Raw genomic sequence first — 99547 nt, 5'->3', positions numbered from 1 at the left:
CCGGTTCTTCACACGGCGACCGGCTCTCCTCACAACTCCCGCCAGGAAGAGGGGAATCGGTGTCCGAATCAGCCACGGAGCGCCGCGGTCGAATTTGCGAACGGGCGATCTCTTGTTACGGTTCCAATAGCCCGGTTGCTGGTGCATCCCCCGTCGCCAGCAACCGGGTCTTTCTGTGCCCGGGCCCCTTTACGGAATGGCGCCGCGCGTCAACTGCCCGTGATTTCCCCGGAGTTGCTGCCGGCCCGCAGCAGCAGCGGTCCGCTGCCCCGCCGGGCGGCGAACTCCGCGACCGCCGAGTAGTCGCCCGGTGATCCCTGGGTCCGCTCCCTGGGCGTCTCACAGCTGTCCGGCTCGTCCCCGGCGCCGACCGCGCAGTGCATCTGCACCGTGCGCGCGCCGGGTTCCATGAGAGTGAGCACGGCGTCCAGGGCCGCTCCGGTCGCGTTGCGGTAGTAGGTCCGCGCCCATGTCTCCTCGCCCTGCGTGAGCACACAGGTCTGCGCCTCGATGCCCCCGGGCGAGCTCAGTGCGGGACCGCAGCGGGCGGCGGTGGCCAGACCCAGGCCGAGCAGCAGCGGGGAGCGGCCCGCGTCGGCGAGCGGCGCCTTGTGGTCGTCGGCCGCGGAAGGCCGTAGCGGAGACGGCCGTACGGGAGACGGCCGCGCGGGAGATCGCCGTACAGCAGAGGGCCGGACAGCAGAAGGCCGTACCGGAGACTGCCCTACGGCGGACGGCGGTGTGGACGAGCGCACGAGGTCGCGTACGACCGTGCGACCCCCGTCGCCCACCTGGCCCGCGGAGGCCACGGCCAGCGGCAGTGCGACGGCGCCGACCACGGCGCCGGACAGGGCGAGCAGACGAAGGTTCATGGAAGCGGACGATAACGACCGGGCGCGGGTACCCCCTTGCGTCCGCGCCCGACACCCTTACAACTCGGGTGCGCTCACACCCGTACGAGTGAGGGCCTCGACCACGGCGTCCACCACGGCCTCGACGTCGGGGACCCACGGGGAGGCGGAGCCGGGCAGCGGCGCGCGCTGCCAGGAGATCTCGCCGTGGCCGGTCTCGGAGGGGGGCAGGGCGAGGTAGCCGCCCTCGCCGTGGAAGCGGAGGGAGCCGGGGACGTGGTCCTGGGCGTACAGCAGTTCGCCCAACTGCTCCAGGGAGTACGGCTTCACGAGGATCGCCCAGCGGGTCGGCGAGGCGATCACCGGGCCCAGACGCATGCCCTGGGCGTCGAGCGCGGCCAGGGCGCGGGCGGCCGGGAGGGCCGGCAGGCTGACCGCGCAGGGCGCCTTGCCGCCAGTGGCCAGGATGATCGGCGCGGCCGGGCGGTTGGTCCACCACCAGCGGACCATGCGCTCGTCGGCGGTGGCCGCGAGCAGACCGGGATCGAAGGGGTGGGCGCCGGGGACCGTGCACTCCGGGTCCGGACAGCCGCAGCGGGCCCGGTTCTCCGGATCCGGCGCCACGCCCGGGAGTACGGGCCACTGCCATTCCTTCGCGAAGGTCAGGGCCGCGCTGAGCAATTCAGGCCTTCCGTCGCCGCGCTCGGACAGGAGCCTGCGTCGCCTTCCGAGGATCTCGCGCATGAGCGCTCGTTCCTTTCCGTTGCACCGCTGGCAACACCGTGGACCACATCACACCATGTGTCGATCACTTCACTGTGCGTACCTGTTGGCGCATCACACCCTTGTCCGAGACAAGGGGAACCCCATACTGCGTCGTCTATCAAAAGCCTGGGCGTGGCGGGGGGTGGCGAAGTATGGCGTTTTGCCGTCCCGCGTATTTCTCTCCGCCTCCGCCACGGGAGGATGGGGCTCGGTCGTCGGTGGCTAAGACGCCCGGGTCGGTCACCAGGTTCCGGGTGGCTGTCCACCACCCCTGGCCCTTACCGAGTACGTACCCATCACGACCGCTGTGACGCTCTGTGGAGCAAGGCCAGTCGACCTCAATACACCGTAACCCGAGGCAGTTTTAAGCCAACTTAACCCTTCGACTCCCTGTCCACCAGTTACTCACGGACACCAGGAATCCCGGCAGGACAATGCTGGACATCCCCTTACGAGTGCGTGTACATGTGGAGACACTGCTAGCGGCGCAGAATGACATGGGGGTTTGCGATGCTTTTGAGCAGTACGCACCGGTCGGAAAGCCGGATGCCATGAACGCCCCTCACCCTCCGAAAGTGGCTGGAATCGATTCAACGGTTCCCGCACCCGCACACACTGTCGCGCCCGCGCCCGCCGCCCCGGCCGTCCCTTCGGCCGCCTCGCCGAACGCCCTCGGCGCCCTGCTCCAGGACCGTCTCGCAGGCTGGGTCTCCGACCTGACCACCCTGCACGAACTCACCGAACGCCTCGTGCGCACGGACGCGCTGTCCGACGCGCTCCAGGAACTCCTGCACGCCGGAGCCGCCCTCGTCGGCGCCCGCCGCGGACTCGTCGTCCTGGAACCCGACGACGGCCTCGGCCCCGACACCACCATCGGCCTCGGCCTCGCCCGCGCCGACCTCGGGCACATCGAGACGGTGCCGCGCAGCGCGATGTCGTACGGCAGGATCCTCGACGGACTGCCGGGCGGCGACGGCGAGATCGCCCAGCCCGACCTGCTCGCCGAGGACGGCCTGGACCCGCGCCACCGCGAGGTCGCCGCCCGCCTCGGCTACGCGGCCTGCTACGCGCTCCCCCTGGCCACCGACGACGCCGGCCGTCTCGGCGCCGCCGTCTGGCTCTACGACGAACCCGCCGAACCCTCCGAGCGCCAGCGCCACCTCGTCGGCCTGTACGTCCGCTACGCCACCGAACAGCTGGCCCGGCTCCTGGAGGTCGAGCGCACGCGCGCGTGCATGGCGACGATGGCGGAGGAGCTGCTGCCGTCCCGGCTCCCCCGGGTCGCCGGAGTGCGGCTCGCCGCCCGGCACCGCACCGGCCCGCGCGGCGGCGGCGACTGGTACGACGCGCTGCCGCTGCCGGACGCGGCACTGGGTCTCGCGGTCGGTTCGGTGACCGGCTCCGGCGCGAGCGCGATCGCCGCGATGGGGCGCCTCAGAGCGTCGCTGAGGGCGTACGCCGTGATGGAGGGCGAGGACCCGGTCGCGGTCCTGTCCGACCTGGAGCTGCTGCTCCGGCTGACCGAGCCGGCCCGCTCGGCCACCGCCCTGTTCGCCTACTGCGAGCCCGCGCTGCGCAAGATCACACTGGCCGGTGCCGGGCACTGTCCGCCGCTGCTGATCGGCGAGCGGCGCACCGAGTTCGTGGAGACCTCGGTGTCCGCGCCGCTCGGGATGCTCGCCTGCTGGGAGGCGCCGAGCGTGGAGCTGAGCGCCGAGCCTGGAGAGACGGTTCTGCTCTACACCGACGGGCTGCTGCACCGCACCGGCGACCCCACCGACCGCGCCTTCGCGCGCCTGCACGCGGCGGCCGCCGGGGTGCCGAAGGCGCTGCGCCGGGACCCGGAGGCGGTCGCCGACCACGTGCTGCGGGCCGTGCTGCCGGACGGCCTGGACGCGGCGGACTCCGAGGAGGACGTCGTGTTGCTCGCCGCACACTTCGAGTAGCACGGTGTAACAGGTCCAAGGCCCCTGGGCCCCCTTCCGTACGACCGTACGATGGAGGGGGTCCAGTGCCGTTTCGTAGGAGGATGACCGTGGCCGAAGAACTCACCCCGGCGACCCCGGAAGATGAGTCCGAAGAGCCGATCAAGAAGCGGAAGAACGGCCTGTACCCGGGCGTCTCCGACGAGCTGGCCGAGAACATGAGGTCGGGCTGGGCGGACACCGAGCTGCACGACCTGGAGCCGATCGCGCAGGCCGCCGAGACCGCGGCCCGCCGTGCGGCGCTCTCCGCGCGCTTCCCCGGCGAGCGGCTGGTGATCCCCGCGGGCAACCTCAAGACCCGCTCCAACGACACGGAGTACGCCTTCCGGGCCTCCGTGGAGTACGCGTACCTCACCGGCAACCAGACCGAGGACGGCGTGCTCGTCCTGGAGCCCGTCTCCGGCGGCCACACCGCCACGCTGTACCTCCTGCCCCGCTCCGACCGCGAGAACGGCGAGTTCTGGCTCTCCGGCCAGGGCGAGCTGTGGGTCGGGCGCCGGCACTCGCTGACCGAGTCCGAGAAGCTGTACGGCATCCCCGTGTCCGATGTCCGCGAGCTGGCGGACGCCCTGCGCGAGGCGACCGGGCCGGTGCGGGTCGTGCGGGGCTACGACGCCGGGATCGAGGCCGCGCTGACCGACAAGGTCACCGCCGAGCGGGACGAGGAGCTGCGGGTCTTCCTGTCGGAGGCGCGGCTGGTCAAGGACGAGTTCGAGATCGGCGAGCTCCAGAAGGCGGTCGACTCGACGGTCCGCGGGTTCGAGGACGTGGTGAAGGTCCTCGACAAGGCCGAGGCCACCTCCGAGCGGTACATCGAGGGCACGTTCTTCCTGCGGGCGCGCGTCGAGGGCAACGACGTGGGGTACGGCACGATCGCCGCCGCGGGACCGCACGCGTGCACGCTGCACTGGGTGCGCAACGACGGGGCCGTGCGGTCGGGTGAGCTGCTGCTCCTGGACGCGGGTGTCGAGACCCACACGTACTACACGGCCGACGTGACGCGGACCCTGCCGATCAACGGCCGCTTCAGCGAGATCCAGAAGAAGATCTACGACGCGGTGTACGACGCCCAGGAGGCCGGGATCGCGGCCGTGCAGCCGGGCGCCAAGTACCGGGACTTCCATGACGCGGCCCAGCGGGTGCTGGCGGAGCGGCTGGTGGAGTGGGGGCTCGTCGAGGGGCCCGTGGAGCGGGTGCTGGAGCTGGGGCTTCAGCGGCGCTGGACGCTGCACGGCACCGGGCACATGCTGGGCATGGACGTCCACGACTGCGCTGCCGCGCGGGTGGAGTCGTATGTCGACGGGGTGCTCGAGGCGGGGATGGTGCTGACCGTCGAGCCCGGGCTGTACTTCCAGGCCGATGATCTGACGGTCCCTGAGGAGTACCGGGGGATCGGGGTGCGGATCGAGGACGACATTCTGGTGACGGACTCCGGCAACCGTAATTTGTCGTCCGGGCTGCCTCGGCAGTCCGACGCGGTCGAGGCGTGGATGGCGGGTCTGAAGGGTTGAGTTTCGGGCGCGGGTGCGTGGGGGCTGGTCGCGCAGTTCCCCGCGCCCCTGAGTAGGTGCAGTGGACCTGCATCTGGATGTCATCGCCGGTGAAGGGCGTCGCTTCGGGCTCGAACGGGCCCTGCGCGACGCCGTTCGCGGTGGACGTTTGGCTCCTGGAGCCCGGTTGCCCGCCACCCGGCGGCTCGCCGAGGAACTCGGTGTCTCTCGGGGGACCGTGAAGGCGGCCTACGACCAATTGGTCGCCGAGGGGTATCTGACCGCCCGGCAAGGGGCGGGAACCATGGTCGCAGCGCTGCCCGCCTCGGAGGACAGACCGCCTGAGAGCAAGGCACGCGCGCGTGCGCCGCTGTTCGATCTGCGGCCCGGCAGTCCGGACGTGGGGGCTTTCCCGGCCGCCGCCTGGCTGAAAGCCGTGCGGCGGGCCGTCGACCTCGCGCCCGTCTCCGCGTACGACTACGGCGACCCCCTGGGGCGGATCGAGCTGCGGACCGCTCTGTCGGAGTATCTGGGGCGCGCCCGCGGGATCGTCGCTCCCCCGGAACGGATCCTGGTCACCTCCGGGGCCGTGCAGGGGCTCTCGCTGCTCACGCGGGTCCTGGAGGGCGGGACCGTGGCCATGGAGGATCCCGGGCTGCCCTTCCACCGGGAGGTCGTACGGCACGCCGGGGGGCGGGTGGTGCCGGTGCCGGTCGATGAGCTGGGGGTCGAGGTCGACGGTCTCGGGGATCCCGCGGCCGTGGTCGTCACTCCCGCTCATCAGTATCCGACCGGCGTGACCCTGCACCCCGCGCGGCGCCGGGCGCTGACCGACTGGGCACGCGCGCGGGGGGCGCTGGTCGTCGAGGACGACTACGACGGGGAGTTCCGGTACGACCGGCAGCCCGTGGGGGCGCTCCAGGGAATGGCGCCGGGGCAGGTCGTGTACCTGGGGACCGCGTCCAAGACGCTCGGGCCCGCGCTCCGGCTCGGCTGGATGGTGCTGCCGCCGCACCTCGTCGGACCCGTCGCCGACGCCAAGCTGCACAGCGACCACAGCACCGAGACCCTCGGACAGCTGGCCCTCGCCGAGCTGATCCGCGGCCATGTGTACGACCGTCACGTGCGCGCGTGCCGGCTCAGGTACCGGCGGCGCAGGGACCGGCTCGTCGAGCGGCTCGGGGCGCGGTGGCGGGTGCGGGGGATCGCGGCCGGGCTGCACGCGCTGGTCGAGGTCGAGGACGAGTCGGCGGTGCTGGCCCGGGCGGCGGACGCCGGGCTCGCCCTGGGGTCGCTCCGGGAGCACTGGCATGCGGACCCGTCTCGCGAGGGGCTCGTCGTGGGGTACGGGACGCCCCGGGAGGGGGCCTATCCCGAGGCCCTCGAGGTGCTGGTCCGGGTGCTGGAATTGGGCCATTCCTGAGCACCCTCATTGGGTCTGTCGAGCGGTCCACCCCGCTTCTAGTGTCGTAGCCATGAGGCACTCACTCGTCCCGCCCGCAGGACCGCAACGCGTGCTGGCTCTGGCCCAGTTGAGCAACTCCGTCGGTGACGGCGCCTACTACGTGACGTCGGCGCTCTACTTCACGCACGTCGTCGGGCTCGCCCCCGCACGGGTGGGGCTCGGGCTGACCGTCGGCTGGGCGGTCGGGTCGGTGGTGGGCGTGCCGCTCGGGCGGCTCGCGGACCGGCGCGGGGCACGCGGTACGGCCGTGCTGCTGGCGCTGGCCACGGGGCTGGCGGTGGCGTCCTTCCTGGTGGTGCGGGACTTCGTGCCGTTCGTCCTGGCGGCCTGTGCCTACGCCTCCGCGCAGTCGGGGCTCGCCGCGGCCCGGCAGGCGCTGCTGGCGGGGCTGGTGTCCGCCGGGGAGCGGACCGGGCTGCTGGCCCACCTCCAGGCGACGCTGAACGCCGGTCTCGCCGTGGGCGCGGGGCTGGGCGGGCTCGCCCTGCACGCCGGGACGCGGGCCGCGTATCTCGGGGTGTTCGCGGTGGACGCGGTGAGCTTCGTGGGGTGCGCGCTGCTGTTGCTGCGGCTGCCGTCGGTGGCGCCCGGGGTGCCCTCGGGGAAGCGGCACGGCCCCAGTGTGCTGCGCGACCGGCCGTACGCCGTGATCACGCTGCTGAACACCGTCCTGCTGCTGCGGATGCCCCTGCTGAGCCTCGGGATCCCGCTCTGGATCGCCGAGCGGACCGCGGCTCCCGCCTGGGTGGTGTCCGCGCTGTTCGTGCTCAACACCGGGGCCGTGATGGCCTTCCAGGTGCGGATGGCCCGCGGGGTGAGCGGGCTCGGGTCGGCCACCCGCGCGGTGCGGCGGTCGGGGTGGGTCATGCTGGCCGCGTGCGCGGTGTTCGCGCTGTCGGCGGGGGCCTCGCCGTGGGTGGCCGTGGGTGCGCTGGTCGTCGGTGCGGTGCTTCAGGTGGCGGCCGAGATGGGGCAGTCGGCGGGGTCCTGGCAGCTCTCCTTCGACCTGGCTCCGGCCGAGCGGGTCGGCGAGTACCAGGGGTTCTTCGGGACCGGGGTGACCGTGGCGCGGACGCTCGGGCCGCTGGTCCTCACCACGCTGCTGGTGGAGTGGGGCACGCCCGGGTGGCTGCTGCTGGGAGCGGTGACGCTCGGGGCGTCGTACGCGATGGGGCCTGCGACCCGTCGGGCCGCCGGGCGGGCGGAGACGCCCGTCAGGCAGCCGGTGCTCGTGAACTGACCGCCGCCGGAAGGGCGTCCACGAACAGGGCCCCCGCGAGCAGCCCGGCGCTGCCGCGGGGGCTCCACGCGCGTGCGTGCAGATCGGCGTCGAGGGCCAGCAGGGCCTCGCGGCCCGCGTCGGTCGTGGTGCCGCCCGCCTCCAGGACGCCCCGGGCGCCCGCCTGGACGTGCCGCAGGCCCAAGGGGCCCGCCGTGTGCAGGAGTTCGGTGTCCTGGAGGGTGGACATCACGGTGAGCAGGGCGTCCAGACGGGCCTCGGTCTCGGCGGCGCCCGCCGTGCGGGAGGCGGTAAGCGCGTCCAACGCCCGCCGGACGTGCGGGAATCCGGCGCGGGCCTCCCCGCGGGCGCCGGCGGCACCGTACTTCGCGGAGACCGAGGAGCCTCGGGAGGCCCGGCGCGGGGCCCGCTTGTCGGGGTGCGCGGCGATCTTCTTGGCGGTCGTCGTCACGTCCGTCGACCGGGCCCCGGGGTCGAGGGCGGCCGCGGCGACCAGCAGACCTAGGGTCCACAGGGCGCCGCGGTGGCCGCCGCCGGCCAGGCCCACGGAGTGCTCGGTGCAGCGGCCGATCGCACCCAGTTCCGCGCGGAGCTGGGGCGTGGGTGCGCCGGTGCGGCGGGCGGCCGCGGCCATCGCCGCGAGGCCCGGCGCGAGCGCCCTGGCCGACCAGCGCAGGGAGCAGTGGTCCTTGCGGGTCCTGGGGGCACCGAGGTCACGGGGGTCGGGGAGGCCGGGTTTGGGGGCCAGGGCCAGCTGACCGGTCAGCGCGTCCACGGCGGCCAGCGCCAGCGCCTCGTCCTCACGGCTGCTCATGGCCGTACCTGTTCCCGTCATGGACGGGACGGTAGGAACGGCGTCCATCAGGGGCGTGAGGGGAGGCTGTGCGGGGGCTGAGAGTTCCGGCGGAACCGGAAGGGGTGGCGCGGGTGTGCATCGGTCGGGTGAATTGCGCGCGGGCGCCGCCGTTTCTCAAACGCCCCGGCCGGGTAAAATCTTCGCAAACAGATCTCGGGGGTGGAACCGCTTGGGCTTTCCTTGTCTCCCTACCAGCACGGCCCTGGGTGCGTCGTGGCCGCTCAGACCCCCTCATGGCCGTGCCGTCGAAGAAATGCACTGACATGCTCAACTCACCCAGAGGGGAACGCAGTTGGGTTGGCGTGTGGTTTTATATCTGCCCTGCGACACCCGCTCCGGGGTCGTTCACCCAGAGCGTGTTAGCGCGCGATGCGCTCCGGATGTCCGTAATATCCGCCTTACGTGGACCGACCAGCGGGCACACGGAAGATCGAGGTTCGTCCATGAACACGCCCACCACCACCGCGGCCGACGAGCCGGGGAAGCAGTCCACCGCCGGGGAGCGGATCCCCCTGGTGCGCCTCGCCGCCCGGGCGGACGGCCTCAGCTCCGGTGCCCTCACCCGTGTGGTCCCGCAGGGCAACCCCGACCGCGGGCCCGCCCAGGTCTCGGTCGCGGCGTTCCAGTCGGCCGTCTGACCCCTGTCCCCCCGGGCAGGAAACGCGCAGTGCGCTGATGGACCCCTCACCGCACCCCCTGAGCCAGTTCGTGCTGAAGATGCACAGCCGCTGCGATCTCGCCTGCGACCACTGCTACGTCTTCGAGCACGCCGACCAGAGCTGGCGAGGCCGGCCGACGGTGATCTCGGACGAGCTGCTGGACCTCACGGCCCGCCGCATCGCCGACCACGCCCGCACCCACCGGCTCGACACCGTGCACGTCGTCCTGCACGGCGGGGAACCCCTCCTCGCCGGCCGGACCAGGCTCCGCCGGGCCGCGCAGAGCTTATCCACCGCCCTGTCCGGCATCAGCGCCCTCGACCTGCGCATCCACACCAACGGCGTCACCCTCGACGAGAAATTCTGCGAGCTGTTCGCGGAGTACGACATCAAGGTCGGCATCTCGCTCGACGGCGACCGCGCCGCCAATGACCTGCACCGCCGCTACCGTGACGGCCGCAGCAGTCACACCCGGGTCCTGCACGCGATCGACCTGCTGCGCGGCCCCCGCTACCGGCACCTGTTCGCCGGCCTGCTCTGCACGGTCGACCTGCGCAACGACCCGGTCACCGTCTACGACGCCCTCGCCGAACTCGCCCCGCCCCGCATCGACTTCCTGCTCCCCCACGCCACCTGGGACGAGCCCCCGCCCCGCCCCGACACCGGCACCTCCGCCACGCCGTACGGCGACTGGCTGCTGCGGGTCCACGACCGCTGGAGCGCCGCCGGCCGGCCCATGGGGGTGCGGGTCCTGGACTCCGTGCTGCGCACCCTGCGCGGGGCGAGCAGCCTCACCGAGTCCCTAGGGCTGGCGCCGGTGGAACTCGCGGTCATCGAGACCGACGGCGCGCTCGAACAGGCCGACTCCCTGAAGACCGCGTACGACGGAGCGCCCGGCACCGGTCTGCACGTGGCCGTCAACTCCCTGGACGAGATGGCCCTGCACCCCGGTATCACCGCCCGGCAGCAGGGGCTGGACGGGCTGTGCGAGACCTGCCGGAACTGTCCCGTCGTCCGCTCGTGCGGGGGAGGGCTGTACGCACACCGCTACCGCTCCGAGGGCGGCAGCGGCACCTTCATGAACCCGTCCGTGTACTGCGCCGACCTGAAGCAGCTGATCACCGGGATCCGCGACCGGGAACCATCGAGGACGCCGATGCCCCACCTCCCCCTGGACGACACGCACCTGGCCGAGATCGCCGCCGGGTTCGGCGGCGCCGACGCGGTGGACCGGCTGGCCCGGCACGAACTCACCGTCAACCGCGAACTCCTCGCCGCCGTCTGGCACGAGAGCCCGCACGACGACACCGGTACGGCCGCCTGGGAGACCCTCGCGGTCCTCGACGCCGAGGCGCCCGAGTCGGTGGACGCGGTCCTCGCCCACCCCTATCTGCGCCCCTGGGCGCAGCGCGTGCTGCGCGGCGACGGCGAGGCCGGGCCGATCGCGATGCGCGGAGTGGCGGAACTGGCCGCCGCCGCGCTGCTGCGCTCCGGGCGGGCCGGCTCCGTGACCGTGCCGACCGGCTCCGGGGTGCTGCGGCTGCCGACCCTCGGCTCGCTGGTCGTGGCGGACGCGGCATCGGCATCGGCATCGGTGTCTGCGCAGGTCACCTCCGGCACGGACGAGGGCTTCATCGTCCGGATCGCCGGGCGTGAGCACACCGTGGGCCGCAAGTCCTCCGTGGATCCCGCGTGGTGGGGCCGGCACCGGTTCGAACTGCCGGGCTGGGCCGTCGCCCTGGAGGACACCGACCCCTGGCGGGACGCCCACGGCTACCCCGTGCGGGCCCGGCTGACCGCGGCGGCGGCCGAGAGGTGGCACCAGGACCTCGCCGCCGCGTGGGAGTGGATCCGACGTGAACTGCCCGCCTACGCACCCGGAATCGCCGCGGGCCTGAGCGTCGTCACCCCGCTGCGGGATGCCGCCGCCGGCGCGGACATCAGCTCCGCGGCCCGGGACGCCTTCGGCGCGGTCGGCATCGCCCGGCCCGGCGCCCCCCACACCCTGGCCTGTCTGCTGGTCCACGAGTTCCAGCACGTCAAGCTGGGCGCCGTACTCGATGTCGCGGACCTCTACGACCCCACCTGCGAGCGGCTGTTCTACGCCCCCTGGCGCCCCGATCCGCGTCCGCTGGAAGGGCTGTTGCAGGGGACGTACGCGCACATCGCCGTCGTCGACTACTGGCGCGCCCGGCTGCGGAGCACGCACGGTGCCGCGGCGCACGACGCAGAGATCCGGTTCGCCCGGTGGCGCGAGCAGACCGCGGAAGCCGTGGACACCCTGATCGGCTCCGGCGCCCTGACCGCACTGGGCGAGCGCTTCGTGACGGCCATGGGGGAGACCGTGGCGACCCGGCTGACGGAACCGGTGAGCGCCGACGCGCTGATCAGCGCGCGGCGCACGGCGGCGGACCACAAGGTCCGGACCACGGCCGGGGACTGATGCCGGGGATCGACACTCCGTCATATCCCCTTCCGACATATCCCCGTTCGCACAGTCGGGTCCGCCGTACCGTTTCGCTGATGAGGCGGTGGTTCCTACACTGAAGCTCGGTCGGACGGCGTATCGGGGGGTATTCGTGCGAGGGGATCCAGACGACCCCAGGAATGGGCGGCCGTATTTCTTCCTCAGTTACGCGCACACACCGCGGAACGACTCCGAGATCGCCGGCCCCAACGCGTGGGTGAAAAAGCTCTACGACGGCCTGTGCGCGCACATCCTGGAGATGACGTCGTTACCCGTGGGTGCCAGGGCCGGATTCCTCGACCAGGGGATCGCGCTGGGCACCCGGTGGACGGACGAGCTGTCGGAGAACCTGGCCCGCTGCCAGGTGTTCGTGCCGCTGTACTCGCCCCGGTACTTCATCAGTGAACAGTGCGGCCGCGAGTGGTGGGCGTTCTCGCAGCGGGAGATCTACCGCCGCACCCTGCGCGGGGAGTCACGCGAGAGCGCCATCGTCCCCGCGTTATGGGTACCGGTGGAACTCGCCCAGCTTCCCCAGGTGGCCAAGGACCTCCAGTTCCAGCACGCGGACTTCGGGGAGGACTACGCGGCGGAGGGGTTCTACGGACTGACCAAGCTCAGTTATCTCAAGGACCAGTACGAACTCGCCGTCTACCGGCTCGCCCAGCGGATCGTGCGCGCCAGCAGGGCCATCGACCTGGAGGAAGGGCAGGTCTACCGGCAGTACGAGTCACTGCCCAGCGCCTTCGGGGACAGCGCCCACCTGCCCGAGTTCGACGTCACCGTGATCGCCCGCTCCCGGTCCGACCTGCCACCGGGCCGGGCGGCCGACTACTACGGCGACACCCCGCTCGAATGGAACCCCTACCATCCGGTCTCCACCCGCTCCCTCGCGGAGCACGCCGCCGACCTCGTCCGGGCCATGAACTACCGGGTCACCGTCAGCGACTTCGAGAACGAGTCGGACCGTATCCTCACCATGGGCCCGCCCACCACACCCGCCCTGCTGCTGCTCGACCGGTGGGCCCTGGACTCCCCGCGCGTGACGGAACTCATGGCTCAGCTGGCCGAGCGGCAGCGTCCCTGGATCAGCGTGATGATCCCGCAGCACCGGGACGACACCATCCCCCCGGAGCGGGACCGGCAGTTGCAGGAGCTCACCGACCGGGTGCTGGCCGCACGGCAGGTGGTCGGTTCGGGCCACCGGTCGCCCGGCGGTGCCATACGCACCCTGGAGGCCTTCCAGCTCGAACTCCAGAAGGCCGTACGACAGGCGGTCAACTACTACGAGGCCCATGCGAGAACCTATCCGCCGAAGGGGCCACCCATCGATCCCCCGCGGCTGCCCAGGCTGGGATCCCAGATCTGAGCGCGACGCCGGCCACCTGCGCGGACCCGCCCGCAGGACCCCGGCGCACACGGCACGAGGGAAGCGCAAGGCCTACACAGCGGAGGGCTCCATGACCGAGAACCGCAAGGGTTCAGTGATCACCTTCTACTCGTACAAGGGTGGGACCGGCCGGACCATGGCGCTCGCCAACGTGGCCTGGATCCTGGCCGCCAACGGGTATCGCGTGCTCGCCGTCGACTGGGACCTGGAGGCACCGGGTCTGCACAGGTTCTTCCACCCGTTCCTGAAGCCCTCGTTAATGCAGGCCACCCCTGGCCTGATCAACCTGATAGACGACTACCGCCGTGAGGCGCTGCGCGACCTGCCCGACCGCGAACCGGACTGGCACCGCCACTACGCCCGGGTCCGCCCGCACGCCCTCTCCCTGGACTGGGCCTTCCCCGAGCCCGGCAGCCTGGACTTCCTGTCGGCCGGCATGCGCCACCGCGACTACCCGATCGTCGGCAACATGGACTGGGACAGCTTCTACAACAGCTACGGCGGCGGGCAGTTCTTCGACGCGATGCGCGCGGACATGGAGCGCTACTACGACTTCACCCTGATCGACAGCCGCACCGGCCACAGCGACCTCGCCGACATCTGCACCGTGCAGATGCCCAGCACCCTGGTGGTCTGCTACACCCTCAGCGACCAGAGCATCGAGGGCGCCGCCGCCGTCGCCCAGCACATCGAGGAGCGGTACGACGACAAGGGCATCCGCATCCTGCCGGTCGCCATGCGCATCGACGACGGCGAGAAGGACAAGGTCGACGCGGGACGGGCGCTCGCCCGCGAACGCTTCGACGGCCTGCCGAGCGGCATGGACGCCGACGAACTCACCGCCTACTGGGGTTCGGTGGAGATCCCCTACCGCCCTTACTACGCCTACGAGGAGATCCTCGCCCCCTTCGGTGACCCGCCCAAGGTCGCCAGCTCCATGCTGACCGCCTGCGAGCGGCTGACCTCCGTCGTCACCGGGGGCCGGGTGACCTCACTGCCGGCCATGAACGAGGTCAAGCGCAACCAGTACGTCGCGGCCTACACCCGCCGCCGCCCCCTGCCGCCGTCGAAGCTGCTGTTGCAGTACGTCTCCGAGGACCGGATGTGGGCGGACTGGCTGGAGGCGGTGCTGCGCGAGGCACGCTTCGAGGTGACCTCCCAGGACCTGCGGTCGATGACGACCCTGGAGCTCGGCTCGGAGGCGGTGTCCGGCGGCTCGCAGCGGGCGCTCGCCGTGGTCTCCCCCGCCTTCCTGGGCTCGCGCACCGCGCAGGCCGCGTGGGAGGCCACCGTGCACTCGGGCGGCCCGAGCAAGCACCAGCCGGTCGCGCTGCGCGTCGGGGACGTCCAGCAGATCCCGTACGCGAGCCGGGGCGGCACCATCGACCTGGCCCGGCTGGACGAGGAGACGGCGACGGCCGCCCTGCTGACCGGTCTGGGCCGGCCCAGCTCGCCGCAGCCCTCCACCCGGCCGCACGGGGCCCGCTTCCCCAACAGCAGCACCAGTGTGTCCAACGTCCAGCCCCGCTACCCGTTCTTCACCGGCCGCTCCTCGATCCTGGAGCAGGTGCGCCGGCAGTTCGTCACCGTCGGGCCCGGCGGCGGGCTGCCCCAGGTGCTGCACGGTCTCGGCGGAGTGGGCAAGACCCAGCTCGCCCGTGAGTACGCCAACCGCTTCAAGCCCGACTACGACCTGGTCTGGTGGGTCGACGCCGAACAGCCCGACCTGGTCGCGCCCAAGCTCGCCGACCTCGGGCGGCGGCTCGCCCCGGGCATCGGCGACGACGTGTCCGAGGCCGCCGTGGCCGCGCTCCAGGCACTGCGGGCCGGGCGCCCGTACAAGCGCTGGCTGCTGGTCTTCGACAACGTCGAGGACCTGGACGAGGTGCTGAACCGCTTCAGCGACCAGACCGGACCGATCCCGGACGACGTCTACGGCCACCTCCTGGTCACCACCCGCACCAAGCCGACCTCGACCCGGGTGCGGACCGTGGAGGTCGAGGTCTTCACCCGGGAGGAGAGCGTCGAGCACCTGACCGCGCGCGTGCCGGGGCTGCGCGAGGAGGACGCGGCCCTGGTGGCCGAGGCGGTCGGCGACCTGCCCCTGGCGATCGAGGTCGCGGCGGCCTGGCTGGCGACCACGGCCACGCCCGTCGGCGAGTACATCGAGCAGCTGCGCGACCAGAGCACCCAGGTGCTGTCGGTCCAGGCCGCCGTCAACGCCGTGGAGTACCCGTCCTCGGTGGGCGCCACCTGGAACATCTCCGTGGCCCGGCTGCGCCACGAGTCACCGGCGGCGGCCCGCCTCCTCGAACTGTGCAGTTTCCTGTCCGCGGAGCCCATCTCGATGTCCCTGGTCGGCAGTGACGCGATGATCAAGGCCCTGCTGCCGTACGACAAGGACCTGCGCGCCCGTTACATGCTCGGCAAGGTCACCCAGGCGCTGAACCGGTTCGCGCTGGCCAAGGTCGACGCCACCGACAACTCCATCCAGGTGCACCGGCTGGTGCAGGCCGCGGTGCGCGACAGCATGGACCCGCGGGTGGCCGAGGACACCGTGCACGAGGTGCACCGCATCCTCGCCGCCATAAGGCCCTCCGAGGACGCGGTGGACGACCCCGCCAAGTGGCCCGAGTTCGAGGTGATCTGGCCGCACCTGGTCCCCTCCAACATCCGTGAGTGCGCCGAGGAGGAGCCCCGGCAGCTGATGGTGGACCGCATGCGCTACCTGTGGAAGCGCGGCGAACTCCATCTCGCGCGCACCCTGGGCACCCAGCTCGACGAGTTCTGGAGCACCGAGTTCGCGGACTCCAACGACGAGCAGATCCTCAACCTGCGGTTCGAGCTGGCCAACATCCTGCGCTCGCAGGGCGAGTACCAGGCCGCCCGGGAGATGGACGAGGACACCCTGGCCCGGCAGCGCCAGCTCCTCGACGACGGCCACCCGTCCCTGCTCATCACCTCCGGCAACGTGGCCGCCGACCTGCGGGCGCTCGGCCGTTTCAAGGAGGCGCTGGAGCTGGACCAGCGGAACTACAACGGGTTCCGGGAGATCTTCGGCGAGGATCACTCGCGGACCCTGCGCTCCGCCAACAACCTCGCCATCGACCACCGGCTCACCGGGGACAGCGAGGCCGCCCGGCGGCTCGACGAGGACACCGTGCGCCGCCGTACCGCGTTGGACGGCCCGCTGCACCCCTACACCCTCACCACCCGCAGCCACTACGCGCGCGACCTGCGGGAACTGGGCGAGTACGACGAATCCGTGGAGATCCTGCGGCAGGTGCGGGAGCTGTTCGGGCAGGTGCTCAACCCGTATGTGCCGGAGGTGCTGAGGGTGGACAAGAGCCTCGCGGTGTCGCTGCGCAGGGCGGGGCGGCACGCGGAGGCGTTGCAGCTGAGCGAGCAGACGTGGGAGACCCACACGCGCTACCGGGACCGGTACGGCCGCTCCATTCCCGAGGAGCTGGCCTGCGGGCTCAATCTCGCCGCCGACTATCTCGCGACCGATCCCGACCAGGGGGCGCAGCGGGCGGTACGGCAGGTCACCGAGGTGCTGGAGGGGTACCGGAACTCCTTCGGGCCCGAGCATCCGTTCACGATGTTCTGCATCAACAACCTGGCGACCTATCACCGGGCCCTCGGTGAGACGGCGACGGCCGCGGAGCTGGCGGAACAGGCTCACACCGCGCTCGCGGAGGCCCTCGGCAACGAGCATCCGGCCACCCTCAGCGCGGGGACCAGCCTGGCCAACGCCCTCGCCGACCTCGGCCGCCTGGAGGAGGCCGAGCACTGGGAGCGGCTCGCCGTGACGGGGCTGCGCAAACGGCTCGGTCCCACCCACCCCGACACGCTGGCCAGCATGGCCAACCTCGCGATCACGCTCCGCGCCCTGGGCCACGACAAGGAGGCCACCAGGCTCCACCAGGAGGCGGAGACGGAACTGGTCCAACGGCTGGGCGAGACGCATCCGCTGAGCGAGGCGACGACGGAGTGGCGGCGGATCGACCGGGATCTGGAGCCGCAGCAGGTGTGAGGGGGGTGGTCGTTGTGGGGCCGGCTCCGGGTCGGCCGGGGTGAGGCCGGCTCCGGGTCGGCTGGGGTCGGTGGGCAAGGCGTACGGTGCCGCGAGCCCAGCCGGTCCGCCGACGGAGTCACTCGTGGTGGGAAGCCCAGCCGATGAAGCGGGTCATGACGCGGAGGGCTCCGAAGTGGGCCGCGTCGGGTTCGACCTCGACGAGGGCGCCGGGGATGTTGCGGCCGAGCCAGCGGGTGTGTTCGACCGGGGCGAAGATGTCCTCCGCGCCGTGCCACAGGACGACGGGGGCGGTGATGCCCGAGAGGTCGAAGCCCCAGCCCGTGCTGAACGCCATCACGTCGTCCACCCAGCCGTCGGCGGAACTGCGCAGCCCCTCCGCGAAGTTGCGCTCCAGCATGGCCTGGATCCCGGCGTCCGCGACGATCCGGCGGTCCGACTCCGGCAGCCCGCTGCGCATCTCGGCGACGATGGCCGCGGGATCGGCGCGGATCGTCAGCGAACGCAGGCCCAGCGCGGCGGTGAGCCGGTGCCGGCCGGCCGCCGCGTTGACGTAGGCATGCACGTTGGCCTCGGTCATGCCGTCGAACCAGTCGAGATCGGCGGCGTCCGGAGGGGCGAGCCCGACCAGCGCCCCGGTCCGCGCCGCGCGCTCCGGGATCAGCGCCGCACAGGCCAGCGCGTGCGGGGCGCCCCCGGAGCGGCCCACCACACCGAACCGCCCGATGCCGAGCGCGTCGGCGATCAGGCGTACGTCCTCGGCGGCCGCGCTGACCGTACGGCCCACGCTGCGGTCCGAACCGCCGTATCCCGGACGGTCGAACGTGATCAGCCGGACCCCCATGCGGTAGAGGACCGAGGGCCGCGGGGCGGGGCCGAGCCGGCTCCCGGGGGTGCCGTGCAGCAGGAACACCGGACGCCCCTTGGGGTCCCCCCGCTCCTCGACCGACAGCCGCCGGCCGTCCCTCGCGCATACCGTCCACGCCATCGGCAGTCCCCCCACGGCCCGGCGTTCCCGTGACTCCGGCGACACAGCAGCCGGCCCCGGTCAGTATGCAGACCGGAAGCCCCCGGAGTCATGACATCGGATCACACCGCCATCAGCGGGGCGTCCTTCTTCCACTTCAGGATCTTGTCGAAGCTCACCACGGCCCCGCGGCGACCGGGTTTGTTGCCGATGTGGACGTGGTCGGCGAGTTCCTGGATGAGACACAGGCCCCGGCCGTTCTCCGCCTCGCCGGGCACCGGGCGCAGCGGCGGGACCGGCTGCGGGCGGGCGAATCCGGGACCGGAGTCGGTGACTTCGATACGGCACTTCTCGCCGTCGAGGTAGGCGGTGACCCGGTACGCCGTCGAGGAGTCCTGCTGCCCGCCGTGCTCCACCGCGTTGGCGCAGGCCTCGCTCAGAGCGAGGGAGAGGTCGTAGGAGACATCCGGATCGACACCCGCGGTCTCCATGGTGCCGAGCAGCAGGCGCCGGGCGAGCGGCACGCTCGCAGCCTCGCGCCGCAGATGGAGTGACCACCAGATGCTCATGCTGCTGCCTCCTGGCCGCGGCTCGACATACCGTTACGTATTGCCGCGTGCGCCCGGGTGTAAGCGCATCGTGGACGTGATGCCGCCCATATGGGCGATGTGCGGGCAGCGATGGACGGTGTATGTGGGGCAGGACGGACCAGAAGCGACCTTCCGGTCGTACCCCCCGTACGTCATCTTGTGGACCTGCCGTATGGCGCCGGTAAGCCCAGTGCGATGATGAGCCCGCCATGACTGCCCCCCACGCGCGTTCCGGAGCGGGTCTCCGGGTTCTGCGGGCCGCGGTGTTCGCCGCGGTCTGCGTCGTGCTGGCCGCGGCCGGTCACGCGATCGCCTCCTGCGCGACCGTCCCGCTGTGGACGCTCGGCGCGGGGTTCGCCGGGGCGGTCCTGGTCGTGGCGCCCCTCGCCGGGCGGGAGCGGTCCCTGCCGGGCATAGCGACCCTGCTGACCGTCGGACAGACCGTGCTGCACGTGCTGTTCGGGTGGGGGCAGCACGGTACGACCACGATGACGATGTCGTCGATGCCGCAGGCGTCCGACACCGCCCTGGTCCAGCAGGCCGCACGGCTGCTGTGCGGAACCACGGCGGCGGCGATCAGCCCGGCCCAGGCACAACGGCTCCTCGTCGAGGCCCGGCTGTATCCCGCGCCGGGGACCGGAGCCGGGACCGGCACGAGCACCGGCGCGGCGCACGCCATGACCGAGCCCTCCGGCTCCTCCGCCCTGTCGCTGCTGCCGTCCCTGCCGATGGTCCTCGGCCACGTCCTCGCGGCCGCAGCCGCCGGCTGGCTGCTGCGGCGCGCGGACCTGGCGCTGCTCCGCCTCACCGAGTTGTCCGCGTACTCGGCGCATTCGGTGGCGGAAGGGGTGCTCGTACGATCCCTGCGCGCGGCGCTCGCGCTGGTGCGCGCCCTGCGAGCCGGACTGCCGGGGGCGTCCGAGGTCGGGCCGCGTGCGCCGCTGACGGCGTCGTGCGCGCCGCACCGACCGCGCACCACGGCACTTCAGCACACGGTGATCCGCCGCGGGCCGCCGGTCGCCACCCGGCTCGTCCTCGCCGCCTGACGCGACGCGACCACCACTCCACCTCCCGAGGGACGTGACTAAGGGGCCGCCGTCGTGCGGCACGCGCGTGTACGCACGCGCATCCCTGTTCACCGGAACCCTTTTCGAACCGGAGTGCCCTTCATGAAGGCTTCTCGTCTCGCCGTCACCGGCGCCGTCGCCGCCACCGCCGTGGTTGTCCTGTCCTCGCCCGCCTTCGCGCACGTCAGCGTGCAGGCCGAGGGCACCGCCGCCAAGGGCGGCTACGCGGTGGTGGACTTCAAGGTCCCCAACGAGCGTGACAACGCCTCCACCACCAAGCTCGAAGTCGCCTTCCCGACCGACCACCCGCTGGCCTCGGTCATGCCGGAGCCGATGCCGGGCTGGAAGATCGAGGTCACCAAGTCCAAGCTCGCCAAGCCCCTGAAGCTGCACGGCGAGCAGATCACCGAGGCCGTCTCCAAGGTCACCTGGACCGCCACCGGCAAGGACGGCGGCATCCGGCCCGGCTACTTCGAGAAGTTCCCCCTCTCCGTCGGCGCCCTGCCCGAGGACGCCGACGAACTGGTCTTCAAGGCGATCCAGACGTACTCGAACAAGGAGGTCGTGCGCTGGATCGAGGTCCAGGAGGACGGCGCGGAGGAGCCCGAGGCGCCGGCTCCCGTCCTCGCCCTGTCCGCGGCCTCCGAGGACGGACACCACGGCTCGACGGCCGCCGAGCAGGCGGACGCCAAGACCGAGAACGCCGCCGCGACCACCGAGGCCGCCCCCGCCGACAGCAGTGACACCACCGCCCGCGTGCTCGGCGTGGTCGGCATCGTCGTCGGCGCCCTGGGCGTGGCGTACGGCGTGCTCGCCGGCCGTCGGCGCAGCGACGCCTGACCCCGTTCCGCGGAGGTGCGCCGGGGTCGTAGGGACCCCGGCGCACTCCAGAACCCTTACATCTGGGACATTCTGATATGCGTAAGAAGATGTTCGCCGCGGCCGCCCTGGTCGCCGCCGCCACCCTCACCCTCTCCGCCTGCGGCAGCGGTGACGACAGCTCCTCGCCCGTCTCCGTCGTCTCCGAGGAGGCCGGCTCGGACAAGGCCGCCACCGTCCTCGACCAGCCGTTCGAGAAGCCGGACCTGGTCCTCACCGACACCAAGGGCCAGAAGTACGACCTGCGGGCCGCGACCAAGGGCCGGCCCACCCTGATCTACTTCGGCTACACCCACTGCCCCGACATCTGCCCGCTGACGATGAACAACATCGCCGTCGCGAAGAAGCAGCTGCCGAAGTCCGAGCAGGACAAGCTGTCCGTCGTGTTCGTCACCACCGACCCGGCCCGCGACACCCCCGCCGAGCTCGGCAAGTGGCTCAAGGGCATCGACTCCCAGTTCGTCGGCCTGACCGGTGACTTCGCCACCATCCAGGCGTCCGCCCGCACCCTCGGCATCTCCATCGAGCCGACCCACAAGGACAAGAAGACCGGCAAGACCGTCTCGGTGCACGGCACCCAGGTCATCGCCTTCTCCCCGAAGACCGACGCGGGGTACGTCCTGTACGGCGAGGACGCCACCGTCGACGACTACACCAAGGACCTGCCCAAGATCATCAAGGGACAGAACCCGTGAGGCGTACGGCGATGTCGGCGGCCGCCCTCGCCGGGGCCGGCGTTCTCGCCCTGGTCGGCGCCCTCGTCCTGGCCGGCTGCTCGGACGCCGACGCCTCCGCGAAGGACCTCACCGTCTCCGGCGCCTACATCCCGCAGCCCGTCTCCGCCGACATGGCCGCCGGCTTCCTGACCATCTCCAACCCCGGCTCGTCGCAGGACGAGCTGACCTCGGTGACCAGTGACGACGGCGCCATCACGATGCACGAGACCACCGGCGGCACGATGGAGGAGGTCTCCCGCCTGCCCGTCCCGGCCCACGGTCAACTCGTGTTCAAAAGCGGCGCCAACCATCTGATGTTCGACAAGCTGAAGCGCAAGCCCGAACAGGGCCAGACGATCACCGTCGAACTGCACTTCGCCCAGTCCGACCCCGTCGTCGTGAAGATGCCGGTGAAGTCGGCGACGTACGTCCCCACGACCGGACACTGAGGGAGGGACCACCTTGACGCAGACCATCGCCCCCCGCGTCCGGACCCTGGTGCTGCTGCTCCTGGCCACGGCCGGTCTGCTGCTGACCACGGCCGGACCCGCCTCCGCGCACGCCGCGCTCACCGGCAGCGACCCCCAGCAGGGGGTGGTGGTCGACAAGGCACCCGACCAGGTCTCCCTGACCTTCTCCGAGAAGGTCGCCCTGTCGGACAACTCGCTGCGGGTCCTCGACCCCAAGGGCAAGGCCGTCCAGCAGGGCAAGCCGTTCGAGGTCGGCGGCACGACCTACGCCGTCAAGGTGCACAGCGGCCTGCCCGACGGCACCTACACCGTCACCTACCAGGTCGTCTCCGCCGACAGCCACCCCGTCGCCGGCGCCTTCACCTTCTCCGTGGGCGCCCCCTCCGTCACCTCCGTCTCGGTCTCCGGGGAGACCGCGGGCGGCGGAGTCGTCGGCTGGCTGTACGGCTTCGGCCGGTACATGTCGTACGCCGGTTTCATCGTGCTGGTCGGCGGCGCCGCCTTCGTGCTGGCCTGCTGGCAGCGCGGCGCCGGAGTGCGGCCCATGCAGCGGTTCGTCGTCGGCGGCTGGCTCACGCTCACCTCGGCCACCCTGCTGCTGCTCCTGCTGCGCGGCTCCTACACGGGCTCCGGGAAGCTCGGGGACGTCTTCGACCTGGACCTGCTCGGCAACGTCCTGCAGACCAAGTCGGGCGCGGCCCTCGTCTCCCGGCTGCTGCTGCTCGCGGCCGCCGCCCTGTTCATCTCCGTGCTCTTCGGCGCCTACGACAAGCGCGAGGACGAGGAGAAGCGGGACCTCACCTTCGGGCTCGCGATCGGCGGGACCGTCGTCGCGGCCGGACTCGCGGCCAGCTGGGCGATGGCCGAACACGCCTCGGTCGGGCTCCAGACGGGCATCGCGATGCCCGTCGACGTCCTCCATCTGCTCGCCGTCGCCACCTGGCTCGGCGGACTGAGCGCGCTGCTCGTCGCGCTGTACCGGTCGGACGCGCCGGTCGAGTCGGCCGCCGTACGCCGGTTCTCCCAGGTCGCCTTCGGCAGCGTGGTCACGCTGGTGGCGACCGGCGTCTACCAGTCGTGGCGACAGCTCGGCTCCTGGTCGGCGTTCACCGAGACCCGGTACGGGCAGCTGCTGCTGGTCAAGATCGGCCTGGTGGCGGTGCTGGTCGGCATCGCGTTCATCTCACGGCGCTGGACGGCCCAGCTGGCCGACACCGTCGTACGACCGGGCAAGCGGGCACCTCAGAAGGAGCGGGTGGCCGCGAGCGCCTCCGGCTCTGCCAAGGAGGCCGGCGGTGCCAAGGACTCCGGCGCCGCGAAGAAGGCCGGTGGCGCCAAGGGCGGCGGCTCCAAGCGGGCCGCTCAACTCGCCCGGCAGCAGGCCGCGATGGACACCGCCCGGCAGAAGCGGACGCGGGACGCCGATCCGCACCGGTTCGGACTGCGCCGCTCGGTGCTCGCCGAGGCGGGTGTCGCGGTCGTCCTGCTGGCCGTCACAACCGTGCTGACGCAGACCGAACCCGGCCGTACCGAGGAGGAGGCCAAGGCGGCCAAGGCGGCTGCCTCGTCTTCCTCCTCCTCGACCTCGGGTCAGGCCGGGTCCGGGGCCGTGACCCTGGACATGTCCTTCGACACCGGCGGCACGGACGGCAAGGGCGTCGTGACAGTCGACGTCGACCCGGCACGCGTGGGCGGCAACGAGATGCACGTCTACGTCCAGCGGCCCAACGGCCGCGCCTTCGACATCCCCGAGGTGAAGGTCGCCCTCACCCTGGAGGCGAAGAAGATCGGGCCGCTGGCCATCACCCCCGACCACATCACCACCGGCCACTGGTCGGCGAGCAACGTGCAGATCCCCATGGCCGGCGACTGGAAGATCGCCGTGACCGTGCGGACCTCCGACATCGACCAGACGACCGTCTCCAAGAACGCGCAGATCGGCTGACCCGCACCATGGCTGAACCGTCCCTCCCCGTCGTCGACCCAGGCGCCTCGGCGGATGAGAACCCCTCCTCGGGACCGGGCATCTCACGGCGTGCCCTGCTCGGCACCGCCGGCGCCACCGGGCTCGTGCTCGGCGCGGCCGGCGGGGCCGTGGGCTATGCGGCCGCGCCCGCTGCGGCGACTCCGCTGACCTCCGTGGGCAGCACCGAGGTGATGTTCCACGTGAAACATCAGCCCGGCATCACCGAGGGCCTCCAGGCGCGCGGCCACCTCGTCGCCTTCGACCTGGCGGCGGGTGCGGGCCGCAAGGAGGCCGCGGCGCTGCTGCGTCGCTGGTCGGAGACGGCTCGCAGGCTCATGGCCGGGGAGCCCTCCGGGTCCGACGACACCGATGTCGCCCGGGACGCCGGGCCCTCGTCCCTGACGGTGACCTTCGGCTTCGGGCACAGCTTCTTCTCCCGGACCGGGCTGGAGAAGCAGCGCCCGGTCGCCCTCGACCCACTGCCCGACTTCTCCTCCGACCACCTCGACAAGGCCCGCAGCGACGGTGACCTGTGGGTGCAGATCGGCGCCAACGACGCCCTGGTCGCCTTCCACGCCCTGCGCGCGATCCAGAAGGACGCGGGCAGCGCGGCGAAGGTCCGCTGGCAGATGAACGGCTTCAACCGCACCCCGGGCGCCACGGCCCACCCCATGACGGCCCGCAACCTCATGGGCCAGCTGGACGGCACCCGCAATCCCAAGCCGAGCGAGCCCGACTTCGACGAGCGGATCTTCGTCCCGGCCTCCGGCGCGAAGGACCCGGCGTGGATGGCCAACGGCTCCTACGCGGTCGTACGACGGATCCGGATGCTGCTCGACGACTGGGAGAAGCTGTCGCTCGGGGCCCAGGAGGCCGTCATCGGGCGCCGGAAGGCCAACGGGGCCGCACTGTCCGGGGGCACCGAGACCACCGCGATGGACCTGGAGAAGACGGACGCCAAGGGGGATCTGGCGGTGCCGATCAACGCACACGCCCGTATCACCCGGCCCGACCAGAACGGGGGTGCGGCCATGCTCCGCCGCCCGTTCTCCTTCCATGACGGCATCGACACGGACGGCGTGCCGGACGCCGGGCTCCTGTTCGTCTGCTGGCAGGCCGACCCGCTGCGCGGCTTCGTCCCGGTCCAGCGCAAGCTCGACCGGGGCGACGCGCTCTCCCAGTTCATCCGGCACGAGTCCAGCGGACTGTTCGCGGTGCCGGGCGGCGCGGCGGAGGGGGAGTACGTGGGGCAGCGGCTGCTGGAGGGGTGAGGTCACGCAGGTTCACCCGGTCGTGAGACGGGCGGGCTCCGTTCCACAAGGGCCATTAGGGTGAGGTCATGCCAGCGAGCTATGCCTATCTCGGCCCTGAGGGCACCTTCACGGAAGTCGCGCTGCGGAGGCTTCCCGAGGCGGCGACCCGGGAGCTGATCCCGTACGTGTCGGTCCAGTCCGCGCTGGACGCGGTGCGCGCGGGTGAGGCCGAGGCGGCGTTCGTGCCGATCGAGAACTCCGTCGAGGGCGGCATCACCACCACCCTCGACGAACTGGTCGCGGGCGCCCCGCTGATGATCTACCGCGAGGTGCTGCTGTCGATCACCTTCGCGCTGCTGGTCAGGCCGGGCACCAGGCTCACGGACATCAAGACGGTCTCCGCGCACCCGGCCGCCCAGCCGCAGGTGCGCAACTGGCTGAAGAAGAACCTCCCGGACGTCCACTGGGAGTCGGCCGCCTCGAACGCGGACGCGGCCCGGCTGGTCCAGGAGGGTCAGTACGACGCGGCCTTCGCGGGGGAGTTCGCGGCCGCCCGGTACGGCCTTCAGGCACTGGAGACCGGGATCCACGACGCCGAGAACGCGCAGACGCGGTTCGTGCTGGTCGGCCGTCCGGCCCGGCCCGCCGCTCCGAGCGGCGCCGACAAGACGTCCGTGGTGCTGTGGCAGCGCGACGACCACCCCGGCGGGCTGCGCGACCTGCTGGGCGAGTTCGCCACCCGCGGTATCAACCTGATGCTGCTCCAGTCCCGGCCCACCGGCGCCGGTATCGGCAACTACTGCTTCTGCATCGACGCCGAGGGCCACATCACCGACCGCCGGGTGGCGGAGGCGCTGATGGGGCTGAAGCGGATCTGCCGCGAGGTGCGGTTCCTCGGTTCGTACCCGCGTGCGGACAAAGGACAGGAAGACCTGCTGGCGCCGCTGCCCGGCACCTCGGACCAGGAGTTCATGGCGGCCGCGGACTGGGTGGCGCGGTGCCAGGACGGGCGCTTCTGACCTGTCTTACCTGCAGATTTTAGTTATCCACAGGAGTTATCCACAGGCGAGCTTCTCGACCTGGGGACAAGTCGACACCAGAGCGCGACCCTGTCGACAAATCGGCGTACAGATCCCTCCGGCGTCCACGCTCGCGCACATCACCCTTCGTCCATTCTTTTCCCTTGCGTAACCCTTTGGAGTGACCGCTTTCCACTCAAAAGTAGGGGTAGACAGGGGTTTGCGCCGGGAATCCTCGTCGTGATCCCCATGTTTCGGAGTGATCAATTCCGGAGTCCACAGATCCTCCGCACAGCCTGTGGATAACTTTCCCGGGGTGTGGATTCCTGTGGACAACGGTCCGCCAATTCCCGCCCCGCACAAGGGAGTCGAGTCAACCCGACTCCTCGCACCTGCTTCGTCCCGGGGATCCGGGGCGCCTTTCATTGACACGTTCCGCAATTCCCCCATAACGGAACGTAAGCCATTATTTGGTGCGGACCCGAATAGTGAGTCGTGGGCCGTATCCCTGCACCGGTAGCCTTGGCCGCGTGATTGACCTTCGCCTGCTCCGTGAGGACCCCGACCGAGTGCGCGCGTCCCAGCGCGCCCGTGGAGAGGACGTCGCCCTCGTCGACGCCCTCCTGTCTGCCGACGAGCGGCGCAGGTCGTCCGGCGTCCGCTTCGACGAGCTGCGTTCCGAGCAGAAGAGCCTCGGCAAGCTCATCCCCAAGGCCACTCCGGAGGAGCGCGCCGAGCTCCTCCAGAAGGCGGAGCAGCTCAAGGCGGACGTCAAGGCCGCCGAGGCCGCACAGAACGACGCCGACGAGGAGACCAAGCGCCTCGCCGCGCAGCTCGGCAACCTCGTCCACCCCGACGTCCCGGTCGGCGGCGAGGAGGACTTCGTCGTCCTGGAGACGCACGGCACCATCCGCGACTTCGGCGCCGAGGGCTTCGAGCCCAAGGACCACCTGGAGCTCGGCGAGGCGCTGGGCGCCATCGACGTCGAGCGCGGCGCCAAGGTGTCCGGCTCGCGCTTCTACTACCTGACCGGCGTCGGCGCCCTCCTGGAGCTCGCCCTCGTCAACGCGGCGATCGCCCAGGCCACCGAGGCCGGCTTCACCCCGATGCTCACCCCCGCGCTGGTCCGCCCGCGCGCGATGGAGGGCACCGGCTTCCTCGGCCAGGCCGCGGAGAACGTCTACCACCTGGAGAAGGACGACTACTACCTGGTCGGCACCTCCGAGGTCCCGCTCGCCGCGTACCACATGGACGAGATCCTGGACGCGGACAAGCTGCCGCTGCGCTACGCCGGCTTCTCGCCGTGCTTCCGCCGCGAGGCCGGCACCTACGGCAAGGACACCCGCGGCATCTTCCGCGTGCACCAGTTCGACAAGGTCGAGATGTTCTCCTACGTCGCCCCCGAGGACGCGGAGAACGAGCACAAGCGGCTCCTGGAGTGGGAGAAGCAGTGGCTCACCGGTCTCGAGCTGCCGTTCCAGGTCATCGACGTGGCCTCCGGCGACCTCGGTGCCTCCGCCTCCCGCAAGTACGACTGCGAGGCGTGGATCCCGACCCAGGGCAAGTACCGCGAGCTGACCTCGGCCTCCAACTGCGACAGCTTCCAGGCCCGCCGCCTGGCCGTCCGCATGCGCGACGGCAAGAAGGTCCAGCCGCTGGCGACGCTCAACGGCACGCTGTGCGCCGTACCGCGCACCATCGTGGCGATCCTGGAGAACCACCAGCTGGCCGACGGATCGGTCCGGGTTCCCGAGGTGCTGCGGCCGTACCTGGGCGGTCGGGAACTGCTGGAGCCGGTCGCCCGGTGAGCTTCCCCTACCGGCTGGTCGCGACCGACCTCGACGGCACGCTCCTGCGCTCCGACGAGTCGGTCTCCCAGCGCAACCGGGACGCGCTCGCCGCGGCCACCGCGGCGGGCGCCGCCCACATCGTCGTGACGGGACGCGGTGTCCGCTGGACGCGGCACATCCTGGACGACCTCGGCTACCAGGGCCTCGCGGTCTGCGGACAGGGCTCGCAGGTGTACCACGCCGGCGAGCACCGTCTGCTGACCTCGGTGACGCTGGACCGGCAGCTGGCCGCGGTGGCCCTCGCGAAGATCGAGGCGGAGATCGGCCCGCTGTTCCTGGCGGCGAGCCGCAGCGGCCTCGACGGAGACGTGCTGGTCGGGCCGGGGTACTCGGTGACGGGCGCGCTTCCGTCGATTCCGTTCACGGACGCGTCCGACCTGTGGGCGGCCCCGCTGAGCAAGATCTACATCCAGCATCCGGAGCTGTCGGACGACGAGCTGGCACAGGCCTCGGTGCGGGCCGCGGGCGGCTTCGTCTCGGTCGCGCTGGCGGGCCAGGGCATCGTGGAGCTGCTCCCGCTGGGCCTGACGAAGGCGACCGGCCTGTCCCTGGCGGCCCGCCGCCTGGGTCTGAAGGCCGCGGACACGATCGCCTTCGGCGACATGCCCAACGACATCCCGATGTTCGCCTGGGCGTCCTACGGCGTGGCGATGGCGGACGCCCACGAGGAGCTCAAGGCGGTCGCCGACGAGGTGACGTCCTCCCACGAGGAGGACGGGATCGCGGTGGTGCTGGAGCGTCTGCTGGGCTGACGGTCACGGCCGGACCCGCCACGCCGCGGGCCTGGCCGCCGGGGCCCAACCGGTCGACGGGCGAGCTCTGCCGGCCCGACGGCCGCGGCAGCACCGAGCGGAACCCCTTCGTGACCTGCTCCGGCAGAAGCGCGGCTGAGTCCCAGTGACAACGTCTCGCGGAGGATGCACGGATCGAACGTGCGCGGGCTTTTCAACCCGACCATGGCTTAGCAAGCCAGTGCCTTACCACTCGGCCAATCCTCCGGGTGGGCGGCCTCACGCGAGAGCGACATCGCGTGCTCGAAGCGGCCGCCCCGGGCAGGTCCTGCGGTGGACTCGACGGTGGCGTAACTACACCGGAGTCCTCCGCGGGCTGCCCCGACGGGAGCTGGACGTACTGTCGTGCATGGACATCGTCCGGCTCCTCTCCCAGATCGTGGGGAACGACAACCATCGTGCCCGGACGCCGGGTTGGGCGCCACCGAATAAAACGGCCGGGTGTTCGAACTACCGGCGTCCCCACCGCTTGCGGCGCCTGCTGAAGAACCAGCCCGCGGGCGGCTCGTCGGAGCGCCAGGGCTGCGGCTCGGGGGACTCCTGGCGCCACCGCGCGGCGAGCATACGGGCGCGGGCAGACGGCTCGGAGGTCTCGGCGGAGCGTATGAAGTCCTCGTCCAGCACGAGGTCGTCCCAGTCGTCTGCCATGCCCGTCCCTTTCAACTCGCAGCCGGACGTCCACCTTTGTCCAGTGTGCCCGGACAGAGGTGAAGCCCCTGTCAATAAGCCCCGCATCAGGCGCAGCGCCCGTTACTCCTCGCCCGCCAGCGTCAGCGACCGCAGCTTCTGTCCCGCGTACCAAGTGGCGAGGACGGTCACCACGACCAGCAGCACCGTGGCCGTCGGCAGGCCGACGTCCGAGGTGACCAGGTCCCCGCCCGCGACCTTGTGGGCGACGGCCAGCGACCACTGCTGGACGCTCAGGGTGCGCGCCCCGGCGACCAGGGAGCCGAACAGGGCCTCCCAGACCAGCGCGTAGACGAGCCCGAAGACCACCGCGTGCCGCGACACCGTGCCCAGCAGCAGGAAGAGCGCGGCGTAGGCGATCGAGGAGACCAGCGCGGCCACCGTGTAGGCGACGGCGATCTGCTGGCCGTTGCCGTTGAGGATCAGGCCGGCGATGAAGGTGGGCAGCGCCGAGAACACCATCGTGACGGCGATCGCCACGATCAGCTTGGTGAAGATGATCGTCGGCCGCTTGACCGGCTTCGACAGCAGGTACACCACCGAGCCGTCGTCGATCTCCGGACCGATCGCGCCGGTGCCCGCGATGACACCGATGATCGGCACCATGGTGGCGAGCGCGAGCCCGCCGAGCAGGTCGGAGGCGGTCTGGTCGTCGGCGCCCACCAGGGCGCGCACGATCACGGAGATCACGATCAGCAGGACGGGCAGCGCGGCCAGGATGAGGGCCCGGCGGCGGCCGAGCAGGGCCCGGTAGGTGAGTCGGGCGACTGTGGGGTCGTACATCTTCGGCCTCCTACGCCGCGACGAGATACGAGAAGACGGACTCGAGGGACTCGTCGGACGGCGAGACCGTGAGCAGCCGGATGCCCTGGTCGCGCGCGACCCGGGGCAACAACGCGGTGAAACGGCCGAAGTCCACGGCCTGGATGTGCAACGCGCCCTCGGCCAGGTCGACTTCGATGCCGGACGTCGACGGGTCCGCGATCAGCGCGGCGGCGAGGGCGCGGTCGTCGCTGGAGCGCACCAGGTAGCGGTGCGGGCGGTCCGTCATCAGGCGGCGGATCTTGCGGAAGTCACCGCTGGCCGCGTGCCGTCCGGCCACGACCACCTCGATGTGCCAGGCGAGCTGCTCGACCTCTTCGAGGATGTGGGAGGAGAACAGGACCGTGCGACCCTCGTTGCCCATGCGCCTGAGCAGGTCCATGAGCTGCATGCGCTGACGTGGGTCCATGCCGTTGAACGGCTCGTCGAGCAGGAGCAGCGACGGGTCGTGGACCAGGGCGGACGCCATCTTCACGCGCTGGCGCATGCCCTTGGAGTACGTGGAGATCTTGCGGTCCTGCGCGTACTCCATCTCGACCGTGGCCAGCGCCTTCTGGGCCGCCTTGGCGCCGAGTCCGTGCAACTCGGCGTTGGCGACGACGAATTCGCGGCCGGTGAGGAAGTCGTACATCGCCTCGCGCTCGGGGACGATGCCGATGTGCCGGTAGATCGCCTCGTTGCGCCACACCTGCTGTCCGTCGAGGGTGACGGTGCCGGTGGAGGGGGCGAGGAAGCCGCCCATCATGTTGATGAGGGTGGACTTTCCGGCGCCGTTGGGGCCGAGCAGGCCGGTGACACCGGGGCCGATCGTCATGGTGATGTCGTTGACGGCGACCACGTTGCCGAACCAGCGGGAGACGTGGTCGATCTGGAGCGTGGTCACAGTCCCACCTTCTTGTAGCGGCGCAGCAGGAGGCCGTAGCTCGCGGCGATCAGGCCGAGGACGGCGAGGACGTAGACGACCCCTTCGCCGTTGCTCGGGCCCACCGCGCCGGGGAACGCCGAGCTCGCGCCGAGGAACGCGGACTGGAGTCCGTCGATGAGGGTGACCGGCGAGAACAGGCCGATCCACGGGATGGCGCTGCCGCTGCCCTGGGCGTCGGCGATGGCCTGGAGGGTGGAGACCGCGCCGTAGGAGATGGTCATGACGGCGATCACGGCGGCGATGCCAAAGCCGCGGCGCGGGGTGACGGACGCGATGACCAGGCCGATGCCGGCGAAGAGCAGCGAGAGCAGTGCCACGGAGACGAGTCCCTGCCCGAAGCCCTTGGTCTGGTCGGCGAAGTCGAGTTTGGCCAGCAGGGCGCCGACATAGAGCACGATCAGCGGTGCGGCGGTCAGGATGAACATCGCCGAGGCCAGCGCCGCGTACTTGGCGCGGACGTAGTCGGCGGTCTCGATGGGCCGCGAGAAGTACAGCGGCACGGTCTTGAAGCGCAGGTCGCGCGAGACGGACTGGGGGGCCTGCGAGGCGACGTACAGGCTGATGACGGCCTGCATGATGATCGCGTAGCGGGTGTAGTCGACGGGCAGGTCGTTGGCCTTGGTGGCGACCGCGACGGCGACCATGATGGCTGCGGGCACGCACATCACGACGAACAGCAGCATCGGCAGCACCTTGGACTTCACCGAGCGGCCGAGGCCGTAGGCGCCGCGCAGGGACTGCGAGTACAGCGAGCGGGTGGCGTAGGAGCGGCCGAGGCGCGGGCCGTCGTAGCTGCGGTAGCCGATGTTGTGGATGCGGGTCTGGTCGCCCGAGGGGGCGGTGACCGGGTGCTCAACTGCCATGGCCGACGGCCTCCTTCCGCTTCTGGTCGTCGCTCGCGTCCTCGCTGGTGAAGACTTCCGAGATGTGGTGCCTGCGCTGCTCCATGCGCACCAGGCCGAGACCGAGGTCGGCGACGACGTCCCTGACGACGTCGTAGGTCTCCTCGCCCTGCGCGGTCAGCAGCAGGATGTGGCCGGCGCCCGGCAGGCCGCTGGTGGAGTCGAGGACCTCCACCCCGCGCGCGTGGAGCGCCTCGCGCACCGCGCGGGTGCCGTCCGGGTGCTCGTCGGTGTCGGTGACCTCGACCGCGAGGGTGGTCGTGGTCTGGGTGAAGTCGGTGGTGGAGCTGGAGCGCAGCAGCTTGCCGCCGTCGATGACGACCACGTGGTCGCAGGTGCGCTCCAGCTCGCCCAGCAGGTGCGAGGTGACCAGGACCGAGATGCCGAAGTCGGTGTAGATGCGCCGGATCAGGCCCAGCATGTCGTCGCGGCCGACCGGGTCGAGGCCGTTGGTCGGCTCGTCGAGGAAGACCAGCTGCGGGTCGTGGACCAGGGCCTGGGCGAGCTTCACGCGCTGCTTCATGCCGGTCGAGTAGCCGCCGATGGGGCGGTAGCGCTCCTCGTACAGGCCGACATGGCGCAGGGTGTCCGCGGTGCGCTCGCGTGCGGCGGTGGGCGGCAGGCCGGACATGCGGGCCATGTGCACGACGAACTCGGTCGCCGAGACGTCCGGCGGCAGGCAGTCGTGCTCCGGCATGTAGCCGACGCGCTCGCGGATGGCGGCGCCCTTGGTCGCGACGTCGAGCCCGAGCACTTCGGCGCGGCCCTCGGAGGCGGGGGACAGACCCAGCAGGATCTTGATCATGGTGGACTTGCCGGCTCCGTTGGCTCCGACGAGTCCGGTCACACCGGGTCCGACGTCCAAGGAGAGCCGGTCAAGCGCGGTCACCCGGGGGAACCGCTTGCTCAGGCTTTCGGTCGCGATCACAGTCACGTCATCGAATGTAGTGACGTGGACCACGCCGGTCGTCACTCCGTAGAGCTGTCTCGGCATCAGACTCCAGGCGTACGGGCACCTAGGGGTCACCCTGAGGTCGAACAACGCGGCCCGGGTTTTCCACATCGGCAAGGTTTTCCACAGCCCGACCGGGCCCTATTGACGCAGCCTCCAACGACTGTCACATTCGCCAGTGTCACGTTACGGACACGTACCGCGGTCGACAGGACGGGGGCGGCATGGCGACGGCAGTGCACGACGGACTCTCCGTACGGCTCAGGGGGTTCAAGAAGGTCCAGCGGCTCGCGTACGAGTGCGCGGAAGCCGTCGCGGCCCGCCTGGAGCCCGGCACGACCGAGCGGCAGGCCGCCCGGATGCAGCGCGAGTGGCTGCGCGAGCGAGGCGTGCGGGACTGGTTCCACCTGCCCTTCGCCTGGTTCGGGGACCGCACCGCGTTCACCGGCTTCCGCGTCCCGCTGCAGTTCTTCCCCACCGACCGCCGGCTGGCGCCCGGGATGCCGTTCATCCTGGACATGGCCCCCGTGTACGAGGGCTTCACCGCCGACATCGGTTACTCCGGCGCGCTCGGCGTCCACCCCGTCCAGGACCGGCTGATGGCCGACCTGGAGGCACATCGCGAGCTGATCCTGCGCGAGGTCCGCGAGCGGCGGCCGCTGCGCGAGATCTACGAGGACGTGGACCGCCTCATGGTCCGCCAGGGCTACGCCAACCGGCACCGCGCCTACCCCTTCGGCGTGATCGCACACAAGGTCGACCAGGTCAAGCAGCGCCGCTGGTCGCCGCACCTCTTCGGGTTCGGCACCCAGTCCCTCAAGGGCCTCGCGGCCGACGCCCTGCACGGCCACCGCGAAGGCTGGTCGCCCCTGTGGTCGCCGTACCGCTTCTCCGACCACCCGCCGCGGCCGGGCCTGTGGGCGGTCGAACCCCACCTCGGATTCCGGGGCACGGGCGCGAAGTTCGAGGAGATCCTGGTCGTCACCGACTCCTCGGACCCCGAGCAGAGCGCCTTCTGGCTGGATGACGATCTGCCGCACGTGCGGCGCTGGGCAAAGGAGAAGTGACCTTGCTGGACGGAGCACGCGAACGCCGGGTACGGACCGGCGGCATCGAGCTGTGCGTGGCCGAACTCGGAGACCCGCGGCACCCGACCGTGGTCCTGGTGCACGGCTACCCGGACAGCAAGGAGGTCTGGTCCGAGGTCGCCGCCCGCCTCACCGACCGTTTCCACGTCGTCCTCTACGACGTCCGCGGCCACGGCCGCTCCACGGCACCGAAGCCACTGCGCGGCGGCTTCACCCTGGAGAAGCTCACGGACGACTTCCTGGCCGTCGCGGACGCCGTCAGCCCGGACCGGCCGGTGCACCTGGTCGGGCACGACTGGGGCTCGGTGCAGGCCTGGGAGTTCGTCACCGTCGCACGCACCGAGGGCCGGATCGCCTCCTTCACCTCGATGTCCGGCCCCTGCCTCGACCACTTCGGGCACTGGATCGACACCCGCCTGAAGCGCCCCACCCCGCGCCGGATCGGTCAGCTCCTCGGCCAGGGCGCCAAGTCCTGGTACGTGTACGCGCTGCACACCCCGACCCTTCCCGAACTGGCCTGGCGCGGCCCGCTCGGCAAGGCCTGGCCGCGTCTCCTGGAGCGCGTCGAGAGGGTCCCCGCCAACGGCTACCCGACCGCCTCGCTGCCCACCGACGCGGCCCACGGAGCCTGGCTGTACCGGGACAACATCCGCTCCCGGCTGCGCCGCCCGCGCACCGACGCCTACGCACACGCGCCCGTGCAGCTCATCACACCCCTGGGCGACGCCTTCCTCTCCGAGCGGCTCTACGACGAACTCGACCACTGGGCCCCGCGGCTGACCCGGCGCACCCTCCCCGCCAAGCACTGGATCCCCCGCTCCCGCCCCGACCAGCTGACGGCGTGGATCACGGAGTTCGTGACCTCCGTCGAAGGAGGCCGGACCACCGTGAAGGCCACCGGCAAGTACGCCGACCGGTTCGGCGGCCAGCTCGTCCTCGTCACCGGCGCCGGCAGCGGCATCGGACGGGCCACCGCGTTCGCCTTCGCCGAGGCCGGCGCGCGCGTGGTGGCCGTCGACCGGGACGCCGAGTCCGCCACCCGCACCGCCGAACTGTCCCGGCTCATCGGCGCGTCCGAGGCCTGGGCGGAGACCGTCGACGTCTCCGACGAACAGGCCATGGAGAAACTCGCCGACAAGGTCGCCGCCGAGTACGGCGTGGTGGACGTCCTGGTCAACAACGCCGGGATCGGCCTCGGCGGCCCCTTCCTCGACACCAGCGTCGAGGACTGGAAGAAGGTCCTCGACGTCAACCTGTGGGGCGTCATCCACGGCTGCCGCCTCTTCGGCCGACAGATGGCCGAGCGCGGACAGGGCGGCCACATCGTCAACACCGCCTCCGCGGCCGCCTTCCAGCCCTCCAGGGCCCTGTCCGCCTACGGCACCTCCAAGGCGGCCGTCCTCATGCTCAGCGAGAGCCTGCGCGCCGAACTGGCGGGCCGGGGGATCGGAGTGAGCGCCATCTGCCCCGGCTTCGTCAACACCAACATCACCTCCACCGCGCGCTTCGCGGGCGTCGACGCCGACGAGGAGAAACGCCGCCAGAAACGCACGGCCCGCCTCTACGGACTGCGCAACTACCCGCCGGAGAAGGTCGCCGACGCGATCCTGCGCGCAGTCGTGCGCAACCAGGCCGTCGTACCCGTCACCCCCGAGGCCCGGGGCGCGCACGCCCTCGCGCGCTGGGCGCCGAAAGCGCTCCGGGCGCTCGCCCGGCTGGAGCCGCCGCTGTGAGCCACGAGATCGCTCCGCGCCGGGTGTCCTTCGACTGGTCCCGCACACCCCTGCACTGGATCCCCGGCGAGCCCACCGCCACCCACGTCATCAACGTGCTGCACCTGCTGCTGCCCGCGGGGGAGCGCTGGTTCGTCAAGGTCTTCAAGGAAGGCCTGCCCCTGGTCCGGGACGCCGGACTCCGCGCCGACGTCAAGGGGTTCATGGGCCAGGAGGCCACCCACAGCGTCCAGCACGCGCACGTACTGGACCACCTGGCCGCGCAGCGGCTCGACACCGCCGACTTCACCCGGCACGTCGACTTCCTCTTCGAGCGGCTCCTCGGTGAGCACCCGCCCCTGGGCGCTCCCCTGCCCGCGCGTGAATGGCTGCGTTTCCGGCTCTCCGTCGTCGCCGCCATCGAACAGTTCACGGCCGTGCTCGGCGACTGGGTCCTGGCCGCCGACGGTCTCGACCGGGCCGGCGCCGACGAGGTCATGCTCGACCTGCTGCGCTGGCACGGCGCCGAGGAGGTCGAACACCGCGCGGTCGCCTTCGACATGTACCAGCACTGCGGCGGCACCGGCACCGCCCGCTACGCCCGCCGCGTCGCCGGCATGGCGGTGACCGCCCCCGTGATGCTGTACCTGTGGGTATGGGGCACGGCCTACCTGATGCGGCACGACCCACAGCTCGCCGGGCGGCCGCGCTACTCCCTCAAGGAGCACGACAGGGCCGTACGGAAAGGCCTGCTGCCGGCCTGGCGGGAGCTCGGCGCGGCGATACCGCGGTACCTCCGGCGGTCCTACCACCCTTCGCGCGAAGGGTCGTTGAGCCGGGCGGTGGAGTATCTGAAGCGGTCCCCGGCGGCAAGGGGGGCCGCGTGAGCGACACCTCCGCCTACCGCATCGAGGACCTCGCCCACCGCAGCGGCGCCACCGTCCGCACCATCCGCGCCTACCAGGACCGCGGCCTGCTCCCCCGCCCGGAGCGCCGCGGCCGCGCCAACATCTACACCGACACCCACCTCGCCCGGCTGCGCCAGATCGCCGACCTCCTCGACCGCGGGTACGGCCTGGCCTCCATCAAGGAGCTCCTGGAGGCCTACGATTCCGGCCGCGGACTGCGCGGGGTGCTCGGCCTGGTCGCCGAGGTCGACGGCCCGTGGACCGACGAGGAGGCCGGCCGGATCTCCCGCGCCGAGCTGGACGCACGCTTCGGCGGGGTCCCCGACGAGGCAGCGGTCGCCGAGGCGGTGGAGCTCGGCGTCCTGGAACCGGTGCCCGGCGACGACGACTTCTTCCTCGTGCCGAGTCCCCAAGAGCTGGCTGTGGCGGTCGAGTTGCACGCTGCCGGGGTCCCGCTCTCCGCGATCTCGGGCCATCTGCGGGAGTTGAGGGGACAGGTGGAGCACATCGCCGCCCGTTTCCTGGAGTTCACCACCGAGCACGTCTTCGCCCGCTACCTCCAGGGCCCCGACGCACCGAGCGACGCGCAGGCGGCGGAAGCGGCCTCACTCGTACGACGGCTGCGGCCGCTCGCCCAGCAGACGGTGGACGCGGAACTCGCGCGTGCGATGAGGCTGTTGGCGGTACGGCAGCTGCGGCAGCACCTGGGCTCCGGAGAGGGGGCCGGGGGGCGCCCGGCGTCACGTTCCGTGGCCGTGCCCGAGGAGACGATGCGGGCGGTGGAGGGGCTGGTTGGGGCGGAGCGGGCGGCGGAGTTCTTCGTGCTGGCGGCTGAACGGGAGGTGCGGGCAAGGGCGTTGGATGCGCTCACGTCAAATGGAGTGCCCCCAGTCGATCTTGACGAAGAGGGCTGACATGACAGGGAGTTGTCCACAGAAACGCCAAGTAGCCTGTGGATAACTACAGTTGGTTGTGGATCAAACATCCGGGTCAAAATCATTCGCGTGATTCACGTCTCTCCCAGCACCCTGGTGCCATGGATGAAAGACGCACCGTGAAGGTGTCCAAGTACCTCTCGAAACACCTGCGGCATCAGCCCGAACGGATCGGGCTCACGCTCGACGAGGCGGGCTGGGTCGAGATCGACGCGCTGCTCGCCGCGACCGCCGCGCACAACTTCCGCATCACCCGCGAAGAACTGGATCACGTCGTCGCCGCGAACGACAAACAGCGCTTCGCCATCGACGGCACCCGCATCCGCGCCAGCCAGGGCCACAGCATCGACGTCGACCTCGGCCTCGCCCCGGCGACCCCGCCGCCGTACCTCTACCACGGCACCGTAGCCCGCAGCCTGGACGCGATCCGCACCGAGGGACTGCGGCCCATGAACCGGCATGACGTCCATCTGTCCGCCGACCGCGAGACCGCGACCCGGGTCGGGGCCCGCCGCGGCCGCCCCGTCGTGCTCTCCGTGGACGCGGCAGCCATGCACCGCGACGGCCACGTCTTCCACCTCAGCGCCAACGGGGTCTGGCTGACCCACACCGTGCCGCCGCACTACCTGCGGTTTCCCGCGTCGCACTGACCCCGCCCGGACATGTTCAGTGAGCCGCACACAGTGACTGAGAGTCACTGTTTCACGTGAAACACTGCCGGGCGCATACGCTCGGATCCATGAGTCTGCGTCTGAGCACCGTGATCCTCCCGTACCGCCGCTGGAACGAAGGGGGCCGCGAGGCATGGCAGCGCGCGGAGCAACTCGGTTTCCACACCGGATACACCTACGACCACCTGTCGTGGCGCACCTTCCGTGACGGCCCCTGGTTCGGTGCCGTGCCGACCCTGACCGGCGCCGCGGGCGTCACCGACCGGCTTCGGCTGGGCACCCTGGTGACCTCGCCGAACTTCCGGCACCCCGTCACCCTCGCCAAGGAACTGATCACCCTCGACGACATCTCCGGCGGCCGGGTCACCCTGGGGATCGGCGCGGGCGGTACCGGCTTCGACGCCACCGCGCTCGGCCAGGATCCATGGACCCCGCGCGAGCGCGCCGACCGGCTCGCCGAGTTCGTCCCGCTGCTGGACCGACTGCTCCGCGAGAACTCGGTGTCCTACGAGGGCGACTACTACTCGGCGCACGAGGCCCGCAACATCCCCGGCTGCGTCCAGCGGCCCCGGCTGCCCTTCGCGGTGGCCGCCACCGGCCCGCGCGGCCTGAAGCTGGCCGCACGCCACGGCCAGGCCTGGGTGACCACCGGCGACCCCAAGCTGTACGAGCACGGCACGCCGGAGCAGTCCCTCCAGGCCCTGCGCGGCCAGATCGACCGCCTCGCCGATGCCTGCGCGGCGCTCGGCCGGGAGACCAGGGAGCTGGACAAGATCCTGCTCACCGGCTTCACCCCGGACCGCGGCCGCCCGCTGGAGTCCCTGGACGCCTTCGTCGACTTCGCCGGCCGCCACCGGGAGCTGGGTTTCACGGAGATCGTGGTCCACTGGCCGATCCCCGACTCGGACTTCGCCGCCGACGAGAAGGTCTTCGAACAGATCGCCATGGAGGCACCGGCACAGCTGGGCTGAGACAGCAACCCAGGGACGCGTGAGGTGGCCCGCGGGTCATCTATGTCTCACCTGTGCGGGCGCCCGCACGGTCGTGCAGGCATATGCGGGAGAATGAGCGGGTGACCTCAGCGACTCGACAGCCCGAGACCCCGGCAGCCGACATACCGCCGCGCCTGATCGCCACCGATCTGGACGGCACTCTGCTGCGCGACGACAAGTCGGTGTCGCCGCGCACGGTCGCGGCCCTCGCCGCCGCCGAGGAGGCCGGTATCGAGGTCTTCTTCGTCACCGGCCGCCCGGCCCGCTGGATGGACGTCGTCAGCGACCACGTCCACGGCCACGGCCTCGCCATCTGCGGAAACGGCGCGGCGGTGGTCGACCTGCACGGCGGCCCCGGTGCCCACCGGTTCGTGAAGGTGCGGGAGCTCGCCAGGGAGAACGCGCTGGACGCCGTACGGCTGCTGCGCGAGGCGGCGCCGGGCACGGTCTACGCGGTGGAGCAGACGTACGGCTTCCACCAGGAGCCGGACTATCCCAAGCTGCACATGGAGGTCCCGGACCATCTCGCCCCGGCCGAGGAGCTGCTGGCCGAGAACGGTCCCGGTGCCGATGAACCGGTGCTGAAGATCCTCGCCTACCACCCCTCCATCGACCCGGACGCCTTCCTCACCCTCTCCCGCCTCGCCATCGGCGACCGGGCCAACGTCACCCGCTCCAGCCCCAGCGCCCTGCTGGAGATCAGCGGCCCCGACGTCTCCAAGGCCAGCACCCTCGCCCTGTGCTGCGCCGAGCGCGGAATCTCGCACGAGGAGGTCGTCGCCTTCGGGGACATGCCCAACGACCTCGAGATGCTGACCTGGGCGGGACAGTCGTACGCGATGGGCAACGCGCACCCGGACGTGCTCGCCGCGGCCTCGGGCCGGACCGTCGCCAACAACGACGACGGGGTGGCGGTCGTGATCGAGCGGATGCTGGAGCGGAAGTAGACGCGGTCGTTCCACGGGCTACTCCGGGAATCCGTCGCGTCCGGACTCAGCCGAGCGGCACCCCGCGTGCCGCCAGCCAGGACACCGGGTCCACCGCCGAGCCCGTCTCCGGCGTGACCCGCACCTCGAAGTGCAGATGCGGGCCGGTCGAGTTGCCGCTCGTGCCCGACTGGCCGATCCACTGCCCCACCTCGACGGCGTCCCCCTGGTCGACGGTGACGGCGGCGAGGTGGGCGTACTGCGTGTAGTAGCCGCCGGGGTGCTCGATCACGACCTCGATGCCGAAGGGGCCTCCACAGGACACCTTCACCACCCGGCCCGCGCCCACCGCCCGCACCGGTGTCCCGATCGGCACCGCGAAGTCCTGGCCGGTGTGCCCGTTCGCCCAGCGTGACCCGCCGCTGCCGAACCCCGCGGACAGCTCGTACACCGCCACCGGCGTGACCCACGCACCCGCCGGGGCCTGCCGCGGCTGGTCCAGCCGTACGGCACCCCGGCAGGCGCCGGCCGCGACGGACGCGTCGGCCTGCCCCTGCAACTGCCACCGGGCCTCTTCGAGCTTCTGCTCGATGTCCTGCTTCAGCGCGGCGAGTTCGGCGCTCCGCCGCTCCAGCCTCCGCCGGACCGCCGTGGCCTTCGCCTCGTCCGCCGCGAGCCGGGCCTCGGCCCGACGGCTCTTGTCGACCGCGTTGTTGAGCGCCACTGTCGTCCGCGAGAAGACATGCTGACCGCGCATCAACTCACCGAAGTCGTCGGCGAAGATGATCTGCGCCGTGAGCGGGAGACCCCCGCCGTCGCGGTACTGGGAGCGGGCGATACGGCCGAGATCGTGGTGCAGGACGGCGATCTCTTGCCGCTCCCGGTCCAGGAGTTCCTCGAACCGCCGGGCCCTCGCCCGCTGCGCCTCCGCCTCCTGACGTCCGGCCTCGTACCGCCGGGTCGCCAGCGCCGCGTCCTCGTACAGCCGCATCACCTGCGCGCTGACCTCCGTGTCACCGTCGTCGGCGGCGTCCGTGGGCCCGGCCGCCACCACGGCGAGCGCGCACAGCAGCGCCGGAACCAGCAGGGGGCGAAGGCGAGGTGATCGCATGTCAGCGATCCTGTCCCGGCCTCCGGGACCTGGTCCTGTTCAAGTCGTACGGCTGGGGGACGCGCTGCTGCGGACGGGTCAGTGCAGCACCGCCCGCTCGTCCTACGCTCCGACCAACAGCTCCGACTCCGCCTCCCGCTCGGCCATCCCCCGCAGCGGCCCCTGCACCGCGGCCAACTCCGCGTAGGAACCCCGCTGCACGACCCGCCCCGCATCGAGGACGAGCACCTCGTCCACCGACTCCAGCCCCGCCAGCCGGTGCGTGATGAGGAGCGTCGTACGGCCCTCGGTGGCGGCCAGCAGATCGGCGGTGAGGGCGTCCGCGGTGGGCAGGTCGAGGTGCTCGGCCGGCTCGTCCAGGACGAGGACGGGGAAGTCGGCGAGCAGTGCCCGGGCCAGCGCGAGCCGCTGGCGCTGGCCGCCGGACAGCCGGGCCCCGTGTTCGCCGACCAGGGTGTCGAGACCGTCGGGCAGGCTCTCGGCCCAGTCGAGCAGCCGAGCCCGCCGCAGCGCGTCCCGCAGCTCGTCCTCGGTCGCGTCCTTCTTCGCGAGGAGGAGGTTCTCCCGCACCGAGCTGTCGAAGAGGTGCGCGTCCTGCGCACACAGCCCCACCAGCCGTCGTACGTCGTCGCCGGGCAGCCCGTAGGCGTCCACACCGCCCAGGGTGTAGGTGCCGGCGTCCGCGTCCAGGAAGCGCAGCAGCACCTGCGCGAGCGTGGTCTTGCCGGAGCCGGAGGCGCCGACCACGGCGATCCTCCGGCCCTCGGCCAGGGTCAGGTCGAGGCTAGTGAGCGCGTCCCGGTCCTGGCCCTCGTACCGGGCCGCGAGACCCTTGAGCACCACCGGGAACGGCGAGGCGGGCGCCTGCCCTGCGTGGTCCGGTTCCCGTACCGGTTCGGGCGCGTCCAGCACCTCGTACACGCGTTCCGCGCTCCTGCGCACCCGCTGGCGGTACTGCACCGCGAGCGGCAGCCCGAGAACCGCCTCGAAGGCGGCCAGCGGAGTGAGCACCACGACGGCCATGACGACCCCGTCCAGTCGGCCCGCCGCGACCGCCTGCGCTCCCGCCAGAGCGGTGGCCGTGACGGTCAGGCCGCAGATCAGGGCGGTGAGTCCGTCGCCGAGGGCGCTGGCGGTGGCGGTCCGGGAGGCGATCCGGGTGAGGACTCCGTCGGCCCGCCGTGCCTCGGCGGTGCGGGCGGGCAGGGCTCCCGCGACGGTCAGCTCGGCGGTGCCGGTGAGCAGATCGGTCACGCGGGTCGACAGCTCCCCGCGGGCGGGGGCCAGCCTGCGCTCGGCGCGGCGGGCCACGGCACCCGTGAGACAGGGGACACCGACGCCGGCGGCCAGCAAACCCGCGGCGAGCACGGCACCGGCCTCCGGCAGCAGCCAGGCCGTGAAGCCCACGGAGGCCGCCGACACCAGGGCCGCGGCACCGGCGGGCAGCAGCCAGCGCAGCCAGTAGTCCTGAAGGGCGTCCACGTCGGCGACGAGCCGCGAGAGCAGATCACCCCGGCGGGCCGTCCGCAGCCCGGCGGGTGCCAGCCGCTCCAGCCGCCGGTAGACGGCGACCCGGGTGTCGGCGAGCATCCGCAGCACGGCATCGTGCGACACCAGCCGCTCCGCGTACCGGAACACCGCCCGGCCGATCCCGAAGGCCCGGGTCGCCGTCACGGCCACCATCAGATACAGCACGGGCGGCTGCTGCGAGGCCCGCGAGATCAGCCAGCCCGAGGTGGCCATCAGTCCTACGGCACTGCCGAGGGCGAGGCTGCCGAGGAGCAGCGCGAGGGCGAGCCGGCCGCGCCGGGGGCCGGACATGGCGCGGACACGGGCCAGCGGACCGCGTCCCCCGGAGGGCACGTCGATCGCACCGGCCCCGACCGCGTCGGCGGCAGCGGCCTCCGTCACCCGAGTCGCTGACGTCCTGGCCGTGGCCTTCTCCGGCACGTGCGCCACCGGCTCCGTCAGCCGCACCACCCGGTCAGCCACCCCGAGCAGCGCCGGCCGGTGCACCACCAGCAGGACCGTCCGCCCGGCCGCGAGCCGCCGTACCGCCGCCACAACCTCCGCCTCGGTGGCCCCGTCGAGCGCCGCCGTCGGCTCGTCGAGGAGCAGAACGGGCCGGTCCGCGAGGAACGCGCGCGCCAGCGCCAGCCGTTGCCGCTGTCCGGCGGAGAGCCCGGCCCCGTCCTCGCCGAGCACGGTGTCGGCCCCCAGGGGCAGCGCGTCGACGAACTCCCGTGCCCCCGCGTCCGCCAACGCCTGCCGTACGGCCGCGTCGTCCGCGTCGGGACGGGCCAGCCGTACGTTCTCGGTGATCGTCCCGGCGAACAGCTGCGGCCGCTGCGGCACCCACGCGATCCGCGACCGCCACTCCGCCAGGTCGACCTCGGCGAGATCGGCTCCCCCGATCCGTACCCGCCCCTCGGCGGGCCCGACGAATCCCAGCAGGACGTTCAGCAGCGTCGACTTGCCCGCGCCGCTCGGCCCGACCAGGGCCACCGTCTCCCCGGGCGCGACCTCGAAGGACACGTCCGTGACGGCGTCCGCGGCCCGTCCCGGGTAGCGGACCGTGACCTGCTCGAAGGCGAGCGCGCCCGTGGGCACCGGACCGGCCCCCGACGCGGGAACCGGTGTCTCCAGTACCGCGAAGATCTCCTCGGCGGCGGCCAGTCCCTCGGCCGCCGCGTGATACTGCGTGCCGACCTGGCGCAGGGGCAGATACGCCTCGGGAGCCAGGATGAGGATCACGAGACCGTCGTACAGATGCATCTCGCCGTGGACGAGCCGCATGCCGATCGTGACGGCGACCAGGGCCACCGACAAGGTCGACAGCAGCTCCAGGGCGAAGGACGAGATGAAGGCGATCCGCAGCGTCCGCATGGTCGCCTGCCGGTACTCGCCGGTGATGCGCCGGATCGACTCGGCCTGCGCCTTGGCCCGGCCGAACACCTTGAGGGTCGGCAGTCCCGCGACCACGTCCAGGAAGTGGCCCGACAGCCGGGACAGCAGCTGCCACTGACGGTCCATCCGGGACTGGGTGGCCCAGCCGATCAACACCATGAAGACGGGGATGAGGGGGAGGGTCCCGACGATGATGGCCGCCGAGACCCAGTCCTCGGTCACGATCCGGGCCAGCACCGCCACCGGGACGACCACCGCGAGCCCCAGCTGGGGCAGATAGCGCGAGAAGTAGTCGTCGAGGGCGTCGACCCCCCTGGTGGCCAGGGCGACCAGTGATCCGGTCCGCTGCCCGCTCAGCCACCCGGGACCGAGGGCCGTGGCACGCTCCAGCAGACGCCCCCGCAGCTCGGACTTCACCGCGGCGCTCGCGCGGTGCGCGGCGAGTTCCGTGAGCCAGGAGACGAGCCCGCGTCCGGCGGCCACGGCCGCCAACAACAGCAGGGGAGTACGGAGTCCCGGAACCGACAGACCGTGCTGGAACGCGCCGACCACGATCTCGGCGATGAGCATCGCCTGGGCGATGACCAGCAGAGCGCCGAGGCCGCCCAGGCCGACCACGGCCACCAGGAAGAGGCGGGTGGCCCGGGCGTAGCGGAGCAGACGTGGATCGATTGGTTTCACGTGAAACACACCTCAGTGCGCGATGTCGGCGGCGATGTGCTGTGTACCGATGCGCTTGCGGAAGACCCAGTAGGTCCATCCCTGGTAGAGCATGACCACGGGCGTGGCGATCACCGCGAGCCACGTCATGATCTTCAGGGTGTACGGGCTCGACGAGGCGTTGGTGACCGTCAGGCTCCAGTCCGCGTTGAGCGAGGACGGCATGACGTTCGGGAAGAGCGTCAGGAAGAGCATCGCCACGGCGGCCACGATGGTGACCCCGGACAGCGCGAACGACCAGCCCTCACGCCCGGCCTGGTTGGCCACCAGAGCCGCGACCAGGGCGGCCACGGCGACCACCATGGCGACCAGGCTCTTGCCGTCGCCGCTGTCGACCTGGGTCCACAGCAGGAAGAGCAGGGCCAGTGCGGCCGTGACGAGACCGACCTTGAAGGCCAGCTTCCGCGCCCGCTCCCGGATCTCACCGACGGTCTTGAGGGCCGTGAACACCGTGCCGTGGAAGGTGAACAGGGTGAGCGTGACCAGTCCGCCGAGGAGGGCGTACGGGTTGAGCAGGTCCCAGAGGCTGCCGACGTACTCGAAGTTCCGGTCGATCTTCACGCCGTGCGCGATGTTGCCGAAGGCGACGCCCCACAGGAACGCGGGGATGAGCGAGGTCCAGAAGATCGCGGTCTCCCAGGTGCGCTGCCAGTTCTCCTCGGGGCGCTTGGCGCGGTACTCGAAGGCGACCCCGCGGACGATCAGGCAGACCAGGATGACCAGCAGCGGCAGGTAGAAGCCGGAGAAGAGGGTGGCGTACCACTCGGGGAAGGCGGCGAAGGTCGCGCCGCCCGCCGTCAGCAGCCACACCTCGTTGCCGTCCCAGACGGGGCCGATGGTGTTGATCAGGACGCGCTTCTCGACCCGGTTGCGGGCGAGGAGCTTGGTGAGGACGCCGACCCCGAAGTCGAAGCCCTCCAGGAAGAAGTAGCCGGTCCACAGGACGGCGATGAGCACGAACCAGACGTCGTGAAGTTCCATGACTCGCTCTCCCTTGGCCTAGTACGAGAAGGCCATCGGCTTGTCGGCGTCACGCGCTTCGCCGCCGATCTTCGTGGGCGGATTCAGATCGGCCTCGGTGAGCTCGGGCGGGCCCGCCTTGATGTACTTCGCGAGCAGCTTGACCTCGACGACCGCGAGGACGGCGTACAGCGCGGTGAAGGTGATCATCGAGACAAGGACCTCGGTCTGCGAGACACCGGGGGAGACCGCGTGCCGGGTCTGCAGGACGCCGTAGACGACCCACGGCTGACGGCCCATCTCGGTGAAGATCCAGCCCCAGGAGTTGGCGATCAGCGGGAAGCCCAGGGTCCAGATCGCCACCAGCCAGTAGAGCCGGCCGAGCTTGGGGCTGAGGGCCTTGTTCCTGAAGAGGACCAGGTTCGGCACCTCGTCCTCGCCGACCCGCAGGTGCTGCGGGAGCAGGAACTTCTTGCGGGTGAGCCAGAGTCCGGCGATGCCGATGGCGAAGGAGGCCATCCCGAAGCCGATCATCCAGCGGAACGCCCAGAAGGCGACGGGGATGTTGGGCCGGTAGTCACCGGGACCGTACTTCTCCTGCTCGGCCTTGTTGGTGTCGTTGATGCCGGGCACGTACGAGCTGAAGTCGTCGTCGGCGAGGAACGACAGCACGCCCGGGACGGACAGCTCGACGGTGTTGTGGCCCTTGCTGACATCGCCGTAGGCGAAGATCGAGAAGGGGGCCGAGTTCTGGCCGTCCCACAGGGCCTCGGCGGCGGCCATCTTCATCGGCTGCTGCTTGAACATGACCTTGCCGAGGGTGTCGCCGCTGATCGCGGTGAGCATGCCGGCGATGACCACGGTGATCAGACCGAGGCGCAGCGAGGTCTTCATCACGGTGATGTGCTTCTTGCGGAACAGGTGGAAGGCCGCGATGCCGACCATGAACGCGCCACCGGTGAGGAAGGACGCGCTGAGCGTGTGGAAGGCCTGGGCCAGCGCGGTGTTCTGGGTCAGCACCAGCCAGAAGTCGGTGAGCTCGGCCCGGCCCTTCGCCTCGTTGATCCGGTAGCCGACCGGGTGCTGCATCCACGAGTTGGCCGCGAGGATGAAGTACGCCGACAGGATCGTGCCGATCGAGACCATCCAGATGCAGGCCAGGTGGATCTTCTTGGGCAGCTTGTCCCAGCCGAAGATCCACAGTCCGATGAAGGTGGACTCGAAGAAGAAGGCGATCAGGGCCTCGAAGGCGAGCGGGGCGCCGAAGACGTCACCGACGAAGCGCGAGTAGTCGGACCAGTTCATGCCGAACTGGAACTCCTGCACGATGCCGGTGACCACGCCCATCGCGATGTTGATCAGGAACAGCTTGCCCCAGAACTTGGTCGCCTTGAGGTACTTCTCCTTCTCCGTGCGCACCCAGGCGGTCTGCAGTCCGGCCGTCAGGGCGGCGAGCGAGATCGTCAGCGGGACGAAGAGGAAGTGGTAGACGGTGGTGATGCCGAACTGCCATCGCGCCAGGGTCTCCGGCGCCAAAGCCAGGTCCACGGGGCCGCTCCTAACTAGGACGCTTGTGAAAGCGTTCACATTCACAAGCAATTATGACGCATGGCAGTTCGAGGCGGGATGGGCGGGGGGTCCCTCGAAGGGTCCGATAGGTCACACCTGATGGGGACCGGTCGGCCCATGACAAAGGGCGCCCTGGTTTCACGTGGAACCAAGGCGCCCCGCGACGGCTCTCGACGGTCGTCACATGTCCTTGCGGAAGCCCTCCGCGACCTTGAGGAAGATGTCGTTCGCCTCGTGCTCCCCGACCGTCACCCGCACACCCTCGCCCGGGAACGGCCGTACGACCACACCATGCTGCTCACAGGCCGCCGCGAAGTCGACCGTGCGCTCCCCCAGCCTCAGCCACACGAAGTTGGCCTGGGTCTCGGGCACCGTCCAGCCCTGGGCGCGCAGCCCCTCCACCACCCGGTTGCGCTCGCAGACCAGCGAGCCGACCCGGCCCAGCAGTTCGTCCTCGGCACGCAGCGAGGCGATCGCCGCCTCCTGCGCGACCTGGCTGACCCCGAAGGGCACCGCTGTCTTGCGCAGCGCCGCGGCCACCGGCTCGTGGGCGATCGCGAAGCCCACGCGCAGGCCGGCGAGGCCGTACGCCTTGGAGAAGGTGCGCAGCACACAGACGTTCGGCCGGGTGCGGTACAGCTCCACGCCGTCCGGGACCTCGGGGTCGCGGATGAACTCGCGGTAGGCCTCGTCGAGAACCACCAGCACATCGCTCGGCACCCGGTCGAGGAACCGTTCCAGCTCGGCCCGCTTCACGACCGTGCCCGTCGGGTTGTTGGGGTTGCAGACGAAGATCAGCCGGGTCCGGTCGGTGATCGCGTCGGCCATCGCGTCCAGGTCGTGCACATCGCCCTCGGTCAGCGGCACCTTCACCGAGGTGGCACCGCTGATCTGCGTGATGATCGGGTACGCCTCGAAGGACCGCCAGGCGTAGATCACCTCGTCACCCGGTCCCGAGGTCGCCTGGATCAGCTGCTGGGCGACGCCGACCGAGCCGGTGCCGGTGGCGAGGTGGGAGAGCGGGACGCCGAAGCGCTCGGAGAGCTCGTTCATCAGGCCCGTGCAGGCCATGTCCGGGTAGCGGTTGAACGAGGAGACCGCGGCGGCCACGGTCTCCAGCACGCCCGGCAGCGGTGGGTACGGGTTCTCGTTGGAGGACAGCTTGTAGGCCGCCGGACCGCCGGCCGCGGCGGGCTTGCCCGGCTTGTAGGTGGGGATACCCTCCAGCTCGGCGCGCAGCCTGGGGCTCGTCTCGCTCACCGCAGTCCTCCTCGTGACCACCGACTCGATGGCAGCCGACTCCGTCAGCGGCCTCCAATACTGCACACCCTATGAGGATTGGGCGCCGGTGCGTACAGGTGCGAGCCACAGCGTCCGGGGAGACGGGGATCCCACCCGTCTCATTGGCATCACGGGCATCACCGCACGAAGCCAGACGAATCGGGGGGCGCGGCCACATATATCTATGCGCCGGTGGCTCACGCCCTGGCGCGCATCACCCGTGAAGGTGAGTTGAGACCTCTTCGAAACATCGGGGACTTGGCAGGCCCATGCGTGCCGACAAGTTACGTAGTGCCATTGGACCGTTTAACTGACTTTGTTTCACAGGCAGTTGGCGGTAAATGACCTTGCAGAAACGTGCCTGTCAACGCGTGCATATGCGTCCGCCCTACCCCACCGCATGAGCCCTACTATCGGCTCGCCATGACAGCAGCAGGGAAGCACCAGGTGAGCCGCGCGGAAACCTCACGTCGAGGCAGCCGGCCGGGCCGGGCGGGCATCAGAGACGTCGCCGCCGCCGCCGGAGTCTCCATCACGACCGTCTCCGACGCCCTGAACGGCAAGGGCAGGCTCCCGGACGCCACCCGCCGCCATGTCAGGGAGGTCGCCGACCGGCTGGGCTACCGGCCCTCCGCCGCGGCCAGAACCCTCCGTACGGGCAAGTCGGGACTCATCGGCCTGACCGTGACGACGTACGGGGATGAACCTTTCACCTTCACGGAGTTCGCGTACTTCGCCGAGATGGCACGGGCCGCCACCTCCGCCGCGCTCGCCCGCGGCTACGCCCTCGTCATCCTGCCCGCGACCTCGCGCCACGACGTGTGGTCGAACGTCGCCCTGGACGGCACCGTGGTCATCGACCCGTCCGACCAGGACCCGGTCGTCAGCGAGCTGGTCCGGCAGGGTTTACCGGTGGTCTCCGACGGCCGCCCGGCGGGCGCGCTGCCGGTCACCGCGTGGGTCGACAACGACCACGAGGCCGCCGTACTCGGAATCCTCGACCATCTGGCCGACGCCGGCGCCCGCCGCATCGGCCTGCTGACCGGGACGACGACCGACACCTACACCCATCTGTCGACCACCGCGTATCTGCGCTGGTGCGAGCGGGTGGGCCAGGATCCGGTCTATGAGGCCTACCCGGCGCACGATCCGTGCGCGGGTGCCGTCGCCGCCGACCGGCTGCTCGCCCGGCCCGACCGCCCCGACGCCGTCTACGGCCTGTTCGACCCGAACGGCACCGATCTGCTCGCCGCCGCCCGCCGCTACGGGCTGCGCGTCCCGGACGACCTGCTGATCGTCTGCTGCTCCGAGTCCACGGTGTACGCCAGCACCGAGCCGCCCGTCACCACGCTCTCCCTCAAGCCGCGCCGCATCGGCACGGCCGTGGTCCAGCTCCTCATCGACGCCATCGAGGGCGTCGAATCGGACCAACCGGTCGAGCAGGTGATACCGACCGAGCTGATCGTGCGTACCTCGTCCCAGCGGCGCGCGCCACGCACGACGGTCAGTCCGCCGCGGTCGCCCGAGAAGGGGTAGTCCGGGGGGAGGGGCCGGCGCTACGACTCGGTGGAGAGGTTCGAGCCGGTCGCTTCCGGCATCCGGTACTCGTGGTTCCGCGCTCGTGGTCCCGGGCTCGTGGTCCCGCATGTGGCGTCCGGCAGGCGGTATCCCGCACTCGGCGTCCGGCAGGCGGTATCCCGCACTCGGCGTCAACCTCGTGGGGCGACCCGCGTCGGTGACCTGATCGGCGGGACAGCTGGGGTGCGGGAGGTCACGCGGGGGACGAAGCCCGGCTCAATCGGGGCGAATGCCACGGTGAACAGGAGTCTTGCTCCGATTCACCACCCCTGGGTCATCACACGGCGCGATCCGCATTCCTATGATGGGCCCACGACACCGCGGGGCCGCTGCGACCAGGCAGTCCGAAGCGGTGCAGATGCGGCGCGATGGTGGAGGGGTCTGATGACTCAGGGGGCCGGTCAGGGACCCGAAGTGGAGCGCAGCGCGGTGCTGCGCGACTTCCGGGTGCCCGCGTACGTCAACGAGACCGGTCCGTACGCCCACAGCAGCGACGTCGTTCCGGCCCACGAGGAGGCCTACCCGGACGGGTACACCCCCACCGAGCAGGACCTTCCCGTCATCAGCCACCCCGACGGGCTCCAACCGGCCGCCGACCACGAGGGACTCGCGGGGGACGGTCCGGGTCCGCTGTTCGTCGTCGGCGACGTGCACGGCTACCTCGACGAACTGTTGGCCGCACTCCGGGAGAAGGGCCTCGTGGACGCGGCGGGCAACTGGTGCGCGGGCACCGCCCGGCTGTGGTTCCTGGGCGACTTCACCGACCGCGGCCCCGACGGCATCGGCGTCATCGACCTCGTGATGCGGCTGTCCGCGGAGGCCGCCGCGGCCGGCGGCTACTGCAAGGCCCTGATGGGCAACCACGAGCTGCTGCTCCTCGGCGCCAAGCGGTTCGGCGACACCCCCGTCAACTCCGGCGCGGGCACCGCCACCTTCCAGGCGGCCTGGCTGCTCAACGGCGGCCAGAAGACGGACATGGACCGCCTCCAGGACCACCACCTCCAGTGGATGTCCCGCCTCGACGCGGTCGAGGAGGTCGACGGCCATCTCCTCGTCCACTCCGACACCACCGCCTACCTCGACTACGGCGACTCGATCGAGGCGGTCAACGACACCGTCCGCGAGACGATCACGCGCAACGACGCGGACGAGGTGTGGGACCTGTTCCGCAAGTTCACCAAGCGCTTCTCCTTCCGCGACGAGGGCGGCGCCGACCATGTGCGCTCGCTGCTCGACACCTACGGCGGCGTCCGCATCGTGCACGGCCACAGCCCGATCCCCTATCTGCTCGGCGAAGTGGGCTCCGAGGACGGCGAGGACGATTCCGGTCCGGTGGTCGAGGGACCGCACGTCTACGCCGACGGGCTGGCCATCGCGATGGACGGCGGGGTGACCATGGCCGGAAAACTGCTGGTCCAGCAACTTCCCCTGGATATCTGAACGTTCACAGGGCAAATGTCACCCTGTGGCGGACCGCCCGGAGACCGCGCAGGCCAGAGGGCAATTTCTGGAAACCCCCTGTCACCCTGTGCCGTCGCCGCTCTACCATCTGGTTATCCGTAGCAGGCTCCCCTCCGTTTCTGCCCGACGGCTCGTTGGCATGCGAGCCCCAAGCCCTACGGAGCATCGGGGGATGCACATGAACAGCGTTCCGCAGCACCTGCACAGCGAGGACCGCCAGGAGTACGAGCGGATCCTCGATGAGGCGCTGCGCTCCGCACCACACCGTCCCGAACTGGCCGCTGTCGGACAGCGGCTCAATCCCGAACAGCTGCGCACCATGGCGCTCAACGCCACCGCGATCATCACGGCGGCCGCGGCGACCGAGTACCAGCACTACGTGAAGGTCCGCGAGGAACAGCGCCGCCCGGCGTCGTCCACCCTGTCGTCCGTGCACGAACCCGGTCCCACCGAGTCGGGCACGGGTGCGATGGGGCTCGCCACCAGCATGGGAGAGGTCGCCGAGACCGCCGGTGCGGGCGCCGTCGCCGTCGCCGCCGTTCTCACTCCCGTCCTTGCCGGCGTCGCCGCGGCGATCTTCCTGCTCGTGGGCTACATCCTCCAGATGCTCAGCCCACCGCCGGCGTTCGCCCACGCCATGATCACCATCGGATGGGTGTTCGGCGCCCTGACCGCGGCCGCGATCCTGGTCGCCGCGGGCGGCCTGCTGACCACCGCCCTGCGCAACCGCCCCACGCCGGACACGGCGTACGGCGAACTCACCGGGGAGGTGGCCCGGGCCAAGGACGCCTGGCGCGAGGCCCTGCTGGAACGCGGCATCCTCCCCTTCCTCAGGGAGGCCCTGGCCGACCCCGGCACCGCCGCACTGCACCACACGGCACCGCCGGCCCCGACCAGCCGCATGCCCAGCCTGGGCTACGACCGTCCGGGCTTCAGCAGCCCGGACGACGGAGCCTCCGGCGCCCGCCCGAGCTTCACCAGCCCGGACTACACCAGCCCGGACTTCGGGGGGCCGGAACACCAGCCGGAGTGACCCACCCGGCGGCCCCTCGGCTTGCGTTCCCACACGGGGAGCGCAAGCCGGATGCGGGGCGCCCTTCCAATCCAAACTCGGAGGGCGGACCTGTGCATCTCCGCCGATTGTCATACCTGGATGGCACAGTGCGGTCCCATGAACGAGGACCGGTTCTGGACCATCATCGAATCCGCACGTACTTCTTCAGCCGCCTCCGGCTCGCCCTTCGACGAGTCGCTGGTGGACCACCTCTGCGGCTGCCCCTCCCAGGAGATCCTCGAGTATGCCGAGCGCTTCGACGAGGTACACGACGCGCTGTACCGCTGGGATGTCTGGGCGGCGGCCTATCTGATCGGCGGCGGCTGCTCCGACGACAGCTTCATGGACTTCCGGGCAGGGGTGATCGCGTCGGGACGGGACTGGTACGAGCGCACCGTCCTGGACCCGGACAGCCTCGCGGAGCACCCCGATGTCGTCGAAGCGGCGAGCGCCGAAAGCGACGAGGCCCTGTTCTACGAAGTCGTGAACTACGCGGCCAGTAAGGCCTTCGAACGCCTCACTGGAAGCGCGGACGCCTTCGACGTGGCCTGGGCCGGCTATCGGCCGGTCGAGGGGCCGGGCGGCGACGCGACGGACATGGGCGAGGACTTCGACTTCGACGACCCGGACCAGATGCATCGGCGGCTGCCCCGCCTGGCGAGGCTCTGCCTCACGGAGCGCGCCTAGGCGGACAGGGCGGCCCGCGGCCCTCCAAGGGGGCGCGGACCGTCCTCCGGGACTACGGCCTACTCCGCCAGCGGCAGGTACACCCGGTTCCCGCTCGCCGCGAACTCCTTCGACTTCTGCAGCATTCCCTCAGCGACCTCCTCGGGTGACGCCCCCTCAGCCGCCGCGCCCCCGAACCGCTCCGTGATGCTGTGGCTGATCTTCATCGAGCAGAACTTCGGCCCGCACATGGAGCAGAAGTGGGCCGTCTTGGCCGGCTCCGCCGGGAGGGTCTCGTCGTGGAACTCACGGGCCGTGTCCGGGTCCAGGGCGAGGTTGAACTGGTCCTCCCACCGGAACTCGAAGCGCGCGTCGGACAGGGCGTCGTCCCAGTCCTGTGCTCCGGGGTGGCCCTTGGCGAGGTCCGCCGCGTGGGCGGCGATCTTGTAGGTGATGACACCCGTCTTGACGTCGTCCCGGTTGGGCAGCCCCAGATGCTCCTTCGGCGTGACGTAGCAGAGCATCGCCGTGCCCCACCAGGCGATCATCGCGGCGCCGATGCCGGAGGTGATGTGGTCGTAGGCCGGCGCGACGTCGGTGGTCAGCGGGCCGAGCGTATAGAACGGAGCTTCATCGCAGATCTCCTGCTGAAGGTCGATGTTCTCCTTGATCTTGTGCATCGGGACATGCCCCGGGCCCTCGATCATGGTCTGTACGTGAAAACGCTTCGCGATCCTGTTGAGTTCCCCGAGCGTCCTCAACTCCGCGAACTGCGCCTCGTCGTTGGCGTCCGCGATCGAGCCTGGCCGCAGGCCGTCGCCGAGCGAGTACGTGACGTCGTAGGCGGCGAGGATCTCGCACAGTTCCTCGAAGTTCTCGTAGAGGAACGACTCCTTGTGGTGCGCCAGGCACCAGGCCGCCATGATCGAACCGCCGCGCGAGACGATCCCGGTCTTGCGGTTCGCCGTCAGCGGTACGTACGGCAGCCGCACGCCCGCGTGGACCGTCATGTAGTCCACGCCCTGCTCGGCCTGCTCGATGACCGTGTCCTTGTAGATCTCCCAGGTCAGCTCCTCGGCCCGGCCGTCGACCTTCTCCAGTGCCTGGTAGAGCGGCACCGTGCCGATCGGGACGGGGGAGTTGCGCAGCACCCACTCGCGGGTGGTGTGGATGTTGCGGCCGGTGGACAGGTCCATGACCGTGTCGGCGCCCCAACGGGTCGCCCAGGTCATCTTCTCCACCTCCTCCTCGATGGAGGACGTCACCGCGGAGTTGCCGATGTTGGCGTTGACCTTCACCAGGAACCGCTTGCCGATGATCATCGGCTCGATCTCCGGGTGATTGACGTTCGCGGGCAGCACCGCACGCCCCGCCGCTATCTCCTCACGGACCACCTCGGGCTCGACGTTCTCCCGGATGGCCACGTACTCCATCTCCGGGGTGATCTCCCCCCGGCGCGCATACGCGAGCTGTGTCACCGCGCTGCCGTCGCGGCTACGACGTGGAAGCCGCGGCCGGCCCGGGAACACCGCGTCGAGGTTGCGCAGGCTGCCACCGCGCGGAGAGGTGTGCTTGATCCCGTCGTCCTCGGGGCGCACGGGACGGCCCGCGTACTCCTCGGTGTCGCCGCGGGCGACGATCCAGTTCTCCCTGAGCGGAGTGAGCCCCCGGCGGACGTCGGTCTCGGTGAGCGGATCGGTGTACGGGCCCGAGGTGTCGTACAGCGTGACCGACTGCCCGTTGGTGAGGTGCACTTGTCGGACCGGCACGCGCAGGTCGGGGCGCGAGCCCTCGACGTACGCCTTGTGCCAGCCGATGGACTTCCCGGCCTCCGTGGGGTGTTTCGTGGGGCTTTCGCCGTTGATGGACTGTTCGTCCTGGCTGGAGGCAGGCGTGCGTACGTCCTTGATGGTCATGAGACCTACTCCCTACGCCGGCATTACCCGGTAACAGGTTCGGCGGTCGACGCAGCGGCTTCCGTCTGCCGACGTTTCGTGGGGAACGTCACTCTCGTGTGATGACGTTCCACGTGAAACATCGCTGGGACGGAGGTCAGCGCCCTCTCAGCCCGGTGCTCCGAGCTCCCGCGTGTACAAAGGTGCCACCACGCTAGCGTCAATTCGGGCGCGGTGAACAGGGGGCCCCATTCGTTCTTGCGATGATCGGTCGGTGACCACGACGCATCAGCCCCCGTACCCGCCGCCCGAGCCTCCGCGCCGCCCCGGCTCCGGAAACGGCCCCGCAGGCGGCAACGGCCGTGCGGGCGGGCCCGATTCCGGTGGCTGGGATGCCTTCGGGCACGGACGGGACCAGGGTCCTGGGCGGGAACAGGGGTCCGGGCGGGTGGGACCCGGTCGTACGCAGGGGTACCCGCAGCAGTATGGGACCGGAACCGGTGGGGGCCAGGGACAGCGTCCCGGGTATGGCTCCAGCGGCCATGGCCACGGCGACGGTTTCGGGGGCGACCCTGGCTACGGCGAAGGCCACGGCCCCCATGAGGGGCACGGACACCATCCCGGCAGCGGGCACGGCCAGGGTCATGGATCCGCCGGCGATCCCGGTCACGGGGGTGACGGCGGAGGCAACGGTGGCGGTGGTGACGGGGGCAGCGGTGGCGGTGGCGGCGGGGGGCACTCGCACGGTCACAGTCACAGCCACGGCCCGGCGGCTCCCGTCTCCAAGCATCTGCGGAAGGTCATCGCGGCGATCCTGATCCCCTTCGCCGGGGCAGTCGTCATCGGGCTCGCCGTGCTCTGGCCCGGTGGCGCGCCGGCACACGAACGCACCGGGGTCGGTTTCGACCGGCAGACCCAGCAGGCCACGGTCACCAAGGTCGTCAGCGTCAGCTGCAAGTCGGTGAACGCCGGAGGGGAGACCCCGACCGGGGACACCTCCACCGCCGAGGGCTCCTCCGCCCAGCAACAGGCGAACGGCACCTGCAAGAAGGCGACGATCCGGGTCGACACCGGCGACGACAAGGGCCGCACCTTCACGGAGATCGTCCAGCCCGACCAGTCGCGGCAGTTGCACGAGGGGCAGAAGGTCGTGGTCGCGTACGAGCCCTCGGCGCCCAGGGACCTCCAGTACTCGGTCGCCGACGTCAACCGCAGGTTCCCGATGGGGCTGCTCGCCGGCATCTTCGCGCTGGCCGTCGTGATCGTCGGGCGACTGCGCGGTGTCATGGCGCTCGTCGCGCTGGCCGTGAGCTTCCTGCTGCTGAACTTCTTCGTCCTGCCCGCGATCCTGCAGGGCTCGAACCCGCTGCTCGTGGCGGTGGTCGGGTCCAGCGCCATCATGTTGATCGCCCTCTACATGTGCCACGGCCTGTCGGCCCGAACCTCCGTGGCCGTACTGGGCACGCTGATCTCCCTGCTGCTGATCGGCGTCCTGGGCTCGCAGTTCATCGGCTGGGCCGCGCTGACGGGCAACACGGACGACAACACGGGCCTGATCCACGGGCTGTATCCGTCGATCGACATGAGCGGTCTGCTGCTCGCCGGCGTCATCATCGGCTCGCTCGGTGTCCTCGACGACGTGACGGTCACGCAGACGTCGGCGGTCTGGGAGCTGCACGAGGCCAACCCGACCATGGGCTGGCGGGGGCTGTACCGCGCCGGTATCCGTATCGGCCGCGACCACATCGCCTCAGTCGTCAACACGCTGGTGCTCGCCTACGCGGGTGCCGCGCTGCCCCTGCTGCTGCTCTTCTCGATCGCCCAGTCCAGCGTGGGCACCGTCGCCAACAGCGAGTTGGTGGCGGAGGAGATCGTGCGCACCCTGGTCGGCTCGATCGGCCTCGTCGCCTCGGTCCCGGTCACGACGGCCCTCGCGGCCCTGGTGGTCTCGGCCGACCGTCCGGGGACGGAGCCGGTGGGGACGGGGGCAGGGGGACCTGTGGCCGCAGCGGCGACTCCGGCGACCAGCGTGAGCGCGGGAACGGCCGACACCCGCCCGGCCCCGTCCCGCGGCGGGAAGGGCCGCCGCCGCAGGCGCTGAGACACCCTTCCGGCCAGCCCAACGCCCTGAGTCGGGGCTACCGGCTCCGGACGCCGCGGGTAGGGCTCCGGGCTCCGGGCTCCGGGCTCCGGGCTCCGGGCTCCGGGCTCCGGCTGATACGAGCTCGTTGGCGGGACGTACGTCGGCAGGTGAACCCCTTCACGCCGTACCGCCGCAGCCCAGCCCCGCTCACCGACGGCACAGACTTACCGGAGACCGCACAGACCTGCCCCCACCCTCGGCAGAAGCGTTCCTGCACCCTCCCGCCCCAAGACGAAGCGTTCCGCCACCTCATGACCGCCAGGCGTCAGCCCGCGCTCTGCTCCTCCGCCAGGATCCGGTCCAGCGCCTCGTCGAGATGCGCGTCGAAGTCGGCCATCGCGGCCTCCTGTCCCAGCGGCACCAGCTTGTCGGTGCGGTCGAGAAAGGCGATGACCGGGGCCGTCGACGAGCGGAACAACGCCTGGTCGCCACCGACCTGAAGCCTGATCAGCACATCGCCCAGCAGGTCGGGACCGGCAGGCGAAACCCGTACGTCGCCCTCCCCGCAGGGCCGCCCCACCCCGTCGATCAGCAGCTCGCGCCCGAAAGCCCAGGTCACTGGGGCATCGCCCGGCAAATGGAAGGTCAGCCGGACGGCATAGGGATCATCCGCCTCGTAGCGCAGCTCCACCGGGATGCGGAAGGAGAGCTCCTCCGACACCAGAAAGCTCATCATGACCTCTGCCTGTACGGACTCGCGCATCGCCTACCCCGTCATCTGCCTTCGTATGGCCGGGAATGATCCCTCTGACACTGGTGGCATCTTGCTGAACGTGCACGACAGATCACAAGGAGTGAGTTTTCAGATACTGATAGAGATCGCGAGCGAACCCATCAAGCGCCCGATTTCTTCTTGCAATTGCTGGGTGGCGGCCGGCAACCGGTCGGCCTGATGCGCGGGCAGTGAAATGGCCATCGTTGCCGCAGCGTTACCCAACGTGATCGGAATCGCCGCGCACACCGTCCCGAGCGCGTACTCCTGACGCTCGATCACCGGCTCCATCCGACCGGTCCGTTCGAGCCGTCGGACCAGGCTGTGGTGGTCGCGCACGGTGTACGGGGTGATGGACTGGACGGGATAGCGGTCGAGATGGTCACGCCGGGCCTCCTCGTCGAGCTGGGCCAGCAGGCACTGCCCGATGGCGTGCGCGTGCCCGGTCTCGCGGAAGTCGGCCCATTCCTCGACCGCCGGATTGCCGGGGGTGTCGGAGACGCAGAGAACCTCGATCTCGCCGTCCCGGTACTGCGCGTAGTAGACGGGCACGCCGATCAGATCGCGCCAGTGCGCGAGCGCCTCGACCACGGTGCTGCGACGTTTCTGCTGGGCCCCGCTGCTACTCAGCCGCTCGGCCGCCTCACCGAGGAAGAACAGGCCCTTGTCGCGGCGCAGATAGCCCTCGTGCACGAGGGTGCGCAGCAGGTGGTACGCCGTGGGAAGCGCCAGCCCGGTCTCGCGGGCGAGTTGTTTGGCGGGGGCTCCGTGTGCGTGCTCCGCGACGGATTCGAGCAGGCGCATCGCCCGCTGGACCGACCCGATGAGTGTCGCGGAGTGGGGCTGCTCGACCTGCTCGGCGGGGGGCGCTGCACGCCGCTGTACGGGAGCAGACGGCTGTACGGGACCTGACGGCCGTACAGGAGCGGACGGCCGTACAGGAGCTGCCGGCTGGCCCGGCGGTGTCGGTCCTGTCGAAGCCGATGTCGGGCGATCGTCGAAGTGTGCGTGCGAGGTGGCGACCTGCGCGGGTGCGGTGTCAACCGTGGCCAAGGGGCACTCCCGGAGCGCGAGGGGGCGGCCCGTGCGGGGGAACACGGGAGGGGGTGTACGCCGCTCGCGGGGTCGTCCCCGCGTCGAATTCCGGACTTTAACGGTCCGCCACCGCATGTATACGGCCCGCCCGGAAAACTTCCCTCGCCCGAGGGAACAGGCGATTCCCGTTACCGCTCGCCCTGTCCGCTCCGGGCCCTCACCAGTCGCTGCGCGACGAGGAGCTCGACGTGAACTTCCGTACGACGTAGACCAGTCCGCCGACCAGGGCCACGAAGACCAGCAGCTTGAAGAGCAGGCCGATGACGAAGCCGACAACCGTGGCTATCAGGCCGCCGAACACGACCAAGGCGATGACCGGCACCGCGATCCACTTCACCCACCACGGCATCCCCGCGAAGATCTCTCCCATCGCACTCAACCTCTCTGCAGTCCGGCACCGTCCGGCCCCTCTGGTACCGGATCCTCCAATGTCCTGCACTCGATGCTAGGGCCGACGGGTGGCCCGGCGGGGGCCTCGCACCCCTTGTCCTCCCCTGACTGATCCCCTAGGGAACCCCGAGGTGGCAGGTCAGCTCTCCGGGGGAGAGAACACGACCATCACCCTGAGGTCCTCGCTGATGTGGTGGAACTTGTGGGCGACTCCGGCCGGTACGTACACCACGCTGCCGCGCGCCACCTGCGTGGTCTCCATGCCCACGGTGATCGCGGCCCGGCCGCTGACCACGAAGTAGACCTCGTCCTGCTTGTGCGGCTGCTGCGGGTCCTGCGCACCGGCGTCGAGTGCGTACAGGCCGACCGACATGTTCCGCTCACGCAGAAACTGGAGGTAGGCGCCGTCGTTGGCGGCGCGCTCCGCCTCCAGCTCATCCAACCGGAATGCCTTCATCGCCTTAATCCACCCTCGTCAGTGCCGTACTCGATCTCGTCTGCCACGATCAGACACATGAAGAATTTCCTAGTCAAGACGATCGCCAACGCGGGTGCTCTGGCGGTCGCCGTCTGGCTGCTCGACAAGATCACCCTGACCGGTGACAGCACGGGCAAGAAGGTCTGGACGCTGATCCTCGTCGCCTTGGTCTTCGGCCTGGTGAACTTCCTGGTCAAGCCGATCGTGAAGCTGCTCACCTTCCCGCTGTTCATCCTCACGCTCGGCCTGTTCACCCTGATCGTCAACGCACTGATGCTGCTGCTGACCTCGTGGCTCGCCGACAAGCTCGACCTGAGCTTCCACGTCGAGGGCTTCTGGACCGCCGTCCTGGGCGGCCTGATCATCTCGATCGTCTCCTGGGCCCTGCACATCGTCCTGCCCGACGAGGACTGAGGAGGCATGACCTACCGCGTCTGTTTCGTCTGCACGGGCAACATCTGCCGTTCCCCGATGGCGGAGTCGGTCTTCCGCGCGCGCGTGGCGGAGGCCGGCCTGGACGGCCTGGTCGAGGTCGACAGCGCCGGAACCGGCGGCTGGCACGAGGGCGACGGCGCCGACCCGCGCACCGTCTCCGTCCTCGAGGAGCACGGATACGACGGCGCCCACACGGCCCGCCAGTTCCGGTCGTCCTGGTTCTCCCGCCTCGACCTCGTCGTCGCCCTCGACGCCGGCCACCTCAAGACCCTGCGGCTCCTGGCCCCCACCCCGGAGGACGCCGCGAAGGTGCGGCTGCTGCGCTCGTACGACCCCGCCGCGGGCGACGACCTCGACGTCCCGGACCCGTACTACGGGGGCCTGGACGGCTTCGAGGAGTGCCTTGAGATGGTGGAGGCGGCGAGCGAGGGTCTGCTCGCCGAGGTGCGCGAGCGGACGGAAGGACGGGTGGCATGAGCGACAGGGCCCCGGACAGGGGAGAGGGCACGCGCGCGGTGCGTGCCGGACTGCCCGAGGCGGTCAAGAACGAACCGACCCTGCCCGGTCCGGCTTTCGCCGCCCACTTCCACCTGCCGGGGGAGGTCGACGGCCCGTACACCTACGGCCGCGACACCAACCCGAGCTGGAGCCTGCTGGAGCGCGCCATCGGCGAGCTGGAGGCCCCCGGGCGGTCCGGTGTGGAGACGCTGGTCTTCGCCTCGGGCATGGCCGCCATCTCCGCCGTGCTCTTCTCGCAGCTGCGCGCCGGGGACACGGTCGTCCTGCCCAGCGACGGCTACCAGGTGCTGCCGCTGATCCGCGCCCAGCTGGAGGCCTACGGCATCGAGGTGCGCACCGCCGCGACCGGAGGCGACGCCCAGCTGGACGTCCTCGACGGCGCGCGGCTGCTGTGGATCGAGAGCCCTTCCAATCCCGGACTCGACGTGTGCGACATCCGGCGGCTCGTCGAGGCGGCACACGCGCGTGGGGCCCTTGTCGCCGTCGACAACACACTCGCGACACCGCTCGGACAGCGCCCGCTGGAGCTCGGTGCGGACTTCTCGGTCGCCAGCGGTACCAAGCAGCTCACGGGGCACGGAGACGTCCTCCTTGGGTACGTCACCGGCCGCGTGGGCGAGGCCATGGACGCCGTACGCCGCTGGCGGAAGATCGTCGGGGCGATCGCGGGGCCGATGGAGGCCTGGCTCGCGCACCGGTCGATCGCCACGCTCCAGATGCGGGTCGACCGGCAGAACGCGAGCGCGCTCGTGCTCGCCCGGGCACTGCGGGAGCGGGCCGAGGTGACGGGACTGCGCTACCCGGGGCTGCCCGACGATCCCTCGCACAAGATCGCTTCGCAGCAGATGCGCCGCTATGGGTGCGTGGTGTCCTTCACGCTGCCCACGCGCGCGCGTGCCGACCGTTTCCTGGACGCGCTGCGGCTCGTCGACGACGCGACGAGCTTCGGCGGGGTGCGCTCCACCGCCGAACGGCGTCGGCGCTGGGGCGGGGACGACGTGGCGGAGGGCTTCATCCGCTTCTCGGTCGGGGCCGAGGATCCCGAGGACGTGGTGGCGGATGTGCTGCGGGCGCTGGACGAGTCGGCCGACTGACGGTTTCGACGCCTTCCCCGCGGACGTCCGCCCATGTCCGACTACGTCCGACGGACGGTCCGAGCCTCCCCCCTCGTGGCTCGGACCGCCCCGGTTCCGCGCGCGAAGAACCGCGCGACCAAGGCTAGTTGACTCTCTGTCAGTGTCCAATCACAGTAGCGACAGAGACCTATCGACATATTTATAGTTGGGCCCTGCCTCAAGGCCGGGAGAAGGGCAGGGAAGAGGAGGGCGTCACCATGGATCTGGCCTTGCTGCGCACCTTTGTGACGGTGCACCGGGCCGGTTCCTTCACCCGCGCCGCCGCACTGCTGGGACTGTCCCAGCCGGCCGTCACCTCGCAGATCCGCACCCTGGAGCGGCAGTTGGGCCGTCCCCTGTTCTTACGGCAGGCCCGCGGCGTGACTCCGACGACCATCGGCGACGAACTCGCCCACAAGGCCGCCCCGCATCTCGACGCCCTGGTGGAGATCACCGAGACCGGCCTCGACGACGAGTCCTCCCTGCGCACCCTGCATCTCGCGGGCCCTCCCGAGTTCACCGCCGAGCGCGCGCTGCCCGCGCTCACGGAGCTGACCGGCGAGGACGGCCAGGGCTTCGCCCTGCGGGCATCCTTCGGCAACGCCGAGGAGACCCTGGAGGGTCTTGCCGCCGGGCATCACGATCTGGCCATCTGCACGGCCCGTCCGCGAGGCGCGCTGCTCACCGCCAGCACGCTCTGCGACGAGGAGCACGTCCTGGTCGCCGCCCCGGGCTGGGCCGGTCAGGTCGACTCAGGGGAGGCAGTGGAGGGCGTTCCCGCCGCCAAACAGGCACCCGCCTTCGAGAACATCCCCGTGATCGAGGTGCACGAGTCGCTCCCCTTCGTCTCGCGCTACTGGGCCTCCGTCTTCGACTCCCGCCCGGCCGCCCCGGGCACCGTGGTCGTGCCCGACCTGCGCGCGGTGCTCGCCTGCGCGATCGCGGGCGCCGGGCTCGCGGTACTGCCGCGCTATCTGTGCGCGCCGGCCCTGGAGCGCGGTGACGTCGTCGCGCTGCATGAGCCCCCCGTGCCACCGCTGCGGACCTACTTCCTGGTGGTGCGCACCGGGACCCTGGCCATGCCGCATATCGCGCGGGCGCACGAATGGCTGCTCCGAGCCGCTGCCGACTGGTGCTGACCAGCGATTTCGTGCCGTTCACCCAGCGAGCCCGGCCGGTCACAGCTCGCGATGTTTCACGTGGAACCATCCGGGCCACATTCCCCCCATGACCGTCCGACCCGTGGTCAAGCGCACCGCACGTGCCGTCCTGCTCGATGGTGACGACCTGATCCTGATCAAGCGCACCAAGCCCGGCATGGATCCCTACTGGCTGACTCCCGGCGGTGGGGTCGAGCCCACAGACACGACCGTCGTCGACGCCCTGCACCGCGAGGTGTACGAGGAACTCGGCGCCAAGGTCACCGACGTGGTCCCCTGCTTCGTGGACACCGTCGAGCACATCGGCGAGGGCGGCAGTGCGACCGGCGTGAAGGTGCAGCACTTCTTCGTCTGCCACCTGGAGTCGATGGACCCTTCCCTGCGCCACGGGCCCGAAGTGGACGAACCCATCGGGGAGTACGAGATCGTCCGGGTGCCGTTCACCCGAGTCGGCATCGCCTCCGTGCATCTCGTCCCGCTCTCCCTGCGCCACTATCTGGACGGCAACATCGAGGGCGTACGGGCCATGCACGCACCGGACCTGGGCTGACCCCTTCCGGATCACTGCGCCAGGACGAGTTCCTCCACGGAGTCATGGCGTATGCGTTCGGGCGGGATCCCGAGGGACCTGAGCGTGTCCACACCGCTGCGGATCATCCCGGGCGGTCCCGAGAGGTAGGCGTCGTGCTCGTGCCAGGGTCCGTACTCGCGGACGGCGTCCGGGAACTGGAGATGGGCCTGATGGTCGACTATCGCGCGGACCGACAGCCAGGGGTGGGACTGCTGGAGCCTGAGCATCGTGTCGATGTCGTAGAGGTCGCGGTCGGTGCGGGCGCCGTAGAACACGTCGACCGACCGCCTGGCGCCGTGTTCGGCCACGTCCTCGACCAGCGCCTTGATCGGGGCTATGCCGGTGCCGCCGCCGAGGCACAGCAGTCCGCTGTCGGTGGTGTGGTCCACGGTCATCGATCCGGTCGGCGGACCGAGCCGGATGATGTCACCGGGCCGGGCCCGGTGCACCAGAGCGCCTGAGACCCAGCCCGCGGGGACTGCCTTCACGTGGAAGGACAGCAGGCCGTCGGAGCGGGGCGCCGAGGCGAAGGAGTAGTGCCGCCATACGCGTGGCCACCACGGTGTCTCCAGGCTCGTGTACTGGCCGGCGAGGAAGAGATAGGGCTGATCCGGACGGACGGTGACGACGGCGACGTCCGAGGTCCTGAGGTCGTGCGAGACGATCTCCGCGAACCACCAGGCCGGGGCGCGCAGCTCGTCCGCGGCCGCCGCGTCGATCATCACCTGCGAGATCGTCGTGTACGTCCGTACCCAGGCCGCTTCCGTCTCCGCGTTCCAGACACCGGGGCTGTACTTGCTCAGCGCGCCGATGAGGCATTCGCCGACGGCCGGGTAGTGCTCGGGGCGGGTGCCGTACTTGCGGTGGCCCCGGCCCAGGTTCTGGAGGTAGTCGACCAGCACCGGGGTGTTGTCGATGTGCTCGGCGGCGGTCAGCAGCGCCTTGAGCAGGCGGTCCCGCTGGGTGTCCATGGCGGCGGGGAACAACGGGCGCAGCTCGGGGTGGCGTACGAAGAGCAGGGCGTAGAAGTACGAGGTGACCTTGTCGGCCACGTCGGCGATCCCGGCCATGGTCCGGCGGACGAGAACGGCGTCCGGGGACGGCGGCTGATCGCTCTGGGGCAGATGGGCGTAGTGCGGGAAGGTGGGCTGGTGCATCCGAGCCTCTAAGGCCCGCGCCGGTGCTCGCGTCTCGCCGAACCTCGCCGGTGTCCCCCCGCCGGATGTCTCGTCCACCTGGTCGCTGTCCGCCGCGCCCGGTGAGATCGGGTGCCGGGGCGCCGGACCGGGCTCGGCCTCCGGTTCCTGGTGTGGAATGAACCAGCCGCTTCCGCCCTCGGAAGTGCCGCTGCTGCCCTCGGAAGTGCCGTTGTCGCCCGACATGGCGGTCGGAGCGTCCATGGTGTGCCTCGCCTCGAACATCTTTCGGTCGGTCTGCGCACTTCCTGGATCGGAAGATGCCTGCTTTCCCCCGCAGACGGCTTGGTTCCCGCTCGGCATCACGGCCGACGCAGCCTCATTTCCCCCGCATTCGCAGTCCGTACGGACAAGCGGGCGGGAGCGTGACATTGGCCGCAGTACTCTCACCGCAGCGTCCCACCGCGTACAGATGCGTGGCCTCATAACGACAAATGCGGGTCTTCGATCTCTCCGTCCCGTTAGGCTGCATTGCCCTGCTCCCGTCCGCGCAGAGATGTCGCACCCCTGTACGGAACCCCTGTACGGACAAGAACCGGAGTCGACCCTACCGGTCCTCGGTTCGCACACAAGTCCCCCCTCCTCATCCCCGAATTGATCGCGGGGTGTTCGTGGGGGCGAACCATGAATTGCCGCAATTACCGTGTCATGCGCACCAGTTCATAGGCTTCCCACAGATCTGTACCGGTGTAGGAGTGGGTCGAGAGCTCGGCCAGATGGTGGTCGGCATTGACGGCCACGGAGACCGGCACCACACCGAACAGGTCCTTGTCGGAGGACGAGTCGCCGTACGCGATACAGTCCGCCCGCGTCACACCGAACTCTGCGCACAACCGGTCGGCGATGAGGACCTTGGCTGCGGCGCTGAGCACTCCGTCCGGGTCGACGGGTTCGACGAAAGGAACGGCCGGAAAGCGGGAGCCGTGTGCGGCATGGGCTCCCCAGCCGGTGAGCCGCTCCACGAAGAAGGACGGGGAGAGCGAGATCACCGCGCAGTAGTCGCCCTGCCCCCTGATTTCCGCCCAGACGTCACGGATGCGCGCCAGCCATGGGGCGCTTTCGAAGGCAGCGACGACGTGTGCTTCGGTCAGCGCCGCCCACAGCGCGTACACCTGCTGCGCGTACTCGGGCGGGCCGATGAGCCCGGCCCCGATCGCCTGGTCGAGCGCCACTGCCTCGGCTTCGAGTCCGAGCTGCCGTGAGATCTCCACGGGTGCCGTGGTCCCGTGCAGCAATGTGCCGTCAAGGTCGAAAAGATGAAGTCTCGCCACACCGTCGAGGCTAGTGGCACATTCACGCTGCCCCGAGGTGGTGGCACATGAGTACGGTGAGACGTCAGAGCCACTCGCGGTTGATCGTTCGATGGACTCGCGGTTGATCGCCGGATGGTCGCCGTTCTTCGATGTTTCACGTGAAACACCCGGCATCTGTTCGCCTGCTGTGCACTTGACTACGACATGGCCAAAAGCTCGTACGTGCCTCCGGAAACAGGTGGACGCCGAGTGTGCCCGTCGGACAGCCTGACCTGCGTGCCGACTCCTTCTCTCGCCGCTCTGCCCATCCGCCGTCTGACGCTCCGCGATCTCACCGCCTGCGCCGACTTGTCCCAGGACCGGGGGTGGCCGCGCGAGGAACGCAAGTGGGGCTTCCTCCTCGCAGCCGGAAAGGGTTATGGCATCGACGATCCCGAGGGAGGTCTCGTCACCGCGTGCGTGGTCACGGAATACGGCCCGTACGGCCAACCCGACCTGGGGGCGATCGGGATGGTGCTGGTCGCCGAACGGCATGAACGACAGGGCGTCGGACGTCGGCTCATGCAACACGTCCTCTCCTTGATGGGCACCACCCCGCTGACCCTGCACGCGACGCCTTATGGGCGTCCGCTCTACGAGGAGTTGGGCTTCAAGGTCGTCGGTCGGGCGGAGATGCTGCGGGGGCACTTCACACCGGGCGGCCCGGCGCCCACGGTGAGCACCCGGGCGGCCACCGCCGAGGATCTCGCCGCCATCCTCCGGCTCGACGAGGAAGTGCTCGGCACCGATCGCACGCATCTCATCACCCGGCTGCCCGCCTTCGCCGACCAGTTGAAGGTCGCCGAGGAGAACGGCCGGATCATCGGATACGCGGCCGCCTGGCCCAATATGGACACCCATGTCGTGGGGCCGCTGGTCGCCCGTGACACCGGCACAGCTCAGGCGCTCCTCACGTCCCTGGCCGGCGGCACCGATCGTCCCCTGCGCACCGACATCGACGTACGGCACGAAGAGCTGCGGGCGTGGGCCAAGGAGCGGGGTCTGGCTCCGGTCGCCTTCAACGCGGTGATGACGTACGGAACCTCGGAGTTGCCGGGCGACTGGAGCCGGCGGTTCGCCCCGCTGACGGTGGCGGCGGTCTGAGTCCAGAGCTAGGACGGCGCCGGTCCCCTGAGACAGGGAATCGGCGCCGTCGTCGTAGTCCTGGCGGTCAGCTCAGTTGTGCACGCCAGTGTGCTGTCCAGCGGGCGCCGAACCGGCCACCACAGGGCTGGGAGCACTCTCCCTGCGCTCCAGCGCGGCCGAGAGGAACGCGAGCAGCACGGCTGCCGTAGCGAGGGCGGCGCCCACCCAGTTGGGGGCGGTGTAGCCGAACCCGGCCGCGATGACCAGCCCGCCGAGCCAGGCGGAGAGGGCGTTACCGAGGTTGAAGGCACCGATGTTGACGGCCGAGGCGAGTGTGGGGGCCTCGTGCGCCTGGTCGAGCACCCTCTTCTGCAACGGGGGCACGGCGGCGAAGCCGAGGGCACCGATGAGCGCGATGGTGACGCCGGCCAGGACCTTGTGGTGCGCGGTGAGCGTGAAGAGCGCGAGCACGACGGCCAGGGCGCCCAGCGAGACGTACAGCAGGGGCATGAGCGCGCGGTCGGCGTACCGGCCGCCGACGAGGTTGCCGCCGACCATGCCGAGTCCGAAGAGAACCAGCAGCCAGGTGACCGAGCCGTCGGCGAATCCGGCCACGTGGGTCATCATCGGCGCGATGTAGGTGATGGCGGCGAAGACACCGCCGAAGCCGAGGACGGTCATCGCCATGGCTAGCAGGACCTGGGCGTTCTTGAAGGCGGCCAGTTCGTGGCGCAGGCGTACGCCCTTGGGCCGGGGCATCTCGGGGACGAGCCTGACGATGCCCAGGAGGCCGACCACGCCGAGGGCCGCGACGATCGTGAAGGTGAGACGCCAGCCGGCGGTCTGGCCGATCAGCGTGCCCAGCGGAACGCCGACGACATTGGCGACGGTCAGGCCGGTGAACATCATCGAGATGGCTCCGGCCTTCTTGTCCGGGGCGACGAGGTCGGCGGCGACGACCGAGCCGATGCCGAAGAAGGCTCCGTGGGCGAGGGAGGCGATAACACGGCCGATCAGCATCACGCTGAAGGCGGGGGCGAGGGCGGAGAGCAGGTTGCCGGCGATGAACAGCCCCATCAGCAGCATCAGCATCCGCTTGCGGGAGATCCTGGTGCCCAGCGCGGTCATCAGCGGGGCGCCGAGCATGACGCCGAGCGCGTAGCCGGTGACCAGGAACCCGGCGGTGGGGATGGAGACCCCGAAGTCGTCCGCGACCTGGGGCAGCAGGCCCATGATCACGAACTCGGTCGTGCCGATTCCGAAGGCCCCGATCGCGAGAGCCAGAAGCGCGAGCGGCATGGGGAGTGACACCTTCCCAGACGATTGCAGGAGCATGTTGCGCTCAAACACAATAATTGCAGACGCGCTATATATGCAAACGCTGACTACTGCCCCTGCTCCGCTCCTGCTCAGGCGGCCACATAGGGTGCGCTCATGGGAGATCTCCACATCAGGCCCGCCAGGGCGGACGACATCCCCGCCGTCGTGGCGATGCTCGCCGACGACCCGCTCGGCGCCGAGCGCGAGTCACCGGACGACCTGACCCCCTACCTGGCCGCACTGGAGCGCCTCGCTGCCGACCCGAACCAGCATCTGGTCGTCGCCGTGCGAGAGACCCGCGTGGTCGGCACGCTTCAGCTCACGGTCGTCCCGGGACTGTCCCGGCGCGGTGCCACCAGGTCGATCATCGAGGGCGTACGCGTCCACGCCGACGAACGCGGCAGTGGGCTGGGGACCCGGCTCATCGAATGGGCGATCGAGGAATCCCGGCAGCACCACTGCCAACTGGTGCAGTTGACGTCCGACAACACCCGCACGGACGCCCACCGCTTCTACGAACGGCTCGGCTTCACGGCCTCGCACGTGGGGTTCAAGCTCGCCCTCTGAACCCCGGGGCGACTAACCGATGCCCCGCCACCCCTGCGGGTCCACTCCCCCCGGCACGGAAGCCTCCTCGTCGTACGGCTGCCGGGTGAACACGAACGAGCCGAGGTCCAGGTGGTCCACGGTCCCGTCAGGCCGTCGTACGGCCTTCAGGAGCTCCCCCTGGAAGTAGCCCTCCAGTCCCGTCCAGGTGCCGTCGTCGTCGGCCCGGAACCGCGAGCGACGGCCGGAACCCGACAAGGGCTCCAGCGAAGCGAGTCCGTCCGCCGTCAGCCGTAGGGCGAATCCGTGCGTCCCCCAGTACCACTGTCCCGCCAACTCCAGTGCGGGCGAGTCGGCTTCGCGCATCGGACGCCAGGGCTCGGGGATCCTGGGCTCTGCCTCGGCGACGATCCGTACGAGGTCGGCACCGATCGCGGACACCAGCGGGCCGGAGGTGCAGTTGGCGAGCACGACCGCGGCGACATCGTCCTCCACCCCGATCGTCAGGTTCGCCAGGAAGCCCGGCAGCGAGCCCGAATGTCCCACCAGCAACCGGTCCGCACGGTGCTGGATCTGCAGCCCGAGCCCGTACGCGGCGCCGTCGGCGAGATCCCCGGTCCCCGCCGGAGCCGCGGGCGTGCGCATCTCCCGCACGGTCTCCGCGCTCAGCACCCGGTCGTCGCCGCCCGCCAGGAAGACCGCGAAGCGGGCCAGGTCGGCTGTGGTGGACCAGAGTTGACCCGCGGGAGCCATGAGCCCGAGATCCTCGGAGGGCTCCGGCAGCATCACATCGGCCCAGGGATGCACGGCCCACCCGCCGGCATACGGCGCCTCGCGGCGGGCGCTCGTGCGGTGGAGTCCCAGCGGCACGAGCACTTCACGGCGGAGGACCTCCTCCCAGGGAGCCCCGCGGAGCTTCTCGACCAGCGCCCCCAGCAGGGTGTAGCCGGGGTTCGAATAGTGGAAGCGGCGCCCCACCGGATGCAGGAAGGGCTGCTCGCCCAGCACATCGGCGAGTTCCGGACGCAGCGAGCCGGAGGTGCGTTCCCACCAGGGCGCGGGAGACTCCGCCGCCAGTCCACCGGTGTGGGCGAGCAGTTCGGCGACCGTGGCCTCCCCCGCCCCTGTGCCGGGCAGGTGCTTCTCGAGCGGGTCACCGAGGTCCAGCAGACCCTCGTCACGCAGCCGCAGGACGAGGACGGCGGTGAAGGTCTTCGTGATCGACCCGATGCGGTACTGCACGTTCTCGTCCGGGCCGTGCCCGTCCACCGAGGTACGCGACCCGTGCCACACGGTCTGTCCGCCCCGTACGACCGCCGCGACCAGCGACGGCGCCCGCCCCTCGGCCTGGGCCACGGCGATCCGATGCAGCAGCGCCCTGCGCGTGCCGGGGAGCAGCTCTGCCTGTGATGACGTCATGCCCCCAGTCCATCCCGCCGGGGGCTTTGCCGTCGACTTCTTAAGCCCGGGGCGTACGGGCCTCGATCTCCCTCCCCGGCCCGTCAGGTCTGTGCCATGTCCACGAAGCGGGAGTAGTGGCCCTGGAAGGCGACCGTGATCGTCGCCGTCGGGCCGTTACGGTGCTTGCCGACGATGATGTCCGCCTCGCCCGCGCGCGGTGACTCCTTCTCGTAGGCGTCCTCGCGGTGCAGCAGGATCACCATGTCGGCGTCCTGCTCGATGGAACCGGACTCACGCAGGTCGGACACCATCGGCTTCTTGTCCGTGCGCTGCTCGGGACCACGGTTGAGCTGGGAGAGCGCGATCACCGGGACCTCCAGCTCCTTGGCCAGGAGCTTGAGGTTACGGGACATGTCCGAGACCTCCTGCTGACGGCTCTCCTGACGCTTGGAGCCACCGGCCTGCATCAGCTGGAGGTAGTCGATGATCACAAGCTTGATGTCATTGCGCTGCTTCAGTCGCCGGCACTTCGCCCGGATCTCCATCATCGACAGGTTCGGGGAGTCGTCGATGTAGAGCGGCGCGGAGGACACCTCGGGCATCCGGCGGGCCAGACGCGTCCAGTCCTCGTCCGTCATGGTGCCCGAACGCATGTGGTGCAGGGCCACTCTCGCCTCGGCCGACAGCAGCCGCATCGCGATCTCGTTGCGCCCCATTTCGAGGGAGAAGATGACGCTGGCCAGGTTGTTCTTGATGGAGGCCGCACGGGCGAAGTCCAGGGCCAGGGTGGACTTTCCCATGGCGGGACGGGCCGCAATGACGATCATCTGGCCCGGGTGCAGGCCGTTGGTGAGCGAGTCGAGGTCCGTGAACCCGGTGGGCACACCGGTCATCTCTCCACTGCGCGAGCCGATCGCCTCGATCTCGTCGAGCGCGCCCTCCATGATGTCGCCGAGGGGCAGGTAGTCCTCGCTGGTGCGCTGCTCGGTGACCGCGTAGATCTCCGCCTGGGCCCGGTTGACGATCTCGTCGACGTCGTCGTCGGCCGCGTATCCCATCTGGGTGATGCGGGTACCGGCCTCGACCAGGCGGCGCAGGACAGCGCGCTCATGGACGATCTCGGCGTAGTACTCGGCGTTGGCCGCCGTCGGGACGGTCTGGACGAGGGTGTGCAGATACGATGCGCCCCCCACCTTGTTGATCTCACCGCGCTTGGTGAGCTCGGCGGCGATCGTGATGGGGTCGGCCGGCTCACCCCTGGCGTAGACGTCCAGGATCGACTGGAAGATCGTCTCGTGAGCCGGCTTGTAGAAGTCATGGCCCTTGATGACCTCCACGACGTCCGCGATGGCGTCCTTGGACAGCAGCATGCCGCCAAGCACGGACTGTTCGGCGTCCAGGTCCTGGGGCGGGACCCGCTCGAAGGCCGTGCCTCCGCCGTCCCACTCGCTGTCCCTGCCGCGGTCGTGCTGCTCGTCGCGCCCCCGGCCCCCGTCGCCACGGCGGCGCGAGGACGGCAGACGATCACTGGGCCCGCTGTCGGCCCACGGGTCGTCCAAGGGCTCGGAAATACTCACCGAGCCACCTCCTCCCGTCCGCCGAGCGGACCCTCGCCGTGCTTCTCATTTCTACGGCACGGCACTGACAAATGAGACGCCCAACTCCGGTTCTGGCGCGTCGGGTTTGTGATGATTTCCAGGCCGACGGACGGAGCGGGCGCCGGACTACCGTAGGCCCGCGGGCACCGTCAGCCAATCTGGTTATCCACAGGCCATGTGGACGACGGCCCGGATGCTGTGGAGAACTCCGCAAAACCTGTGCACGACCCGGTGGACAGGCCTGTGAACAAGCTCCGCCCTCTCGCTGAAGAGCCCCTCTGACCTGCACATTCACCGTCCACCGGCTGTGCAGAAGAAAAACTTCCCCGGTCGGCTCAAGATCAGTTCGAACTGTTCACAAGAGAGCACACCGCACGAACACGAGTAAGGGTCCAACTTGGATTGCATCTCTTACCTGTGGACGATTAGATTGATGCACATGACACAGGCGTCCGCGACCCCCAAGGCCACCCGGCGACAGCATGACCGCGAGATCGTCGCACTCGCCGTTCCGGCCTTCGGCGCACTCGTCGCCGAACCCCTCTTCGTGATGGCCGACAGTGCGATCGTCGGCCATCTGGGGACCGCGCAACTCGCCGGTCTGGGCATCGCCTCGGCTCTCCTCACGACCGCCGTCAGCGTCTTCGTCTTCCTCGCGTACGCCACCACGGCCGCCGTCGCCCGGCGAGTTGGAGCGGGGGACCTCCAGGCCGCCATCCGCCAGGGCATGGACGGCATTTGGCTCGCCCTGTTGCTCGGTGCCGCTGTCATCGCGGTCGTCCTTCCCACCGCACCGTCGATCGTGGAACTCTTCGGCGCGTCCGACACCGCGGCCCCGTACGCCATCACCTATCTGCGTATCTCGGCACTCGGCATCCCCGCCATGCTGGTGGTGCTCGCCTCGACCGGAGTACTCCGGGGACTGCAGGACACCAAGACCCCTCTCTATGTGGCCGTCGCGGGCTTCGTCGCCAACGCTGCCCTGAACGTGGGCCTCGTCTACGGCGCCGATCTCGGCATCGCGGGTTCCGCCTGGGGCACGGTCATCGCCCAGTGCGGCATGGCGGCCGCCTATCTCGTGGTCGTCGTCCGCGGAGCTCGCAGACACGGAGCCTCCCTGCGTCCCGACGCCGCCGGGATCCGGGCCTCCGCACAGGCCGGCGTCCCTCTGCTGGTTCGCACGCTTTCCCTGAGAGCGATCCTGATGATCGCCACAGCCGTGGCGGCCCGCCTGGGTGACGCCGACATCGCCGCCCACCAGATCATCCTGTCCTTGTGGAGCCTGCTCGCCTTTGCCCTCGACGCCATCGCCATTGCCGGGCAGGCCATCATCGGCCGCTATCTGGGCGCCGGTGACACCAACGGCGCCCGTCAGGCCTGCCGTCGGATGGTGGAGTGGGGCATCGCCGTAGGCGTCGTCCTGGGCGTGCTGGTCGTGCTCGCCCGGCCCCTGTTCCTGCCTCTGTTCACCGGTGACACCACGGTCAAGGACGCCGCCCTGCCCGCTCTGGTGATCGTGGCTCTCTCCCAGCCGATCTGCGGTGTGGTCTTCGTGCTCGACGGCGTGTTGATGGGTGCGGGCGACGGGCCGTATCTCGCCTGGGCCATGGTGGTCACCCTGGCCGTCTTCACCCCCGTCGCTCTGCTCGTCCCCGTACTGGGTGGGGGCCTCACGGCCGTGTGGGCAGCGATGACGCTGATGATGACAGTCCGCATGCTGACGCTCTCGTGGCGAACCCGCTCAGGCCGCTGGCTCGTCACGGGCGCGACCCGCTGACCGTTTCACGTGAAACATCGCGGCCGTCACGTTTCACGTGAAACACGATGCGTTTCCCGATCGGCTCGAACATGCGGAAAGGGGCCGCACCAATGAAGGTGCGGCCCCTTTCCCAACTGCTCAAGCCAGACGCAGCTGCTCAAGCCGGATGCGGCGATCAGGCCGCGACGACCTCGATGTTGACCTTGGCGGCAACCTCGGGGTGCAGACGCACGGACGTCTCGTGGGCGCCCAGGGTCTTGATCGGCGAGCCCAGCTCGATGCGGCGCTTGTCGACCTCGGGGCCACCGGAAGCCTTGATCGCGGAAGCGATGTCGGCCGGGGTGACGGAACCGAAGAGACGACCGGCGTCGCCGGAGCGGACGGCCAGGCGGACCTTGACACCCTCGAGCTGGGCCTTCACCTGGTTGGCCTGCTCGATGGTCTGGATCTCGTGGATCTTGCGAGCACGACGGATCTGCTCGACGTCCTTCTCGCCACCCTTGGTCCAACGGATCGCGAAGTTCCGCGGGATCAGGTAGTTGCGAGCGTAACCGTCCTTGACGTCGACGACGTCGCCCGCGGCACCGAGGCCGGAGACCTCGTGGGTGAGGATGATCTTCATGAGTCGGTCACCCTTCCCTTATCGCGCGGTGGACGTGTAGGGCAGCAGCGCCATCTCACGGCTGTTCTTGACGGCCGTGGCGACGTCACGCTGGTGCTGCGTGCAGTTGCCGGTCACGCGGCGGGCACGGATCTTGCCGCGGTCGGAAATGAACTTCCGCAGCATGTTCGTGTCCTTGTAGTCCACGTACGTGACCTTGTCCTTGCAGAAAGCGCAGACCTTCTTCTTAGGCTTGCGCACAGGCGGCTTCGCCATGGTGTTTCTCCTGTGTGATCAAGAAGTGTGGGTACGACCCACCCCTCGGCCCGAGGCCTAGAAGGGGGGCTCGTCCGAGTAGCCGCCGCCACCGCCGCCGCCGGAGTTTCCACCCCAGCCGCCGCCACCGCCGCCCTGGTTGCCACCGGCGGGAGCGCCGGTCGCCCACGGGTCGTCGGCGGGAGCGCCGCCGCTCTGCTGACCGCCGCCGGAGTTTCCACCCCAGCCGCCGCCACCCTGGCCGCCACCGCCACCGCCGCCGTAACCGCCCTGGCCACCACGACCGGCACCGCCGGCCGTCTTGGTGACCTTGGCCGTGGCACTGCGCAGGCTGGCGCCGACTTCCTCGACGTCCAGCTCGTAGACCGTGCGCTTGACGCCCTCACGGTCCTCGTAGGACCGCTGCTTCAGCCGGCCCTGCACGATGACGCGCATGCCTCGCTGGAGCGACTCGGCGACGTTCTCCGCCGCCTGACGCCAGACCGAGCAGGTCAGGAACAGGCTCTCGCCGTCCTTCCACTCATTGGTCTGACGGTCGAAGGTGCGGGGAGTGGACGCGACACGGAACTTCGCGACCGCCGCACCGGAAGGGGTGAAGCGCAGCTCGGGGTCGTCGACAAGATTGCCGACGACCGTGATGACGGTCTCGCCTGCCATGGGGAACCTCTCGGCGGGTTTGCTCTGGCTGCTTGGTTACTGCTGCTACTCGAATCCCGGGATCAACTGAGCTGGGGAGCTCAGTGGGTCTCGGGGCGGAGGACCTTGGTCCGGAGGACCGACTCGTTCAGGTTCAGCTGGCGGTCGAGCTCCTTGACGACCGCAGGCTCGGCCTGCAGGTCGATGACCGAGTAGATGCCCTCGGGCTTCTTCTTGATCTCGTACGAGAGCCGACGACGGCCCCAGGTGTCGACCTTCTCCACCTTGCCGTTGCCCTCACGGACGACGGAGAGGAAGTTCTCGATCAGGGGGGCGACAGCGCGCTCCTCCAGATCGGGGTCGAGGATGACCATCACCTCGTAGTGACGCATGTGGAACCCACCTCCTTTGGACTCAGCGGCCACGGTCGTTCCGTGGCAGGAGGGTTGTGATGCGTACGCAACGGTATCGGCCGCCACTGACAATCGGGGCTCCCTCGCGGTAGTCCCGGTCGTGACATGGGCAGACACCTTGCAGACGGTACAGACTACCCGCACACCGGCTTCCGGTTGAAATCCGGCCTCCGGGACCGTCACTCTGTACACATCGGGTGTGTATGGCGCTACGATGCGCCGCCTTCCGCAGGAGGTGCCCTATGGCACAGGCAATGCGACCCAACACCGCCGGAGGCCTTTTCGCGACCGACGGAAAGCCCCATCCCCTCCAGGACACCCTGCTCGCGGTGACCCTGGTGCTGGGCATCACGGCCTTCGTCTCGGCGATGTTCCACAACCTGCACCTGCTCAGCTCCTGGACCGGCCTGGTGGGCATCCTCACCGGCGCGTACGGCCAGTGGATCTCGGAGACGACCCGGGAGCGCTTCGGACTGATCCTCGGTCTCGGCGCGGCCGCGGTCGGCTTCTTCCTCGGCATGGCGCACGGCGGCCTTTTCGGCGGGGTCATCAACTGACGCCACGGGCACCGTCCCCTCTCACACCACCCAAAGCACCACGGAACGCCTCGGCGGCCCTTGAGCCGGGGTGCAGGTTCCGAACGCCCAGTCGGGGCGCTCGCCAGGCGCAGTAGGCTTCGGCGCGAGAGCCGGAGCCCCTGTACCCATGGGGACACACCAGCCCGAGGAGCGCCCCGAATGAGCCTGACCCTGAGGACGATCAGTCGCGAGCAGCATCTGGCATACATCCAGAGTCTGCCGTCGGCGAGCCACATGCAGGTTCCGGCCTGGGCAGATGTCAAGGCGGAGTGGCGCTCCGAGAGCCTCGGCTGGTTCGACGAGCGCACCGGTGAGCTGGTCGGCGCGGGTCTCGTCCTCTACCGTCAGCTGCCTAAGATCAAGCGCTACCTCGCCTATCTCCCCGAGGGCCCGGTCATCAACTGGTTCGCGCCGAATCTGACCGAGTGGCTGGAACCGATGCTCGCCCATCTCAAGCACCAGGGCGCCTTCTCCGTGAAGATGGGCCCGCCGGTGATCATCCGGCGCTGGGAGGCCACCTCCATCAAGGCGGGCATCCAGAACCCGGACGTGAAGCGGCTGCGGGACATCGAGGCCGACTTCATCGAGCCGCGCGCCTTCGAGGTCGCCGACAAGCTCCGCCGGATGGGCTGGCAGCAGGGCGAGGACGGGGGAGCCGGCTTCGGTGACGTGCAGCCGCGCTACGTCTACCAGGTGCCCCTCGCGAACCGCTCTCTCGAAGAAGTCCACAAGAACTTCAACCAGCTGTGGCGCCGCAACATCAAGAAGGCCGAGAAGGCCGGCGTCGAGGTCGTCCAGGGCGGCTACCAGGACCTAGAGGAATGGCAGCGGCTGTACGAGATCACCGCGGTCCGCGACCACTTCCGGCCCCGCCCGCTGTCGTACTTCCAGCGCATGTGGACGGCCCTCAACACCGAGGACCCCAACCGGATGCGGCTGTACTTCGCCCGGCACGAGGGTGTGAATCTGTCGGCGGCGACGATGCTGATCGTCGGCGGCCACGTCTGGTACTCCTACGGCGCCTCCGACAACATCGGCCGTGAGGTCCGGCCCTCGAACGCGATGCAGTGGCGGATGCTGCGTGACGCGTACGCGCTCGGCGCGACCGTCTACGACCTGCGGGGCATCTCCGACTCGCTGGACGAGACCGACCACCTCTTCGGCCTGATCCAGTTCAAGGTGGGCACGGGCGGCCAGGCAGCCGAGTACCTCGGCGAGTGGGACTTCCCGCTCAACAAGCTGCTCCACAAGGCCCTCGACATCTACATGTCGCGCCGCTGACGTCGCGCTCTTCGCTTCAATAGCTCGCATACCTCTGATACACCGCAGCCACCAGAAAGGTTCCGGGTCCGGCCATGGCGCTCACGCTCTACGTCGACACCGCGCGCTGGCGTGCGCACCACAAGCACGTGCAGGAGCAGTTCCCGGGGCTCGTCCCGGTCTGCAAGGGCAACGGCTACGGCTTCGGGCACGAGCGGCTGGCGGAGGAGGCGACCCGGCTGGGCTCGGACATCCTCGCGGTCGGCACGACCTACGAGGCCGCACGCATCAAGGACTTCTTCGGTGGCGACCTGCTGGTGCTGACGCCGTACCGGCGGGGCGAGGAGCCCGTGCCGCTGCCCGACCGGGTGATCCGTTCGGTGTCGTCGATCGACGGCGTCTACGGTCTGGTGGGCGCCCGCGTGGTCATCGAGGTGATGTCCTCGATGAAGCGGCACGGCATCAGCGAGCAGGACCTGCCGCAGCTGCACGCCGCCATAGAGAACGTCCGCCTCGAGGGCTTCGCGATCCACCTGCCGCTCGACCGCACCGACGGCTCGGACGCCGTCGAGGAGGTCATCGGCTGGATGGACCGGCTGCGCGCGGCCCGCCTGCCGCTGCACACCATGTTCGTCAGCCACCTCAAGGCCGAGGACCTGGCCCGGCTCCAGCAGCAGTTCCCGCAGACCCGCTTCCGCGCCCGCATCGGGACCCGGCTGTGGCTCGGGGACCACGACTCCACCGAGTACCGCGGCGCGGTCCTGGACGTCACCCGCGTCTCCAAGGGGGACCGCTTCGGCTACCGCCAGCAGAAGGCGGCCTCCGACGGCTTCCTGGTCGTCGTGGCGGGCGGAACCTCGCACGGGGTGGGTCTGGAGGCCCCGAAGGCCCTGCACGGCGTCATGCCGCGCGCCAAGGGGGTCGCCCGGGCCGGCCTGGCCACGGTCAACCGGAACCTTTCCCCGTTCGTCTGGGACGGCAAGCAGCGGTGGTTCGCCGAGCCGCCGCACATGCAGGTCTCCATCCTCTTCGTCCCGTCCGAGGCCGCCGAGCCGAAGGTCGGCGAGGAACTGGTGGCCCATCTGCGGCACACCACCACGCAGTTCGACCGCATCGTCGACCGCTGAGACGTCGTGGAGGAACCACGAAAGGCCGTACAGGGACTGCCCTGTACGGCCTTTCGTGTGGGAAATCCTGGTGCGTTCGCTCAGAGCGAACGGTCCGTGGGCCCCGGATCGCTGCCCCACTCCACCTGCGGTCCGTCGAAGTGCGCGGCGTGCCGGGGCGGGCGGGCGGCGGCGCCGAGGACGAAGACGTCCTCCGCGCCGTCGAGGACACCGCCCGAGGGGTCGTCGTCGCCGGCCCGCCGCACCACGTCCCGTTCCGGCATGAGGATGTCGCGCAGGACCATCGCGCACAGGTACGCAGTGCCCATCAGATGCAGTCCGATGGCCCAGTGGTATCCGTCGGTCGGCAGGCCCTTGTGGGCGTTGCCGCTGGTCGTGTACGCGAGGTACATCCAGATGCCCAGGAAGTACGCCACCTCGCAGGCCTGCCAGATCAGGAAGTCCCGCCACTTGGGCCGGGCCAGCACGGCCAGCGGCACCAGCCACAGGACGTACTGCGGCGAGTAGACCTTGTTGGTGAGGATGAACGCGGCGACGATCAGGAAGGCGAGCTGGGCGAAACGAGGCCGGCGCGGGGCGGTCAGAGCCAGCGCGGCGATACCGGCGCAGCTCAGCAGCATCAGCAGGGTGGCCAGTGTGTTGACGGTCTCGGTGCTCAGCGGGTCGCTGGAGTTCTGGGCCATGATCAGCCAGAAGGAGCCGAAGTCCACGCCCCGCTCCTGGCTGAACGTGTAGAACTTCGACCAGCCGTCGAAGGCGAAGAGCATCACCGGCAGGTTCACCACGAGCCAGGAGACGACGGCGCCGCCCAGGGCCTTGCCGAAGTCCCGCCATTTACCTGCCCGCCAGCACAGCACGAACAGTGGGCCGAGCAGGAAGACGGGATAGAGCTTGGCGGCCGTGGCCAGCCCCAGGAGGACACCGAACGCGAGCGAGCGGCCCCGCGCCCACATCAGCATCGCGGAGGCCGTCAGAGCGACCGCCAGCAGGTCCCAGTTAATGGTGGCGGTCAGCGCGAAGGCGGGCGCCAGAGCGACCAGCAGACCGTCCCAGGGGCGACGGGCGTGCGTCCGGCTCACGCAGACGACGATGACGGCCGCGCAGACCATCAGCATCCCGGCGTTGACCATCCAGTACCACTGCTCCTGGTCCTGGATGCTGCCGCTGCCGGGCGTCAGCCAGGCGGCGACTTCCATGAACACACCGGTCAGCACCGGGTATTCGAGGTACTGCATGTCGCCGGGGAGCTTGTCGAAGTAGGGGACGAGTCCGTCGGCGAACCCGCGCCCCTGGTACAGGTGCGGGATGTCCGAGTAGCACGCGTGGGTGTACTGGGAGCTGGCGCCGAAGAACCAGCCGCCGTCATAGCAGGGCGCCTTCTGGACCAGGCCCAGCGCGAACACACCGATGGCCACGAGAGCGATGACCCGGACAGGGTTCCACCAGGACGTCCCCAGCAGAGCGCGTCGCCCGAGAGGGCCACCGATCAACTCGCTGCCACTCCTGGCGACCTCGTCGTCCTTGGTCGGACGCACTAGATCCGACTCGTGCACGCTCGCTGGCGTCGATTCAGCACTGGGCATGCCGCACATCCTGCCGTACGAGGCTAGGTGTACGCCGAGGGCCGCCGCACCTGGTGGGTACGACGGCCCATGTTTCACGTGAAACACCCTCGACGGGTCATACGGCGCTAACCGCCCGATCCGCCGAAGAGGCCTCCGTTGCCATTGCCGTTGGTTCCGTTCTGATCCGTCGCTGTGGCCGTGGGTGTCGAGGTCACACCCCCGTCGGTACCACCGTTGTCCGTACCACCCGTCTCGTCGCAGTTCTTGAAGAACCGGCAGGTCTCGCTCGCCGTCGGCGACGGAGTGATGAACGACGGGGTGGGCGTCGGGGTCGGAGTCGGAGTGGCCGTCTCGGTCTCGGTGGGCGTCGGAGTGGGCGTCGGGCTCGGTTCCTCATTGACGATCTCACCGATGGGCTCCGGCGTCGGGAAGTCGATCGCCTTCTCGCCCTTCAGCGCCTGCTCCATGTAGTCGTGCCAGATCTCGGACGGGAACGAGGCACCGTGGATCTTCTCCTGGCCGCCCGTGCCGTACATCTCCAGGAACGTGCGGTTCTTCTTGGTCTCGTCGTCGTCCAGCCGGAACATGGTGATCGCCGTGGACAGCTGCGGGGTGTACCCGACGAACCAGGCGGACTTGTTGCCGTCGGTGGTACCGGTCTTGCCGGCCACGTCACGACCGGTGAGCTTGGCGTTGGTACCCGTGCCCTTGTCGACCACGGTCTTGAGCACGTCGGTGACGTTGTCGGCGACCTTCTTCTCGAAGGCCTGCTCGGGCTTCGCCTCGTGGGTGAAGACCTCCCCGTCCTTGCTCGTGACCCGTTCGACCGAGTACGGCTCGTTCTGCTTGCCGCTCGCCGCGAAGGTCGCGTACGCGCCAGCCATCCGGATCGCACTGGGGTCGGAGATACCGATGGAGAAGGACGGGAATTTGGTGCCGGCCAGGCTGTTCTCCTTGAGGCCCGCGTCCGTGGCCGCCTCCTTCACCTTGTCCAGGCCGACATCCATGCCGAGCTGCACGAAGGCGGAGTTCACCGACTCCCGCATCGCCTCACGAAGGTCGATCTGGAACTTGGGCGGAGAGCCGTAGGACTGCTTGCCGTCGTTCTCCTGGAGCCACTCCTTGCCCTCCTCGTTCTTCCAGATCGAACCGTCGTAGTTCTTGATCTTGAGGTTGTTCTTCCCGCTGAACAGGCTCTTCGCGTTGACGACCGTGCGCTCGTCCTGCGCCTGGCTCTCACCGAGATCGGGGTCGCGCACGCCCCACTTCATCGCCGCGGCGAGCACGAACGTCTTGAACGTCGAACCGACCTGGGCACCGGTCGAGTCACAGTTGTTGGTGAAGTGGCTGGTCGCGTCCTCGCCGCCGTAGCAGGCCCGGATCGCACCGGTGGACGGTTCGACCGACGCCCCGCCGAACTGGACGAAGGTGTCCTTCGTCGGCCGCTTCTTGGGGTCGATGTTCTCCTTGCGGACCTTCTTGACCGCTGCTTCGAGCTCGCCGACCTTCTTCTTGTCGAAGGTCGTGTAGATCGAGTAGCCACCCTGCTGAAGCTGGTCGGCAGTGATGATCTTGTTATTGACCAGATAGGCCTTGGCAAGGTCGACCAGGTAACCGATCTGACCCTTGAGCTGCGTGTTGGAGCGGGGGTTCTGCACCTTGGGAAGCGAGGTGTACTTGGCCCGGTCTACCGCGCTGAGATGGCCGTACTCGACCATCTTGTTCAAGGTGTCCTGCATCTGCCTGAGGGCCCTCTTTTGGTTGGCCTCAGGTGTGGCGTTCGCGGGGTCGATGGAGGTCGCACCCGCCGGGTCGTAGTACGTGGCGCCCTTCAACGTGGCGGCCAGAAAGGCGCACTCGCCCGGGTTCAGGTCCTTGGCGTCCTTGTTGAAGTACGCGCGCGCGGCTGCCTGGAGGCCGTAGGCGTTGCGTCCGTAGTACGCGGAGTTCAGGTACTCCGCCATGATCTGGTCTTTGTTGACCGTGGCTCCCACCTTGACGGAGATGAAGATCTCCTTGAATTTGCGCGTGACGGTCTGGGACTGGTCGTTCAGGAGCGCGTTCTTGACGTACTGCTGGGTGATGGTGGAACCACCCTGAGTTTCGCCGCCCCTGACCATGTTGAACACGGCGCGCGCGATGCCCTTGGGATCAATACCGCTGTCGGTGTAGAAGGTCTTGTTCTCCTGCGAGACGACGGCGTACTGCATCGCCTTCGGGATCTGCGCGAGGTTGATGATCTGGCGGTTGGTCTCACCGCCGGTGGAGACCATCTCGCTGTCGTCGGACCAGTAGAAGACGTTGTTCTGCGCCGTCGCGGTCTCGGCAACGTTCGGAACGGACACGAGCGCGTAGCCCACGCCCGCGACGGCGACCAGGCCGCCGATGAAGCCGATGAACAGCCCCGTCACCAGCTTCCAGGACGGCACCCAGCGCGCCACGCCGTACTTGCCCGCGCGCGGATAGTCGATGAACCGCTTCCTGCCGGGGTCGGAGGCGCGACCCCGACCGGTGGGCGCTCCACGCCGGGTTCCGCGGACCGGCTCCGCCCCTCTGCGGCGACCACCGCCGCTCGTGCTTCTCTGTGCCGCACGGCGGGCCTCAGCGCGGCTGCCGTACGGACGTTCCTCGCCTCCCGGACCGTAAGCAGCCGACTCCTGGGAGCTTGTCCCATAGGAGTCGGCAAGAGACCCGGTGGCGCCTCGCGGAGCCGCGCGGCGGCCGGAGGACGAGCCGGACTGGCCGCGTCGGGCCGCGGCACGTCCGCCTCCCTGCGGCTGCGGCGGTTTGCGACGGTGCTCGCTCATCGAACGACTACTCCTCGGGCAGGCGCACCCTTGCGCGCCTGGAAACGGCGGCTGGTTTCCGGTCCCCCCGAAGTACGGATGCGGTCGGTCGCGCATTCATCCGTACTGCACGGGGGCAGCGACGCCCCCCAGGCGTCACTCGCTTCCCGGTGGTGTGCATGCCGCACAGACTACGCACCGTCAAAACCCACCGAGCCCCGAAGTTCACCCCAAATCAGGCAACTTGGTTCTCATGAATCATTGATGTGATCCCGTTCACCGTCCCCCCACTTGTCGCTGCCGGAAGGCCGTTCTATCGTCTTGATGTATCGAGTCGATACATCGGTGCGAGACAGTGACGAGGAGGCGACGATGAGCCGGCGTTCCGGGATCCTCGAATTCGCCGTGCTCGGCCTGCTCCGTGAGTCCCCGATGCACGGCTACGAGCTGCGTAAACGCCTCAACACGTCACTGGGTGTGTTCCGGGCCTTCAGCTACGGCACGCTCTACCCCTGCCTCAAGACGCTGGTCGCCAACGGCTGGTTGATCGAGGAACCGGGGCACACCTCCGAGGACGCCCTCGCGGCACCACTCGCAGGGCGTCGCGCCAAGATCGTCTACCGGTTGACGGCGGAAGGTAAGGAGCACTTCGAGGAGCTGCTCTCGCAGACGGGTCCCGACGCGTACGAGGACGAGCACTTCGCGGCTCGTTTCGCCTTCTTCGGGCAGACCTCACGCGACGTCCGCATGCGAGTCCTCGAAGGCCGGCGCAGCCGGCTGGAGGAGCGCCTGGAGAAGATGAGTGCCTCGCTGGCACGCACCCGGGAGCGCCTCGACGACTACACGCTTGAGCTCCAGCGCCACGGGATGGAGTCCGTGGAGCGCGAAGTGCGCTGGCTGAACGAGCTCATCGAAAGCGAGCGGGCCGGCCGGGACCTCAAGGGCCCCGGCAAGGGAGAAACCACTCGCGACACCACAGAGGGAGCGCCGGGCGTCCTGCCCCGGCCCGGGGACAACCCCGGGCCGGATACGCCCGGCGACACCGCCACGTGAGGTCCCTGCCAGGACCTCACTCGTACACACAGGGAGCACCCGGAATGGGTTCGGTTCGCGTAGCCGTCGTCGGCGTGGGCAACTGCGCTGCGTCGCTGGTTCAGGGAGTCGAGTACTACAAGGACGCCGACCCGGCGTCGAAGGTCCCCGGGCTGATGCATGTCCAGTTCGGCGACTACCACGTCCGTGACGTCGAGTTCGTCGCGGCGTTCGACGTCGACGCGAAGAAGGTCGGTCTCGACCTCGCCGACGCCATCGGCGCCTCCGAGAACAACACCATCAAGATCTGCGACGTGCCGAACACCGGCGTGACCGTCCAGCGCGGCCACACACTCGACGGCCTCGGCAAGTACTACCGCGAGACCATCGAGGAGTCCGCAGAGGCCCCGGTCGACGTCGTCCAGGTTCTCAAGGACAAGCAGGTCGACGTCCTCGTCTGCTACCTGCCCGTCGGTTCCGAGGACGCGGCGAAGTTCTACGCCCAGTGCGCCATCGACGCCAAGGTCGCCTTCGTCAACGCCCTCCCGGTCTTCATCGCCGGCACCAAGGAGTGGGCGGACAAGTTCACCGAGGCCGGCGTCCCGATCGTCGGTGACGACATCAAGTCCCAGGTCGGTGCCACCATCACGCACCGCGTCATGGCGAAGCTGTTCGAGGACCGCGGCGTCGTCCTGGACCGCACCATGCAGCTGAACGTCGGCGGCAACATGGACTTCAAGAACATGCTCGAGCGCGAGCGCCTGGAGTCCAAGAAGATCTCCAAGACGCAGGCCGTCACCTCCCAGATCCCCGACCGGGACCTCGGCGCGAAGAACGTCCACATCGGCCCGTCCGACTACGTGGCCTGGCTCGACGACCGCAAGTGGGCCTACGTCCGCCTCGAGGGCCGCGCCTTCGGTGACGTCCCGCTGAACCTGGAGTACAAGCTCGAGGTCTGGGACTCCCCGAACTCCGCCGGTGTCATCATCGACGCCCTGCGCGCCGCGAAGATCGCCAAGGACCGCGGCATCGGCGGCCCGATCCTCTCGGCCTCCAGCTACTTCATGAAGTCCCCGCCGGTCCAGTACTTCGACGACGAGGCCCGCGCGAACGTCGAGAAGTTCATCAAGGGTGAAGTCGAGCGCTAAGGCTCACTCAAAACGCTCCTGCCAGGGCTACAGAGGGTCCCCGGGTGGTATCGCCCGGGGACCCTCGCCGTATGTGAGGCTGTGCCCCATGCCCGTCGTCCGCGATCTGCGTGTCCTTCTCCGCTTCCGGGACTTCCGACGCCTGCTCACCGTGCGCCTGCTCTCCCAGGGCGCGGACGGCGTCTACCAGATCGCTCTCGCCGCATACGTCGTCTTCTCTCCCGAGAAGCAGACCTCGGCCACCGCGATCGCCTCCGCCATGGCGGTCCTCCTGCTCCCCTACTCCCTGGTGGGCCCCTTCGCCGGTGTCCTGCTGGACCGCTGGCGCCGCCGACAGGTCTTCCTCTACGGCAACCTCGTGCGCGCCCTGCTGGCATCGGCGACAGCCGTCCTGATCCTGAGCGACGTCCCGGACTGGCTCTTCTACGTTTCCGCCCTGTGCGTCACCGCGGTCAACCGCTTCGTCCTGTCGGGCCTGTCCGCGGCACTGCCTCGTGTCGTCGACGAGGAGCGGCTGGTGATCGCCAACTCCCTTTCCCCGACCGCTGGAACGCTCGCCGCGACCGCGGGTGGCGGCCTCGCCTTCGCCCTGCGACTCCTGGTCGGCGACTCCGACGCGGCCGTGGTGCTGCTCGGCGCCGGGCTCTATCTGTGCGGCGCCCTCGCCTCGCTGCGCATGCCACCGGAACTGCTGGGCCCCGACCGCGAGTTGATCCAGCCGCGTCTCGGCACAGCGCTGGCCGGCTCCGCCCGTGACCTGGTCGCCGGGGTGCGGCATCTGGCGGCACCTTCGCGTCGGTCCGCCGCCCGGGCTCTCGGCGCGATGTCGCTCATGCGCTTCTGCTACGGCGCTCTGCTCGTCATGGTGTTGATGCTCTGCCGGTACGCCCTGACGTCCGATCCCCGTGACGGACTCGCTCTGCTGGGGCTCGCGTTGGGGATCTCCGGCGCCGGTTTCTTCGCCGCAGCCGTCATCACACCCTGGGCCGCGGGGAGACTCGGTCCCGAGCGCTGGATCGTCGTGTGCGCGGCCGTCGCCTCGGTACTGGAGCCCGCCCTCGGACTCCCCTTCGCCACCGCTCCCATGCTCATCGCCGCGTTCGTCCTGGGCCTGGTCACCCAGGGCGCGAAGATCTCCACGGACACGATCGTGCAGTCCTCCGTCGACGACGGATTCCGGGGCCGGATCTTCTCCGTCTACGACGTGCTGTTCAACATCGCTTTCGTGGGCGCCGCCGCCGTAGCCGCGCTGATCCTGCCGCCGGACGGCCGCTCGGCAACCCTCGTGATCGCTGTCGCCGTCATCTACGGGGCAGTAGCTCTGGCGATGGCAAAAGAACGGAGGATGGCGACGAAACGATGAGGGGGCGATGTTTCACGTGAAACACCGCCCGCCCGGTCGACGTCCACGGGGCATGTTTCACGTGAAACATGCCCCGGTTTCACGGCCTGGTCCCACCTCAGCCTTGCTCGGCCCACCAGGCCTTGAGCGAGGCCACCGCCTCGTCGTACTCCATCGGCCCGTTCTCCAGACGAAGCTCCAGCATGTGCTTGTACGCACGGCCCACCGCGGGGCCGGGGCCCACGGCGAGGATCTCCATGATCTGGTTGCCGTCCAGGTCGGGCCTGATCGAGTCCAGCTCCTCCTGCTCCTGGAGCTGAGCGATCCGCTCCTCCAGCCCGTCATACGCACGGGACAGCGCGGCCGCCTTGCGCTTGTTCCGGGTCGTGCAGTCCGAACGCGTCAGCTTGTGGAGCCGGTCGAGCAGTGGACCCGCGTCGCGCACATAGCGGCGGACCGCCGAGTCCGTCCATTCCCCGGTGCCGTAGCCGTGGAAGCGCAGATGGAGTTCGACGAGCCGGGAGACGTCCTTCACCAGTTCGTTGGAGTACTTGAGCGCCGTCATCCGCTTCTTGGTCATCTTCGCTCCCACCACCTCGTGGTGATGGAAGGAGACCCGGCCGTCCTTCTCGAACCGGCGCGTGCGCGGTTTGCCGATGTCGTGGAGCAGTGCGGCCAGGCGGAGAGTGAGGTCGGGCCCCTCCTTCTCCAGTGCGATGGCCTGTTCCAGGACGATCAGCGTGTGCTCGTAGACGTCCTTGTGACGGTGGTGCTCGTCGCTCTCCAGACGCAGGGCGGGCAGCTCGGGCAGCACGTACTCGGCCAGACCGGTGTCCACGAGCAGGGCCAGGCCCTTGCGCGGGTTCGCGGACAGGATGAGCTTGTTCAGCTCGTCCCGGACCCGCTCCGCCGAGACGATCTCGATACGCCCGGACATCTCCTTCATGGCAGCCACGACCTCGGGGGCCACCTCGAAATCGAGCTGAGCCGCGAAGCGAGCCGCCCGCATCATCCGCAGCGGATCGTCGGAGAAGGACTCCTCGGGGGTGCCGGGCGTGCGCAGTACACGTGCCACGAGATCCTCGAGGCCGCCGTACGGATCGATGAACTTCCTCTCCGCGAGGGCGAAGGCCATCGCGTTGACCGTGAAGTCCCGCCGGACGAGGTCCTGCTCGATGGAGTCGCCGTACGACACCTCGGGCTTGCGGGAGGTCCGGTCGTAGGCCTCGGACCGGTAGGTGGTCACCTCTACCTGGTAGCCGTCCTTCTGTGCCCCGACCGTGCCGAAGGCGATGCCGACCTCCCACACGGCGTCCGCCCACTTCTTGAGGATCTTCAGCACATCCTGCGGGCGGGCGTCGGTCGTGAAGTCGAGATCGTTGTCCGGCCGGCCCAGCAGAGCGTCCCGGACCGGCCCTCCGACCAGCGCCAGGGAGAAACCGGCGTCCTGGAAGCGGCGAGCGAGGTCGGCAGCGACGGGAGGGAATCGCAACAGTTCGTCCACCGTGCTGCGATGCTCCTGGCTGAGGACACTGAGATGGGTTTCGTCGGCGTTCGGCACAACAAAAGAGGGTACGTGGCCCGGGCGGCCCGGAGCGCCTCCATTAAACGTGCACAGAGTCGTCATCCGGACCTGCACAAGGTCTGCTCCGGAGACGCACGGGTGCACTCCTCTTTATACGTGCACATTCAGGACAGCGCGGCGCTGTCTCCCGATCTTGTGGACCAGTCCGCGGCACTTCCCCTCAGCGCGCATCGTTACCATGCGTGGACGCACATTCCGACGACCACTGACGACGACGAGGGACGGGCGAGCGCGTGGCCGAGGCGGCAGACTTCCAGGGGACCGGTCCCTCACCTGCCCGCCGCTGGCTGCGGCGCACCGGGGCCCTGCTGGCAGGGGTGCCGCTCCTGGCCGGCCTCTGCCAGCTGCCCGCCGCAGCACCGGCCCAGGCCGCCGACGACTCCGGCTCGGTCTCCGTCGCCGTCGACACCCTCAGCCCCAGCGCGCCTACGGACGGTGACACCGTCACCGTCTCGGGGACGGTGACCAACAACGGCAAGCAAGCCGTCACGGCCGCGCATGTGGGTCTGGGGGTGGGTCCCGAGCTCACCACCCGCTCCTCGATCGACCAGGTCACCGCGGACAGCGACTCCCTCCAGGGCCAGACGGGGTCCGAGGTCGGCGGCAAGTACGTCGCGAAGTTCGCGAAGCTGACCCCGGGCGTCGCCCAGCCCTTCTCCATCTCCGTCCCGGTCGACGAACTGGACTTCGGCGATGCCGGGGTCTACCAGTTCACCGTGTCCCTCTCAGGCAAGACGGCCGCGCAGCCCTGGGACCGGATGCTCGGCGTCCAGCGGACCTTCCTGCCCTGGCAGGACGACGAAGCGGACCCGAAGACGAAGACGACCTTCCTGTGGCCGCTGATCTCCAGCGTCCACATGACGGCGGAGACCGGGTCGAACGCTCAGCAGACGCCGGTCTTCCTCAACGACGACCTCGCCGAGGAGATCTCGGCGGGCGGCCGGCTGGACCAGATGCTGTCGCTGGGCGAGGGCCTCGACGTCACCTGGGTGATCGACCCGGACCTGCTAGCCTCCGTCGACGCGATGACCCGCAGCTACCGCGTGCAGGGTGCGGGCGACACCACTACCCCGGGCACCCACCAGGCGGTGGCCAAGCAGTGGCTGGCGAGACTTCAGCGAGCGGTGGAGGACCAGGAGGTCGTCGCGCTGCCCTTCGCCGATCCCGACCTCGCCTCCCTCGCCCACAACGGCACGAGCGTCACCGGCTCGCTCAGCCACCTGGACGAGGCCACCGACGTCGCGGTGACCACGGTGAAGACCGTGCTGCATGTGACACCGAGCAGCGACTTCGCCTGGCCCGTGAACGGCGCCGTGGACCCGTCGATCGTCAAGGTCGCCACCTCCGCGGGCGCCGACAAGGTGATCGCGCGCAGCGACAGCCTCCAGGAGACCGGTGGCCTGTCGTACACGCCCTCCGCCGCCCGTCCCATCGGCGGCGGCACGACGGCGGTCGTCGCGGACGCTCGACTGTCGACGGCGTTCCAGGGCGATCTGACCAAGGCGTCCGCCACGACACTCGCCGTCCAGCGGTTCCTCGCGCAGAGCCTCGCTCTCGGGCTCCAGACGAACAAGCAGCGCAGCATCGTCGTCGCCCCGCAGCGCATGCCCACGGCGAGCCAGGCCTCCGCCATGGCCGAGGCGATCAACGCGCTGCAGAGCGGGAACTGGTCCGAGACCCAGAAGCTCACCGCTGCGGCCGCGGCCAAGCCCGACCCCGGCGCCACCACCAAGGTGCCCCGGGCCTCCGCCTATCCCTCCGCGCTGCGCAAGCAGGAGCTGCCGAAGGCGGCCTTCCAGCAGATCGCGAGCACCCAGAGCAAACTCGACAACCTCAAGGTGATCCTCTCCGACCAGTCCCGCGTCGTGACCCCTTTCGGGCGGGCCATGAACCGCGAGATGTCCACATCGTGGCGGGGCCGTCCCGGCGAGGCGAGCAGCTTCCGGGACGATGTCGAGTCCTACCTCGACGGACTGACCTCCCAGGTCAGTCTGATCGACAAGTCGGAGACCAAGCTCTCCGGCCGCAGCGCCACCATCCCCGTGACGGTCCAGAACAATCTGGTCCAGGGTGTGGAGCACCTGAGACTGCGACTGACCTCACTGAGCCCGAACCGGCTCGAGATCGGCGGCTCCTCCTTCTACGAGCAGCCGGTCGAGGTCTCGGGCGGCCACAGCCAGACGGTGAAGTTCACCACCACGGCCAACGCCAACGGCCAGGCCTCGGTCGTCGCCCAGCTCTACACGGAGGACGGCCAGCCGTACGGCAAGGCGGTCCGGTTCGACGTCAAGGTCACGGAGTTCACGGCCACGGTGATGCTGGTCATCGGCGGCGGTGTTCTGCTGCTGGTGCTGGCAGGATTCCGGATGTACACCCAGCGCAAGCGCGCGGCCGCCCGTGAGACAGAGCAGAACGGCCCCGACGACGAGACGGGCGAGGCGGTGGACGGCCCGGAGAACCCCGAGGGCCGTGAGGACCGTCTCACCAAGGAGTCCGGCACCGCCGGGCCCGGGGCGGACAGTCCCGAGCAGCCGAGTGACCTGACAGCGGACACCGCAGCCGAAAGCGCCGACCCGTCCGGCACGGGTGAGAGAGTGGACCGTTGAGGATGTCGTGGCCGGTGGGCCGGGGACGATGAGGTGGGGTAACCATGAACGCGCCGTACGAGGGTGACAGCCAGGGCGCGGGCAGCTCGGGTCGCCCCGAGGGCCCGCCGCCCGAGCACGGCCAGGTACCGCCGCAGTCACCCGCGGACATGTACGTCCAGGACGCCTACGACCAGGACCCCTACCGGGGACAGGACCTCCACGCCCAGGACCCGGTCGCCGAGGCCCTCTACGACCGTGCCGCGCACCCCCCGCCGCCGCCCGGCACCTACCCGCCCCAGCAGCCCCTGTACTCCCAGCCGCCCCAGTCCCCGTACGCCCCCGACCCGCAGGTGTGGGCACAGACGCCGGCGCCCGAGCCGGAGGGGCCGACGCAGTACCTGCCGTACGGCGACAACCCGCGCACCACCCAGTTCGTGGGCGTCGACGACCTGGTCACCCAGGCCGGCGAGGAGCGCCACGAGCCGGACGCCTTCGCGCACCTCTTCCGTGACCAGCAGCAGGGCGGTGGCCGCCCCACGGACCCTCCGTCGGTGCCCGGACCGGCCCCGGCTCCTGGCGGGCCGTCACAGGCTCCGCAGTTCCAGGCACCCGTGGCTCCCGCGCCCTCGGCCGACGAGACCATGAACCTCGGTACGGCGCCGGCCTCGGCACAGACGGCCTCCGAGGCCCCGGCGGCTCCCGCCGCTCCCGCCGCTCCCGCCAAGAAGGGCGGGAAGGCGACGGGCCTGCTGAAGTCGAGCGCCGTGATGGCGGCCGGCACGATGGTCTCCCGGCTCACCGGCTTCGTGCGCTCGGCGCTGATCGTGTCGGCGCTGGGCACCGCCTTCCTGGGCGACTCCTTCCAGGTGGCCTACCAGCTGCCGACCATGATCTACATCCTCACCGTCGGCGGCGGCCTGAACTCCGTCTTCGTGCCGCAGCTCGTACGCGCCATGAAGGAGGACGACGACGGCGGTGAGGCCTTCGCGAACCGCCTCCTGACGCTCGTCATGGTGGCCCTCGCCGCGCTCACCGCCATCACGATGTTTGCGGCGCCGCTCCTGGTGCGCGCGCTCTCGAACTCGGTGGCGTCCAACCCCGCGGCCAACGACGTGGCCATCACCTTCACCCGTTACTTCCTGCCCTCGATCTTCTTCATGGGCATCCACGTGGTGATGGGACAGATCCTCAACGCACGCGGCAAGTTCGGCGCGATGATGTGGACTCCCGTCCTCAACAACGTCGTCATCATCGTGACGCTCGCGATGTTCCTGTGGGTGTACGGCACCGCCTCGCACTCCGGCATGAGCGTCACGAACATCCCGCCGGAAGGGCAGCGGCTGCTCGGCGTGGGCATCCTGCTCGGTCTCGTGGTGCAGGCCCTCGCGATGATCCCGTATCTGCGCGAGACCGGATTCCGGCTGCGGCTGCGCTTCGACTGGAAGGGCCACGGCCTGGGCAAGGCCGCGATGCTCGCCAAGTGGACCATCCTGTTCGTCCTCGCCAACCAGGCGGGCGCGCTCGTCGTCACCCAGCTCGCCACCGCCGCCGTCGCCGACACCAAGATCCCCGGCACCGGTTTCAGCGCCTACGCCAACGCCCAGCTGATCTGGGGGCTCCCGCAGGCCATCATCACCGTCTCGCTGATGGCCGCGCTGCTGCCGCGCATCTCGCGCTCCGCCGCCGAGGACGACGCGGGCGCGGTACGCGACGACATCTCCCAGGGACTGCGCACGACAGCGGTCGCGATCGTGCCGATCTCCTTCGGCTTCCTGGCCCTCGGCATCCCCATGTGCACGCTCATCTTCGGCTCGTCGGGCACCGGTGCGGCCACCAACATGGGTTACATGCTGATGGCCTTCGGCCTCGGCCTGATCCCGTACTCGGTCCAGTACGTCGTCCTGCGTGCCTTCTACGCCTACGAGGACACCCGGACGCCCTTCTACAACACCGTCATCGTGGCGGCCGTCAACGCCGCTGCCTCCGCCGTCTGTTACGCCGTTCTGCCGCCTCGCTGGGCTGTGGCCGGCATGGCCGCCGCCTATGGTCTGGCGTACGCGATCGGCGTGGGCGTGGCCTGGCGCCGCCTGCGCAAGCGTCTCGGCGGAGACCTGGACGGCAGGCGAGTCCTGCGGACGTACGCCCGGCTCTGCATCGCGTCGGTTCCGGCGGCTCTGCTCAGCGGGGCGGCCTGCTACGGCATCGCCCACACCCTCGGTCAGGGCGTGGTGGGTTCGTTCGCCGCGCTGATCGTGGGCGGGGCGGTCCTGCTCGGGATCTTCTTCGTCGCGGCACGCAAGATGCGCATCGAGGAGTTGAACTCCCTGGTCGGCATGGTCCGGGGGCGTCTGGGGCGCTGAGCCGGGGGTACGCGCACAACCATCGTCCGCCACCGTGTGTCGTGCATAGCGGCGGACTGTGGGCACAATTGGATTCTGCGTCGCACGGCGCGCATTGAATGGGGAGGCAGGGAACGACGGTGGCGGAACGGAGCACGGCTGCCGTCGACGTGGCAGACAACAGCGGTGACCCACCGCTGACCGCCAAGGCGGACCAGTCCACGGCCGACGGCGTGGCCAAGAACCGGGAGCGGGACACGGAAGACGTCGAGGCACAGGGGAGTGGCGGGACCGAGAGTCCTGGCAAGGCGTCACCGCCGGAGCTGCACAGCGGTCACAAACTCGCCAGACGCTACCGTCTCGAGGAGTGCGTCACCCGTCTGGACGGGTTCAGCAGCTGGCGTGCCGTCGACGAGAAACTCCGTCGGGCCGTGGGCGTGCACATCCTGCCTGCGGACCATGCGCGGGCGCGTTCCGTCCTGGCCGCGGCCCGTTCCTCCGCGCTCCTCGGCGACCCCCGGTTCGTCCAGGTCCTGGACGCCGTCGAGGAGAACGACCTCGTCTACGTCGTCCACGAGTGGCTGCCCGACGCGACCGAGCTGACCACGCTCCTCGCCTCCGGCCCGCTGGAGCCGTACGACGCCTACCAGATGGTCAGTCAGGTGGCCTCCGCGATGGCCGCGGCCCACCGAGAGGGCCTCGCGCACCTGCGACTGAACCCCAACGCCGTGCTGCGTACGTCGAGCGGCCAGTGGCGCATCCGCGGCCTGGCCGTGAACGCCGCACTGCGCGGCGCCAGTTCGGAGACCCCGCAGCGCGCGGACACCGAGGCGATCGGCGCCCTTCTGTACGCGGCGCTGACCCAGCGCTGGCCGTACGAGAGCGACGCCTACGGCCTGGCCGGTCTGCCCAAGGACGTCGGTCTGATCGCACCCGACCAGGTGCGGGCGGGTGTCCACCGCGGGCTGTCCGAGCTGTCGATGCGGGCGCTCGCCAATGACGGTGCCACCGCCTCCCGGCACGAGTCGGCGTGCACGACGCCCGAGGAACTGGTCAAGGCGATCGAAGAGATGCCCCGCATCCGCCCGCCGGAGCCGGCGTTCACCGCGCCGCCGGAGTACCAGCGCACGACGTACCAGCAGGGAACCTACGGCCGCCCGGCACCGCACCCCGGTGTCACCCAGCCGGTGATCCCCCCGCCGCCACCCCTCCAGAGCCGCACCGGCCGCGCCCTGAAGTGGGCCGTGTCGGCCCTCCTCATCGCCGCGCTGGGTCTGGGCAGTTGGCAGCTGGCGGACGCGCTGATGGATCGGGGCGGCAGTTCGGACGACAACCAGAGCCAGACGACCGACGACGGCGACAAGAACAGCACCGCGCCGAAGCCGACGAAGCCGCTCAGCATCGAGGACGCCCAGGAGTTCGTCGCCCAGGGCGACGCCCAACACCCCAATGACGTGAAGCTGACGTACGACAACAGCATGACCACGGGCTGGCGGACCAGCAGCTACAAAAACGGCCCGAAGATAGTGATCAAGCCTGGCGTCGGCATCGTCTACGACCTCGGTGCCTCCCAGGAGGTGTCGGCCGCGACCCTGTCGCTCCGGTACGGAGGCAACTACACGGCAGCCTCCCTGTACGCCGCCGACTCGCTCACGCCGTCCTCCCTGGACGCCATGACCAAGATCGGCTCGGTCAAGACCGACGACACCACGGCCACGATCAAGGTCGGCAAGCCGGTGAAGTCGCGGTACCTGCTGGTCTGGCTCACCGCGATGCCGTACTCCGGGGAAGATTCCACGAACTACAGCGATGCCGGATACAAGCAGGCCATCACCAACGTGAAGTTCACCGGCTGAGGCTGCACCACAGACAAGGGGAGGGGGTCCGATGGCAGATGACACCGCATACGGCGACACCAGCGATCAGGACCTCCTGGCCCTTCACGTGGACGGCGATCCCGACGCCTTCGGTGAGCTCGTACGGCGCCACCGGGACCGGCTCTGGGCGGTAGCCCTCCGGACGCTCGGCGACCGCGAGGAAGCCGCTGACGCCGTTCAGGACGCCCTCGTGTCCGCCTACCGGGCCGCCCACACCTTCCGGGGACAGTCCGCCGTCACGACCTGGCTGCACCGGATCACGGTGAACGCCTGCCTGGACCGGGCCAGAAAGGCCGCCTCGCGCAAGACGTCCCCGGTGGACGACACCGAGCGCCTGGAGCAGCTCCTGGAGCCGCACGAGTCCGCCTCGGCGCCGGCGGAGCGCAACGACCTCCACCGACAGCTCCTGGAAGCGCTCGGCACGCTCCCGCCCGACCAGCGCGCCGCCCTCGTCCTGGTGGACATGCAGGGCTACCCCGTCGCCGAGGCCGCCCGCATGCTCGACGTGCCGACCGGCACGGTGAAGAGCCGCTGCGCCCGGGGAAGAGCAAGACTTCTCCCCCTTCTCACCCATCTGCGGCCGGAAAGGGCCGGAGACGGCAGAGAAGGGGACGCCGGACGGAACCGCCCGCAGGGGACATCCGTCCCACCCGCAGCGGCACCTCCGTCAGGAGGCCCGCCGGACTCGGGATCAAGCGATTCAGCTGCAGTGAAGGGCGGAGGTGGGCGAGCGTGACTTCCTCGACAGACACAGCCGGGCACCCGGATGTCGCGGAGATCTCCGACCTCACCGAAGGCCTCCTCCCCGATTCCAGGACTGCGGACGTACGTCGGCATCTGGACGAATGTGACCTCTGCGCCGACGTCCACGCGTCGCTGGAGGAGATCCGCGGACTGCTCGGAACGCTGCCGGGCCCGCCCCGCATGCCCGCCGATGTAGCCGGCAGGATCGATGCCGCTCTGGCCGCCGAAGCCCTGCTGCAAGCCACGGCTCCTGATGCGGTGAACGCCCCGGCGCCGGTCGAGAGCGCGCATGTTTCACGTGAAACATCGCCCCCCACCGATCGCCCCACGGGACACGCCCGATCCACCACCACCGGCCCCGGCCGCAAGGGCAGGAAGAGGAGCAGCCGCCGCAGCACCGCTGTCCTGGGTGCCGTCTTCGCAGTCGCCGCTCTGGGCTTCGGTTCTGTTCTCCTGGCATCGCTGGATGACGGCAAGACGTCCGACGAAGGTCAGGTCTCCGCGGCCGACACCTTCTTCGACAGCACCCTGGAGAAGCAGGTCTCCCAACTCCTCACCCCAGGCCGGTCCGCCACCGGCGGTTCCCGTTCTCCGCAGGACGACATGGGAGCGGCAACCAACCCCGGCCAGAACCAGCCCTTCATCAAGAAGCAGCCGGTCGTCCCCCCGTGCATCCAGAAGGGCATCACCACCAAGGGCACGGCCCTCGCGACCAAGAACGGTGTCTACAAGGGCACCGACGCGCTGCTCGTGGTGCTGCGCGACCCCTCCGACAGCAGCCGAGTCACCGCCTACATCATGGACGCGTCCTGCGTGAAGAAGGCGCCGACCAGCACCGCGAAGGTTCTGCAGAAGCAGTCCTACGCGCGCTCCTGAACGCTGACGCTTCGTCTTAGCCGTGCGTGGTATTTCGTACGGTGTGGCCTCTCCGTGTGCCCGGACACACCGGGAATGCGCGCCCCTTAGGATCCGTTGGGTGGGGTGAGAGTTCTGAAAGGGGCTCCACCGGTCCGACGACGCAGTCCAGAGACGAGGAACCAAGCCGTGAGCGACGTCCGTAACGTGATCATCATCGGCTCCGGGCCCGCCGGCTACACGGCGGCGCTCTACACCGCGCGCGCGTCGCTGAAGCCGCTGGTGTTCGAGGGCGCCGTCACCGCCGGTGGCGCCCTGATGAACACCACCGAGGTGGAGAACTTCCCCGGCTTCCAGGACGGCATCATGGGCCCCGAGCTCATGGACAACATGCGCGCCCAGGCCGAGCGTTTCGGCGCCGAGCTCATCCCGGACGACATCGTCAGCGTCGACCTGACCGGCGAGATCAAGACCGTCACCGACACCTCCGGCACGGTCCACCGGGCGAAGGCCGTGATCGTCACCACCGGATCGCAGCACCGCAAGCTCGGTCTGCCGAACGAGGACGCCCTCTCCGGCCGCGGTGTCTCGTGGTGTGCCACCTGTGACGGCTTCTTCTTCAAGGACCAGGACATCGCCGTGATCGGCGGCGGCGACACCGCGATGGAGGAAGCGACCTTCCTCTCCCGCTTCGCCAAGTCCGTGACGATCGTCCACCGCCGGGACACCCTGCGCGCCTCCAAGGCGATGCAGGAGCGCGCCTTCGCCGACCCGAAGATCAAGTTCGTGTGGGACAGCGAAGTCGCCGAGATCCAGGGCGACCCGAAGCTGTCCGGTCTCAAGCTGCGCAACCTGAAGACCGGCGAGCTGAGCGACCTCGCGGTCACCGGCCTGTTCATCGCCATCGGCCACGACCCGCGCACCGAGCTCTTCAAGGGCCAGCTCGACCTGGACGGTGAGGGCTACCTGAAGGTGGAGGCGCCCTCGACCCGCACCAACGTGACGGGCGTCTTCGGCGCCGGTGACGTCGTCGACCACACCTACCGCCAGGCGATCACCGCGGCCGGTACGGGCTGCTCCGCCGCACTCGACGCCGAGCGTTTCCTCGCTGCCCTCGCGGACGAGGAGAAGGCGGAGCCCGAGAAGACCGCTGTCTGACCCCCATCCCCGCCCCACCGCACCAACCAGTTAAGGAGCCCGCCGTGGCCGGCACCCTGAAGAACGTGACCGACGATTCCTTCGAGCAGGACGTCCTCAAGAGCGACAAGCCTGTCCTGGTGGACTTCTGGGCCGCCTGGTGCGGTCCGTGCCGCCAGATCGCGCCGTCGCTGGAGGCGATCGCCGCCGAGTACGGCGACAAGATCGAGGTCGTCAAGCTGAACATCGACGAGAACCCGGGTACGGCCGCCAAGTACGGCGTCATGTCCATCCCGACGCTGAACGTCTACCAGGGCGGCGAGGTCGCCAAGACCATCGTCGGTGCCAAGCCCAAGGCTGCGATCGTCCGCGACCTCGAGGACTTCATCGCCGAGTGACGTTTCACGTGAAACATGAAGGGGCCGGTCCGCGAGGACCGGCCCCTTCATCGTGTGTCCGTCACAGTGGCCGCAGCGCCGGCTCCTTCTGTACCGCCCCGAGAAGCCGGTCCAGCGCCATCTCCACGTCTTCCTTCCAGGAGAGCGTGGTACGCAGCTCCAGCCTCAGCCTCGGGTACGCAGGATGAGGCCTGACCGTCTTGAAGCCCACCGCCAGGAGATGGTCTGCGGGAAGCAGACAAGCGGGCTCCTTCCAGCGGGCGTCACCGAAGGCCTCGATCGCCCTGAAGCCCCGCCGCAGCAGGTCCTTGGCCACCGTCTGCACCATCACCCGGCCCAGCCCCTGTCCCTGGTAGCCCGGCATGATGAACGACGTCATCAGCTGGACGGCATCCGGAGAGACGGGGCTCGTGGGAAAAGCCGTCGACCGGGGGACGTAGGCCGGAGGCGCGTACAGAACGAAGCCGACCGGAACATCGTCGACGTAGACGACCCTGCCGCAGGATCCCCAGTCCAGCAGGACGGCGGAGATCCAGGCTTCCTTCTCCAGGGCCGGTGTCCCCGCCTTTACCGCGGCTTCTCCACTGACTGGGTCCAACTCCCAGAAGACGCAGGATCGGCAGCGCTTGGGGAGGTCCGGAAGGTTGTCCAGCGTGAGCGGTACGAGCCGACGCCCCATGAAGGCTGTTCCTCGCTTCCTTCGCCCGCCGCATCGCGGGCGGCCGTCAGAGCGCTCCGTTCCCTGAGCAGGCTGCCGACGAACCCGCCGACCGCCCCCAGTCCCAGGCCTGCGCTCACCAGTCCGCTTCGGCTCATCGTTCGCACGGCCCCTGCCTCCCCTCAGAGGTACTGCCGGGTGGATGTGCCGCACCCACTCGCATCGTATCCACACACCGATTCCATCGATACCGCCTGAAAGCAAAGAGCGGGCCGTGTCCGGTACACACCGGACA

At 69.8% G+C, this 99547-nt stretch carries 83 protein-coding genes, 1 tRNA gene and 1 riboswitch; of the genes, 50 read left to right on the top strand and 34 right to left on the bottom strand.

All coding sequences use genetic code 11. From position 1 onward, the window contains the following. Positions 1-209: 209 nt before the first annotated feature. Together ACFULQ_RS17625 and ACFULQ_RS17620 are read right to left on the bottom strand one after the other, a co-directional pair. Positions 210-872: a hypothetical protein gene (locus ACFULQ_RS17625; RefSeq protein WP_383544441.1), complete on the bottom strand. Its 663-nt coding sequence runs from the start codon at positions 870-872 to the stop codon at positions 210-212. Between the two features lie 57 nt (positions 873-929). Further along, positions 930-1595: a bifunctional DNA primase/polymerase gene (locus ACFULQ_RS17620; protein WP_383544439.1), complete on the bottom strand. Its 666-nt coding sequence runs from the start codon at positions 1593-1595 to the stop codon at positions 930-932. A gap of 455 nt (positions 1596-2050) precedes the next feature. On the opposite strand from ACFULQ_RS17620, the gene ACFULQ_RS17615 reads away from it, so the two are divergent. From ACFULQ_RS17615 to ACFULQ_RS17600, 4 genes are all read left to right on the top strand, one after another. After that, complete coding sequence (locus ACFULQ_RS17615; protein WP_383544436.1) at positions 2051-3562, top strand: PP2C family protein-serine/threonine phosphatase; 1512 nt, start codon at positions 2051-2053, stop codon at positions 3560-3562. 83 nt (positions 3563-3645) lie between these two features. After that, on the top strand, positions 3646-5112 hold the full coding sequence (locus tag ACFULQ_RS17610; protein ID WP_383544433.1) for an aminopeptidase P family protein: 1467 nt from the start codon (positions 3646-3648) through the stop codon (positions 5110-5112). Positions 5113-5173: 61 nt separating this feature from the next. Then, on the top strand, positions 5174-6514 hold the full coding sequence (locus ACFULQ_RS17605; RefSeq protein WP_383544431.1) for a PLP-dependent aminotransferase family protein: 1341 nt from the start codon (positions 5174-5176) through the stop codon (positions 6512-6514). 52 nt (positions 6515-6566) lie between these two features. Continuing rightward, positions 6567-7796: an MFS transporter gene (locus tag ACFULQ_RS17600; protein ID WP_383544429.1), complete on the top strand. Its 1230-nt coding sequence runs from the start codon at positions 6567-6569 to the stop codon at positions 7794-7796. Here the strand turns inward: ACFULQ_RS17600 and ACFULQ_RS17595 are convergent. Continuing rightward, positions 7771-8610, bottom strand: coding sequence for a triphosphoribosyl-dephospho-CoA synthase (locus tag ACFULQ_RS17595; protein ID WP_383544452.1), 840 nt, complete (start codon positions 8608-8610; stop codon positions 7771-7773). The two genes, ACFULQ_RS17600 and ACFULQ_RS17595, sit on opposite strands and share 26 nt — an antisense overlap. A gap of 485 nt (positions 8611-9095) precedes the next feature. Between ACFULQ_RS17595 and ACFULQ_RS17590 the strand changes: the two genes are divergently transcribed. The 4 genes from ACFULQ_RS17590 (at position 9096) to fxsT (ending at position 17201) form a co-directional block, all read left to right on the top strand. Further along, entirely contained in the window at positions 9096-9290 is a 195-nt protein-coding gene (locus ACFULQ_RS17590) for an FXSXX-COOH protein (protein WP_383544426.1), read from the top strand. 37 nt (positions 9291-9327) lie between these two features. After that, complete coding sequence (locus ACFULQ_RS17585; RefSeq protein ID WP_383544423.1) at positions 9328-11754, top strand: FxsB family cyclophane-forming radical SAM/SPASM peptide maturase; 2427 nt, start codon at positions 9328-9330, stop codon at positions 11752-11754. 88 nt (positions 11755-11842) lie between these two features. Next, complete coding sequence (locus ACFULQ_RS17580; RefSeq protein WP_383544420.1) at positions 11843-13144, top strand: TIR-like protein FxsC; 1302 nt, start codon at positions 11843-11845, stop codon at positions 13142-13144. A 91-nt stretch (positions 13145-13235) separates the two neighbouring features. Next, positions 13236-17201, top strand: coding sequence for an FxSxx-COOH system tetratricopeptide repeat protein (fxsT, locus tag ACFULQ_RS17575; RefSeq protein ID WP_383544418.1), 3966 nt, complete (start codon positions 13236-13238; stop codon positions 17199-17201). Between the two features lie 118 nt (positions 17202-17319). On the opposite strand, the gene ACFULQ_RS17570 is transcribed toward fxsT, so the two are convergent. Beyond that, positions 17320-18189, bottom strand: a complete 870-nt coding sequence (locus tag ACFULQ_RS17570) for an alpha/beta fold hydrolase (RefSeq protein ID WP_383544416.1) — start codon at positions 18187-18189, stop codon at positions 17320-17322. 101 nt (positions 18190-18290) lie between these two features. After that, a complete protein-coding gene (locus tag ACFULQ_RS17565; protein ID WP_383544414.1) occupies positions 18291-18737 on the bottom strand; it encodes an ATP-binding protein in 447 nt (148 codons plus the stop codon). A 230-nt stretch (positions 18738-18967) separates the two neighbouring features. Here ACFULQ_RS17565 and ACFULQ_RS17560 point away from each other — a divergent pair, with 230 nt between their 5' ends. The 9 genes from ACFULQ_RS17560 to ACFULQ_RS17520 all read left to right on the top strand — a co-directional run bounded on the left by ACFULQ_RS17560 (position 18968) and on the right by ACFULQ_RS17520 (position 28730). Beyond that, the gene (locus ACFULQ_RS17560) at positions 18968-19804 is read left to right on the top strand and encodes a hypothetical protein (RefSeq protein ID WP_383544412.1); all 837 of its coding nucleotides are present in this window, start codon (positions 18968-18970) and stop codon (positions 19802-19804) included. A 123-nt stretch (positions 19805-19927) separates the two neighbouring features. After that, on the top strand, positions 19928-20665 hold the full coding sequence (locus tag ACFULQ_RS17555) for a YcnI family protein (RefSeq protein WP_383544409.1): 738 nt from the start codon (positions 19928-19930) through the stop codon (positions 20663-20665). A gap of 77 nt (positions 20666-20742) precedes the next feature. Beyond that, positions 20743-21399: an SCO family protein gene (locus ACFULQ_RS17550; protein ID WP_383544406.1), complete on the top strand. Its 657-nt coding sequence runs from the start codon at positions 20743-20745 to the stop codon at positions 21397-21399. A gap of 11 nt (positions 21400-21410) precedes the next feature. Then, entirely contained in the window at positions 21411-21869 is a 459-nt protein-coding gene (locus tag ACFULQ_RS17545) for a copper chaperone PCu(A)C (protein ID WP_383544449.1), read from the top strand. 13 nt (positions 21870-21882) lie between these two features. Next, positions 21883-23835 (top strand): copper resistance CopC/CopD family protein, encoded by a 1953-nt coding sequence (locus ACFULQ_RS17540; protein WP_383544403.1) that lies wholly within the window; start codon positions 21883-21885, stop codon positions 23833-23835. Positions 23836-23843: 8 nt separating this feature from the next. After that, on the top strand, positions 23844-25127 hold the full coding sequence (efeB, locus tag ACFULQ_RS17535; RefSeq protein WP_383544400.1) for an iron uptake transporter deferrochelatase/peroxidase subunit: 1284 nt from the start codon (positions 23844-23846) through the stop codon (positions 25125-25127). A 68-nt stretch (positions 25128-25195) separates the two neighbouring features. Next, positions 25196-26128 (top strand): prephenate dehydratase, encoded by a 933-nt coding sequence (gene pheA, locus ACFULQ_RS17530; RefSeq protein WP_383544397.1) that lies wholly within the window; start codon positions 25196-25198, stop codon positions 26126-26128. Between the two features lie 530 nt (positions 26129-26658). After that, positions 26659-27936: a serine--tRNA ligase gene (gene serS / locus ACFULQ_RS17525; RefSeq protein ID WP_383544394.1), complete on the top strand. Its 1278-nt coding sequence runs from the start codon at positions 26659-26661 to the stop codon at positions 27934-27936. Then, on the top strand, positions 27933-28730 hold the full coding sequence (locus tag ACFULQ_RS17520) for an HAD family hydrolase (protein WP_383544392.1): 798 nt from the start codon (positions 27933-27935) through the stop codon (positions 28728-28730). The genes serS and ACFULQ_RS17520 overlap by 4 nt, the downstream gene beginning before the upstream one ends. Positions 28731-28889: 159 nt before the next feature. Here the strand turns inward: ACFULQ_RS17520 and ACFULQ_RS17515 are convergent. The 6 genes from ACFULQ_RS17515 to ACFULQ_RS17490 form a co-directional block, all read right to left on the bottom strand. Further along, positions 28890-28976: transfer RNA gene (locus ACFULQ_RS17515), tRNA-Ser, on the bottom strand. A 243-nt stretch (positions 28977-29219) separates the two neighbouring features. After that, on the bottom strand, positions 29220-29417 hold the full coding sequence (locus tag ACFULQ_RS17510) for a hypothetical protein (protein WP_383544389.1): 198 nt from the start codon (positions 29415-29417) through the stop codon (positions 29220-29222). A gap of 102 nt (positions 29418-29519) precedes the next feature. Beyond that, a complete protein-coding gene (locus tag ACFULQ_RS17505; protein WP_383544387.1) occupies positions 29520-30239 on the bottom strand; it encodes an ABC transporter permease in 720 nt (239 codons plus the stop codon). Between the two features lie 10 nt (positions 30240-30249). Continuing rightward, the gene (locus ACFULQ_RS17500) at positions 30250-31161 is read right to left on the bottom strand and encodes an ABC transporter ATP-binding protein (RefSeq protein ID WP_383544384.1); all 912 of its coding nucleotides are present in this window, start codon (positions 31159-31161) and stop codon (positions 30250-30252) included. Further along, the gene (locus ACFULQ_RS17495) at positions 31158-32066 is read right to left on the bottom strand and encodes an ABC transporter permease (RefSeq protein WP_383544383.1); all 909 of its coding nucleotides are present in this window, start codon (positions 32064-32066) and stop codon (positions 31158-31160) included. The genes ACFULQ_RS17500 and ACFULQ_RS17495 overlap by 4 nt, the downstream gene beginning before the upstream one ends. Further along, a complete protein-coding gene (locus ACFULQ_RS17490; RefSeq protein ID WP_383544446.1) occupies positions 32056-33033 on the bottom strand; it encodes an ABC transporter ATP-binding protein in 978 nt (325 codons plus the stop codon). Before ACFULQ_RS17490 ends, ACFULQ_RS17495 begins: the two co-directional genes overlap by 11 nt. Before the next feature lie 248 nt (positions 33034-33281). Between ACFULQ_RS17490 and ACFULQ_RS17485 the strand changes: the two genes are divergently transcribed. The 7 genes from ACFULQ_RS17485 to ACFULQ_RS17455 all read left to right on the top strand — a co-directional run bounded on the left by ACFULQ_RS17485 (position 33282) and on the right by ACFULQ_RS17455 (position 40310). Continuing rightward, a complete protein-coding gene (locus tag ACFULQ_RS17485) occupies positions 33282-34124 on the top strand; it encodes a M24 family metallopeptidase (RefSeq protein ID WP_383544380.1) in 843 nt (280 codons plus the stop codon). After that, complete coding sequence (locus ACFULQ_RS17480; RefSeq protein ID WP_383544378.1) at positions 34121-35878, top strand: SDR family oxidoreductase; 1758 nt, start codon at positions 34121-34123, stop codon at positions 35876-35878. Before ACFULQ_RS17485 ends, ACFULQ_RS17480 begins: the two co-directional genes overlap by 4 nt. Continuing rightward, positions 35875-36744 (top strand): metal-dependent hydrolase, encoded by an 870-nt coding sequence (locus ACFULQ_RS17475; protein ID WP_383544375.1) that lies wholly within the window; start codon positions 35875-35877, stop codon positions 36742-36744. Before ACFULQ_RS17480 ends, ACFULQ_RS17475 begins: the two co-directional genes overlap by 4 nt. Next, positions 36741-37679, top strand: a complete 939-nt coding sequence (locus ACFULQ_RS17470) for a MerR family transcriptional regulator (protein ID WP_383544373.1) — start codon at positions 36741-36743, stop codon at positions 37677-37679. The genes ACFULQ_RS17475 and ACFULQ_RS17470 overlap by 4 nt, the downstream gene beginning before the upstream one ends. 122 nt (positions 37680-37801) lie before the next feature. Next, positions 37802-38350 (top strand): RNA 2'-phosphotransferase, encoded by a 549-nt coding sequence (locus ACFULQ_RS17465; protein WP_383544370.1) that lies wholly within the window; start codon positions 37802-37804, stop codon positions 38348-38350. A gap of 89 nt (positions 38351-38439) precedes the next feature. After that, a complete protein-coding gene (locus tag ACFULQ_RS17460; RefSeq protein WP_383544367.1) occupies positions 38440-39342 on the top strand; it encodes an LLM class flavin-dependent oxidoreductase in 903 nt (300 codons plus the stop codon). An 83-nt stretch (positions 39343-39425) separates the two neighbouring features. Continuing rightward, positions 39426-40310: an HAD-IIB family hydrolase gene (locus ACFULQ_RS17455; protein ID WP_383544365.1), complete on the top strand. Its 885-nt coding sequence runs from the start codon at positions 39426-39428 to the stop codon at positions 40308-40310. Positions 40311-40356: 46 nt separating this feature from the next. Here ACFULQ_RS17455 and ACFULQ_RS17450 read toward each other — a convergent pair whose 3' ends face one another. The 5 genes from ACFULQ_RS17450 to hisC form a co-directional block, all read right to left on the bottom strand. After that, positions 40357-41400, bottom strand: coding sequence for a M23 family metallopeptidase (locus ACFULQ_RS17450; protein ID WP_383544362.1), 1044 nt, complete (start codon positions 41398-41400; stop codon positions 40357-40359). Positions 41401-41502: 102 nt separating this feature from the next. Next, positions 41503-44988, bottom strand: a complete 3486-nt coding sequence (gene cydD / locus ACFULQ_RS17445) for a thiol reductant ABC exporter subunit CydD (RefSeq protein ID WP_383544359.1) — start codon at positions 44986-44988, stop codon at positions 41503-41505. Between the two features lie 12 nt (positions 44989-45000). Further along, positions 45001-46008 carry a cytochrome d ubiquinol oxidase subunit II gene (gene cydB / locus ACFULQ_RS17440; protein WP_383544355.1) on the bottom strand — a complete coding sequence of 336 codons (1008 nt, stop codon included), beginning with the start codon at positions 46006-46008 and terminating at the stop codon, positions 45001-45003. An 18-nt stretch (positions 46009-46026) separates the two neighbouring features. Further along, positions 46027-47535 carry a cytochrome ubiquinol oxidase subunit I gene (locus ACFULQ_RS17435; protein WP_383544352.1) on the bottom strand — a complete coding sequence of 503 codons (1509 nt, stop codon included), beginning with the start codon at positions 47533-47535 and terminating at the stop codon, positions 46027-46029. A gap of 201 nt (positions 47536-47736) precedes the next feature. Next, entirely contained in the window at positions 47737-48816 is a 1080-nt protein-coding gene (hisC, locus tag ACFULQ_RS17430; protein ID WP_383544349.1) for a histidinol-phosphate transaminase, read from the bottom strand. Between the two features lie 444 nt (positions 48817-49260). Here hisC and ACFULQ_RS17425 point away from each other — a divergent pair, with 444 nt between their 5' ends. The 4 genes from ACFULQ_RS17425 (at position 49261) to ACFULQ_RS17410 (ending at position 53617) form a co-directional block, all read left to right on the top strand. Then, positions 49261-50373, top strand: coding sequence for a LacI family DNA-binding transcriptional regulator (locus ACFULQ_RS17425; RefSeq protein WP_078852003.1), 1113 nt, complete (start codon positions 49261-49263; stop codon positions 50371-50373). Positions 50374-50799: 426 nt separating this feature from the next. Next, positions 50800-51855 (top strand): metallophosphoesterase, encoded by a 1056-nt coding sequence (locus ACFULQ_RS17420; RefSeq protein WP_383544346.1) that lies wholly within the window; start codon positions 50800-50802, stop codon positions 51853-51855. Between the two features lie 193 nt (positions 51856-52048). Beyond that, positions 52049-52909 (top strand): hypothetical protein, encoded by an 861-nt coding sequence (locus ACFULQ_RS17415; protein ID WP_383544343.1) that lies wholly within the window; start codon positions 52049-52051, stop codon positions 52907-52909. A gap of 138 nt (positions 52910-53047) precedes the next feature. Next, positions 53048-53617 (top strand): DUF4240 domain-containing protein, encoded by a 570-nt coding sequence (locus ACFULQ_RS17410; RefSeq protein WP_383544340.1) that lies wholly within the window; start codon positions 53048-53050, stop codon positions 53615-53617. Between the two features lie 59 nt (positions 53618-53676). On the opposite strand, the gene thiC is transcribed toward ACFULQ_RS17410, so the two are convergent. Further along, on the bottom strand, positions 53677-55512 hold the full coding sequence (gene thiC / locus ACFULQ_RS17405) for a phosphomethylpyrimidine synthase ThiC (protein ID WP_383544337.1): 1836 nt from the start codon (positions 55510-55512) through the stop codon (positions 53677-53679). Further along, positions 55505-55694: riboswitch (TPP riboswitch) on the bottom strand. It overlaps the preceding gene by 8 nt. Before the next feature lie 71 nt (positions 55695-55765). Between thiC and ACFULQ_RS17400 the strand changes: the two genes are divergently transcribed. Beyond that, positions 55766-57592, top strand: a complete 1827-nt coding sequence (locus tag ACFULQ_RS17400) for a YibE/F family protein (protein ID WP_383544334.1) — start codon at positions 55766-55768, stop codon at positions 57590-57592. 307 nt (positions 57593-57899) lie between these two features. Here the strand turns inward: ACFULQ_RS17400 and ACFULQ_RS17395 are convergent, their stop codons facing one another. The 4 genes from ACFULQ_RS17395 to ACFULQ_RS17380 form a co-directional block, all read right to left on the bottom strand. Continuing rightward, positions 57900-58337, bottom strand: a complete 438-nt coding sequence (locus ACFULQ_RS17395) for an SsgA family sporulation/cell division regulator (protein WP_383544332.1) — start codon at positions 58335-58337, stop codon at positions 57900-57902. A 99-nt stretch (positions 58338-58436) separates the two neighbouring features. After that, the gene (locus ACFULQ_RS17390) at positions 58437-59171 is read right to left on the bottom strand and encodes an IclR family transcriptional regulator (RefSeq protein WP_383544444.1); all 735 of its coding nucleotides are present in this window, start codon (positions 59169-59171) and stop codon (positions 58437-58439) included. 427 nt (positions 59172-59598) lie between these two features. After that, a complete protein-coding gene (locus ACFULQ_RS17385) occupies positions 59599-59811 on the bottom strand; it encodes a DUF5326 family protein (RefSeq protein WP_020134115.1) in 213 nt (70 codons plus the stop codon). 159 nt (positions 59812-59970) lie between these two features. Then, complete coding sequence (locus ACFULQ_RS17380; RefSeq protein ID WP_020134116.1) at positions 59971-60288, bottom strand: cupin domain-containing protein; 318 nt, start codon at positions 60286-60288, stop codon at positions 59971-59973. Between the two features lie 57 nt (positions 60289-60345). Between ACFULQ_RS17380 and ACFULQ_RS17375 the strand changes: the two genes are divergently transcribed. The 5 genes from ACFULQ_RS17375 (at position 60346) to ACFULQ_RS17355 (ending at position 64088) form a co-directional block, all read left to right on the top strand. Next, on the top strand, positions 60346-60723 hold the full coding sequence (locus ACFULQ_RS17375) for a phage holin family protein (RefSeq protein WP_383544327.1): 378 nt from the start codon (positions 60346-60348) through the stop codon (positions 60721-60723). 6 nt (positions 60724-60729) lie between these two features. Then, positions 60730-61221 carry a low molecular weight protein-tyrosine-phosphatase gene (locus ACFULQ_RS17370; RefSeq protein ID WP_383544324.1) on the top strand — a complete coding sequence of 164 codons (492 nt, stop codon included), beginning with the start codon at positions 60730-60732 and terminating at the stop codon, positions 61219-61221. After that, entirely contained in the window at positions 61218-62357 is a 1140-nt protein-coding gene (locus ACFULQ_RS17365; RefSeq protein ID WP_383544321.1) for a cystathionine gamma-lyase, read from the top strand. The genes ACFULQ_RS17370 and ACFULQ_RS17365 overlap by 4 nt, the downstream gene beginning before the upstream one ends. A gap of 239 nt (positions 62358-62596) precedes the next feature. After that, positions 62597-63517 (top strand): LysR family transcriptional regulator, encoded by a 921-nt coding sequence (locus ACFULQ_RS17360; protein WP_383544319.1) that lies wholly within the window; start codon positions 62597-62599, stop codon positions 63515-63517. A gap of 88 nt (positions 63518-63605) precedes the next feature. Beyond that, on the top strand, positions 63606-64088 hold the full coding sequence (locus ACFULQ_RS17355; protein ID WP_383544316.1) for an NUDIX domain-containing protein: 483 nt from the start codon (positions 63606-63608) through the stop codon (positions 64086-64088). Positions 64089-64099: 11 nt separating this feature from the next. Here ACFULQ_RS17355 and ACFULQ_RS17350 read toward each other — a convergent pair whose 3' ends face one another. After that, positions 64100-65530, bottom strand: coding sequence for a globin domain-containing protein (locus tag ACFULQ_RS17350; RefSeq protein ID WP_383544313.1), 1431 nt, complete (start codon positions 65528-65530; stop codon positions 64100-64102). Between the two features lie 413 nt (positions 65531-65943). Continuing rightward, positions 65944-66576, bottom strand: a complete 633-nt coding sequence (locus ACFULQ_RS17345) for an HAD family hydrolase (RefSeq protein WP_383544311.1) — start codon at positions 66574-66576, stop codon at positions 65944-65946. A 258-nt stretch (positions 66577-66834) separates the two neighbouring features. Between ACFULQ_RS17345 and ACFULQ_RS17340 the strand changes: the two genes are divergently transcribed. After that, complete coding sequence (locus tag ACFULQ_RS17340) at positions 66835-67701, top strand: GNAT family N-acetyltransferase (protein WP_383544308.1); 867 nt, start codon at positions 66835-66837, stop codon at positions 67699-67701. Between the two features lie 72 nt (positions 67702-67773). On the opposite strand, the gene ACFULQ_RS17335 is transcribed toward ACFULQ_RS17340, so the two are convergent. Then, a complete protein-coding gene (locus ACFULQ_RS17335; RefSeq protein WP_383544305.1) occupies positions 67774-68982 on the bottom strand; it encodes an MFS transporter in 1209 nt (402 codons plus the stop codon). A 135-nt stretch (positions 68983-69117) separates the two neighbouring features. On the opposite strand from ACFULQ_RS17335, the gene ACFULQ_RS17330 reads away from it, so the two are divergent. Continuing rightward, entirely contained in the window at positions 69118-69570 is a 453-nt protein-coding gene (locus tag ACFULQ_RS17330; protein WP_383544302.1) for a GNAT family N-acetyltransferase, read from the top strand. A gap of 12 nt (positions 69571-69582) precedes the next feature. On the opposite strand, the gene ACFULQ_RS17325 is transcribed toward ACFULQ_RS17330, so the two are convergent. Continuing rightward, a complete protein-coding gene (locus tag ACFULQ_RS17325) occupies positions 69583-70968 on the bottom strand; it encodes a serine hydrolase domain-containing protein (RefSeq protein ID WP_383544300.1) in 1386 nt (461 codons plus the stop codon). An 83-nt stretch (positions 70969-71051) separates the two neighbouring features. Further along, positions 71052-72527, bottom strand: a complete 1476-nt coding sequence (gene dnaB / locus ACFULQ_RS17320) for a replicative DNA helicase (protein ID WP_330265755.1) — start codon at positions 72525-72527, stop codon at positions 71052-71054. A 460-nt stretch (positions 72528-72987) separates the two neighbouring features. On the opposite strand from dnaB, the gene ACFULQ_RS17315 reads away from it, so the two are divergent. Next, positions 72988-74325, top strand: coding sequence for an MATE family efflux transporter (locus ACFULQ_RS17315; RefSeq protein WP_383544297.1), 1338 nt, complete (start codon positions 72988-72990; stop codon positions 74323-74325). Positions 74326-74482: 157 nt separating this feature from the next. Here the strand turns inward: ACFULQ_RS17315 and rplI are convergent, their stop codons facing one another. From rplI to rpsF, 4 genes are all read right to left on the bottom strand, one after another. Beyond that, positions 74483-74929, bottom strand: coding sequence for a 50S ribosomal protein L9 (gene rplI, locus ACFULQ_RS17310; protein ID WP_020134131.1), 447 nt, complete (start codon positions 74927-74929; stop codon positions 74483-74485). A gap of 18 nt (positions 74930-74947) precedes the next feature. After that, a complete protein-coding gene (gene rpsR, locus ACFULQ_RS17305) occupies positions 74948-75184 on the bottom strand; it encodes a 30S ribosomal protein S18 (RefSeq protein WP_003949403.1) in 237 nt (78 codons plus the stop codon). Positions 75185-75241: 57 nt separating this feature from the next. Beyond that, positions 75242-75841: a single-stranded DNA-binding protein gene (locus ACFULQ_RS17300; RefSeq protein ID WP_383544294.1), complete on the bottom strand. Its 600-nt coding sequence runs from the start codon at positions 75839-75841 to the stop codon at positions 75242-75244. Between the two features lie 80 nt (positions 75842-75921). Then, positions 75922-76212 (bottom strand): 30S ribosomal protein S6, encoded by a 291-nt coding sequence (gene rpsF / locus ACFULQ_RS17295; protein ID WP_007383258.1) that lies wholly within the window; start codon positions 76210-76212, stop codon positions 75922-75924. Positions 76213-76475: 263 nt separating this feature from the next. Between rpsF and ACFULQ_RS17290 the strand changes: the two genes are divergently transcribed. The 3 genes from ACFULQ_RS17290 to ACFULQ_RS17280 all read left to right on the top strand — a co-directional run bounded on the left by ACFULQ_RS17290 (position 76476) and on the right by ACFULQ_RS17280 (position 79198). Next, positions 76476-76790 (top strand): hypothetical protein, encoded by a 315-nt coding sequence (locus ACFULQ_RS17290; protein ID WP_037707238.1) that lies wholly within the window; start codon positions 76476-76478, stop codon positions 76788-76790. A 180-nt stretch (positions 76791-76970) separates the two neighbouring features. Continuing rightward, complete coding sequence (gene femX / locus ACFULQ_RS17285; RefSeq protein ID WP_123761879.1) at positions 76971-78092, top strand: peptidoglycan bridge formation glycyltransferase FemX; 1122 nt, start codon at positions 76971-76973, stop codon at positions 78090-78092. 74 nt (positions 78093-78166) lie between these two features. Then, positions 78167-79198, top strand: a complete 1032-nt coding sequence (locus tag ACFULQ_RS17280) for an alanine racemase (RefSeq protein ID WP_383544289.1) — start codon at positions 78167-78169, stop codon at positions 79196-79198. Between the two features lie 80 nt (positions 79199-79278). Here ACFULQ_RS17280 and ACFULQ_RS17275 read toward each other — a convergent pair whose 3' ends face one another. Further along, positions 79279-80781, bottom strand: a complete 1503-nt coding sequence (locus tag ACFULQ_RS17275; protein WP_383544287.1) for a glycosyltransferase family 87 protein — start codon at positions 80779-80781, stop codon at positions 79279-79281. A 107-nt stretch (positions 80782-80888) separates the two neighbouring features. Beyond that, positions 80889-83570, bottom strand: coding sequence for a transglycosylase domain-containing protein (locus ACFULQ_RS17270; RefSeq protein ID WP_383544285.1), 2682 nt, complete (start codon positions 83568-83570; stop codon positions 80889-80891). A gap of 351 nt (positions 83571-83921) precedes the next feature. On the opposite strand from ACFULQ_RS17270, the gene ACFULQ_RS17265 reads away from it, so the two are divergent. The 3 genes from ACFULQ_RS17265 to ACFULQ_RS17255 all read left to right on the top strand — a co-directional run bounded on the left by ACFULQ_RS17265 (position 83922) and on the right by ACFULQ_RS17255 (position 87092). After that, positions 83922-84602, top strand: coding sequence for a PadR family transcriptional regulator (locus tag ACFULQ_RS17265; protein WP_383544282.1), 681 nt, complete (start codon positions 83922-83924; stop codon positions 84600-84602). Between the two features lie 44 nt (positions 84603-84646). Continuing rightward, positions 84647-85729: an inositol-3-phosphate synthase gene (locus ACFULQ_RS17260; protein WP_383544279.1), complete on the top strand. Its 1083-nt coding sequence runs from the start codon at positions 84647-84649 to the stop codon at positions 85727-85729. Between the two features lie 88 nt (positions 85730-85817). Then, the gene (locus ACFULQ_RS17255) at positions 85818-87092 is read left to right on the top strand and encodes an MFS transporter (protein WP_383544276.1); all 1275 of its coding nucleotides are present in this window, start codon (positions 85818-85820) and stop codon (positions 87090-87092) included. Between the two features lie 97 nt (positions 87093-87189). Here the strand turns inward: ACFULQ_RS17255 and ACFULQ_RS17250 are convergent, their stop codons facing one another. Further along, the gene (locus ACFULQ_RS17250; protein ID WP_383544273.1) at positions 87190-88632 is read right to left on the bottom strand and encodes a CCA tRNA nucleotidyltransferase; all 1443 of its coding nucleotides are present in this window, start codon (positions 88630-88632) and stop codon (positions 87190-87192) included. 257 nt (positions 88633-88889) lie between these two features. On the opposite strand from ACFULQ_RS17250, the gene ACFULQ_RS17245 reads away from it, so the two are divergent. The 7 genes from ACFULQ_RS17245 (at position 88890) to trxA (ending at position 98594) form a co-directional block, all read left to right on the top strand. After that, positions 88890-91262 carry a DUF6049 family protein gene (locus ACFULQ_RS17245; RefSeq protein WP_383544270.1) on the top strand — a complete coding sequence of 791 codons (2373 nt, stop codon included), beginning with the start codon at positions 88890-88892 and terminating at the stop codon, positions 91260-91262. Positions 91263-91306: 44 nt separating this feature from the next. After that, positions 91307-93604 (top strand): murein biosynthesis integral membrane protein MurJ, encoded by a 2298-nt coding sequence (gene murJ, locus ACFULQ_RS17240; protein ID WP_383544267.1) that lies wholly within the window; start codon positions 91307-91309, stop codon positions 93602-93604. A 119-nt stretch (positions 93605-93723) separates the two neighbouring features. Beyond that, positions 93724-95439 carry a protein kinase family protein gene (locus ACFULQ_RS17235; protein ID WP_383544264.1) on the top strand — a complete coding sequence of 572 codons (1716 nt, stop codon included), beginning with the start codon at positions 93724-93726 and terminating at the stop codon, positions 95437-95439. 31 nt (positions 95440-95470) lie between these two features. Beyond that, positions 95471-96196, top strand: coding sequence for an RNA polymerase sigma factor SigM (sigM, locus tag ACFULQ_RS17230; RefSeq protein WP_383544261.1), 726 nt, complete (start codon positions 95471-95473; stop codon positions 96194-96196). Further along, a complete protein-coding gene (locus tag ACFULQ_RS17225; protein ID WP_383544258.1) occupies positions 96193-97080 on the top strand; it encodes an anti-sigma factor family protein in 888 nt (295 codons plus the stop codon). Before sigM ends, ACFULQ_RS17225 begins: the two co-directional genes overlap by 4 nt. A 168-nt stretch (positions 97081-97248) precedes the next feature. Continuing rightward, positions 97249-98217 (top strand): thioredoxin-disulfide reductase, encoded by a 969-nt coding sequence (gene trxB / locus ACFULQ_RS17220; protein ID WP_062025665.1) that lies wholly within the window; start codon positions 97249-97251, stop codon positions 98215-98217. A 44-nt stretch (positions 98218-98261) separates the two neighbouring features. Then, positions 98262-98594 (top strand): thioredoxin, encoded by a 333-nt coding sequence (gene trxA, locus ACFULQ_RS17215; RefSeq protein ID WP_003991504.1) that lies wholly within the window; start codon positions 98262-98264, stop codon positions 98592-98594. A gap of 61 nt (positions 98595-98655) precedes the next feature. Here the strand turns inward: trxA and ACFULQ_RS17210 are convergent, their stop codons facing one another. After that, a complete protein-coding gene (locus tag ACFULQ_RS17210; protein WP_383544253.1) occupies positions 98656-99273 on the bottom strand; it encodes a GNAT family N-acetyltransferase in 618 nt (205 codons plus the stop codon). Positions 99274-99547 lie beyond the last annotated feature (274 nt).

This window comes from Streptomyces sp. NPDC057253 (assembly GCF_042669125.1).
Lineage (GTDB): Bacteria > Actinomycetota > Actinomycetes > Streptomycetales > Streptomycetaceae > Streptomyces.
Note: the sequence above shows the minus strand (reverse complement) of the source record. Positions and strands in the feature narration are given on the sequence as shown.

Bases quoted from the DNA above. Each gene is read 5' to 3' on its own strand.
- ACFULQ_RS17625 (WP_383544441.1), bottom strand. From the start codon at position 872: ATGAACCTTCGTCTGCTCGCCCTGTCCGGCGCCGTGGTCGGCGCCGTC.
- ACFULQ_RS17620 (WP_383544439.1), bottom strand. From the start codon at position 1,595: ATGCGCGAGATCCTCGGAAGGCGACGCAGGCTCCTGTCCGAGCGCGGC.
- ACFULQ_RS17615 (WP_383544436.1), top strand. From the start codon at position 2,051: ATGCTGGACATCCCCTTACGAGTGCGTGTACATGTGGAGACACTGCTA.
- ACFULQ_RS17610 (WP_383544433.1), top strand. From the start codon at position 3,646: ATGACCGTGGCCGAAGAACTCACCCCGGCGACCCCGGAAGATGAGTCC.
- ACFULQ_RS17600 (WP_383544429.1), top strand. From the start codon at position 6,567: ATGAGGCACTCACTCGTCCCGCCCGCAGGACCGCAACGCGTGCTGGCT.
- ACFULQ_RS17595 (WP_383544452.1), bottom strand. From the start codon at position 8,610: ATGAGCAGCCGTGAGGACGAGGCGCTGGCGCTGGCCGCCGTGGACGCG.
- ACFULQ_RS17590 (WP_383544426.1), top strand. From the start codon at position 9,096: ATGAACACGCCCACCACCACCGCGGCCGACGAGCCGGGGAAGCAGTCC.
- ACFULQ_RS17585 (WP_383544423.1), top strand. From the start codon at position 9,328: ATGGACCCCTCACCGCACCCCCTGAGCCAGTTCGTGCTGAAGATGCAC.
- fxsT (WP_383544418.1), top strand. From the start codon at position 13,236: ATGACCGAGAACCGCAAGGGTTCAGTGATCACCTTCTACTCGTACAAG.
- ACFULQ_RS17570 (WP_383544416.1), bottom strand. From the start codon at position 18,189: ATGGCGTGGACGGTATGCGCGAGGGACGGCCGGCGGCTGTCGGTCGAG.
- ACFULQ_RS17565 (WP_383544414.1), bottom strand. From the start codon at position 18,737: ATGAGCATCTGGTGGTCACTCCATCTGCGGCGCGAGGCTGCGAGCGTG.
- ACFULQ_RS17560 (WP_383544412.1), top strand. From the start codon at position 18,968: ATGACTGCCCCCCACGCGCGTTCCGGAGCGGGTCTCCGGGTTCTGCGG.
- ACFULQ_RS17555 (WP_383544409.1), top strand. From the start codon at position 19,928: ATGAAGGCTTCTCGTCTCGCCGTCACCGGCGCCGTCGCCGCCACCGCC.
- ACFULQ_RS17550 (WP_383544406.1), top strand. From the start codon at position 20,743: ATGCGTAAGAAGATGTTCGCCGCGGCCGCCCTGGTCGCCGCCGCCACC.
- ACFULQ_RS17545 (WP_383544449.1), top strand. From the start codon at position 21,411: ATGTCGGCGGCCGCCCTCGCCGGGGCCGGCGTTCTCGCCCTGGTCGGC.
- efeB (WP_383544400.1), top strand. From the start codon at position 23,844: ATGGCTGAACCGTCCCTCCCCGTCGTCGACCCAGGCGCCTCGGCGGAT.
- pheA (WP_383544397.1), top strand. From the start codon at position 25,196: ATGCCAGCGAGCTATGCCTATCTCGGCCCTGAGGGCACCTTCACGGAA.
- ACFULQ_RS17510 (WP_383544389.1), bottom strand. From the start codon at position 29,417: ATGGCAGACGACTGGGACGACCTCGTGCTGGACGAGGACTTCATACGC.
- ACFULQ_RS17505 (WP_383544387.1), bottom strand. From the start codon at position 30,239: ATGTACGACCCCACAGTCGCCCGACTCACCTACCGGGCCCTGCTCGGC.
- ACFULQ_RS17495 (WP_383544383.1), bottom strand. From the start codon at position 32,066: ATGGCAGTTGAGCACCCGGTCACCGCCCCCTCGGGCGACCAGACCCGC.
- ACFULQ_RS17485 (WP_383544380.1), top strand. From the start codon at position 33,282: ATGGCGACGGCAGTGCACGACGGACTCTCCGTACGGCTCAGGGGGTTC.
- ACFULQ_RS17465 (WP_383544370.1), top strand. From the start codon at position 37,802: ATGGATGAAAGACGCACCGTGAAGGTGTCCAAGTACCTCTCGAAACAC.
- ACFULQ_RS17460 (WP_383544367.1), top strand. From the start codon at position 38,440: ATGAGTCTGCGTCTGAGCACCGTGATCCTCCCGTACCGCCGCTGGAAC.
- ACFULQ_RS17455 (WP_383544365.1), top strand. From the start codon at position 39,426: ATGCGGGAGAATGAGCGGGTGACCTCAGCGACTCGACAGCCCGAGACC.
- ACFULQ_RS17450 (WP_383544362.1), bottom strand. From the start codon at position 41,400: ATGCGATCACCTCGCCTTCGCCCCCTGCTGGTTCCGGCGCTGCTGTGC.
- cydB (WP_383544355.1), bottom strand. From the start codon at position 46,008: ATGGAACTTCACGACGTCTGGTTCGTGCTCATCGCCGTCCTGTGGACC.
- ACFULQ_RS17425 (WP_078852003.1), top strand. From the start codon at position 49,261: ATGACAGCAGCAGGGAAGCACCAGGTGAGCCGCGCGGAAACCTCACGT.
- ACFULQ_RS17420 (WP_383544346.1), top strand. From the start codon at position 50,800: ATGACTCAGGGGGCCGGTCAGGGACCCGAAGTGGAGCGCAGCGCGGTG.
- ACFULQ_RS17415 (WP_383544343.1), top strand. From the start codon at position 52,049: ATGCACATGAACAGCGTTCCGCAGCACCTGCACAGCGAGGACCGCCAG.
- ACFULQ_RS17410 (WP_383544340.1), top strand. From the start codon at position 53,048: ATGAACGAGGACCGGTTCTGGACCATCATCGAATCCGCACGTACTTCT.
- thiC (WP_383544337.1), bottom strand. From the start codon at position 55,512: ATGACCATCAAGGACGTACGCACGCCTGCCTCCAGCCAGGACGAACAG.
- ACFULQ_RS17395 (WP_383544332.1), bottom strand. From the start codon at position 58,337: ATGCGCGAGTCCGTACAGGCAGAGGTCATGATGAGCTTTCTGGTGTCG.
- ACFULQ_RS17385 (WP_020134115.1), bottom strand. From the start codon at position 59,811: ATGGGAGAGATCTTCGCGGGGATGCCGTGGTGGGTGAAGTGGATCGCG.
- ACFULQ_RS17380 (WP_020134116.1), bottom strand. From the start codon at position 60,288: ATGAAGGCATTCCGGTTGGATGAGCTGGAGGCGGAGCGCGCCGCCAAC.
- ACFULQ_RS17375 (WP_383544327.1), top strand. From the start codon at position 60,346: ATGAAGAATTTCCTAGTCAAGACGATCGCCAACGCGGGTGCTCTGGCG.
- ACFULQ_RS17370 (WP_383544324.1), top strand. From the start codon at position 60,730: ATGACCTACCGCGTCTGTTTCGTCTGCACGGGCAACATCTGCCGTTCC.
- ACFULQ_RS17365 (WP_383544321.1), top strand. From the start codon at position 61,218: ATGAGCGACAGGGCCCCGGACAGGGGAGAGGGCACGCGCGCGGTGCGT.
- ACFULQ_RS17360 (WP_383544319.1), top strand. From the start codon at position 62,597: ATGGATCTGGCCTTGCTGCGCACCTTTGTGACGGTGCACCGGGCCGGT.
- ACFULQ_RS17355 (WP_383544316.1), top strand. From the start codon at position 63,606: ATGACCGTCCGACCCGTGGTCAAGCGCACCGCACGTGCCGTCCTGCTC.
- ACFULQ_RS17350 (WP_383544313.1), bottom strand. From the start codon at position 65,530: ATGTTCGAGGCGAGGCACACCATGGACGCTCCGACCGCCATGTCGGGC.
- ACFULQ_RS17335 (WP_383544305.1), bottom strand. From the start codon at position 68,982: ATGCCGCTCGCGCTTCTGGCTCTCGCGATCGGGGCCTTCGGAATCGGC.
- ACFULQ_RS17330 (WP_383544302.1), top strand. From the start codon at position 69,118: ATGGGAGATCTCCACATCAGGCCCGCCAGGGCGGACGACATCCCCGCC.
- ACFULQ_RS17325 (WP_383544300.1), bottom strand. From the start codon at position 70,968: ATGACGTCATCACAGGCAGAGCTGCTCCCCGGCACGCGCAGGGCGCTG.
- ACFULQ_RS17315 (WP_383544297.1), top strand. From the start codon at position 72,988: ATGACACAGGCGTCCGCGACCCCCAAGGCCACCCGGCGACAGCATGAC.
- rplI (WP_020134131.1), bottom strand. From the start codon at position 74,929: ATGAAGATCATCCTCACCCACGAGGTCTCCGGCCTCGGTGCCGCGGGC.
- rpsR (WP_003949403.1), bottom strand. From the start codon at position 75,184: ATGGCGAAGCCGCCTGTGCGCAAGCCTAAGAAGAAGGTCTGCGCTTTC.
- ACFULQ_RS17300 (WP_383544294.1), bottom strand. From the start codon at position 75,841: ATGGCAGGCGAGACCGTCATCACGGTCGTCGGCAATCTTGTCGACGAC.
- rpsF (WP_007383258.1), bottom strand. From the start codon at position 76,212: ATGCGTCACTACGAGGTGATGGTCATCCTCGACCCCGATCTGGAGGAG.
- ACFULQ_RS17290 (WP_037707238.1), top strand. From the start codon at position 76,476: ATGGCACAGGCAATGCGACCCAACACCGCCGGAGGCCTTTTCGCGACC.
- femX (WP_123761879.1), top strand. From the start codon at position 76,971: ATGAGCCTGACCCTGAGGACGATCAGTCGCGAGCAGCATCTGGCATAC.
- ACFULQ_RS17280 (WP_383544289.1), top strand. From the start codon at position 78,167: ATGGCGCTCACGCTCTACGTCGACACCGCGCGCTGGCGTGCGCACCAC.
- ACFULQ_RS17275 (WP_383544287.1), bottom strand. From the start codon at position 80,781: ATGCCCAGTGCTGAATCGACGCCAGCGAGCGTGCACGAGTCGGATCTA.
- ACFULQ_RS17270 (WP_383544285.1), bottom strand. From the start codon at position 83,570: ATGAGCGAGCACCGTCGCAAACCGCCGCAGCCGCAGGGAGGCGGACGT.
- ACFULQ_RS17265 (WP_383544282.1), top strand. From the start codon at position 83,922: ATGAGCCGGCGTTCCGGGATCCTCGAATTCGCCGTGCTCGGCCTGCTC.
- ACFULQ_RS17260 (WP_383544279.1), top strand. From the start codon at position 84,647: ATGGGTTCGGTTCGCGTAGCCGTCGTCGGCGTGGGCAACTGCGCTGCG.
- ACFULQ_RS17255 (WP_383544276.1), top strand. From the start codon at position 85,818: ATGCCCGTCGTCCGCGATCTGCGTGTCCTTCTCCGCTTCCGGGACTTC.
- murJ (WP_383544267.1), top strand. From the start codon at position 91,307: ATGAACGCGCCGTACGAGGGTGACAGCCAGGGCGCGGGCAGCTCGGGT.
- sigM (WP_383544261.1), top strand. From the start codon at position 95,471: ATGGCAGATGACACCGCATACGGCGACACCAGCGATCAGGACCTCCTG.
- ACFULQ_RS17210 (WP_383544253.1), bottom strand. From the start codon at position 99,273: ATGGGGCGTCGGCTCGTACCGCTCACGCTGGACAACCTTCCGGACCTC.